The sequence below is a fragment of the Serratia sp. SM04 genome (assembly GCF_040280225.1).
Lineage (GTDB): Bacteria > Pseudomonadota > Gammaproteobacteria > Enterobacterales > Enterobacteriaceae > Serratia > Serratia sarumanii.
This window is the reverse complement of sequence record NZ_JBEOQT010000022.1, coordinates 733,553-845,696: the sequence shown is the minus strand read 5'-3', so window position 1 is coordinate 845,696 and position 112,144 is coordinate 733,553. Positions and strand designations below refer to the sequence as shown.

Annotated in this window: 109 protein-coding genes and 1 riboswitch (2 of these 110 cut by a window edge); of the genes, 50 read left to right on the top strand and 59 right to left on the bottom strand. The window is 60.3% G+C overall.

The genetic code is table 11. The features are described from left to right. The 3 genes in view from sapC to sapA are tightly spaced (each overlapping or abutting the next) and all read right to left on the bottom strand, a layout consistent with a single transcriptional unit that may run on beyond the window. Positions 1-120 carry the 5' end (the start) of a putrescine export ABC transporter permease SapC gene (gene sapC / locus ABTW55_RS24645; protein ID WP_004930580.1) on the bottom strand. 771 nt of this gene lie to the left of the window's left edge, so only the first 120 of its 891 coding nucleotides appear in the window; its start codon is at positions 118-120; its stop codon lies beyond the left edge, outside the window. Further along, the gene (gene sapB / locus ABTW55_RS24640) at positions 107-1,072 is read right to left on the bottom strand and encodes a putrescine export ABC transporter permease SapB (protein WP_004930575.1); all 966 of its coding nucleotides are present in this window, start codon (positions 1,070-1,072) and stop codon (positions 107-109) included. The genes sapC and sapB overlap by 14 nt, the downstream gene beginning before the upstream one ends. Continuing rightward, entirely contained in the window at positions 1,069-2,718 is a 1,650-nt protein-coding gene (gene sapA, locus ABTW55_RS24635; RefSeq protein ID WP_060421246.1) for an ABC transporter substrate-binding protein SapA, read from the bottom strand. Before sapA ends, sapB begins: the two co-directional genes overlap by 4 nt. Before the next feature lie 204 nt (positions 2,719-2,922). Between sapA and folE2 the strand changes: the two genes are divergently transcribed. Genes folE2 through zigA form a run of 3 tightly spaced genes read left to right on the top strand, consistent with a single transcriptional unit; the run spans position 2,923 to position 5,597 of the window. Further along, positions 2,923-3,849: a GTP cyclohydrolase FolE2 gene (folE2, locus tag ABTW55_RS24630; RefSeq protein ID WP_041035291.1), complete on the top strand. Its 927-nt coding sequence runs from the start codon at positions 2,923-2,925 to the stop codon at positions 3,847-3,849. Continuing rightward, on the top strand, positions 3,839-4,399 hold the full coding sequence (locus ABTW55_RS24625; protein ID WP_048321636.1) for a carbonate dehydratase: 561 nt from the start codon (positions 3,839-3,841) through the stop codon (positions 4,397-4,399). The genes folE2 and ABTW55_RS24625 overlap by 11 nt, the downstream gene beginning before the upstream one ends. Positions 4,400-4,409: 10 nt before the next feature. Next, positions 4,410-5,597 (top strand): zinc metallochaperone GTPase ZigA, encoded by a 1,188-nt coding sequence (gene zigA, locus ABTW55_RS24620; RefSeq protein ID WP_060421243.1) that lies wholly within the window; start codon positions 4,410-4,412, stop codon positions 5,595-5,597. A gap of 193 nt (positions 5,598-5,790) precedes the next feature. Here zigA and pspF read toward each other — a convergent pair whose 3' ends face one another. Further along, positions 5,791-6,798, bottom strand: coding sequence for a phage shock protein operon transcriptional activator (gene pspF / locus ABTW55_RS24615; RefSeq protein ID WP_049196666.1), 1,008 nt, complete (start codon positions 6,796-6,798; stop codon positions 5,791-5,793). Between the two features lie 184 nt (positions 6,799-6,982). On the opposite strand from pspF, the gene pspA reads away from it, so the two are divergent. The 7 genes from pspA to tyrR all read left to right on the top strand — a co-directional run bounded on the left by pspA (position 6,983) and on the right by tyrR (position 12,982). Next, positions 6,983-7,648 carry a phage shock protein PspA gene (pspA, locus tag ABTW55_RS24610; protein WP_033634686.1) on the top strand — a complete coding sequence of 222 codons (666 nt, stop codon included), beginning with the start codon at positions 6,983-6,985 and terminating at the stop codon, positions 7,646-7,648. A 63-nt stretch (positions 7,649-7,711) separates the two neighbouring features. Beyond that, positions 7,712-7,939: an envelope stress response membrane protein PspB gene (gene pspB / locus ABTW55_RS24605; protein ID WP_004930553.1), complete on the top strand. Its 228-nt coding sequence runs from the start codon at positions 7,712-7,714 to the stop codon at positions 7,937-7,939. Beyond that, positions 7,939-8,298: an envelope stress response membrane protein PspC gene (gene pspC / locus ABTW55_RS24600; RefSeq protein WP_033643233.1), complete on the top strand. Its 360-nt coding sequence runs from the start codon at positions 7,939-7,941 to the stop codon at positions 8,296-8,298. Before pspB ends, pspC begins: the two co-directional genes overlap by 1 nt. A gap of 97 nt (positions 8,299-8,395) precedes the next feature. Continuing rightward, a complete protein-coding gene (pspD, locus tag ABTW55_RS24595) occupies positions 8,396-8,662 on the top strand; it encodes a phage shock protein PspD (RefSeq protein WP_031299672.1) in 267 nt (88 codons plus the stop codon). Beyond that, entirely contained in the window at positions 8,643-10,040 is a 1,398-nt protein-coding gene (locus tag ABTW55_RS24590; protein WP_033653054.1) for a YcjX family protein, read from the top strand. The genes pspD and ABTW55_RS24590 overlap by 20 nt, the downstream gene beginning before the upstream one ends. Then, positions 10,037-11,098: a YcjF family protein gene (locus ABTW55_RS24585; RefSeq protein WP_060421240.1), complete on the top strand. Its 1,062-nt coding sequence runs from the start codon at positions 10,037-10,039 to the stop codon at positions 11,096-11,098. Before ABTW55_RS24590 ends, ABTW55_RS24585 begins: the two co-directional genes overlap by 4 nt. A 312-nt stretch (positions 11,099-11,410) precedes the next feature. Beyond that, positions 11,411-12,982, top strand: coding sequence for a transcriptional regulator TyrR (tyrR, locus tag ABTW55_RS24580; protein WP_033648446.1), 1,572 nt, complete (start codon positions 11,411-11,413; stop codon positions 12,980-12,982). 57 nt (positions 12,983-13,039) lie between these two features. On the opposite strand, the gene tpx is transcribed toward tyrR, so the two are convergent. After that, positions 13,040-13,543, bottom strand: a complete 504-nt coding sequence (tpx, locus tag ABTW55_RS24575) for a thiol peroxidase (protein WP_049234351.1) — start codon at positions 13,541-13,543, stop codon at positions 13,040-13,042. A 225-nt stretch (positions 13,544-13,768) separates the two neighbouring features. Between tpx and ycjG the strand changes: the two genes are divergently transcribed. Continuing rightward, on the top strand, positions 13,769-14,743 hold the full coding sequence (gene ycjG / locus ABTW55_RS24570; RefSeq protein ID WP_049234352.1) for an L-Ala-D/L-Glu epimerase: 975 nt from the start codon (positions 13,769-13,771) through the stop codon (positions 14,741-14,743). A 3-nt stretch (positions 14,744-14,746) separates the two neighbouring features. Here ycjG and mpaA read toward each other — a convergent pair whose 3' ends face one another. Then, positions 14,747-15,454, bottom strand: coding sequence for a murein tripeptide amidase MpaA (mpaA, locus tag ABTW55_RS24565; protein ID WP_033648445.1), 708 nt, complete (start codon positions 15,452-15,454; stop codon positions 14,747-14,749). A gap of 206 nt (positions 15,455-15,660) precedes the next feature. On the opposite strand from mpaA, the gene ABTW55_RS24560 reads away from it, so the two are divergent. Then, complete coding sequence (locus ABTW55_RS24560) at positions 15,661-16,011, top strand: hypothetical protein (RefSeq protein WP_015378006.1); 351 nt, start codon at positions 15,661-15,663, stop codon at positions 16,009-16,011. Positions 16,012-16,169: 158 nt separating this feature from the next. Continuing rightward, positions 16,170-17,804, top strand: coding sequence for an ABC transporter substrate-binding protein (locus ABTW55_RS24555; RefSeq protein ID WP_060421237.1), 1,635 nt, complete (start codon positions 16,170-16,172; stop codon positions 17,802-17,804). Positions 17,805-17,962: 158 nt separating this feature from the next. On the opposite strand, the gene ABTW55_RS24550 is transcribed toward ABTW55_RS24555, so the two are convergent. The 3 genes from ABTW55_RS24550 to ABTW55_RS24540 all read right to left on the bottom strand — a co-directional run bounded on the left by ABTW55_RS24550 (position 17,963) and on the right by ABTW55_RS24540 (position 20,258). Next, complete coding sequence (locus ABTW55_RS24550; RefSeq protein WP_033648443.1) at positions 17,963-18,211, bottom strand: hypothetical protein; 249 nt, start codon at positions 18,209-18,211, stop codon at positions 17,963-17,965. 194 nt (positions 18,212-18,405) lie between these two features. Further along, positions 18,406-19,443 carry a hypothetical protein gene (locus ABTW55_RS24545; protein ID WP_049234354.1) on the bottom strand — a complete coding sequence of 346 codons (1,038 nt, stop codon included), beginning with the start codon at positions 19,441-19,443 and terminating at the stop codon, positions 18,406-18,408. Between the two features lie 5 nt (positions 19,444-19,448). Beyond that, on the bottom strand, positions 19,449-20,258 hold the full coding sequence (locus tag ABTW55_RS24540; protein WP_230200056.1) for a hypothetical protein: 810 nt from the start codon (positions 20,256-20,258) through the stop codon (positions 19,449-19,451). Positions 20,259-20,308: 50 nt separating this feature from the next. Between ABTW55_RS24540 and zntB the strand changes: the two genes are divergently transcribed. Continuing rightward, positions 20,309-21,292 carry a zinc transporter ZntB gene (gene zntB / locus ABTW55_RS24535; protein ID WP_049234356.1) on the top strand — a complete coding sequence of 328 codons (984 nt, stop codon included), beginning with the start codon at positions 20,309-20,311 and terminating at the stop codon, positions 21,290-21,292. 219 nt (positions 21,293-21,511) lie between these two features. Here zntB and ABTW55_RS24530 read toward each other — a convergent pair whose 3' ends face one another. The 3 genes from ABTW55_RS24530 to nifJ form a co-directional block, all read right to left on the bottom strand. After that, positions 21,512-21,910, bottom strand: a complete 399-nt coding sequence (locus tag ABTW55_RS24530) for a VOC family protein (protein ID WP_033634674.1) — start codon at positions 21,908-21,910, stop codon at positions 21,512-21,514. Between the two features lie 146 nt (positions 21,911-22,056). After that, complete coding sequence (gene ttcA / locus ABTW55_RS24525) at positions 22,057-22,995, bottom strand: tRNA 2-thiocytidine(32) synthetase TtcA (protein WP_033634672.1); 939 nt, start codon at positions 22,993-22,995, stop codon at positions 22,057-22,059. A 226-nt stretch (positions 22,996-23,221) separates the two neighbouring features. Then, complete coding sequence (gene nifJ, locus ABTW55_RS24520) at positions 23,222-26,755, bottom strand: pyruvate:ferredoxin (flavodoxin) oxidoreductase (protein ID WP_060421234.1); 3,534 nt, start codon at positions 26,753-26,755, stop codon at positions 23,222-23,224. A gap of 238 nt (positions 26,756-26,993) precedes the next feature. Here nifJ and ssmE point away from each other — a divergent pair, with 238 nt between their 5' ends. Continuing rightward, complete coding sequence (gene ssmE, locus ABTW55_RS24515; protein WP_033634669.1) at positions 26,994-27,326, top strand: multidrug efflux SMR transporter SsmE; 333 nt, start codon at positions 26,994-26,996, stop codon at positions 27,324-27,326. Between the two features lie 499 nt (positions 27,327-27,825). Then, the gene (locus tag ABTW55_RS24510) at positions 27,826-28,080 is read left to right on the top strand and encodes a DUF333 domain-containing protein (protein WP_015377999.1); all 255 of its coding nucleotides are present in this window, start codon (positions 27,826-27,828) and stop codon (positions 28,078-28,080) included. Between the two features lie 29 nt (positions 28,081-28,109). Here the strand turns inward: ABTW55_RS24510 and hslJ are convergent, their stop codons facing one another. From hslJ to ABTW55_RS24495, 3 genes are all read right to left on the bottom strand, one after another. Beyond that, the gene (gene hslJ, locus ABTW55_RS24505; RefSeq protein WP_060421231.1) at positions 28,110-28,538 is read right to left on the bottom strand and encodes a heat shock protein HslJ; all 429 of its coding nucleotides are present in this window, start codon (positions 28,536-28,538) and stop codon (positions 28,110-28,112) included. A 50-nt stretch (positions 28,539-28,588) separates the two neighbouring features. Beyond that, on the bottom strand, positions 28,589-29,581 hold the full coding sequence (locus ABTW55_RS24500) for a 2-hydroxyacid dehydrogenase (protein ID WP_016927571.1): 993 nt from the start codon (positions 29,579-29,581) through the stop codon (positions 28,589-28,591). A gap of 142 nt (positions 29,582-29,723) precedes the next feature. Beyond that, a complete protein-coding gene (locus ABTW55_RS24495; RefSeq protein ID WP_033648435.1) occupies positions 29,724-30,014 on the bottom strand; it encodes a putative quinol monooxygenase in 291 nt (96 codons plus the stop codon). Positions 30,015-30,153: 139 nt separating this feature from the next. Here ABTW55_RS24495 and ABTW55_RS24490 point away from each other — a divergent pair, with 139 nt between their 5' ends. From ABTW55_RS24490 to ABTW55_RS24470, 5 genes are all read left to right on the top strand, one after another. After that, on the top strand, positions 30,154-30,984 hold the full coding sequence (locus ABTW55_RS24490; protein WP_060421228.1) for a LysR family transcriptional regulator: 831 nt from the start codon (positions 30,154-30,156) through the stop codon (positions 30,982-30,984). A gap of 317 nt (positions 30,985-31,301) precedes the next feature. Further along, on the top strand, positions 31,302-33,914 hold the full coding sequence (locus tag ABTW55_RS24485) for a YdbH family protein (RefSeq protein WP_033653063.1): 2,613 nt from the start codon (positions 31,302-31,304) through the stop codon (positions 33,912-33,914). Further along, the gene (locus ABTW55_RS24480) at positions 33,911-34,108 is read left to right on the top strand and encodes a YnbE family lipoprotein (RefSeq protein WP_025302979.1); all 198 of its coding nucleotides are present in this window, start codon (positions 33,911-33,913) and stop codon (positions 34,106-34,108) included. Before ABTW55_RS24485 ends, ABTW55_RS24480 begins: the two co-directional genes overlap by 4 nt. 8 nt (positions 34,109-34,116) lie before the next feature. Next, positions 34,117-34,440 carry a YdbL family protein gene (locus ABTW55_RS24475; RefSeq protein WP_033634662.1) on the top strand — a complete coding sequence of 108 codons (324 nt, stop codon included), beginning with the start codon at positions 34,117-34,119 and terminating at the stop codon, positions 34,438-34,440. Further along, positions 34,425-34,562 (top strand): hypothetical protein, encoded by a 138-nt coding sequence (locus tag ABTW55_RS24470; RefSeq protein ID WP_107685448.1) that lies wholly within the window; start codon positions 34,425-34,427, stop codon positions 34,560-34,562. Before ABTW55_RS24475 ends, ABTW55_RS24470 begins: the two co-directional genes overlap by 16 nt. On the opposite strand, the gene azoR is transcribed toward ABTW55_RS24470, so the two are convergent. Continuing rightward, on the bottom strand, positions 34,559-35,164 hold the full coding sequence (gene azoR / locus ABTW55_RS24465; RefSeq protein WP_033634661.1) for an FMN-dependent NADH-azoreductase: 606 nt from the start codon (positions 35,162-35,164) through the stop codon (positions 34,559-34,561). The genes ABTW55_RS24470 and azoR overlap by 4 nt on opposite strands. Before the next feature lie 269 nt (positions 35,165-35,433). Between azoR and hrpA the strand changes: the two genes are divergently transcribed. Next, a complete protein-coding gene (gene hrpA / locus ABTW55_RS24460; protein ID WP_072021559.1) occupies positions 35,434-39,321 on the top strand; it encodes an ATP-dependent RNA helicase HrpA in 3,888 nt (1,295 codons plus the stop codon). 362 nt (positions 39,322-39,683) lie between these two features. Here the strand turns inward: hrpA and ABTW55_RS24455 are convergent, their stop codons facing one another. Next, positions 39,684-40,307, bottom strand: coding sequence for a TetR/AcrR family transcriptional regulator (locus ABTW55_RS24455; RefSeq protein ID WP_033653064.1), 624 nt, complete (start codon positions 40,305-40,307; stop codon positions 39,684-39,686). A 241-nt stretch (positions 40,308-40,548) separates the two neighbouring features. Here ABTW55_RS24455 and ABTW55_RS24450 point away from each other — a divergent pair, with 241 nt between their 5' ends. Together ABTW55_RS24450 and ABTW55_RS24445 are read left to right on the top strand one after the other, a co-directional pair. Then, positions 40,549-41,214, top strand: coding sequence for a DUF3313 domain-containing protein (locus ABTW55_RS24450; RefSeq protein WP_047567285.1), 666 nt, complete (start codon positions 40,549-40,551; stop codon positions 41,212-41,214). A 604-nt stretch (positions 41,215-41,818) separates the two neighbouring features. Further along, positions 41,819-43,315, top strand: coding sequence for an aldehyde dehydrogenase family protein (locus tag ABTW55_RS24445; RefSeq protein WP_200761765.1), 1,497 nt, complete (start codon positions 41,819-41,821; stop codon positions 43,313-43,315). A 292-nt stretch (positions 43,316-43,607) separates the two neighbouring features. Here ABTW55_RS24445 and ABTW55_RS24440 read toward each other — a convergent pair whose 3' ends face one another. After that, positions 43,608-44,420, bottom strand: a complete 813-nt coding sequence (locus ABTW55_RS24440; protein WP_033634660.1) for a serine protease — start codon at positions 44,418-44,420, stop codon at positions 43,608-43,610. A gap of 293 nt (positions 44,421-44,713) precedes the next feature. Further along, positions 44,714-44,989 (bottom strand): acid resistance repetitive basic protein Asr, encoded by a 276-nt coding sequence (gene asr, locus ABTW55_RS24435; protein WP_033648431.1) that lies wholly within the window; start codon positions 44,987-44,989, stop codon positions 44,714-44,716. A gap of 185 nt (positions 44,990-45,174) precedes the next feature. Here asr and ABTW55_RS24430 point away from each other — a divergent pair, with 185 nt between their 5' ends. Continuing rightward, on the top strand, positions 45,175-46,080 hold the full coding sequence (locus ABTW55_RS24430; protein WP_033648430.1) for an alpha/beta fold hydrolase: 906 nt from the start codon (positions 45,175-45,177) through the stop codon (positions 46,078-46,080). 169 nt (positions 46,081-46,249) lie between these two features. On the opposite strand, the gene ABTW55_RS24425 is transcribed toward ABTW55_RS24430, so the two are convergent. The 4 genes from ABTW55_RS24425 to folM form a co-directional block, all read right to left on the bottom strand. Further along, positions 46,250-47,749: a carboxypeptidase M32 gene (locus ABTW55_RS24425; protein WP_033648429.1), complete on the bottom strand. Its 1,500-nt coding sequence runs from the start codon at positions 47,747-47,749 to the stop codon at positions 46,250-46,252. Between the two features lie 34 nt (positions 47,750-47,783). Then, positions 47,784-49,088, bottom strand: a complete 1,305-nt coding sequence (rstB, locus tag ABTW55_RS24420) for a two-component system sensor histidine kinase RstB (RefSeq protein ID WP_060421226.1) — start codon at positions 49,086-49,088, stop codon at positions 47,784-47,786. Beyond that, a complete protein-coding gene (gene rstA, locus ABTW55_RS24415) occupies positions 49,085-49,810 on the bottom strand; it encodes a two-component system response regulator RstA (RefSeq protein ID WP_049212297.1) in 726 nt (241 codons plus the stop codon). The genes rstB and rstA overlap by 4 nt, the downstream gene beginning before the upstream one ends. A gap of 75 nt (positions 49,811-49,885) precedes the next feature. Then, a complete protein-coding gene (gene folM / locus ABTW55_RS24410; RefSeq protein ID WP_033648427.1) occupies positions 49,886-50,608 on the bottom strand; it encodes a dihydromonapterin reductase in 723 nt (240 codons plus the stop codon). 184 nt (positions 50,609-50,792) lie between these two features. Here folM and ABTW55_RS24405 point away from each other — a divergent pair, with 184 nt between their 5' ends. Then, the gene (locus tag ABTW55_RS24405; protein WP_025302970.1) at positions 50,793-51,203 is read left to right on the top strand and encodes a hypothetical protein; all 411 of its coding nucleotides are present in this window, start codon (positions 50,793-50,795) and stop codon (positions 51,201-51,203) included. A gap of 99 nt (positions 51,204-51,302) precedes the next feature. Here the strand turns inward: ABTW55_RS24405 and ABTW55_RS24400 are convergent, their stop codons facing one another. The 4 genes from ABTW55_RS24400 to ydgH all read right to left on the bottom strand — a co-directional run bounded on the left by ABTW55_RS24400 (position 51,303) and on the right by ydgH (position 55,029). After that, complete coding sequence (locus tag ABTW55_RS24400) at positions 51,303-51,698, bottom strand: pyridoxamine 5'-phosphate oxidase family protein (protein ID WP_033648425.1); 396 nt, start codon at positions 51,696-51,698, stop codon at positions 51,303-51,305. Positions 51,699-51,731: 33 nt separating this feature from the next. Continuing rightward, positions 51,732-52,217, bottom strand: coding sequence for a hypothetical protein (locus tag ABTW55_RS24395; protein ID WP_060421223.1), 486 nt, complete (start codon positions 52,215-52,217; stop codon positions 51,732-51,734). A 225-nt stretch (positions 52,218-52,442) separates the two neighbouring features. After that, on the bottom strand, positions 52,443-53,834 hold the full coding sequence (locus ABTW55_RS24390; protein ID WP_041035248.1) for an amino acid permease: 1,392 nt from the start codon (positions 53,832-53,834) through the stop codon (positions 52,443-52,445). Positions 53,835-54,078: 244 nt separating this feature from the next. Continuing rightward, positions 54,079-55,029, bottom strand: a complete 951-nt coding sequence (ydgH, locus tag ABTW55_RS24385; RefSeq protein WP_004938291.1) for a DUF1471 family protein YdgH — start codon at positions 55,027-55,029, stop codon at positions 54,079-54,081. A 118-nt stretch (positions 55,030-55,147) separates the two neighbouring features. On the opposite strand from ydgH, the gene ABTW55_RS24380 reads away from it, so the two are divergent. From ABTW55_RS24380 to pntB, 3 genes are all read left to right on the top strand, one after another. Beyond that, positions 55,148-55,417: a hypothetical protein gene (locus ABTW55_RS24380; RefSeq protein ID WP_141240932.1), complete on the top strand. Its 270-nt coding sequence runs from the start codon at positions 55,148-55,150 to the stop codon at positions 55,415-55,417. Between the two features lie 149 nt (positions 55,418-55,566). Then, positions 55,567-57,096 (top strand): Re/Si-specific NAD(P)(+) transhydrogenase subunit alpha, encoded by a 1,530-nt coding sequence (gene pntA / locus ABTW55_RS24375; RefSeq protein ID WP_004938288.1) that lies wholly within the window; start codon positions 55,567-55,569, stop codon positions 57,094-57,096. Positions 57,097-57,106: 10 nt separating this feature from the next. After that, positions 57,107-58,501 (top strand): Re/Si-specific NAD(P)(+) transhydrogenase subunit beta, encoded by a 1,395-nt coding sequence (gene pntB / locus ABTW55_RS24370; protein ID WP_033634648.1) that lies wholly within the window; start codon positions 57,107-57,109, stop codon positions 58,499-58,501. A gap of 53 nt (positions 58,502-58,554) precedes the next feature. Here pntB and uspE read toward each other — a convergent pair whose 3' ends face one another. The 6 genes from uspE to ABTW55_RS24340 all read right to left on the bottom strand — a co-directional run bounded on the left by uspE (position 58,555) and on the right by ABTW55_RS24340 (position 64,083). Next, positions 58,555-59,517, bottom strand: a complete 963-nt coding sequence (uspE, locus tag ABTW55_RS24365) for a universal stress protein UspE (RefSeq protein ID WP_033648422.1) — start codon at positions 59,515-59,517, stop codon at positions 58,555-58,557. A gap of 127 nt (positions 59,518-59,644) precedes the next feature. Beyond that, entirely contained in the window at positions 59,645-60,409 is a 765-nt protein-coding gene (locus tag ABTW55_RS24360) for an FNR family transcription factor (protein WP_033634646.1), read from the bottom strand. 281 nt (positions 60,410-60,690) lie between these two features. Next, entirely contained in the window at positions 60,691-61,215 is a 525-nt protein-coding gene (gene ogt, locus ABTW55_RS24355) for a methylated-DNA--[protein]-cysteine S-methyltransferase (RefSeq protein ID WP_060421220.1), read from the bottom strand. A 219-nt stretch (positions 61,216-61,434) separates the two neighbouring features. Next, on the bottom strand, positions 61,435-61,746 hold the full coding sequence (locus ABTW55_RS24350) for a hypothetical protein (protein WP_060421218.1): 312 nt from the start codon (positions 61,744-61,746) through the stop codon (positions 61,435-61,437). A 306-nt stretch (positions 61,747-62,052) separates the two neighbouring features. Then, positions 62,053-62,907, bottom strand: a complete 855-nt coding sequence (locus ABTW55_RS24345; protein ID WP_033634643.1) for a tagatose bisphosphate family class II aldolase — start codon at positions 62,905-62,907, stop codon at positions 62,053-62,055. Between the two features lie 9 nt (positions 62,908-62,916). Beyond that, on the bottom strand, positions 62,917-64,083 hold the full coding sequence (locus tag ABTW55_RS24340; RefSeq protein ID WP_060421215.1) for an SIS domain-containing protein: 1,167 nt from the start codon (positions 64,081-64,083) through the stop codon (positions 62,917-62,919). Between the two features lie 261 nt (positions 64,084-64,344). Here ABTW55_RS24340 and ABTW55_RS24335 point away from each other — a divergent pair, with 261 nt between their 5' ends. The 4 genes from ABTW55_RS24335 to ABTW55_RS24320 all read left to right on the top strand — a co-directional run bounded on the left by ABTW55_RS24335 (position 64,345) and on the right by ABTW55_RS24320 (position 68,167). Then, the gene (locus tag ABTW55_RS24335) at positions 64,345-64,713 is read left to right on the top strand and encodes a hypothetical protein (protein WP_144335944.1); all 369 of its coding nucleotides are present in this window, start codon (positions 64,345-64,347) and stop codon (positions 64,711-64,713) included. Positions 64,714-64,771: 58 nt separating this feature from the next. Then, positions 64,772-66,493, top strand: a complete 1,722-nt coding sequence (gene olsF / locus ABTW55_RS24330; protein ID WP_033648417.1) for an ornithine lipid synthase OlsF — start codon at positions 64,772-64,774, stop codon at positions 66,491-66,493. Positions 66,494-66,594: 101 nt separating this feature from the next. Next, positions 66,595-67,377, top strand: coding sequence for an N-formylglutamate amidohydrolase (locus tag ABTW55_RS24325; protein WP_033634640.1), 783 nt, complete (start codon positions 66,595-66,597; stop codon positions 67,375-67,377). A 76-nt stretch (positions 67,378-67,453) separates the two neighbouring features. Then, a complete protein-coding gene (locus ABTW55_RS24320; RefSeq protein ID WP_033634639.1) occupies positions 67,454-68,167 on the top strand; it encodes a flagellar brake protein in 714 nt (237 codons plus the stop codon). Positions 68,168-68,210: 43 nt separating this feature from the next. Here the strand turns inward: ABTW55_RS24320 and pdxY are convergent, their stop codons facing one another. Genes pdxY through ABTW55_RS24305 form a run of 3 tightly spaced genes read right to left on the bottom strand, consistent with a single transcriptional unit; the run spans position 68,211 to position 70,024 of the window. Beyond that, positions 68,211-69,053, bottom strand: coding sequence for a pyridoxal kinase (gene pdxY, locus ABTW55_RS24315; protein WP_060421212.1), 843 nt, complete (start codon positions 69,051-69,053; stop codon positions 68,211-68,213). A 3-nt stretch (positions 69,054-69,056) separates the two neighbouring features. Further along, entirely contained in the window at positions 69,057-69,773 is a 717-nt protein-coding gene (locus ABTW55_RS24310; RefSeq protein WP_060421209.1) for a glutamine amidotransferase, read from the bottom strand. Beyond that, the gene (locus ABTW55_RS24305; protein WP_033634636.1) at positions 69,770-70,024 is read right to left on the bottom strand and encodes a hypothetical protein; all 255 of its coding nucleotides are present in this window, start codon (positions 70,022-70,024) and stop codon (positions 69,770-69,772) included. Before ABTW55_RS24305 ends, ABTW55_RS24310 begins: the two co-directional genes overlap by 4 nt. Positions 70,025-70,090: 66 nt before the next feature. Between ABTW55_RS24305 and ABTW55_RS24300 the strand changes: the two genes are divergently transcribed. After that, positions 70,091-71,395 (top strand): aminotransferase class I/II-fold pyridoxal phosphate-dependent enzyme, encoded by a 1,305-nt coding sequence (locus tag ABTW55_RS24300; protein WP_060421205.1) that lies wholly within the window; start codon positions 70,091-70,093, stop codon positions 71,393-71,395. Here the strand turns inward: ABTW55_RS24300 and ABTW55_RS24295 are convergent. The 5 genes from ABTW55_RS24295 to ABTW55_RS24275 form a co-directional block, all read right to left on the bottom strand. Continuing rightward, the gene (locus tag ABTW55_RS24295) at positions 71,392-72,378 is read right to left on the bottom strand and encodes an MsnO8 family LLM class oxidoreductase (RefSeq protein ID WP_060421202.1); all 987 of its coding nucleotides are present in this window, start codon (positions 72,376-72,378) and stop codon (positions 71,392-71,394) included. The genes ABTW55_RS24300 and ABTW55_RS24295 overlap by 4 nt on opposite strands. 138 nt (positions 72,379-72,516) lie before the next feature. Beyond that, positions 72,517-73,353, bottom strand: coding sequence for a D-alanyl-D-alanine endopeptidase (gene pbpG / locus ABTW55_RS24290; protein WP_060387790.1), 837 nt, complete (start codon positions 73,351-73,353; stop codon positions 72,517-72,519). A 93-nt stretch (positions 73,354-73,446) separates the two neighbouring features. Beyond that, on the bottom strand, positions 73,447-73,872 hold the full coding sequence (nudI, locus tag ABTW55_RS24285; RefSeq protein WP_033634632.1) for a nucleoside triphosphatase NudI: 426 nt from the start codon (positions 73,870-73,872) through the stop codon (positions 73,447-73,449). A gap of 120 nt (positions 73,873-73,992) precedes the next feature. Further along, positions 73,993-74,907 (bottom strand): polyphosphate kinase 2, encoded by a 915-nt coding sequence (gene ppk2 / locus ABTW55_RS24280; RefSeq protein ID WP_033648410.1) that lies wholly within the window; start codon positions 74,905-74,907, stop codon positions 73,993-73,995. Between the two features lie 26 nt (positions 74,908-74,933). Next, a complete protein-coding gene (locus ABTW55_RS24275) occupies positions 74,934-76,544 on the bottom strand; it encodes an inorganic phosphate transporter (RefSeq protein WP_060421200.1) in 1,611 nt (536 codons plus the stop codon). 186 nt (positions 76,545-76,730) lie between these two features. Here ABTW55_RS24275 and ABTW55_RS24270 point away from each other — a divergent pair, with 186 nt between their 5' ends. Continuing rightward, complete coding sequence (locus ABTW55_RS24270) at positions 76,731-77,759, top strand: transporter (RefSeq protein ID WP_033653089.1); 1,029 nt, start codon at positions 76,731-76,733, stop codon at positions 77,757-77,759. Here the strand turns inward: ABTW55_RS24270 and ABTW55_RS24265 are convergent, their stop codons facing one another. The 9 genes from ABTW55_RS24265 to ABTW55_RS24225 form a co-directional block, all read right to left on the bottom strand. Further along, positions 77,760-78,293 (bottom strand): SRPBCC family protein, encoded by a 534-nt coding sequence (locus tag ABTW55_RS24265; protein WP_033634628.1) that lies wholly within the window; start codon positions 78,291-78,293, stop codon positions 77,760-77,762. A gap of 3 nt (positions 78,294-78,296) precedes the next feature. Next, positions 78,297-78,644 (bottom strand): helix-turn-helix transcriptional regulator, encoded by a 348-nt coding sequence (locus ABTW55_RS24260; RefSeq protein WP_004938187.1) that lies wholly within the window; start codon positions 78,642-78,644, stop codon positions 78,297-78,299. Positions 78,645-78,725: 81 nt separating this feature from the next. Then, positions 78,726-79,952, bottom strand: coding sequence for a Zn-dependent hydrolase (locus ABTW55_RS24255; protein WP_041035231.1), 1,227 nt, complete (start codon positions 79,950-79,952; stop codon positions 78,726-78,728). Next, on the bottom strand, positions 79,949-80,440 hold the full coding sequence (locus ABTW55_RS24250) for an L-2-amino-thiazoline-4-carboxylic acid hydrolase (protein WP_033634625.1): 492 nt from the start codon (positions 80,438-80,440) through the stop codon (positions 79,949-79,951). Before ABTW55_RS24250 ends, ABTW55_RS24255 begins: the two co-directional genes overlap by 4 nt. A gap of 18 nt (positions 80,441-80,458) precedes the next feature. Beyond that, entirely contained in the window at positions 80,459-81,568 is a 1,110-nt protein-coding gene (locus tag ABTW55_RS24245; RefSeq protein WP_371514366.1) for a branched-chain amino acid ABC transporter substrate-binding protein, read from the bottom strand. Positions 81,569-81,644: 76 nt separating this feature from the next. After that, a complete protein-coding gene (locus ABTW55_RS24240) occupies positions 81,645-82,358 on the bottom strand; it encodes an ABC transporter ATP-binding protein (RefSeq protein ID WP_033648405.1) in 714 nt (237 codons plus the stop codon). After that, positions 82,351-83,121 carry an ABC transporter ATP-binding protein gene (locus tag ABTW55_RS24235; protein WP_033648404.1) on the bottom strand — a complete coding sequence of 257 codons (771 nt, stop codon included), beginning with the start codon at positions 83,119-83,121 and terminating at the stop codon, positions 82,351-82,353. The genes ABTW55_RS24240 and ABTW55_RS24235 overlap by 8 nt, the downstream gene beginning before the upstream one ends. Further along, positions 83,118-84,230 (bottom strand): ABC transporter ATP-binding protein, encoded by a 1,113-nt coding sequence (locus ABTW55_RS24230; RefSeq protein ID WP_060421197.1) that lies wholly within the window; start codon positions 84,228-84,230, stop codon positions 83,118-83,120. The genes ABTW55_RS24235 and ABTW55_RS24230 overlap by 4 nt, the downstream gene beginning before the upstream one ends. Before the next feature lie 10 nt (positions 84,231-84,240). Further along, positions 84,241-85,191 carry a branched-chain amino acid ABC transporter permease gene (locus ABTW55_RS24225; RefSeq protein WP_033634620.1) on the bottom strand — a complete coding sequence of 317 codons (951 nt, stop codon included), beginning with the start codon at positions 85,189-85,191 and terminating at the stop codon, positions 84,241-84,243. Between the two features lie 169 nt (positions 85,192-85,360). On the opposite strand from ABTW55_RS24225, the gene ABTW55_RS24220 reads away from it, so the two are divergent. After that, on the top strand, positions 85,361-86,293 hold the full coding sequence (locus tag ABTW55_RS24220; protein ID WP_039565997.1) for a LysR substrate-binding domain-containing protein: 933 nt from the start codon (positions 85,361-85,363) through the stop codon (positions 86,291-86,293). After that, positions 86,262-86,414, top strand: a complete 153-nt coding sequence (locus ABTW55_RS24215) for a hypothetical protein (protein WP_226873095.1) — start codon at positions 86,262-86,264, stop codon at positions 86,412-86,414. Before ABTW55_RS24220 ends, ABTW55_RS24215 begins: the two co-directional genes overlap by 32 nt. Here the strand turns inward: ABTW55_RS24215 and ABTW55_RS24210 are convergent. Next, a complete protein-coding gene (locus ABTW55_RS24210; protein ID WP_060421194.1) occupies positions 86,411-87,001 on the bottom strand; it encodes a TetR/AcrR family transcriptional regulator in 591 nt (196 codons plus the stop codon). The genes ABTW55_RS24215 and ABTW55_RS24210 overlap by 4 nt on opposite strands. A 140-nt stretch (positions 87,002-87,141) precedes the next feature. On the opposite strand from ABTW55_RS24210, the gene ABTW55_RS24205 reads away from it, so the two are divergent. From ABTW55_RS24205 to ABTW55_RS24195, 3 genes are read left to right on the top strand one after another with little or no spacing between them, the layout of a single operon-like run. Then, complete coding sequence (locus ABTW55_RS24205) at positions 87,142-88,197, top strand: sugar phosphate isomerase/epimerase (RefSeq protein WP_033648399.1); 1,056 nt, start codon at positions 87,142-87,144, stop codon at positions 88,195-88,197. A 25-nt stretch (positions 88,198-88,222) separates the two neighbouring features. Next, positions 88,223-89,119 (top strand): alpha/beta fold hydrolase, encoded by an 897-nt coding sequence (locus tag ABTW55_RS24200; protein ID WP_060421191.1) that lies wholly within the window; start codon positions 88,223-88,225, stop codon positions 89,117-89,119. Beyond that, positions 89,106-90,008, top strand: a complete 903-nt coding sequence (locus ABTW55_RS24195) for an alpha/beta hydrolase (RefSeq protein ID WP_060421188.1) — start codon at positions 89,106-89,108, stop codon at positions 90,006-90,008. Before ABTW55_RS24200 ends, ABTW55_RS24195 begins: the two co-directional genes overlap by 14 nt. Positions 90,009-90,055: 47 nt before the next feature. Here ABTW55_RS24195 and ABTW55_RS24190 read toward each other — a convergent pair whose 3' ends face one another. Further along, a complete protein-coding gene (locus tag ABTW55_RS24190; protein ID WP_033653099.1) occupies positions 90,056-91,489 on the bottom strand; it encodes an NAD-dependent succinate-semialdehyde dehydrogenase in 1,434 nt (477 codons plus the stop codon). A gap of 196 nt (positions 91,490-91,685) precedes the next feature. Here ABTW55_RS24190 and ABTW55_RS24185 point away from each other — a divergent pair, with 196 nt between their 5' ends. Next, a complete protein-coding gene (locus ABTW55_RS24185) occupies positions 91,686-92,513 on the top strand; it encodes an AraC family transcriptional regulator (protein ID WP_043147510.1) in 828 nt (275 codons plus the stop codon). A gap of 98 nt (positions 92,514-92,611) precedes the next feature. Next, positions 92,612-93,580: a DMT family transporter gene (locus ABTW55_RS24180; protein ID WP_039566009.1), complete on the top strand. Its 969-nt coding sequence runs from the start codon at positions 92,612-92,614 to the stop codon at positions 93,578-93,580. 27 nt (positions 93,581-93,607) lie between these two features. Here ABTW55_RS24180 and fusA read toward each other — a convergent pair whose 3' ends face one another. After that, positions 93,608-95,713 (bottom strand): elongation factor G, encoded by a 2,106-nt coding sequence (fusA, locus tag ABTW55_RS24175; protein WP_033648394.1) that lies wholly within the window; start codon positions 95,711-95,713, stop codon positions 93,608-93,610. Between the two features lie 237 nt (positions 95,714-95,950). Then, positions 95,951-96,199, bottom strand: coding sequence for a DUF883 family protein (locus ABTW55_RS24170; protein ID WP_004938127.1), 249 nt, complete (start codon positions 96,197-96,199; stop codon positions 95,951-95,953). 221 nt (positions 96,200-96,420) lie between these two features. On the opposite strand from ABTW55_RS24170, the gene ABTW55_RS24165 reads away from it, so the two are divergent. After that, the gene (locus ABTW55_RS24165) at positions 96,421-97,917 is read left to right on the top strand and encodes an alpha/beta hydrolase (RefSeq protein ID WP_060421185.1); all 1,497 of its coding nucleotides are present in this window, start codon (positions 96,421-96,423) and stop codon (positions 97,915-97,917) included. 32 nt (positions 97,918-97,949) lie between these two features. Here the strand turns inward: ABTW55_RS24165 and ABTW55_RS24160 are convergent, their stop codons facing one another. The 4 genes from ABTW55_RS24160 to ABTW55_RS24145 all read right to left on the bottom strand — a co-directional run bounded on the left by ABTW55_RS24160 (position 97,950) and on the right by ABTW55_RS24145 (position 102,468). Continuing rightward, the gene (locus tag ABTW55_RS24160) at positions 97,950-98,987 is read right to left on the bottom strand and encodes an ABC transporter ATP-binding protein (protein WP_033653102.1); all 1,038 of its coding nucleotides are present in this window, start codon (positions 98,985-98,987) and stop codon (positions 97,950-97,952) included. Further along, the gene (locus ABTW55_RS24155; protein ID WP_060421183.1) at positions 98,984-100,567 is read right to left on the bottom strand and encodes an iron ABC transporter permease; all 1,584 of its coding nucleotides are present in this window, start codon (positions 100,565-100,567) and stop codon (positions 98,984-98,986) included. Before ABTW55_RS24155 ends, ABTW55_RS24160 begins: the two co-directional genes overlap by 4 nt. A gap of 33 nt (positions 100,568-100,600) precedes the next feature. Beyond that, a complete protein-coding gene (locus tag ABTW55_RS24150; RefSeq protein ID WP_041035205.1) occupies positions 100,601-101,617 on the bottom strand; it encodes an iron ABC transporter substrate-binding protein in 1,017 nt (338 codons plus the stop codon). A 275-nt stretch (positions 101,618-101,892) separates the two neighbouring features. Next, entirely contained in the window at positions 101,893-102,468 is a 576-nt protein-coding gene (locus ABTW55_RS24145; RefSeq protein ID WP_033653105.1) for a hypothetical protein, read from the bottom strand. 709 nt (positions 102,469-103,177) lie between these two features. Here ABTW55_RS24145 and ABTW55_RS24140 point away from each other — a divergent pair. The 6 genes from ABTW55_RS24140 (at position 103,178) to ABTW55_RS24115 (ending at position 108,573) form a co-directional block, all read left to right on the top strand. Then, entirely contained in the window at positions 103,178-103,447 is a 270-nt protein-coding gene (locus ABTW55_RS24140; protein ID WP_033643162.1) for a hypothetical protein, read from the top strand. Between the two features lie 175 nt (positions 103,448-103,622). Next, positions 103,623-105,242, top strand: coding sequence for an ABC transporter substrate-binding protein (locus ABTW55_RS24135; RefSeq protein ID WP_060421176.1), 1,620 nt, complete (start codon positions 103,623-103,625; stop codon positions 105,240-105,242). Between the two features lie 142 nt (positions 105,243-105,384). Continuing rightward, positions 105,385-105,558, top strand: a riboswitch (M-box (ykoK) riboswitch). A gap of 77 nt (positions 105,559-105,635) precedes the next feature. Then, a complete protein-coding gene (locus ABTW55_RS24130; protein WP_033653108.1) occupies positions 105,636-106,658 on the top strand; it encodes a magnesium transporter in 1,023 nt (340 codons plus the stop codon). A gap of 130 nt (positions 106,659-106,788) precedes the next feature. Then, complete coding sequence (gene mgtS, locus ABTW55_RS24125; RefSeq protein ID WP_004938109.1) at positions 106,789-106,881, top strand: protein MgtS; 93 nt, start codon at positions 106,789-106,791, stop codon at positions 106,879-106,881. A 109-nt stretch (positions 106,882-106,990) separates the two neighbouring features. Further along, positions 106,991-107,170: a hypothetical protein gene (locus tag ABTW55_RS24120; protein ID WP_033634607.1), complete on the top strand. Its 180-nt coding sequence runs from the start codon at positions 106,991-106,993 to the stop codon at positions 107,168-107,170. 26 nt (positions 107,171-107,196) lie between these two features. Next, a complete protein-coding gene (locus tag ABTW55_RS24115; RefSeq protein ID WP_033653109.1) occupies positions 107,197-108,573 on the top strand; it encodes a cation diffusion facilitator family transporter in 1,377 nt (458 codons plus the stop codon). Here the strand turns inward: ABTW55_RS24115 and ABTW55_RS24110 are convergent. Further along, on the bottom strand, positions 108,516-109,361 hold the full coding sequence (locus tag ABTW55_RS24110; RefSeq protein ID WP_060421172.1) for an inositol monophosphatase family protein: 846 nt from the start codon (positions 109,359-109,361) through the stop codon (positions 108,516-108,518). The genes ABTW55_RS24115 and ABTW55_RS24110 overlap by 58 nt on opposite strands. Before the next feature lie 178 nt (positions 109,362-109,539). On the opposite strand from ABTW55_RS24110, the gene ABTW55_RS24105 reads away from it, so the two are divergent. Further along, positions 109,540-112,144: the 5' portion of an efflux RND transporter permease subunit gene (locus ABTW55_RS24105; RefSeq protein ID WP_060431863.1), read on the top strand. 500 nt of this gene lie beyond the right edge of the window; 2,605 of the gene's 3,105 nt are visible here — the first part of the coding sequence; the start codon lies at positions 109,540-109,542; its stop codon lies off the right edge, out of view.

Here is a 112,144-nt window from a genome sequence, read left to right as displayed (position 1 = left end):
CAGCAGGGCGATCACCCCGTAAAAACCGATCATCGCCAGCGCGTCGCCGTAGAAAATCCGCCAGGTGTAGCGCAGCGGGCTCGGCATTTTTTTCTCGCGGTATACGTTATCGAAGGGCATACCATTCCTTATGTTTCAGCGGGTTGGTTGCCGCACCCAGAATATCGGCCAGGACGTTAATGGTGATCACCAGCGTGCCGACCACCATGACACCGGCGGAGATCGCCGCATAGTCCTGCTGGCGAATGGCGTTGATCAGCCAGCGGCCGAGGCCCGGCCAGCTGAACACCACTTCGGTGATCATCGCCAGCGTGAGCATGGTGGAGAACTGCAGCCCCAGCTTGGGCACGATCGGCGGCAGCGCGTTGTGCAACACGTGGCGGCGAATGATGGTGAAGCGCGACAGACCGCGGGTGGCGGCGGCCTTGATGTAGTTTTGGCTCAGCACGTCGTCGGTGCTGATGCGCATCAGGCGCACCACTTCGGTGGTGGGCGCCACCGCCAGCGCGGCGATCGGCAGGATCATGTGGCGCAGGGCGCTGCCGATCATCTCGGCGCGGTACGGCGAGTCCGACAGCCAGGCGTCAATCAGCGCGAAACCGGTGATCGGCTTCACCTGATACAGCAGGTCGAAACGGCCGGAAACCGGCAGCCAGCCCAGGTGCAGCGAGAAGAACAGCATCAGCAGCAGCGCCAGCCAGAACACCGGCATCGAAAAGCCTAGCAGCGCGAAGGTGCTGATGGCGGTGTCCTGCCACTTGCCGCGCAGCACGCCGGCGATGATGCCCAGCGGAATGCCGATAAACAGTGCCAGGGCGAAGGCCAGCAGGCACAGTTCCATGGTGGCCGGGAACACTTCACGCAGCTGTTCGCTGATCGCCTGGCCGTTGATGCTGGAGACGCCGAAGTCCCAGTGCAGCAGGCTGACGAAGTAGAACTGATAGGCGTCCAGCAGGGCGGCGCCGTTCAGCGGCGCGCGCGGCGTGAAATAGCTCAGGCTGAAGCTGACCAGCGTCAGGAAGAACAGCGTGATCAGCAGCAGCAGAATGCGGCGCAGGGTAAAGATAATCACTTTTTCACCTCCGGCGCGGATTCACGGTACACCCCGGCGAACGAGGCGTTGCCGAACGGGCTCAGCACCAATCCCTTGATGTCGTAGCGGTAGGCCTGCAGCCGCAGGGAAGAGGCCAGCGGCAGCACCGGCAATTGCTGCTCGAGGATCTTCTGCGCCTTGCGGTAGTTGTCGATGCGCTGAGACAGCTGCTGCGACAGCAGCGCGTTCTGCAACACCTCGTCGAAGCCCGGGTCACACCAGTGAGCATAGTTGGTTTGCGAACGGATTGCCGCGCAGCTCAGCAGCGGCCGGAAGAAGCTGTCCGGGTCGTTGCTGTCGGTGGCCCAGCCGGTCAGGGTCAGATCGTGGTTCATCTCCATCAGGCGCGCCTCCTGGAAGCGGCCTTCCACCGGCACAATGGTGACGTTGATGCCCACCTGGCCGAGATCGGCCTGGATCAGTTCGGCGGTCTTCAGCGGGCTCGGGTTGTAAGACTGCGAGGCGGTCGGCACCCACAGCTTCAGGTTCAGCTGGCCGACGCCGGCCTGCCGCAGCATTTCGCGCGATTTGGCCGGATCGTACTCGGTGACGTGCGCGTCGTTGTCGTAGGCCCAGGAGGCGCGCGGCAGGATCGAGGCGGCGGTTTCCGCAGTGCCGTAATAGATCGATTGCATCAACCGCTGGTTGTTGATCGCCAGCGAGATCGCCTGGCGCACGTTGAGGTTGTCGAGCGGCGGCTTGCGGGTGTTGAACGCCAGATAGGCGATGTTCATCCCCGGGCGCAGCGTCAGGCGCAGGCGCGGATCGTCGCGCAGGATAGACAGCTGGCTCGCCGCCGGATAGGCCAGCACGTCGCACTCGCCGGTCAGCAGTTTGGAGAGGCGGCCGGTGCCGCCGGCGCCCAGATCGATCACCACCTGCGGCATGCGCGGCAGGCCTTTCCAGTAGGTGGCGTTGCGCGCCAGGCGAATATATTGCCCCGAGCGGTATTCGTTGAGCAGGAACGGGCCGCTGCCGACCGGTTCGCGGTCGATCAGCTCCTGATGGCCTTCGCGCGTCAGCGTGTCGGCGTACTCGGCGGACAGCACCGGCGCGTAGTGGGTCGCCAGGTGCCACAGGAACGAGGCGTCCGGCGACTGCAGGCGGATCTCCACCGTGTAGTCGTCGAGCTTTCTCACGCTCTGCACCGAATCGCCGAACTGCAGGCTGTCGAAATAGGGGTATTCGCCGCCGTTGACGTCGTGATACGGGTGTTTTTGGTCAAATACGCGCGCGAAGCTGAACACCACGTCGTCGGCGTTCATCTTGCGGGTGGGCGTGAACCAGGCGGTGGTCTGGAACGGCACGTCCTTGCGCAGATGGAAGCGGTAGGTGGCGCCGTTGTCCAGCACTTCCCAGCTTTGCGCCAACTCGGGGATCAGCCGGTAGGTGTAGGGATCGACATCCAGCAGGCGATCGTACAGCTGGGCGGCCAGGGTATCCACCGTCAGGCCGCTGCTGGCCATTTGCGGGTTGAAGGTATTCAGTATGCCGCTGACGCAATAGACAAAGCCGCTCTGGCGAATGTCCGGCAGCGGCGCCGCGGCGGGCGCGGGCGGTGTTGTTGTGGCCAGGGCGGAGCCGGTAAAGCACAACGACACTATCCAAAGGGGTAAACCACGCATAGAGGCTCATGGGTTAATCAGCAATAGCGTTAGTGTATCGCACTCTGACCGGCAGCCCAATCCATTGAGCAAAATCACTGAGTTTTCTGCGACTTGATTAATCAGGTCGTTCGCGATCGTGAAAAAAATCTTATTTGATATGTTATAACATAACAAAATCATGATACCGTTCCCCGGCAAAGTCACAATAACGCAAGGGGATGTATGAACGAAGTTGCACTTCCACCACGCCGTTCGCTGCCGGACGCTCAGGCATGGCGCGGCGAAATGAGTGATGTCGGGCTCGATTGGGTCGGGATGCAAGGGATCGCGCTGCCGCTGGAGCTGGCCGGCAAGCCACTGATGGCCAAGGTCGACGCCGGCATCAACCTGCGCGCCGAAGCGGCGGGCGAACGCGGCATTCACATGTCGCGGCTGTATCTGGCGCTGGACGAATTGACGCAGGGCGAGCTGACGCCGCAGCGCCTCTGCCGAACGCTGCAGGCCTTTCTGGATTCGCAGCCGGAACACAGCGATCGCGCCAGCCTGACGCTCAGCGGCGAGCTGCTGCTGTCGCGCCCGGCGTTGCTGTCGCCGCAGCGCGGCTGGAAGGCTTACCCGCTGCGCATCGAGGCCACCCTGACGAACAGGCTGACGCTGGCGCTGACCGTCGGCGTGCCTTACTCCTCCACCTGTCCGAGTTCGGCGGCGCTCAGCCGCCAGCTGGCGCAGCAACAGTTTCAGTTTGATTTTGAACAGGCGGCGGAGCGGATCAGCCAACGGCAGGTGAGCGAGTGGCTGTTGGAGCAGGGAATGCCGGCCACCCCTCACAGCCAGCGCAGCTGGGCCTGGGTCACCGTGACGCCCGAGAATGAACGGGCGTTCGAACCGGTGAAATTGATCGACCGCATCGAACACGCGCTGGGCACGCCGGTACAAACGCTGGTGAAACGCCGCGACGAGCAAGCCTTCGCGCTGGCCAACGGTCAGAACCTGATGTTTTGCGAAGATGCGGCGCGCCGTCTGTATCGCATGCTGCGCAGCCAGTGTGACTACCGCGCCTTCTCGCTGCGCGTCGAGCATCAGGAGAGCCTGCATGCCCACAATGCGGTGGCGGAGCTGAGCTGGCGGGGAGAAAATCATGCTGCGTAAAAATCCCAGCGGCCACCTGCCGCAGGTCTCGCCGCTGGCCTACATCGATCCCACCGCTATTATCTGCGGCCGGGTGATAGTCGAAGATTTCGTCTACGTCGGCCCGTATGCGGTGATCCGCGCCGACGAGTTGAACGCCGCTGGCGACATGGAACCGATCGTCATCGGCTCGCACTCCAATATTCAGGACGGCGTGGTGATCCACTCCAAGAGCGGGGCGGCGGTCATCATTGGCCGTTACAGCTCGATCGCCCACCGCGCCATTGTCCACGGCCCGTGTCGCATCGACGATCGGGTGTTTATCGGTTTCAACAGCGTGCTGTTCAACTGCCACATCCAGTCCGGCTGCGTGGTGCGTTACAACGCGGTGGTGGACGGCGTGACGCTGCCGGAAAACCGCTATATCCCCTCGACCGAGCGCGTAGGGCCGGACAGCGACCTGTCGTGCTATCGCCAGGTCGATCGCGGCGCGCTGCAGTTTTCGGAAGAAGTGGCCGCCACCAACGTCGAGCTGGTGCGCGGCTATCAGGCATTACGCAATGAATTTTAATGAGGCTCCCATGAAACAACTTCCCGTGACCGTGCTTTCCGGCTTTCTCGGCGCCGGCAAGACTACGGTGCTGAACCACATCCTGAACAACCGGCAGGGCATGCGCGTGGCGGTGATCGTCAACGACATGAGCGAAGTGAACATCGACGCCGCGCTGGTGGAAAATGCGGTGCATCTCGATCGCCAGGAAGAGAAGCTGGTAGAGATGAGCAACGGCTGCATTTGCTGCACGCTGCGCGAAGACCTGCTGGTATCGGTGCGCGAGCTGGCGCAGGACGGGCGCTTCGATTATCTGTTGATCGAATCGAGCGGCATCTCCGAGCCGCTGCCGGTGGCGGAAACCTTTACCTTCGAGGATGAACAAGGGGAAAGCCTGTCGCAGTTCGCCCGGCTGGATACTCTGGTGACGGTGGTCGACGGGGTGAATTTCATTCAGCAGTACCAACGGGCGCAAAGCCTGCAGGAGGCCGGCCAAAGCCTGGGCGAGGACGATCTGCGCAGCGTGGCGGATCTGTTGATTGAGCAAATTGAATTTTGCGACGTGATGCTGGTCAGCAAGACCGATCTGTTGACGCCAGCCCAGCAGGGCGAAGTGATGGCGCTGTTGGCCAGCCTGAACCCCGATGCCCGCATTGTGCCGATCGCGCCGGGTAAGCTGCCGCTGGAGGCGGTGCTTAATACCGGCAGCTTCAGCTTTGAAAAGGCGCAGCAGGCGCCCGGCTGGCTGAAAGAGCTGCGCGGCGAACACGTGCCGGAAACGGAAAACTACGGCATCAGCAGCTTCGTCTATCAGGCGCGGCGGCCGTTTGCGCCTGACAAGTTTTACCGCGTGATCAACGGCGACTGGGGCGGCGGCAAGCTGCTGCGCTCGAAAGGCTTTTTCTGGCTGGCGACGCGGCCGCGGCAGGCCGGGCAGTGGAGCCAGGCCGGCGGCATCGCCCACTACGGCCTCGCGGGCACCTTTTGGCGCGCCATCCCGCAAGATAATTGGCCGCAGGATCCCGAAGCGCGGGCGCACATTCAGGAAAAATGGGTGGAGCCGTTCGGCGACATGCGCCAGGAGCTGGTGTTTATCGGCCAGCATCTGCAGCAGGCGGCGATCGTGCGTTTGCTGGACGAATGCCTGCTGAGCGACGATGAAATGGCCGCCGGCGTGGACTACTGGCTGGACATGGCTGACCCGTTCCCTGAGTGGTAATTGCGCAATCTTCGTGTGGAAATGAGAAAAATTCTCAACAAAGTGCTTTACAGACGATACTGATAACTATTATCATCGCCTGGCAGTTCACGGAAGGCCACAGTTTGCGGCTCTGATGTGGAAGGCACGACATTGCTCACATTGCTTCCAGTGTTTTTTAAGCCAGCTCGGGTGCTGGCTTTTTTTTTGCCTGTTATTCCTCGTCCGCTTCGCCGTTTTGCAGCAGCGCATGTTTTTTCAGCATGCCGCGCAGCTGATGATAGGTGAGCCCCAGCAGCTGCGCAGCCTTGCGCTGATTGAAACGCCCCTGCTGCAGCGCAGCTTCGATCAATACCTTCTCCTGCTCCAACTGCCAGTTTTTCAAATCCAGCGGCAGCGCCGGTAACGCGCCGACGCCTTCAGGAGCGGGCGCGACCGGCGCCGCCTCACGCGGCGCAAACGGGTTGATGATGATTTCGTCAAGCGGGCTGTCGCTGTCGCCGTGACGATAGACTGAACGTTCGACCACGTTTTTCAGTTCACGCACGTTGCCCGGCCAGCCATATTCGAGCAACGTTTGCCTGGCGCGTTCGGTAAAGCCGGGAAACAGCGGCAGCGCCAGTTCGCGGCACATTTGAATGGCGAAATGCTCGGCCAGCAGCATGATATCGGGCCGCCGTTGGCGCAGCGGCGGCAGCTGCACCACGTCGAACGCCAGCCGATCCAGCAGATCGGCGCGGAATTTGCCCGCCGCCGCCAGCGCCGGCAGATCGTCGTTGGTGGCGCACACCAGGCGCACATCCACCCGCAGCGGCTGGCTGCCGCCCACGCGCTCCAGTTGGCCGTATTCGATCACCCGCAGCAGCTTCTCCTGCACCAGCATCGGCGCGGTCGCCAGCTCATCGAGAAACAGCGTGCCGCCGTCGGCGCGCTCGAAGCGCCCCAGATGGCGCTTTTGGGCGCCGGTAAAGGCGCCGGCCTCGTGGCCGAACAGTTCGGAATCCAGCAGGTTTTCATTCAGCGCCGCGCAGTTGAGCGAGATGAACGGCCCTTGCCAGCGGTTGGAAAGGTAGTGCAGGCGGTGGGCGATCAGCTCCTTGCCGGTACCGCGCTCGCCGATCACCAGCACCGGTTTGTTCAGCTTTGCCACCTGGGAGACTTGCTCCAATACGTCGACAAAGGCGTTTGCCTCGCCCAACAAATTCTCTGGCTGCTCGTTCATGATGAAATTCGCCAATGTTTGGTGAAAATAATCACTCTACAGCAAGCACGCAGAGAGTCAAAAAATAATATCCATTATTTATCAATGATATAAAAGTTGGCACGGGTTTTGATTATATCTTCAGGCAAGCTGTACGACTTAACGCGGCGCTTCAGACGCCATCAGAACCAAGAGGAAGTGAATTATGGGTATTTTTTCTCGTTTTGCCGACATCGTGAACGCCAACATCAACACCCTGCTGGACAAGGCGGAAGATCCGCAGAAGCTGGTGCGGTTGATGATCCAAGAGATGGAAGACACGCTGGTTGAAGTTCGCTCTACGTCGGCGCGTGCGCTGGCGGAGAAAAAGCAGCTGCTGCGTCGCATTGAGCAGGGCGAAAGCCAGGTAGGCGACTGGCAGGAAAAAGCCGAACTGGCGCTGCGCAAAGATAAAGAAGATTTGGCCCGTGCGGCGCTGATCGAAAAACAAAAGGTGGCCGATCTGATCGCCACGCTGACGCAAGAAGTGGCGACCGTAGAAGAAACGCTGGCGCGCATGAAGAGCGAAATCGGCGAGCTGGAAAACAAGCTGACCGAAACCCGCGCGCGGCAGCAGGCGCTGGCGCTGCGTCATCAGGCCGCGTCTTCCTCCCGTGAAGTGCGCCGCCAGCTCGACAGCGGCAAGCTGGATGAAGCGATGGCGCGTTTCGAACAGTTCGAGCGCCGCATCGACCATATGGAAGCCGAAGCGGAAAGCATCAGCATCGGTAAAAAGAAGTCGCTGGACCAAGAGTTTGCCGAGCTGAAAGCCGACGACGCCATCAGTGAGCAGCTGGCGGCGCTGAAAGCCAAGATGAACCGCTCAGAGTAAGGCGAACCGCGGCCACACGTCGGAGGTGGCCGCCTATCCAGGACCCGATAAGAAGGAATAACAATGAGTGCTTTATTACTTGCCATTCCGCTGACAATTTTCGTGCTGTTTGTCGCGCCGATTTGGCTTTGGCTGCATTACAGCAATCGGCAACAGACCGGCATCCAGCTGAGTCAGCAAGAAATGCAGCGCCTGGCGCAGCTGGCGGAAGACGCCAAACGCATGCGTGAACGCATTCAGGCGCTGGAAGAGATCCTTGATGCGGAACACCCGAACTGGAGACAGTCCTGATGAGCATGACGCTGGGCAGTAAAAAGCTTTATCGCGTTCCCGAAGAAGGCATGGTGAAAGGCGTCTGCGCCGGGTTGGCCCACTATTTCGACGTGCCGGTGCGCCTGATCCGCGTGATGGTGGTGCTCTCGCTGTTCTTCGGGCTGTTTTTCTTCACGCTGGTGGCCTATATCGCGCTGGTGTTCGTGTTGGACGAAGCGCCGGCCAGCCGTTTCGAAGGCGAGCATCAGAAGACGCCGCGCCAGCTGCTCGATCAGCTGGAATATGAGTTGGGCAGCGGCGAGCAGCAGCTGCGTCAGGTCGAGCGCTACGTAACGTCCGATACCTTCGGCGTACAGAGCCGTTTCCGCAAGCTGTAACCCTTCTTGCGATGCCCGGCCTGCGCAGGCCGGGCATCTTCGCCGCCGTTATCCCGTTGAATGTAAAATTAATCGTCTTGTGCCGGAGGGCATTGTCATGAATAAAATCGATGTTGCGAACACCGCCAGAACGGGTGGATTTAAACGAGGAGCGGCGGCAATGTTGAAGACATTGGCTAAAGTCATCATCATAGCGTTATTGAACTATGGCCCGGCGGGCGCCGCCGGCTGGCTGTTGAAGACCGTCGGCCGCAAACCGGTGCGCTTCGTGCTGGCGCTGGTGCTGGAACCGCTGTTCCGTAAAGGCCTGAACAAGGCATTCGGGCGTTACGTCAAGGAGAGCAATGAAACGACTGCAAAATGAGTTAACCTCGCTGGTCAACCGCGGAATGGATCGCCATCTGCGCCTGGCGGTGACCGGCCTGAGCCGCAGCGGCAAAACCGCCTTTATCACCGCCTTCGTCAACCAACTGCTGCATGTGCACAGCGGCGCGCGCATGCCGCTGTTTTCACCGGCGCGCGAAGAGCGCCTGCTGGGCGTCAAACGCATCCCGCAGCGCGATCTCGGCATCCAGCGTTTCACCTATGACGAAGGGCTGGCGCAGCTTTACGGCACGCCGCCGGCCTGGCCGACGCCGACGCGCGGCGTCAGCGAAATCCGTTTGGCGCTGCGCTACCGCTCCAACGACTCGCTGCTGCGCCACTTTAAAGACACCTCCACGCTGTACCTGGAGATCGTCGATTATCCCGGAGAATGGTTGCTGGATCTGCCGATGCTCGAGCAGGACTACCTGGCCTGGTCGCGCCAGATGGCCGGGCTGCTGCAGGGCGAACGCGCAGAATGGGCCAAGCCCTGGCTTGAGTTGTGCAAAGCCTGCGATCCGCTGGCCCCGGCCGACGAAAACCGCCTGGCGGCGATCGCCCAGGCCTACACCGATTATCTGCTGCGCTGCAAAAGCGAAGGGCTGCACTTCATTCAGCCGGGGCGTTTCGTGCTGCCGGGCGACATGGCCGGCGCGCCGGCGCTGCAGTTTTTCCCGTGGCCCGACGTGGCCGCGATCGGCGAATCTAAGCTGGCGCAGGCCGACAAACACACCAACATCGGCATGTTGCGCGCTCGCTTCAACTACTATTGCCAGTCGATCGTCAAAAACTTCTACAAAGAACATTTCGTCCGTTTCGATCGGCAAATCGTGCTGGTCGACTGTCTACAGCCGCTCAACAGCGGCCCGCAGGCGTTCAACGACATGCGTCTGGCGCTGACCCAACTGATGCAGAGCTTCCATTACGGCAAGCGCACGCTGTTTCGCCGCTTGTTCTCGCCGACCATCGACAAACTGATGTTTGCCGCCACCAAGGCGGATCATATCACCGCCGATCAGCACGCCAATCTGGTGTCGTTGCTGCAACAGCTGGTGCAGGAGGCGTGGCAGAATGCGGCGTTCGAGGGCATCAGCATGGATTGCGTCGGCCTGGCCTCGGTGCAGGCGACCGAGAGCGGCATCGTCGATCATCAGGGGCAACGCATTCCGGCGCTGAAGGGCAACCGCCTCGGTGACGGCGCGCCGCTGACGGTGTTCCCCGGCGAAGTGCCCGCGCGCCTGCCGGGGCCGGCGTTCTGGCAGAGCCAGGGGTTCCACTTCGATGAATTTCGTCCACGCGCCATGAGCGTGGACAGTCCGTTGCCGCACATCCGTCTGGATGCGGTGATGGAATTTTTATTGGGAGACAAATTGCGATGAGCGAGCCGATCAAACCGCGTATCGATTTCGACGAGCCGCTGCAGCCGCCGCAGGAGCCGGCGTTGCGCGCCGGCTTCGCGTTCGATGCCGAACAGGCGGAAAGCTTTTTCCCGGCTGCGCCGGAGCTGCAGCAGGAAGAGGAAGAAGGGCGCGCCGAAGGCATCATTAACGCCGCGCTGAAACCGAAACGCAGCCTGTGGCGCAAAATGGTCACCGCCGGCCTGGCGCTGTTCGGCGTCAGCGTGGTGGCACAGGGCGTGCAGTGGGTGCATACCGCCTGGGTGCAGCAGGACTGGATCGCCATGGGCGGCGGCGTGGCCGGCGGCCTGATCGTGTTCGCCGGCGTCGGTTCGGTGGTCACCGAGTGGCGGCGTTTGTATCGGCTGCGCCAGCGCGCGGAAGAGCGCGACGTGGCGCGCGAGCTGTTGCACAGTCACGGGCTGGGCCAGGGGCGCGAATTCTGCGAGAAGCTGGCGCGTCAGGCCGGGCTGGATCAGGGGCATCCGGCGCTGCAGCGCTGGCAGGCCTCGCTGCATGAAACGCAAAACGATCGTGAAGTGGTGGAGCTGTACGCCAAACTGGTGCAGCCGGTGCTCGACAATCAGGCGCGGCGCGAAATCAGCCGCTCCGCCGCCGAATCGACGCTGATGATCGCCGTCAGCCCGTTGGCGCTGGTGGATATGGCGTTTATCGCCTGGCGCAACATCCGTTTGATCAACCGTATCGCCGCGCTGTACGGCATCGAGCTGGGCTACTTCAGCCGCATTCGTCTGTTCCGGCTGGTGCTGTTGAACATCGCCTTCGCCGGCGCTTCCGAACTGGTGCGTGAAGTGGGCATGGACTGGATGTCGCAGGATCTGGCAGCGCGGCTGTCGGCGCGCGCGGCGCAGGGCATCGGCGCCGGCTTGCTGACCGCGCGGCTGGGCATCAAGGCGATGGAACTGTGCCGCCCGCTGCCGTGGCTGGAAGGGGAAAAGCCGAAGCTTGGCGATTTCCGCAGCCAGCTGATCGGCCAGTTGAAAGACACGCTGAAAAAGAGCGACGGCAAGGCCAAATAATCCCGCACGGCGCTCTCAGGAGCGCCGCTTTCTCAACGGCGCCGACGCCGGACGTAATCGAGACTTGACGACAGTCGATCCCCCTGCGAGTGCGTGATAAATCTCTGCAAAATTAATTCTGGTTGTGATAACTCTCTGTTTGTAGTCTAAAATGACGCCGATGCTGTTATTCGCTTGCGTTTAAAATCAGCAACCACGGCAATAAATCAGAGTTCTGTCAACTTTTGCTGACAGATCGCTTCTACCGCCCGGTGCGAGGGAGTATCATCATCGTCAACGATCCCCGCACCTGCAGAGATAAGGCCAACACTGATGCGTTTGGAAGTATTTTGCGAAGACCGCCTCGGTCTCACTCGAGAATTACTCGATCTTTTGGTATCGCGCAGCATTGACTTACGTGGCATCGAGATCGATCCCATCGGCCGCATTTACCTCAATTTCTCCCAGCTGGAGTTCGATACTTTCCGCGCGCTGATGGCGGAGATCCGCCGCATCGCCGGCGTGACCGACGTGCGCACCGTCAGCTTTATGCCTTCCGAACGCGAGCACCGCGCGCTGCGCGCGCTGCTGGAATCGATGCCGGAACCGGTGTTCTCGATCGACATGAAGGGCAAGGTCGAACTGGCCAACCCGGCGGCGCAGGCGCTGTTCAGCCTGAACGAAGACAAGATCCGCAACCAGACCGCCGGGGCGCTGATCGGCGGCTATAACTTCAGCCGCTGGCTGGAGAGCGAGCATACGGCGCCGCACTCCGAGCGGGTGGTGATCCGCAGCCAGGACTTCCTGATGGACATCACGCCCATCTATCTGGAAGACGAACAGCAGCAGCCGGCCGCGGTCGGCGCGGTGGTGATGCTGAAGTCCACCGCGCGCATGGGCCGCCAACTGCAAAATCTGTCGGTGAACGACGATACCGAATTCGACCACATCGTGGCGGTAAGCGCCAAGATGCGTCACGTGCTGGAGCAGGCGCGCAAGCTGGCGATGCTCGATGCGCCGCTGCTGATCGTCGGCGATACCGGTACCGGCAAAGATATTCTGGCCCGCGCCTGCCATTTGCGCAGCCCGCGCGGCAAACAGCCGTTCCTGGCGCTGAACTGCGCCGCACTGCCGGATGACGTGGTGGAGAGCGAGCTGTTCGGCCATGCGCCGGGCGCTTATCCCAACGCGCTGGAAGGCAAGAAGGGCTTCTTCGAGCAGGCCAACGGCGGCTCGGTGCTGCTGGATGAGATCGGCGAAATGTCGCCGCGTATGCAGACCAAACTGCTGCGTTTCCTCAACGACGGCACCTTCCGCCGGGTCGGCGAAGAACATGAGGTGCACGTCGACGTGCGCGTGATCTGCGCCACCCAGAAAAACCTCACCGAGCTGGTGCAGCGCGGCGAATTCCGCGAAGATCTCTATTATCGCCTCAACGTGCTGACCATCACCATCCCGCCGCTGCGCGAACGTCCGCAGGACATCATGCCGCTGACCGAGCTGTTCGTGGCGCGCTTCGCCGATGAGCAGGGCGTGGCGCGGCCCAAACTGGCGAGCGATTTGGGCGGCTTCCTCAGCAAGTACGGCTGGCCGGGCAACGTGCGCCAGTTGAAAAACGCCATCTACCGCGCGCTGACGCAAACCGAAGGCTACGAACTGCGGCCGCAGGATATCGTGTTGCCGGAGTTCGAGGTGGAGATGTCGCTGGGCGACGAGGTGCTGGACGGCTCGCTGGACGACATCAGCAAGCGTTTCGAGCGCTCGGTGCTGACGCGTCTGTATCGCACCTATCCCAGCACCCGCAAGCTGGCGAAGCGCCTGGGCGTTTCCCACACCGCCATCGCCAACAAGCTGCGCGAGTATGGCCTGAGCAGCCGCAAAGGCGGCGCCGAGGGCGAAGAATAAGAAAGGCGCCTTGCGGCGCCTTTAATGGGTATCCAAAGCCGGCGTTCGCCGGCTTTATTATTTCAGCGCAGCCAGCGCCGCGTCGTAGTCCGGCTCGGTGGTGATTTCGTTCACCAGCTCGCTGTACAGCACGTTGTCCTGGCCATCCAGCACCACGACTGCACGCGCGGTCAGGCCCGCCAACGGGCCTTCGGCGATTTCGACGCCGTACGCCTGCTTGAAATCGGCGCCGCGCAGGGTGGACAGGGTGACCACGTTGCTCAGGCCTTCCGCGCCGCAGAAGCGAGACTGCGCGAACGGCAGATCGGCGGAGATGCACAGCACCACGGTGTTATCCAGGCCGCTGGCCAGCTGGTTGAATTTACGCACCGACGTCGCGCAGACGCCGGTATCGATGCTTGGGAAGATGTTCAGGACTTTGCGTTTACCCGCGAAGCTGCTCAGCGCTACGTCTGACAGGTCTTTGGCAACCAGTGAGAAGGCCTTGGCCTGTTCGCCCTGCTGTGGCAGTTTGCCCGCTACGCTGACCGGATTGCCTTGAAAATGTACTGTCTGAGTCATTGCTAGATTCCTTTTACAGGTGTTTATACAAAGGGTATGAACCTGATGAAACGGCGCACCGGCAACGGTATTTAACATCAGGTTCACACCCTGGCGCCAGTTTATGACAACCGGGGCGGATTGGATATCAAAGTTTGCTAAATAGTTGTATATATTAGGCTGTTCTATAAAACATCACCGGCGCATCAGCCTGGCTGAATGCGCAGTTTTCGCTCAGGAGCCGTTATGAGAGACATGCGTTTTTACCCGGAAGCCTGGCCGCTGCATACCGCCTTCGTGATTGCGCGCGGCAGCCGCACCGAAGCCCGGGTGGTGGTGGTCGAAATCGAACAGCAGGGCGTGCGCGGCACCGGTGAATGCACGCCGTACCCGCGTTACGGCGAGAGCGAGGAATCGGTGATGGCGCAGCTGGCAGAGATGGCGCCGGCGATCGCACAAGGCATAACCCGCGAGCAGCTGCTGGCGCAGATGCCGGCGGGCGCCGCCCGCAACGCGCTGGATTCGGCACTGTGGGATCTGGAGTGCCGCCTGCACGGGCAGAGCCTGTGGCAGCGCAGCGGCGTGGCGGCTCCGGCGCATATCCGTATGGCGCAGACCGTCAGCATCGGCACGCCGGAAGCGATGGCCTTCGCCGCGCGCGAACTGGAGCGGCAGGGTGCCACGCTGCTGAAGATCAAACTCGACGATCACTATATCAGCGAACGACTGGTGGCGATCCGCGCTGCGGTGCCGCAGGCGACGCTGATCGTCGACGCCAATGAGTCCTGGCAGGCGGAAGGGCTGGCGGCGCGCTGCCAGCTGCTGGCCGATCTCGGCGTGGCGATGCTGGAACAGCCGCTGCCGGCCGGTGACGACGCCGCGCTGGAGCACTTTATTCATCCGCTGCCGATCTGCGCCGATGAAAGCTGCCACACCCGCGCCGATCTGCCGCGGCTGGCGCAGCGCTATCAGATGATCAATATCAAACTGGACAAAACCGGCGGCTTGACCGAGGCGTTGGCGCTGGCGCAGGCCGCGCGCGAACAAGGGTTCGACATCATGCTCGGCTGCATGTTGTGCACGTCGCGGGCGATATCCGCCGCCTTGCCGCTGGCGCCGGCGGCGCGCTTCGTCGATCTGGACGGCCCGACCTGGCTGGCGCGTGACGTCGAGCCAGGCCTGGCGTTCGAATGCGGGGCGATCGTCGATATCGCCCCGTAAGGATTAATTCGGGTAGGTCAGCAGCTCGGTCATCGCGTCGATGTAGCGCTCGCTGGCGGCATCGGCGGAGATCGGCGGGAATTCGGCGGTGATGCACGGCAGCGACAGATCCGCGCACCAGCTGCCGAACGAACCGGGTGTTTCATAACCGACGCTGGTCACCAGCGGCAGTTCGAACTTGTGCGCCAGCCAAACGCCGAGCCGCGAGCTAGCGGGATCTTCGATGCATGCCAGCGGCTCATGGAACGATACCACCCAGTGGGGCTTCAGGCGATGGATCAGGTGACACAGCGCCTGGGTTTCCGGTTCGGAACCGGGGCGCCCGCCGGTGGAGAGCTTGACGTCGCGCACCGGCGCCGCGCTGTTCCAGCGGTAGACGGTGTCGCCGGAACGCCAGTTGGCGGCCGGGAAGTTGCGGTTCAGATCGACGCCGTTGGCATTGGCGCGCAGCCCAAGTTGGCAGCCGTCGGGGTTGACCGCCAGCACCACGTGGTGCCGCAGCCGCTCGGGGGCGATGCTGCGCAGCGCGCAGGACAGGGTCACGATGGCGGCGCTCTCATCGCCGTGGGTGCCGGCGATGATCAGCCCGGTCTGCGGGCCGCTGCTCGCCGCCGGGAAATAGAGCAGCGGCGCGCCCAGCAGCGAGCTGCCGTAGTTCTCTCCTGCGATGGCCAACTGGCCACGTTCACTGCGTGGTCGATGTTCGGTCATGGTGTTGTCCCTGGATTAAAGGTCGAGAGTCATTGTCATTTTATTCAGTGTATTACGCTTTGAGACATCTTTCCCATCGCAATTGTGCGGCGTTTGCGCGATCTGTGACGCGGCGGCGGCGAAAACGCCAATTAAACCGCACCTGGCCTGACGCTGTTGTTATACTAACGGCAGTGCTAAGCCAATCACCCGCAAGAGGATTTAACATGCCAGTAGCCAGAATCATCGCCAGCTATAGCGAAAATGAAAATGACACCATCACGCTGCTGTGCGGCGTGGACGCTGAAAACCAGATCCGCCAGGGGGAGTGGTTCGGCGTGGTGAAAAACGACGACGGGCGCGGGGATGAATCGAACTATCCGTTCACCCTGCATATCGATTACCAGAAAGATGCCTTCTACCTCGATTACGGCTACGACGACGCCGACGCGCGCCAGCTGCAAAAAACCGATATTTCGGCCCGTCCGCTGGCCGAGAAAGGCTTTTTCACCGTGTTCGATGAAGAAGAAGGCGAAGAGTTCAGCTACCGCATCAACAGCATCCACCTGTACGACTGACGGTCGCCGCTGCAAACACCGCCCGTGCCGCCCCGCGCCGCACGGGTTTTTTATCGCCTGAATCGCACTTTTTGCAACTTCTCGGCCGTGAGCGCTAGGCCGGACGGATCTTGTGCTATATGATAAAAAATTCAGATGGTTAACGGGGGAACATCATAATGACGGGAAGAAAAATGCAACGAGGTTTTCGTTTGGCGCTTTGCGCGGCGGCGATCGGCGCCTGTATGAGCAGCGCCATGGCGGCGCAGGTTCCCCCGGGCACCGCGCTGGCGGCCAAACAGGAAATCGTGCGCCACATTAAAGACGAACCGGCCTCGCTCGATCCGATCAAAGCGGTTGGCCTGCCGGAGGCCCAGCTGGCGCGCGATCTGTTTGAAGGGCTGGTCAATCAGGACGCCAACGGGAAAGTGATCCCCGGCGTGGCCACGCGCTGGCAGACCAGCGACAACCAGACTTACATTTTCCATCTGCGTAAAGACGCGCGGTGGTCAAACGGCGACCCTGTCACGGCGAAGGATTTCGTCTACAGCTGGCAGCGGCTGGTAGAGCCGAAAAACCTGTCGCCGTTCGCCTGGTTCGCGCAGCTGGCGGGGATCCAGAACGCCGAACAGATCATCAGCGGCAAATTGCCGGCCGATCGCTTGGGCGTGTCGGCGCCGGACGACTACACGCTAAAAGTGCAGCTGGACAAACCGGTGCCTTATTTCGTCAGCCTGACGGCCAACTTCAGCCTGTTCCCGGTGAATCAGGCAGTGGTGGAAAAATACGGCAACGACTGGACCAAGGTCGGCAATCTGGTGGGCAACGGCGCGTTCAAACTGCAGGAGCGGGTGGTGAACGAGAAGCTGGTGCTGACGCCTAACGACCATTACTGGGATCATGCGCGTACCGTGCTGACCAAAGTGACCTTCGTGCCGATCAACCAGGAATCCAACGCCACCAAGCGTTACCTGGCGGGTGATATCGACATCACCGAATCCTTCCCGAAAAACATGTATCAGAAGCTGCTGAAAGACATTCCGGGGCAGGTGTATACGCCGGATCAGCTCGGCACCTATTACTACGCGTTCAACACCCAGCGCGCGCCGACCAACGACGTGCGGGTGCGCCAGGCCTTGTCCTATGCCATCGATCGCAAGATTATTGCCGAAAAAGTGCTGGGCACCGGCGAAAAACCGGCCTATCACTTCACGCCGGACGTGACAGCCGGGTTTAAACCGGAAGTGAGCTTGCTGCAACAGCAATCGCAGGCGGAGTTGGACGCGCAGGCCAAGGCGTTGCTGCAGGCGGCCGGTTACGGCCCGAACAACCCGCTGAAGCTGACGCTGCTGTATAACACCTCGGAAAGCCACCAGAAGATCGCCATCGCCGTGGCCTCGATGTGGAAGAAGAAGCTGGGGATTGACGTCAAGCTGCAGAACCAGGAATGGAAAACCTACATCGACAGCCGCAACACCGGCAATTTCGACGTGATCCGCGCCTCCTGGGTAGGTGACTATAACGAAGCGTCGACCTTCCTGTCGCTGCTGACCTCGACCCACAGCGGCAACATCGCCAAGTTCAAGAACGCGGACTATGACAAGCTGCTGGCGCAGGCGGGGCGGGAAACCAATCCGGCGGCGGTGACCGCCGATTACAACAAGATGGAGCAGATCATTGCCGATCAGGCGCCGATCGCGCCGATTTACCAGTACACCAACGGCCGCCTGATCAAGCCGTGGGTAAAAGGCTACCCGATCACCAATCCGGAAGACGTGGCCTACAGCCAGACGATGTATATCATCAAACACTGAGTCGCTTTAATTATCGCCCTCGCTTGATGCGGGGGCTTTATTTTTTTCGACGATGAAACTAAGAAGATAATTAATTATTTCACGCGATAAACCCCGTTTAATAATAAACAGGGTTGCCATCATCACAGTATTTTCGCTATTTCAGAGAATGGTTACGCTTATAGACAGTCCCGCATGGCATCCACCACCACCCGGCCGTTCATGTCGGTTTGAGTGATGCGGTAACTGGTGGGGTACGAGCGTCGGGTGCTGAAACGATCGTGGACGGAGACCTTGCCAATCTGCAGGCCGGCGGCGTTTTTCACCACAAACTCACTGATCTCTTCCTGGCCCTGGTTTTGCAAATGGATATTGCTGATTTTTTCCAGCGTATCGCTGGCGTTTATTTTTAAATGGTCGCGTAACATAACTACCTCCTCGTAGTGAGAAAAGTATATGCCCCTAAAATTTGCGCTGAAACAGCTTTGTGTTGATTTATTATTATCATTTTGAATTAAAAATGATAGCAATATGTTAAGTCATAATAATAACGGCATTGCCAGCGCTTTATCAGCGATATTGCCTGATTTGTCGGCAAAGGTTTATTTCATTGCCGTTATTATTAGTCTGCATTAATGGGGAAAAGCGCCTGCCTGGCCGCCGGGGCGGAAAATACGCAGGCGACGTTGTGCCCGCAGCCGGGAACGATCGTTAACCGATGCGGCTTCTCCGGCGCCAGGTAATGCCGATCGTAGTCGGCGTAGGCCAGGGCGCGCTGCAATCGATAGGGGCCCTGCAACTGGGCGGCGCAGGATTTGTCGAGTATCCGATAGTAAGCGCCCGGCGCGGCGCCGGTATCCTCGGCGGCGGCCAGATAGGTGATATCGGCGGCGGCGTAACGCCGGCGGGCCGCGTCGGCGGTGCGCTGCAGGTGAGCGGGAAACGCTTCCAGACCGTATTTCCATCGGTTGGCCTGCGGACAATGGCCGGCGTCCAGCGTTTGCCAGCGAAAACGGCAGGTTTCTTCACTGCTGCAGTTTCCCCAACTGGTGGGCAGAGGGCGCAGGCGATCAAAATAGAGCCAGCTGCCGGGATCGGCCACCACATAGCGCAGACGCACTCCGCGTGGCGGCTGGGCAAAGCCGACATAATGCTGCACGAACTGGGCGCCGGCGGAAAAACCGGCCACGGTTATCGACTGCAGCGACGGCCAGCGCCGTTTCAGATCGGTCAGCAGGTTATCCATGGCGTTGAATGAGCCGGTCTTCCCGCCATTATCCAAATCGCCCTCGATCCAGGAGCCGCAGCGCCACAGGGCGTCGCCGTCTTGCGGCTGGGGCAGACCGGCGGAATGGCAGTGGGCGGCGAGTTTTACCGGTACCTGAAACAGCGGGGCGACCAGCAAGCTGCTGTCTCCCGCTCCCTGCGCGGCGTCGATCGCCGCTTGCAACGTCCTGGCGGCGTCGCGTGGATGGCCGTGCATCACCACCAGTGCGCTACGCGGCTGGGGGGATCGGGCGTGAGCGACAAAATAAGGCAGGGAACCGGCCGCCGTCGGCGCGCGATAGGGCGTGGCGAGGCGCTCCAACACCGGCTCTGCACGAACCGATTGGCCGAACAGCAGCAGGGCGGCCATTGCGATGCACCGCAGGCAGCGCATTCTCGTCAGGCTCGGCGCAGCGCAGTGCGCATTTGTCTCAGGACTTCCCGGCATCGTTGTTCCTCACGCGCTCGTTGGTAGTAGCGATAAAAGGCGCGTTCCGAGCTGAGGTTACCCGCGCGTGCCAGCTGTCTGAAGGTCAGGTATGCCAGGCTGAACATAATGATAATAAATAATAAGCCGGGGAACAGCAGCTGCCAGCCGTCGGTGATGCGCGCATTAGGCAGATAGCTGAGTGACTGGGGCGTAATCAATACCCCTGACTGCTGCAGTCCCCATTGAGTCAACGCGGGGAACAGTACCAGCAGCGTGACGAACAGCAAATACAGCAAAAAATAGCGGCACGAAAGCAGGAAACGCTTGAAAGCGTTATTGGCGCTTGGCCGCAAAACGAAGCCCGCGGACGTGGCGCGCAAGATTTGCTGGCGGCCACCGGTGAAGCGATAACGTTCCAGCGCCGCTACGCTGTCCGGCAATGCCAGCAGCAGTTGCAGCGCAGTAAGACCGGCGCTGCTATTGCCGAGATAGTCGCGAAATCGCAACAGGCGTATGGGGGCGCTCTGGCGCTTCTCGATGGATTCGAGCAGGTTCAGTAGCTTATCGCGGTTTTCCCGCCGAATGCGAAAAGGGGTTTTGACGACGGCGATAAACAGCGTAATGACGGTCGGTAAGACGATTTTCAAAATATCTGCGGCGCTGATTTGTAACATGCGAGTCTCCTCTCGGGCTGTCTTGCGTTCCTTGCGGCAGAAGTATAGACCACGCTTATAGGACAACGTGAAAACTGGCGTTACAGCTTGGCCTTTGATCTCCAAGGCGTTAACGCTAGACTCAGCAACATAAGCAAGACTGAGGGGATAAATGAATGGATGTGATTGAGGGGAGCGAGCTGCAGATCGCCGATGCGGTTTACGCCTACCAGCTGGACGGCAAGGGCGGCGTCACGCCGATCGGGCAGGATGACAAGATCACCTGCGACGCGCCGTGCTGGCTGCATCTTGATTACGCGCACCCGGCCAGCGCCGAATGGCTGAGCACCACGCCGCTGCTGCCGGACTCGGTGCGCGAAGCGCTCTCCGGCGAAAGCTCACGGCCGCGCGTCAGCCGCCAGGGCGAAGGCACCATGATCACCCTGCGCAGCATCAACTTCAACGCCAATTCCCGGCCGGACCAGCTGGTCACCATTCGCGTGTACATCACCGATAAACTGATTGTCTCTACCCGACACCGCAAGGTGTATTCCATCGATCAGGTGGTGAACGATCTGCAAAGCGGCGCCGGGCCGACCAACAGCGGCAGCTGGCTGGTGGAAATTTCCGATGCGTTGACCGATCACACCAGCGAATTTATCGAAGATCTGCACGACAAGATCATCGATCTGGAGGACGCTTTGCTGGAGCAGCAGGTGCCGGAGCGCGGCCAGCTGGCGCTGATCCGTAAACAGCTGATCGTGCTGCGCCGTTACATGGCGCCGCAGCGCGACGTCTTCGCGCGGCTGGCCAGCGACCGTCTGCCGTGGATGAGCGACGACGATCGCCGCCGCATGCAGGACATCGCCGATCGCCTGGGGCGGGGATTGGACGATCTGGACGGCAGCATCGCGCGCACCGCCATCTTGTCCGACGAAATCACCACGGTGATGGCCGATGCGATGAACCGCCGCACTTACACCATGTCATTGTTGGCGATGGTATTTCTGCCTACCACCTTCCTGACCGGGCTGTTCGGGGTCAACCTTGGCGGCATTCCGGGCGGCGGCAATCCTCTCGGTTTTGCGGCGTTTTGCCTGATGCTGGGCGGGTTGGTGCTTGGCGTCGCCTGGTGGCTGAAGCGCAGCCGCTGGCTGTAGGCAAAAACGACGAAAACCCGGTTAACATTGAGCAATATCAACATTTAGCCGGGGGAAATGGGGCATGATCTCTCTCGCAGGTGAATGCAACGTCAAGCGATGGGCGTTGCGCTCCATAATTGTCTTACTTTCTTATTTTTGAATTACTGCATAGCACATTTGATTCGTACAATGCCGGTTTAATCACCGGCATTTTTTTATTCGGCTTTCCTCTTTTCTTCAGGCCGCGCTTTCATCCCAGAAGCTGGCTTCAATCTTGTGCCCATCCAAATCACGGACAAAGCAGCCGTAGTAAGCCTCGCCGTAGTGCGGCCGCGAACCGGGTGCGCCTTCATCGGCGGCGCCGGCCAGCAGCGCCTGGCGATGGAATTCATCCACCTGTTGCTTGCTGGTGGCGAAAAAACCGACGTGCGTGCCGTTGCCGGGCGAGGCCGGCCGGCCGTCGATCGGCACCTGCAGCCAAAACTCCGGATAGTCGCGGCCGTAACCGATGGCGCCGGGATGCTCCAGCACGCGTCGGCAACCCAAGGCGGCCAGCGTGCGATCGTAAAAGGCGGCGGCGGCCTCGAAATCGTTGGAGCCCAGCGAGACGTGGGACAGGCAGGGGGTGATATTCATTGCGCGATCTCCATATGACTGTATAAATAAACAGTATAGGGTAAAAACGGCACCGCCCAGTAAATTTTGCGCAAACTGTGAACAGGATCGAGATCGTCGAGAGAGGGGAATGTCGCCGCTTGCAGAGGGCAAGCGGCGAGAGGGGCTTATTTGATTTCCAGCACGTTCAAACGCTCTGGCGCAGGCACCGCGTCGTCCGAATCTTCCGGCTGCCAACCGACGGGCTGCATCGGGATGTCTTCGCGATCGAAGGCCAAATCGCCGCCGTCCACCACGGCGCTACCGTGGTGAATGCCTTTGAAATCGAACAGATTGATGTCGCTCAGGTGCGAAGGCACCACGTTTTGCATGGCGCTGAACATGGTTTCCAACCGGCCAGGGTAACGCTTGTCCCAGTCGCGCAGCATATCGCCGATCACCTGGCGCTGCAGGTTAGGCTGCGAGCCGCACAGGTTGCATGGGATGATTGGGAATTCCTTGGCGATCGAGAAGCGTTCGATGTCTTTCTCGCGGCAGTAGGCCAGCGGGCGGATCACCACGTGCTTGCCGTCGTCGCTCATCAGCTTGGGCGGCATGCCTTTCATCTTGCCGCCGTAGAACATGTTGAGGAACAGCGTCTGCAGAATGTCGTCGCGGTGGTGGCCCAGCGCGATCTTGGTGGCACCCAGTTCGGTGGCGGTGCGGTACAAAATGCCGCGGCGCAGGCGCGAGCACAGTGAACAGGTGGTTTTGCCTTCCGGGATCTTGTCTTTAACGATGCTGTAGGTGTTCTCTTCGACGATCTTGTACTCCACCCCCAGGCTTTCCAGGTAGGCGGGCAGAATATGCTCCGGGAAGCCGGGCTGCTTCTGATCGAGGTTCACCGCCACCAGGGAGAAGTTGACCGGCGCGCTCTGCTGCAGATTGCGCAGGATCTCCAGCATGGTGTAGCTGTCTTTACCGCCGGACAGACAGACCATGATGCGGTCGCCTTCTTCAATCATATTGAAATCGGCGATCGCTTCGCCCACGTTGCGGCGCAGGCGCTTTTGCAATTTGTTGAGGTTGTACTGCTCTTTTTGGCTAACGGATTGCTTTTCTGACATTTAAATCGTGCTCATTCTCAATGGGGGGCACTAGGGGCATGGCGTTGTAGCCGCGAGTTTACCATTCAACCGGCCGCTTTTGATCATTATTCATCATCCTGCTGCCACGCGCCCGACGCGAGGCCTGTATGGTACGGATTGCGCGCAGGAATGCCAGCGGGTTTTTGCTGCGGCTGACGCCGGCGGTAAAAGAACAGGGCGCGAATCGCTCGCGCCCTGAGGGAGGTTACTCTGCGGCGGATTTTTCCGCCTTGCCGGCCAGCAGGCTGAGGAAATCGTATTTCTCCTGCAGCTCTTTCTCGGCGGCCTGATACAGCGCGCTGGCCACTTCCGGCTGCTGCGCGTTCAGGCGGCGGAAACGCTGTTCTTTCAGCAGCGTTTCCGACAGGCTGCTGTTCGGCGGCCGCGAATCCAGCGCCAATGCGGCCTTGCCCTCGGCGCTGCGGCGCGGATCGAAGCGGTACAGTGGCCAGAAGCCGGTGGCGGTCAGCTGTTTCATCTGATCGTGGCTGAGCGCCAGATCGTAGCCGTGCTCTTCGCACGGGCTGTAGGCGATGATCAGCGACGGCCCCGGATAGGCCTCGGCCTCCTGAATTGCTTTCACCGTTTGGTTGAGCTGCGCCCCCAGCGAGATCTGCGCCACGTAGACATGGCCGTACATCATCATGCTGACGCCCAAATCCTTGCGCGCCTTGCGCTTGCCGTGTTCGCCGAACTTGGTCACCGCGCCGAGCGGCGTGGCCTTCGACTGCTGGCCGCCGGTGTTGGAGTAGCACTGGGTGTCGAGCACCAGCACGTTGACGTTCTCCGTCAGGCTGAGGACGTGATCCAAACCGCCGAAGCCGATGTCGTAGGCCCAACCGTCACCGCCGATCAGCCAGATGGATTTATCCACCAGGTAGTCGGCGCCGGCCGCCAGCTGGCGCGCGTCTTCGCCTTCGAGATTGGCCAACAGCGTGCGCAGTTCGGCGATCTGCTTACGGCGCGGCTCCGGCGCCACGTCGCCCATCTGCAGGGCATTGACCAACCGCTCCGGCAGCTGCGGCGCCAGAGCATTCAGCAGGCGCAGCACTCGCGCGCGATGTTGATCGACCGTTAAACGGAAGCCCAGGCCGAATTCGGCGTTGTCTTCGAACAGCGAGTTGGCCCACGCCGGGCCGCGCCCTTCGGCGTTGGTGGTGTACGGCGTGGTCGGCAGGTTACCGCCGTAGATCGACGAGCAGCCGGTAGCGTTGGCGATCAGCAAACGGTCGCCATAGAGCTGGGTCAACAGCTTGATGTACGGCGTTTCGCCGCAGCCGGAGCAGGCGCCGGAGTACTCGAACAGCGGCGTGATCAGCTGCGAGGTGCGAATGTCGATGCGCTCCAGCTGCGCCGGATCGATTTCCGGCAGCTGCAGGAAGAAGTCGTAGTTGTCTTTTTCCGCCGTCAGATTATCGAGGCGCGAAGCCATGTTGATGGCCTTGATCTCCGGGTTCTGGCGATCTTTCGCCGGGCAGACCTCGACGCACAGGTTACAGCCGGTGCAATCCTCCGGCGCTACCTGCAGCACGTATTTCTGGCCGCGCATATCGCGCGCTTTGACATCCAGCGACTGCAGGGAGGCGGGGGCGTGCTCCATCTCCGCCGGCTGAACCACCTTGGCGCGAATGGCGGAGTGCGGGCAGGCGGCGACGCAGTGGTTGCACTGGGTACACAGGTCGGGCTGCCAGATCGGGATCGCTTCGGCGATGTTGCGCTTTTCCCATTGGGTGGTGCCCACCGGCCAGGTGCCGTCCGGTGGGAAGGCGGAAACCGGCAGCGCATCGCCCAGCCCAGCCAGCATCGCGGCGGTGACGGTTTTGACGAAGTCCGGCGCGGCGTCCGAGACCACCGGCGGGCGCATCGGGCTGCTGGCGTCGACCGGCTGCAGCGGGATCTCGGTCAGCGCGGCCCGGGTGGCGCCCAGCGCCTGCCAGTTGCGCTCGACGATCTCCTGGCCCTTGCTGCTGTAGCTGCGGGCGATGGCGTCCTGCAGCTGTTGCAGCGCCACGTCGCTCGGCAGGATCTGCGTCAGGTGGAAGAACGCCATCTGCATCACGGTGTTGATGCGCGCGCCGAGCCGGCATTCGCGCGCCAGCTTGGCGGCGTTGATGATATAGAAACGCGCCTGGCGTTGGTGCAACAGCGCCTGAACCTCCTGCGGCAGGCGCGACCAGACCTCGTCGGCGCCGTAAGGGGTATTGAGCAGGAAGGTGCCGCCGGGCTTCAGGCGTTCGACCATTTGGTACTTATCGATAAACTGCAGTTGGTGGCAGCCGATGAAGTCCGCGTGGCTGACCAGGTAAGCCGAGTTGATCGGCTGCTCGCTGACGCGCAGGTGCGACACCGTCAGGCCGCCGGCCTTTTTGGAGTCGTAGACGAAATAGCCCTGGGCATACAGCGGCGTGGCGTTGCCGATGATCTTGATGTTGTTCTTGGTGGCCGAGACCGAGCCGTCGCTGCCCAAACCGTAGAACAGGGCTTCCAGCGAGGCGCGCTGCGGCAGGATTTCGTCGCTCAGCGGCAGCGAAAGCCCGGTGACATCATCGAAGATGCCGACGGTAAAGCGCGGGCGCGGCTGCGGCTGGGCCAGCTCGCGGAACACCGCCAGCGCGCAGTCGGGGCCGAATTCTTTCGACGACAGGCCGTAACGGCCGCCGATCACCCGCGGCAGCGTGGCGCGCTCACCCCGGCTGTAGGCTTCCGCCAGCGCGGTCATCACGTCCAGATACAGCGGCTCGGCCAGCGCGCCCGGTTCTTTGGTGCGATCGAGCACCGCGACGCTGCGCACGCTGTCCGGCAGCGCGTCGAGCAGGTATTTGGCGGAGAACGGCCGGAACAGCCGGACTTTCAGCACGCCGACTTTCTCGCCGCGGGCCAGCAGGGTGTCGATCACCTCTTCGCAGGTGCCGGCGGCGGAGCCCATCACCACCACCACGCGTTCGGCCTGCGGGTGGCCGTAATAGTCGAACGGCCGATAGTGGCGGCCGGTGAGGGCGGCGAAGGCTGCCATGGCGTCGATCACGTGCTGGCCGGTGGCGTCATACCACGGGTTGGTGGCTTCGCGCGACTGGAAATAGGTGTCCGGGTTGGCGGAAGTGCCGCGCACCACCGGATGATCCGGCGACAGCGCCCGGCTGCGGTGAGCGTCGATCGCCGCCTGCGGCAGCATTTGCCGCAGCGTATCGTCGCTGAGCGGTACGATCTTGTTGATTTCGTGCGAGGTGCGGAAGCCGTCGAAGAAATGGATAAACGGCACGCGCGCGTTGAGGGTGGCGGTCTGCGAGATCAGCGCGAAGTCCTGCGCCTCCTGCACGCTGCCGGCGCACAGCATGGCGCAGCCGGTCTGGCGCACCGCCATCACGTCCGAGTGGTCACCGAAGATGGACAGCGCGTGCGTGGCTACGGTGCGTGCGGCGACGTGCAGCACAAACGGCGTCAGCTCGCCGGCCAGTTTGTACAGCGTCGGGATCATCAACAGCAGACCCTGCGATGAGGTGAACGAGGTCGACAGCGCGCCGGTTTGCAACGCGCCGTGCACGGTGGCGATCGCGCCGCCTTCCGACTGCATTTCCACCACCCGCGGGATATCGCCCCAGATGTTTTGCCGGCCATCCCCGGACCAGGCATCCGCCTGCTCCGCCATGGTGGAACTCGGCGTGATAGGGTAGATGGCAATCACTTCGTTGGTGCGATAGGCCACGGAAGCGACTGCATTATTACCATCTGTAGTTATCATCGGCGTTACCTTTTCATTGCTCTCAAAGCCGCGAAAGCGCACTTTCGCAGTAATGGAAAAAAGTCTAACAGAGGGTTTGAACGCGGCTTTATCGTGTTTGTGTGGCGGGTGACAAATCGTCAAAGGCCTATTTCCTCGTCGATTGGGGGCCGGCGGCAATAAATTGTTTTCACCGTTTAAAGACAATTTATTTCCGGCGCGTCATAATTGCGCATCGGCAAACTGACAGAAGAAAATCATGAGCGCATTTATGTATTTGACGATGGCGATAGTCGCGGAAGTGATCGCCACCACCATGTTGAAAGCCTCCGAGGGCTTTACCCGCCTGTGGCCGTCGCTGCTGGTGGTGCTGGGCTACGGCGTGGCATTTTGGGGGCTGTCGATGGTGGTCAAGAGTATGCCGCTGGGCATCGTGTATGCGATTTGGTCAGGCATGGGGATCGTGCTGGTGTCGGTCGCCGCGGTATTTGTTTATCAGCAAAAATTGGATTGGCCGGCGATCGTCGGCATGGGATTAATTATTGCCGGCGTGCTGGTGATTAATTTACTGTCGAAAGCCACGGTGCACTGAGTGTTATTTTAATGTGAAAAAAAGCCGGCGCGACAGCAAGTCGCGCCGGTTGAAGAATTCAGCCATCATTCACTGAAAATAGTGGAATGCTAATTACTTAGCGCCGCCAGCATAGACGCAAATATCGTCCTCTCCGGTGGCAAAAAATGCGCCGTTTCACTGAAAGCACGCGAAGATAATGAATAGCGATATCGCCGGAAAAACTTCCTGGTCGGCAGCGGTGACGTTATCACTTTCTGCGTGCGGCCGAAGCCTGGCAGCGGGTGGCGCCGTCACGTTTGGCACCGCGCGCCGGTGCGGAAATATTCTGCAAACAAAATAAATGTCCGGCCGACGCAAAAAAACGACAAATAATGGCTGGAATATATTTTCATTATTTATATATCGAGCTAGATTAAACAAGTTTGCATCAAAGATAGCGAAACGTGTCCGCCAAGTGACGCGCGTTATCAGCAATGGCGATTTTACACAGCGCAGTTCCGGGTTCAGGAGTGGGATAATGACGACATCAAAATGGCTGCTTGCCAGCGCCGTGCTGCTTTTAGCCGCCTGCAGCAGCAATAACGAAGAACCAGTACAGCAGGGCAACAGTGCCAGAATCAATACGTTGCAGACCAGCGCCGGTTGCGCGGCGGTCGGCGGCGTCACCACCATCGCGCACAACCTGAACGGTGAAGCGCTGCGCATGTGCCAGATGCCGAACGGCAAGCAGTGCGAAGAACGCACGCTGGGCCTGGGCAGCTGCGCCGGGTAAGCCCGCGGCGCCAGGCCTGGCGCGCAGGATCAATACACCCAATCGCGCAGGGTATAGATAAGCGTGTGGCCGCTGCCGTTGAGCGTCAGCTGCTGGGCGTTTAGCGTCACTTCGGCGCCGTTTTCCAGCACGGCGGCGATCGCCCGATCCCAGCGGTTGCGCTGTTCATCAGGGCACAGCCTGCGCGTCGTCGCCAGCGGTTTCACCGTCAGCACGCCGTCGCGTAATTGCCCCTGGCCGAAGAAGCGGTTGCACATCGCGCCGGAGACATGCAGGTTCTCGCTGAACTCCAGATTGAGCAGGCCGCCGCCCGCCGGTGGCTTCGCCGTTTCGCCATCCACGCTCTGCAACACGAAGTTGTGATGCAGCAGATCGCCTGGCGTGACGGCCGTATGTGGTTTCATGCTGCACCCCGCTAAAGCCAGCGCCGCAAGGGCGGCTACCGTGGTTTTTCTCATCGCGTTCTCTCAAATAAACAGGGCGCCGCAAGGGCGCCCCGAGGTGACGCTCAGGCGTTCAACTGGTTCGGGCAGGCTTCGCCGCGATCCAACTGGCTGATGTTCTGCAGCGTGGTTTGCGAAATGCTGGTCAGCGCCTCTTCGGTCAGGAAAGCCTGATGGCCGGTAAACAGCACGTTGTGGCAGGCCGAGAGGCGGCGGAACACGTCGTCCTGAATCACGTCGTTAGACTTGTCTTCAAAGAACAGATCGCGTTCGTTCTCGTAAACGTCCATTCCCAGCGCGCCGATTTTCTGCTGCTTCAGCGCGTCGATGGCGGCGGTGGAGTCGATCAGCGCGCCGCGGCTGGTGTTGATCACCATCACGCCGTTTTTCATCATCGCGAAGGCGTCGGCATTCAGCAGATGGTGGTTTTCCGGCGTCAGCGGGCAGTGCAGGGTGATCACGTCGGACTGCGCGTACAGCGTTTTCAGGTCGACATACTCCGCGCCCAGTTCCAGCGCCTGTTCGCTCGGGAACGGATCGTAAGCCAGCAGCTTCATACCGAAGCCTTTCAGAATGCGCATCGTCGCTACGCCGATTTTACCGGTGCCGATCACGCCGGCAGTGCGGTTGTGCATGTTAAAGCCGATCAGCCCTTCCAGCGAGAAATTGGCGTCGCGGGTGCGTTGATAGGCGCGATGAATACGGCGGTTCAGGCACATCATCATGCCTACCGCGTGCTCCGCCACGGCTTCCGGTGAGTAGGCCGGCACGCGCACCACCTTGATGCCCAGCTCTTTGGCGGCGTCCAGATCGACATTATTGAAACCGGCGCAGCGCAGGGCGAGAATTTCGACGCCCAGCGCCGCCAGTTCTTCGAGCACTTCACGGCTGCCGTCGTCGTTGACGAAGATACACACCGCCTTGCAACCGGCGGCCGTTTTGGCGGTTTTTTTGCTGAGTAAAAAGTCGAAGAATTCCAGCTCATAGCCAAACTGCTGATTCACCAGTTCGAGATATTTACGGTCATACTGTTTGGTACTGTATATCGCCAATTTCATCGTGGTTTCTCCACCGTGATTTTGTGATCAATTTAACAGATTTTAGTAAATTCGACAATTGGTTAGCAGTTTGTCCCGCGCGGGGCTTGTTCTATCAGACAGGGGAGTGAAACCGGCCCGCATTAGGCCGGTTCACGCGGTTTTAACGAGCGATTTCCGTGTAATGATGCTCATCGTAATCATGGGTCAAATAACTGTTAACGACATCGTTAAAGGCGATCCAATGAGGCGTTTTCTGGTGTGCTGAAAGCGCCGCCTTATCGTCCCAGTTTTCGATCAGCGCGTAGCTGTTCTCATCGCTCTGGCATTGCCAAAGCTGGTAAAAAGAGCAGCCGGTTTCTTTATTGGATTCCTGCACCATGGTGTTGAGCAGGCTCAGAAACGCTTGCCGCTTGGCCGGATTGACCTGAAAAAAGACGTTGAGCGTAATCATGATTGATTTCCTCGGTTGGTAATGAAACTGGATATCTCCAGGGGCAGCATTGTGCTGACAGCGAGGATTTTACGGACTTGATGGCTGACTAAAAGTGAAATAAAGTTCGTGAATCGTTCACTTTTGGTGAAAGCTCAAGATGTTTAAACGTGCCCAGTTAGCCGCCTTTTGCATGGTGGTGGAGTCGGAGAGTCTCACGGCCGCGGCGGAGCGGCTGTTTTGCGTGCCCTCTAACGTGACCAAGAAATTAAAAGAGCTGGAAATGGCGTGCGGCGTCACGCTGTTCGAGCGTGAGCGCAATCGGCTGTCGCTCACGCCGGAAGGCCGAGCGCTTTACCATAAGGCCAAGCGCTTTTTGGCTATCGAAGAGCGGGCGCGAGCGCAGTTTGAACAGGATCCGGTGCAGGGCGAACTGAGGCTTGGCGCGCTGGATATCGCGTTGAGTCATCATTTGCCGCAAAAGTTGGCCCATTACCGTGCGCAAAATCGCCGCGTTCAGCTGAGTGTGGTGCAGGGATATTCGCTGGATCTGGAGTTTCAGCTGCAAAAAGGGGCGCTGGACGTGGTGTTTTCAGATGGGCCGATCGAACATCCGCAGATGCAGAGCCGGCGTGCTTTCCAGGAGCGTTTGGTCTTCATTGGCGGGGCATGTCGGCCGGCGTTGTTGGCAAAAAGCGACCTCTATGTTTATTCGCGGCAATGCCACTATCGCCATCTGGTGGACGCCTGGCTGCAGAAGCAGCAAGTCATCCCCGCCGCGCTGCTGGAGGTGGAATGCTACGACGTGATATTTGCCTGCGTAATAGCGGGATTAGGCTATGCGTTTGTGCCCGAAAGCCTGGCGCGGCAGCGAAAGGTTGCATACATAGAATGCGGGAATGAAATGCGCAGCGATATTTATGCTATCTGGCGTAAAGCGAGCGACAGCCGCATATTGCACGATTTTATTGACGCCGTGATTCGGCATTAAGGCAAAAAAATCCCCACGGGGGTGTGGGGAATGGCTTCTCTAGTACACAGTTAGCTAGCAGCTGAACTTTTATTAGAATGGTTGCAAGACTATTAATCATCAATGGCAACGACAATAACAAAAGTCTGAAAACTGTCCTGTTTATGTGATGCATATGTAACGAAAATCTACAACTCCGCACACGTTTGCGCCAAAAAGGTGCAAATCGCCGCTGCGACCCCGCTCAGCTTCACCCTATGTCAAATTCATGCCATCATTATTGTCAATTCAGGCATAGACTTAACCAATGCCTAACTCAGGAACGAAGCAATCATTTAATGACCAGGCGATTAAAAGTATTCATAGGGACGGTGGCGGGCTGCGCAATTCTGGTGCTGGCGTTGTGGCAAACTTTGCCGCGCTGGCTGCCGGGCGTGTTATCGCATTGGTTGCCGGCGGGAAGCCGCCTGGAGTTGCAGGGCAAATTGCACTGGCGCCAGGGCGGCCTGGCGCTGGCGGGGGCGCGTTTCACCGCGCAAGATTGCCTGCTGGCCAACGTCGGGCCGACGCGGTTGGCTTATCGCCAGGGCCGCTGGCAGCTGTCGAGCGATAAGGTCAGCGTCGATAGCGCCTGTTTGTCAAAACTGCCGGGCGGCGATGCCAACAGCGCGCCGCTGGCGCTCGATCAGCTGCAGCAACAGCTGCCGCCGCTGGACCTCACCATTAATGACCTGACGCTGGTTCCCTGGCAGCGTTATGCCGGCAAGCTGCAGCTTTCCTCCGGCCCTGACGGGCAACGCCTGCATTATCAGGGGCCGAATCTCAGCGCCGAGGCGCAGCTGGATGAGAAACAGCAGCTGACGTTGCAGAGCCTGACCGTCGTCCCGCCCAACAGCGCGCAACCGCTGCGTCTCGCCGGCAAGATAACCATTCCGCTGGATCTGGCCAGCCTGCCGACGCAGGGCGCGCTGCAGGGGGAAATGCAGACCGCCTATCTGGAAAAACCGGTATTGCTGGACATGCGCTGGCAACAGCGGCAGGGCGTGTTGACGGTAAGCGAAAAAGGCGACGATCGGCCGCTGGCGGTGCTGCCGTGGGAAGTCGCGCCGCAGCGGGTCAGCATCAGGCAGGGCGAGTGGCGTTGGCCGTACAGCGGGCAGCCGTTGAACGGCGGCCTGAGCGTTGCGCTGCACGACTGGAGCAAAGGGTGGGATGAAACGGAGATCAGCGCGCGGCTGAACGTGATCACCGCCGGCCACAACGGCAAGGGCAATGCGGTGCTCACCCTCGGTCCGGGCAAGGTAGGGTTGACCGACAGCGATCTGCGCTTCCAATTGACCGGTCAGGCCAATCTGGCCGACTTCTCCGCCACCGCGTCGATTCCGGGCGTGATCGGCGGCAGCATTCTCAACCCGACGCTGGTGCTGCAGCCGGGGTCGCTGTTGCGCCTGTGGGGCAAGGTGACGCCGGAAATGACGCTGGAAGAGGCGCGTTTGCCGCTGGCGGGCGTGAAGGTGACTGCCGCCGGTATCACCGGCCGCCTGCAGGCGATTCTGAACGCCAGCGACAGCTATTGGGGGCGCTTCAAGCTGCACCTGGACGGCCAGGCGCAGGATTTCTGGCCGGACAAGGGCGACTGGCAGTGGCGTTACTGGGGCAACGGCCGGTTGCCGCCGCTGCAGGCCGCCTGGGACGTCGCCGGCAGCGGGCGCTGGCAGGACAGCGAGCTGGTGCTCGACAAGCTCTCCACCGGTTTCGATAAATTGAAGTATGGTTTGGTGACGGTCGCCGCGCCGCGCCTGAGCCTCAACCGGCCGCTGCGCTGGCGGCGTGATGAACAAAGCCCGCAGTTCAACGGCGAGCTGCAACTGGCGGCGGATAAGGTCAGCTTCAGCGACGGCGGCCATCTGCCGGCGCCGGTGCTGGCGCTGCAGGTGAACGGCCTTTCGCCGGACAGTTTCCAGCTGCAGGGCAAACTGCAGGCACAGCAGATCGGGCCGATCGCGCTGCGCGGCCGTTGGGACGGCGAACGCCTGCGCGGTGAAGCCTGGTGGCCGAAACAGTCGCTGAAGGTCTTCCAGCCGCTGCTCGCGCCGGAGCTCAATCTCACGCTGCGCGACGGCGAGTTTTATGCGCAGTCGGCGTTTTCCGCCGCTCGCGAGCAGGGCTTCGAAGCCGGCGGCCACTGGGTGGTGAAAAACGGCGGCATGTGGCTGAAAGACGGCGAAATGAGCGGCCTGGACTTTATCCTGTCGTACCGGTTCAAGCAGCATCAGTGGCTGCTGGGGGCCAAACAGCCGGTGTCGCTGCGCATCAAGTCTTTCAGCAACCTGTTCGAGATGCAGAACATTTCCGCCGATCTGCAGGGCACCTATCCTTATAGCGAAGGGCAGCCGCTGACGTTGAGCAACGTCGGCGTGGACATGCTCAACGGGCATATCAGCCTGTCGGCGCTGCGGTTGCCGCAGCATGACGCCGCGGTGCTGAAGTTGGACAAGGTCGATCTCAGCGCGCTGTTTACCGCCCTGAAGCCGAAGCAGTTCGCCATGTCCGGCCGGGTCGACGGTGAGCTGCCGCTGTTCCTGAACCACCCGAAATGGCTGGTGCAAAACGGCTGGATCGCCAACGCCGGCACCCTGACGCTGCGGCTGGACAAAGACATGGCCGACGCCATCGGCAGCAACAACCTGGCGACCGGCGCGGCGATCGACTGGCTGCGCTACATGGAAATCAACCGTTCGCACGCCCGGGTCGATCTCGACAACCTGGGCGAACTGACGCTGAGCGCGCGTATCGACGGCATCAACCCGCAGAAGAACGCCAAGCGCGAGGTGATCCTGAACTATCGGCATCAGGAAAACGTGTTTCAGCTGTGGCGCAGTTTGCGCTTCGGCGACAATTTACAGGAGTGGCTGGAGCAGGCCCTCTCACAACCTGGGGAGCAACAATGAAAATCATGAGTGTGTCGACGCTGGCAGCGGTGCTGTGCGTTTCGCTGCTGAGCGGCTGCGTGCCGCGCATCGAGGTGGCGACGCCGAAGGATCCGATCACCATCAATATGAACGTCAAGATCGAGCATGAAATTCATATCAAGGTGGATAAGGACGTCGAAAACCTGCTGAAAACCCAAAGCGGTCTGTTCTAGGAGCCGACATGAAAAAACGTTATTTGTGGCTGGCCGGCGCCGCCTGGTTGTTCAGCGGCGTGGCGATGGCGTTGACGCTGGATGAGGCGAAGCAGCAAGGGCGGGTGGGCGAAACCCTGAGCGGCTATATCGCCCCGGTGAAGCAGGACGCGGAAACGCTGGCGCTGGTGAAGCGCATCAACGCCGGCCGCGCCGAGAAGTATCAGGAAGTGGCGGACGGCAACCATATCGCCGTCGACGAAGTGGCGCGCATGGCCGGGCAGAAGCTGGTGACGCGGGCGCAGAGCGGCGAGTATGTGCGCGGCATCAACGGCCAGTGGCTGAAGAAATAAAAAAAGCGCGCCGTCTGGCGCGCCAAGAGATACGGATAGATGATTATTATGAGGGTAGTGCAGGTTTGACAGGACTTGCTTCTTGTCCGGCAGGGGCGCGGCGCCCCTGCGCAGGATCTTAGGCAGACACCACCTGAGACAGGGCCGCCTTGGCGTCTTCCTGTGCTTTGGTCGCCACTTCCGGGCCGTAGGCGATGCCTTCCGCGAAGACGAACTCCACGTCGGTGATGCCGATGAAGCCCAGGAACAGACGCAGGTAAGGTTCCACCAGGTCGGTCGGGGTGCCTTTATGAATGCCGCCGCGGCTGGTCAGGATCACCGCGCGTTTGTTTTTCACCAGGCCTTCCGGACCGTTTTCGGTGTAACGGAAGGTCACGCCGGCGCGGGCAACCAGGTCGAAATAGTTTTTCAGCTGGGTCGGGATGTTGAAGTTGTACATCGGCGCGGCAATCACGATGACGTCATTGGCCTGCAGCTCGGCGATCAGCTCGTCCGACAGGGCCAGCGCTTCTTGTTGACGCGGGGTCAACGGAGCATCGGAAGGACGCAGCGCGCCGACCAGTTCACCGTCCAGCACCGGGATGGGCTGTGCGGCCAGATCGCGCACGGTGATGGTGTCGCCGCTGTGGGCGTTGCTCCATTGCTCTACGAAGAAATCGGCCAGTTGGTTAGACTGAGAGTAGGTCGCCAGGATGCTTGATTTCAGAACCAATACGTTGCTCATCGATAATTCCTTACGTTGTGACAGTGACATCAGGACTCAGCGTCCCTTGCATGGAGTACATGCTATTCACATTCCTCCAACAGTGATAGCGCAATATTTCGAGATCTTCGTTCGATTTTATTGAATGACATGGCGAGGCTTTACTCGCGGAAGTAGGGGGAGAAAGCCGTTTGTGATAGGCTGTGCGGCTAAAGCAAAAAAATCGCTAAAAAAACATCAAACCGTTGCCAAGCCTGGCCTTGGCGGCGAAGAAACAAGGAACACCGAACGTGAAATCTCCGCTCGAGGCACTGCCGGCCCAACTGGGTGAGCTGATGCTCCGCGATCAACAACGTCTGCGTCGTCGCCTGCAGGGCGCACGAAAAATCAAAAATCCCGATGCCCAGCTGGCGGTGGCCGCCGAAGTAGAAAGCGACATCGCGGCGGCGCGGCAAAAAGTGCAGGCGCGCGCCGCGTCTTGCCCGCGCATTACCTATCCGGAAAGCCTGCCGGTCAGCCAAAAAAAACAGGACATATTAAACGCCGTCCGCGATCACCAGGTGGTGATTGTCGCCGGGGAGACCGGCTCGGGGAAAACCACCCAGCTGCCGAAGATCTGCCTGGAACTGGGGCGCGGGGTGAAAGGGCTGATCGGCCATACCCAGCCGCGCCGCCTGGCGGCCCGCACCGTCGCCAACCGCATCGCCGACGAGCTGGAAACCCCGCTCGGCGGCAGCGTCGGCTACAAGGTGCGCTTCAACGATCAGGTGGGAGAAAATACCCTGGTCAAGCTGATGACCGACGGTATCTTGCTGGCGGAAATTCAGCAGGACCGCCTGCTGATGCAGTACGACACGCTGATCATCGATGAAGCGCACGAGCGCAGCCTCAACATCGACTTTATTCTCGGCTACCTGCGCGAACTGCTGCCGAAGCGCCCGGATCTCAAGGTGATCATCACCTCGGCGACCATCGATCCGCAGCGCTTCTCGCGCCATTTCAACAATGCGCCAATCATCGAGGTTTCCGGCCGCACCTACCCGGTGGAGGTGCGCTACCGCCCGGTGGTCGACGACGGCGACGATACCGATCGCGACCAGCTGCAGGCGATTTTCGATGCGGTGGACGAACTTGGCCGCGAAGGGCCGGGCGACATTCTGATCTTCATGAGTGGCGAGCGCGAGATCCGCGATACCGCCGACGCCCTGAACCGCCTCAATCTGCCGCACACCGAGGTGCTGCCGCTGTATGCACGCCTGTCGAACAGCGAGCAGAACCGGGTGTTCCAGTCGCACCACGGCCGCCGCATCGTGCTGGCCACCAACGTGGCGGAAACCTCGCTGACGGTGCCGGGCATCAAGTACGTCATCGATCCGGGCACCGCGCGCATCAGCCGCTACAGTTTCCGCACCAAGGTGCAGCGCCTGCCGATCGAACCGGTGTCGCAGGCCTCTGCCAACCAGCGTAAAGGGCGCTGCGGCCGCGTGTCGGAAGGGGTGTGCATCCGTCTGTACTCCGAGCAGGATTTCCTGTCGCGGCCGGCGTTTACCGATCCGGAAATTCTGCGCACCAACCTGGCGTCGGTCATTCTGCAGATGACCTCGCTGGGGCTGGGCGACATCGCCGCGTTTCCGTTCGTCGAGGCGCCGGACAAGCGCAACATTCAGGATGGCGTGCGCCTGCTGGAAGAGCTGGGGGCGATCGCCACCGCCGACAACGGCCACTATCAGCTGACGCCGCAGGGCCGCCAGCTGGCGCAGTTGCCGATCGACCCGCGTCTGGCGCGCATGGTGCTGGAAGCGCAGAAGAGCGGCAGCGTGCGCGAGGTGATGATCATCACCGCCGCGCTGTCGATTCAGGATCCGCGTGAGCGCCCGATGGACAAGCAGCAGGCCTCGGATGAAAAACACCGCCGCTTCGCCGACAAGGACTCGGACTTCCTGGCGTTCGTCAACCTGTGGGATTATCTGCAGGAGCAGCAAAAGGCGAACTCCTCCAGCCAGTTCCGCCGGCTATGCCGCAACGATTTCCTCAACTACCTGCGGGTGCGCGAGTGGCAGGATATCTACACCCAGCTGCGCCAGGTGGTGAAAGAGCTGGGGCTGCCGATCAACAGCACGCCTTCCGACTACCGCAGCGTGCACACCGCGCTGCTGACCGGCCTGCTGTCGCACATTGGCCAGAAGGATGCGGACAAGCAGGAATACACCGGCGCGCGCAACGCCCGCTTCTCCATCTTCCCCGGCTCCGGCCTGTTCAAGAAGCCGCCGAAGTGGACCATGGTGGCCGAGCTGGTGGAAACCAGCCGCCTGTGGGGGCGCATCGCCGCGCGCATCGAACCGGAATGGATCGAGCCGCTGGCTCAGCACCTGGTGAAACACAGCTACAGCGAACCGCACTGGTCGAAGTCGCAGGGGGCGGTGATGGCCAGCGAAAAGGTCACGCTGTTCGGCCTGCCGATCGTCGCGGCGCGCCAGGTCAATTACGGCTCCATTGATCCGCTGCTGTGCCGTGAGCTGTTTATTCGCCATGCGCTGGTGGAGGGCGACTGGCAGACGCGCCACGCCTTCTTCCGCGAAAACCAAAAGCTGCGCGCCGAAGTGGAGGAGCTGGAGCATAAATCACGCCGCCGCGACATTCTGGTGGATGACGAAACGCTGTTCGGCTTCTACGATCGCCGTCTCCCCAACGACGTGGTTTCCGGCCGTCATTTCGACAGCTGGTGGAAGAGCGCGGCCAAACAGCAGCCGGATCTGCTGAACTTCGAAAAAGAGATGCTGATTAAGGACGGCGCCAACAAGATCAGCGCGCTTGATTACCCGAACTTTTGGCATCAGGGCAACCTCAAGCTGCGGCTGAGCTACCAGTTTGAACCGGGCACCGACGCCGACGGCGTGACGGTGCACATTCCGCTGCCGATCCTCAACCAGGTGGAGGAGCAGGGCTTCGAATGGCAGATCCCCGGCATTCGCCGCGAGCTGGTGATTGCGCTGATCAAATCGTTGCCGAAACCGGTGCGCCGCAACTTCGTGCCGGCGCCGAACTACGCCGAGGCGTTCCTTGGCCGCGTCACTGCGCTGGAATTGCCGCTGCTGGACGCGCTGGAGCGCGAGCTGCGGCGCATGACTGGCGTGACCGTGTCACGTGATGATTGGCAGTGGGATCAGGTACCCGATCACCTGAAGATGACCTTCCGCGTGGTGGGCGAGAAAAATCAGACGCTGCGCGAAGGCAAAGACCTGGCCGCGTTGCGCCTGCAGCTGAAAGAGAAGGTGCAGGAGACGCTGTCGGCGGTGGCCGACGATGGGCTGGAGCAGAGCAATCTGCATGTCTGGAGCTTTGGCCAACTGCCGGCGTTTTACGAGCAGAAGCGCGGCGGCTATTCGATGAAGGCTTACCCGGCGTTGGTGGATGAAAAGGACAGCGTGGCGATCCGCCTGTTCGACAGCGAAAGCGAGCAGCAACAGGCGATGTGGCAGGGCACGCGCCGCCTGCTGTTGTTGAATATTCCTTCGCCGATCAAATACCTGCATGAAAAGCTGCCGAACAAGGCCAAGCTGGGGCTCTACTTCAACCCGTACGGCAAGGTGCTGGAGCTGATCGACGACTGCATTTCGTGCGGTATCGACAAGCTGATCGCCGAACACGGCGGCCCGGTCTGGCAAGAGGAAGGCTTTGCCCGCCTGCAGGAGCAGATCCGCGCCGAGCTGAACGACACGGTCGTCGAGGTGGCCAGGCAGGTTGAGCAGATCCTGACGGCGGTCTTCAACATCAACAAACGGCTGAAAGGCCGGGTGGATATGTCGTTGGCGCTGGCGTTGTCGGACATCAAAACCCAGCTTGGCGGCCTGGTCTACCGCGGTTTCGTCACCGGCAACGGCTGGAAACGCCTGCCGGACACGCTGCGCTACCTGCAGGCGATCGAACGCCGATTGGAAAAACTGGCCATCGATCCGCATCGCGATCGCGCGCAGATGCTGCGGGTGGAGCAGGTGCAGCAGGCCTGGCAGCAGTGGCTGAACAAGCTGCCGCCCAAGCGGCAGCAGGAGGAAGAGGTGAAAGCGGTGCGCTGGATGATCGAAGAGCTGCGCGTCAGCCTGTTCGCGCAGCAGCTGGGCACGCCGTACCCGATCTCCGACAAGCGCATTCTGCAAACTATCGAACAGCTTTCGGGCTAAGTTCGGGTGCGCCGGCCGGCGTCGAACGACAGACAGCACAACTGGCCGGGCAGAAGGTTTTGGGCCGCCGGGCGAGAGGGGGCACCGTGGAGGCATTCCCCTGGCATATTTCTGCCAGGGGGCGTTTGCCTGTCCAGGCTCGGCTCCGATGGCATGAAAGGCGAGCCGAACCCTCTTCGAGTGCGCTGGAGGCTGCATTACTGAGAGAACGGGGATGTTTCAGGTGCATGTTTGTCCCAAAGTTTGTTTCGAAAACCTTGAATACCAGATGCGTGACTACACTGAATTTAATGATTCAGCGTGATTTCAAACGAATTGTTAAAAGAAAAAATGAGGGATGCCTGAGGTACAGAGGCCTTTTTTCAGCCATTATCTCTGAATGCCGCTCCATTTAAAAACATGTGAACTGCATGGCAAACCATTTCCTGAATTTGCGGTGTACTTAGCGGGGTTAATTGGCGCTGGTACACACGCATATCAACCTCTGCGGTTAATAGCGACAAAAATTGTAAAGCTCTAAGGTGCGGATCTGCCAAATGCAGTTCCTTACGCTCCATCGCTATCGCCATGAGTTCCGAGAGTTTTGTTACACTTTCTCGTATTCCTGCATCATAAAATAGAGTGCCGATATCAGAATTACCAGACTCGGCAACCACCATCCGATAAACGGCGATTGCGCTATTATCGTTGGCAACAACCTGCAGCTTTCGCTCGGCAAAACGCATCAAAGTCTGTTCCAGCGTGAAAGTTTGCGCATCAATCATCAGTCCCTCAGCGGCTTCTGTGAGGTGCTGAGTTGCATGTTCACGAACAACGGCGACAAATAGCGCCTCTTTAGAAGGGAAATAACGGTAAAGAGTCGCTTTCGATCCGCCAATCCGCTTGACCAGTTCATTCATTGACGCTCGTTCATAGCCCATTTCTTGAAAAAGCAATGCCGCTTCTTCGACGATAGCGTCGCGGCGTGCTTTAGTACGTACTTTCATTAGTATTCCTTACCGTTAAAGCAATGGTTACATGACAAGAGGCTTTTTCTTGACACGCGATGAAACTATGATAAAAGTGTACCAGGTGGTACTGTTTTGGTGTTTTTATGATCGCTCTTGGTTGTGTACACCACCATCCACCTAAAGAAAAGTCTTGTTAAGCACCATATTTCGGTTGTTTTTCTGGGGAAAAACAATCAGTTAAAATCAGTATCGATGATATCCTGGTCGGGAGTCTTAAATGTCTAATTACATCAACGCTTTTCTCTTGGTTGTTGCGGTACCTACCGTTATTTTGGCCGGATGTTCGGCAAAACCACCGGTACGGTATGCTAGCATTGATTCATCATCATTGCTCACTCCTAACACTGATGATAAATCCAACCGTATTCCTTACCGCTATGCCCCGCCAGTGGACTGGAGTAAATACACCAATATCATTATCGAACCGGTCGTTATTTATCAAGGGGGGGATCACCAGTTTGGCGATCTCTTACCGGAAGAGCGCAAGTTATTGGCGGATTATATGTATAACAAATTCAGCGAAAGTTTGCGTCCACACTTCCGGGAGGTCAGCACACCAATTTCCGGTACTATCCGATTAAAACTGACGCTAACAGGTGCTGATACGACGACGTCTTTTATCGGCACTATCACTAAGTTAGACCCTCTGGTGGGAGGGCCTTACAATATTGTGCAATCTATCCGTGGTGAGGAAGGATTATTCAACGGCTCAGTGAATTACGTTGTGGAGCTTTATGATGCTTCCAACCATAGCCTTCTCAACGCCTACGTGGCCAGACAGTATCCGAATGCCATGAATATCGGTGCAAGTATCGGCTCGCTCAACGCGGCCGAGGTGGGAATTGACAAAGGTGCGGAAGAGCTGGCTGAGATGTTGAATTAATTATGCTCAAAGTGCTGATGGTGAAGCTGAATTACCGCCCTTAATGGCGAAAAGATATTTTACCAGAGCCGCCGACAGATAAACATGAGTGAGTCAAGTGGGTATATTAATCTACCACGGATACAGTGCAATAACATACATCGGCTATCAGAGAACATATGTTTGAGCGCAGTGCAAGGAGGGATGATGACGGTGGGGCGGTTTATAGTGATATTTACAATCATAGACATTTCATTTCTTGTGTTTGTTGTCTTACTGATTTTGTAAACGACACTGATATTTATAATTGGCAATGGATAGCTCAGCGGGTTTTTCTGGATGCATTATGGGAATACGGCATTTTTGCCTTATGCTCCACACAGCGGCGCTTATTCTGAAGAAGTCGCGCATCAGTATTTGAAAGCGGAATGAGATGTTATCTGGCTTTTTTTATAAAAACGGTCAGTCGCCAACTTTTTGATGAGCGCGTTGGCGGAAAACAAAGCAAGGCAAACCACGGTTACTGATAGATTTAACCCTCTCATCGGAGAAGATAGGGCATCATAATCCCAGTGATATTTGATGAATTATTTAAATGATAAATTTGTATAGGAGTAGCTTAATTATGGCAGATGAATATAGTATGCAATCGCAAGCGTCCTCTTGGCAGAGCGTATTACCCATTTCCCGTAATCTGTATTATGGCGGAAATTGGCATGCTCCCGTCGGAGGTGAAGTCAGAGCAGTGAATAGCCCAGGAACCGGAACGGAGTTGTGCAAAGTTGCAGAAGCTGACGAACGCGACGTATCTTCCGTTATTGACGCCGCCAGAAATGGATTTCAGCTGTGGCGTCAAGTCAAGCCACTCGAAAGAGCAAAAACACTTCGAAAAATGGCTGCTGTAATCCGCAGCAATTTACGCGAGCTGGCGTTGCTTGATGCCATTGACTGCGGAAACCCTGTGCAGATGTTATATGGGGATGTGGCTGCGGCGGCAGAACTGCTGGACTTCTTTGCGGGACTTGTCACCGAGATGAAAGGAAGCTCAATCCCAATGGGAGTCGGGACCGTTAATTTTTCGACACGGGAGCCCTATGGTGTTGTTGCGCGAATAATTCCTTTCAACCACCCACTCCTGACGTGTGCGGGGAAAATAGCTGCGCCGTTGGCGGCGGGAAATGCCGTTATAATTAAACCCTCAGAGCAAAGTCCGCTCTCGGCGCTGAGACTGGCTGAGCTCTTTCACGAACTGTTGCCGCCAGGAGTCTTCAATGTGGTGACAGGAGGGAAGGCCGTTGGCGCTGCACTCTCGCAGCATCCAGGCGTTTCAATGATCACTGTAGTCGGAAGCATACCTACGGGGCGGGCGGTAATGCGTGCAGCCGCGGAAACGATAAAACCGGTGCTGCTTGAGTTAGGTGGAAAAAATGCCCTCATTGCCTTCTCTGATACTAATCCAGATCAAGTTGCCGATGCTGTGATACGTGGTATGAATTTTGAGTGGTGCGGGCAATCATGTGGTTCAACAAGCCGGGCATACATTCATAGCGATATATATGAGGATGTTATCGAAAAGGTTGCATCGCGCGTGACTCGATTTAAACCAGGCATACCGTCAGACCCTGAAACCACCATGGGGGCATTGATTTCTCAGGCTCAATTAAGCCGCGTGGAATCTTATGTTGAGCAGGCAAAGCTTGCTGGGGCACGGCTTATTGCCGGAGGCTCGAGGCCCGCACATGAATCACTAAAGAACGGCTGTTTTTTTGAAGCAACTGTATTTGCTGATGTAACCATGGATATGGATATTGCACGGGAAGAAATTTTTGGTCCCGTGTTGTCCATTATAAAATGGGATGACAAGAAAAGTCTTATTCAACAAGTGAATCAGTTGGATCTTGGGCTAACTTGTTCTATATGGACTGACAGCCTGCAAGACGCGAATCAATTGGCTCAGGATGTTGAGGCAGGGTTTGTGTGGATAAATGATGTGGCTAAACATTTTCTTGGTGCTCCATTTGGTGGTGTAAAACAGTCTGGGATTGGCCGAGAAGAGTGTTTGGGTGAGCTTTTGGCCTTTACCAGGGAAAAGAATATACATATCAATTTCACACCCAAATAAGTTGATTTGATACGGCATCGATTTTATGTAAAGGAAAATATAAGGAGTTTTCACGATGAGATTTCTGAGCATTTTATTAGAACCAAAAAGATAGAGTTATTTATATGTCATTATTGCCTCAGATTATTCTCCAGAGCATGGCAATATTTTCGATCATTGGCATGACACAAAGAACTGTCGGGTTTTAATCAAGGCGATAATGGCATGTTTCTTAACATTAAAACCCTCTTTCTCTCGGATTAAACGCTGGTTAAGGGAGATCGCCTGAAACCAGCGCTTGTGGAGATAAAGGCTATTTGCCTGCCGCCAGGGCGTCCAGTGCTTCCCGGATGCCGGGCACCGCCAGGGCGCGGTTATCGGCGCGGTAGCGATCTTTCGCCGCCGGCGCCGAGCTTTGGATGGCGATCAACTGCCAGCCGTCGGCGGTTTTCAACAGCAGCGGTGAGCCGCTGTCGCCGGGCAGGGTATCACACTGGTGCGACAGTACGCCTTGCTGGGCCCAGCCGGTGACCTTGCAGTTTTGGTGGCTGTAGAGGTCATCCAGATGATCCTCCGGGTAACCCGCCTGAGTAATCAACCGCTTGGCCTGTTTCAGGGCCTGGGTCAGCGCCTTGCTGTCGCCTTGCCACAGCGGCAACGGTGCGATCGGCAGCGGCTTTTTGTCTTTCAGACGGATCAGCGCAAAGTCATAAGCGGCGGCGGCGGGCGGCACGATCCAGCCATCGCCGTCCGGCTTCAGCTTTTTGCCCAGCTTGCTGTCGACCAGAGTTTCGATATTGTCGGTTTGATACCGCCAGGATTTATCGCCCGCCACGAAGCGCAGGGCGATGGCTTTATCCAGTTGCCCCGGCGGCGCCAGCACGCAGTGGCCGGCGGTCAACGCCAGGTGTGGGGAGATCAGCGTGGCGGTACACAGATTGCCGCTGGCGGTTTCGACCTGGCCGATGGCCTGCCAGGGCTGGGCGGTGGTATCCGTGACCTTGATGCGTTCATCTTTGCCGAAAAACAGACGCGTTTGCTCGGCCTTGGACGGGCCGTCGGCGCGTGCCGCCTGAGCAGCGATGAGCGGGAGTGAGCACAGCAACAGTAAAACGGATTTGCGCATAGATCTCTTGCCTGACAAATACGGATCATCCATAAACACACTGAATGCTAACTATAGACTGATTTAGCATCCGTGTGGATGGGCAATAATTGATTTTTCAATAATTTCCCGCCGGCGATGCGGCAGGCTACAGGTAAAAAAAGACGGCGATCAGTCCGCAAAGGATCAGGGCGGTCAGAACGATCTCGAACAGGTAGCGGCGCAGCATCAATGCGAACCCCCGATGAAAAAACACCCGGCGAACCGGGTGTTGTACACGTCAAGCCTGAAACGGTGAGGGGAGCCTCACGTTGTTACGCCTTTTTGTGGCTAGCTTTCTTGTGGTGTTTTTTAGCCGCCTGGGCTTTTTGGGCCGGGGCTTTCGCACCGGCTTTTTTGTGATGCTTTTTGGCCGCCTGAGCTTTCTGAACCGGGGCTTTCTTGCCGTGGTGTTTCACCTGGGCTTTAGCCGGCGCAGCGGTGGCGGTGGTTGCGCTAGCCGCAGGTGCGGTGGTGGCAGCCTCGGCAGCGAAAGCTACGGAAGACAGACCCATTGCAGCGGCAACAACCAGAGCTAATACTTTTTTCATCGCAGAATCCTCAATATGGCTTTTGGGTATCAACCCCACTGCGGGGCCGTTGAAATGATAGTAGGCAAACGGCGCCCGCCTTTCCGTGAGTGATTGGTTTCGGCATGTAACCTAATGTACAGGGCGGCGGTGGGGAGTGGGATTGCTGTTATAATGACCGCCAGGCACGGTAAAAAGGATTTAACATGAACGAGATATCAATTCGTTGTGGCGTGACCGAACAGGGCGAGGTGCCGCTGGCCTATGAGGACTGGGGCGATGAGGCGCACCCGCCGCTGCTGCTCATCATGGGGATCGGCGCACAGCTTTTGCTGTGGCCTGACGACTTCTGCCGCGCCCTGGTGGCCAAGGGATTTCGGGTGATCCGCTATGACAACCGAGACGTCGGCCTTTCCGGCAAAACGCAGGCACAACGTACGCAGCCGTTGTGGCTGCTGATGTTGCGCGCCCAGCTCGGTTGGCAAACGCCGGTGCCTTATACCCTGGCGGACATGGCGGCGGACGCGGCGCATCTGCTCGATCATTTACGCATTCCGCAGGCTCACGTACTGGGCGCTTCGATGGGGGGGATGATCGCCCAGGTGCTGGCCGCCGAATACCCGCAGCGCGTCGCCTCGTTATGCATCTTGTTCTCCAGCACCAATCAACCGCTGTTACCGCCGCCGGCCCCTTCGCTGCTATGGCTGTTGGTGCGCCGGCCTGCGGCCGATTTGACGCTGCAGCAGCGCCACGAGGGGATGAAAACCTTCCTGCGCGCGCTCGGCACCCGATTTTATCCGCCGGAGGAGGCGGAGCTGGATACGCTGGTGACGCGGTTGCTGAAGCGGGGCGTGGATCCGGAAGGCATGCAGCGGCAACTTTCCGCGTTGCTCGGCAGCGGCGATCTGCGTCGTTATAGCCGGCGCATAGCCGCGCCGACGCTGGTTATTCACGGCGATCGCGATCGGCTGGTGCGCAAGGCGGGTGGGGTTGCGATCGCCCGTGCGGTCGCCAACGCCAAATTGCATATCATGCCGGGCATGGGGCATGACCTGCCCGCGCCATTGAGGCCGCAGCTGGCGGCGATGATCGCCCGTCATGCGCTGGGATGAGAGGCTGGAAAGCCCGGCGTTTTTTGCCATTTTAGTTACAACATACTTATGGTAGGTAGCCAGCCGCCACTCTGTGGCCAAGGCGTTGTCGGCAAGGAATGCGCGCTATGAAACATTATCCGGTCATGCAGGCGGGAAAAGGGCGCGGCCGGGGCCGCGCCAGGAGAGATTACAGGTAGCGGGTTTCCAAATGCTGACGGAAGTAGCGTGGGTTGAGCGCTTCGCCGGTCGCGTTGGCGATCAGCGTTTCGGTCGGGAAACGGCTGCCGTGGCGCCAAATATTGTGCTGCAACCAGTGGAACAGCGGCTGCAGGTTGCCGGCGGCGATATCTTCGCTCAGCGAAGGCAGGGCCTGACGCACGCTGTGGAACAGCTGCGCGGCGTACATCGCGCCGAGGGTGTATGTCGGGAAGTAGCCGAAGGCGCCGTCGGTCCAGTGAATATCCTGCATGCAGCCGTTGCGGTAGTTGCCGATGGTGTCGAGGCCGAGATAAGCCTGCATCTTCTCATTCCACAGCGCCGGAATGTCTTCCACCTCGATATCGCCTTCGATCAGCGCTTTTTCAATTTCGTAGCGCAGGATGACGTGGGCAGGATAGCTCACCTCGTCGGCGTCGACGCGGATCAGGCCCGGTTTAACGCGCTGGTTGAGGCGAATAAAGTTGGCCTCTTCCAGCGCCGGCTGTTCGCCAAACTGCGCGGTGACCAACGGACGCAAGATCTTCAGGAATTCATTGCCGCGCGCCAGCTGCATTTCGAACAGCAGGCTTTGCGATTCGTGGATAGCGGTGGAACGAGCCAGGGCGACCGGCTGGCCGAGCAGATCGCGCGGCAGGTTCTGCTCGTAGCGGGCGTGGCCGGTTTCGTGCACGATGCCGAGCAGCGCGGTCAAAAACTCTTTCTCGTTGTAACGCGTGGTGATGCGCACATCTTCCGGCACGCCGCCGCAGAACGGGTGGGCGCTGACGTCGACGCGGCCGTTGTCGAAGTTGAAACCGAGCAGCTTCATCACGCTGAGGCTCAGCTGGCGCTGGGTGTCCACATTGAACGGACCCTGCGGCGCCTGACAGGGCTCGTTAGCCTGTTTGGCCACCACGCGCTGCAGCAGATCCGGTAGCCAGGTTTTCAAATCGCCGAAGATGCGGTCGAGATCGCTGCTGCGCATGCCCGGTTCATACAAGTTTAGCAGGGCGTCGTAACGGCTGGTGCCGGCCGCCTGCGCGCGGATCTGCGCTTCTTCCCGGCTGAGCTTGACCACTTCGCGCAGGTTGTCGGCGAAGCCGTCCCAGTCGTTGGCCGGGCGCTGGGCGCGCCAGGCGTGTTCGCAGCGCGCGCCGGCCAGTGATTTGGCTTCGACCAGCGCGGCCGGCAGCAGCACGGCGTCTTCATATTGGCGGCGCATTTCGCGCAGGTTGGCGCGGTCGAGTTCGTCCAGCGTCTCTTGCTGCGCGCGATCCAACAGCGCGCCGGTGCTTTGTGCCGTTAAAATCTGGTGCTGCAGCACGCTCAGCTCGGCCAGCGCTTCGGAGCGCGCCTTGCTGCCGCCCGGCGGCATCATGGTTTGCATGTCCCAGCCGGCGATGGCAGACAGGTGGCCGAAACGCGACAGCCGGCTGAACAGGGCGCGCAGGTGATCGTAAGCAGACGTGTTGGAATGTGCAGATGTCATTATTATTCGGCTCCAATGAGAAGGTCTGGCGGCATTACGCCAGATTGGCTTTTAAACTGAATGTCGGCTTCACCGGCCAGCAGAAACGGAAGCTGGCGCCGCCAAGCGAACTGCCTTCGACGAACACCTGTCCCTGGTGGGCGACGGCGATGGAATGGACGATGGCCAGCCCCAGCCCGCAGCCGCCGGTAGCGCGATCGCGGCTGGGATCGAGACGGACGAAAGGTTCAAACACCCGTTCGCGCTCTTCCGGCGGGATACCCGGCCCGTCATCCTCGACCTGCAAGCAGGCGAGGTCGCCGTCAAACCACAGGCCAACGCGCAGCCGCTGTTCGGAATAGCGCAGCGCGTTGTTGACCAGGTTGTCGAGCACGCGCTCCATCAGGCGCAGATCGACGCCGCCGAAGTCGCCGACGTGCGGGATATCGAGCTGGATGTCGCGATCCTGATGGATCAGGCGGATATCATCGACCTTGTCCTCGAGCCACTTTGGCAGATCGATGGGTTCAATGTTTAACGCAACCTGCGGACGATCCAGACGGGCATAGGTCAGCAGCTCGTCGATCAGCGACTCCAACTGGCCGATATCGCGGTTCAGCGCCTGCTGCTCGCTGTCGGACAGGTTATCGCTCATTTCAAGCCGGTAGCGCAGGCGCACCAGCGGCGTGCGCAGCTCGTGCGCGATGCCGTCGATCAGCTGTTTCTTGCTGGCGATCAGGGTATTGACGTTGTCGGCCATCTGGTTGAACGCCACGCCGAGCCGGCTCAGGCTGGAGGTGGGATCGAAGTGGGTGCGTTCATCCAGATGCCCGGCGCCGAGCCGCTGGGCGGCGTTTTCCAGCTTGAGCAGGTCTTGCCAATGCGGCCGCATCCACAGAAACACCGGCAGCGCCAGCGACATGCCGATAAACACCAGCAACACCAGATCCAGCAGGCGCATCTGATGCAGGTAGAACAGATAAGGAATGGGGCCGACCACCAACACATAGTGGCTGCGCGGAATGCGCTGCATAAAGGTGTACTGATCGTCGAGGGCGATGATTTCCCCCAGCCGCAGCCGCTTTTTCAGATCCTCGCTCAGTTCCTGTTTGCCGAGCGGTTCGATATGCAGCTTGAACGACAGGTTGAGATCCAGCGTGGCGATGGTCTTGTTCCAGTCCTTCAGCGGGATTTCGCGCAGCTCGCTGCGCATCAGGTACAGCGAACTTTTCATCAGATCGTCCATCGACTGGCGGCCGGCGCGCTCGGCGGTCACCTTGTACACCAGGCCGACCAGCATCGCCATCACCAGAAAACAGACGAACAGCAACAGGAAGAACTGGACGAAAAGTTTCCTCATTGTTGCACCGATGCCCAGGCGTTAGGGGCGAACAGATAACCTTTATTGCGCACGGTCTTGATGCGGAACGGTTCCAGCGCGTTGTCGTACAGCTTGCGGCGCAGGCGGGAGATCGCCACGTCGATGCTGCGGTCCATGCCGTCGTAGCTCACGCCGCGCAGGTTTTGCAGCAGCGCCTCGCGATCCATGATCTGCCCGGCGTGGGTCGCCAGCTCCCACAGCAAATCGAAATCCGAGGTGGACAGGGTGATCGTTTCCTCGCCCAGCGTGACCTGCCGGTTGACCGGATCGATGCACAATAGCCCGAAATGCAGCGCGTTGTGCTGGGTGAGCGGCTGAACCGACTCTTCTTTCGGCTGCTGGCTGTGTTGGCGCAGGTGCAAACGCAGGCGCGCCAGCAGCACCGCCGGCGGCGTGGTTTTCAGGATATAGTCGTTGGCGCCCATCTCCAGCGACAGGATATGGTTCATGTCGCTGTCGAGCGAGGTGAGCAGCACGATCGGGCCGGGGAAGGTGGGGCGCAGATCGCGGCACAGCGTCATGCCGTCTTTGCCGGGCAGCATGATGTCCAGCAGCACCAAATCGGGTTGCTCGCGCGCGATGCGCGCCTGCGCGCTGTCGCCGCGCGGTTCGATCAACACCTCGATGTCGTGTTTGCCCAGATAGGCGGCGATCAGTTTGCCGACTTCGGGATCGTCTTCCACAAAAACAATTTTATGCATATGCCCGTGTTTTAATAAGAAAAGCGGATTTCAGCATAGCGCGGCCCGCGGCGATGCGCCATGCGGATCTTGGCCTCAGCGCAGCGGCCGGCCGCCGTCGACGCCGTGGGTGCGGCCGGTGACGTAGCGGCTCTCCATCAGGTAGTTCACCAGGTTGACCACTTCGCTCTCGCCCGGCGCGACCTTCATCAGCGATTTCGCCAGCGCCTGCTGGCGATAAGCCTCGTCGTCGCCAGGATTGAAGATGATCAGCGCCGGCGCAATGGCGTTGACCTTGACCTCCGGCGCCAGCTTGCGGGCGAACGAACGGGTCATATTATCCAGCGCGGCCTTGCTGGCGGCGTAGGCGATGTGTTTGTCGCTGCCTTTTTCCACCACGTAGTCGGTGAGATGGATAATGTCCGCGCCGGCCTGGCCCTGGCCGGTCAGGCAGGTTTCAAGCAGTTGGTTGAGCAAATAGGGCGTATAGACGTGAATTTGCAGCATCGCCGCCATCACCTGTTCCGGCGGCACCTGCGGCGACTCTGCCTGCCAGGCGCTGGCGTTGTGGATCACCGCGCGCAATTTGGGCGCCACCTGCCGCACCTGGTCGGCGAAACGGTAGATGCCTTCGTGCGTGGAAAAGTCGCCCTGAATGCAGCAGGCACCCAAGGCTTTCAACTCGGCCATCGCCGGATATTCGCTGCGATAGGCGATGATGACGGGAACGCCGCGCTGGAGAAACGCTCTGGCGAGCGCCAGCCCGATGCGCCGCGCGCCCCCGGTAATCAGCACCGGGGCAGAGTTGGGGTGTTCCATTGATTAAAGCTCCTGGACAGACTGGCAAACAATAGGGGAATTATGCCATCATACGGCGGAAAGTCGTTAAAGCTTCGCATGATTATCCATTTCTGGATGTAAGATCCCCAATGCATTTCAGGTTGTCGCCCGGCGGCGGCTTGAAAGACCACGGGTTAACACTGGCCATGAGAGGAATGAGGGGATGAACAGCAATCACCTTGCATCCATCGCGCGCAGTGAGAAAATCTGTTTCGACTATATGGATTTTCTGTCCGCATCGTGCAGGAAGCACTGGCGCTTTGTTGATGCTATTTATGGTGTGATGCCGATCTTCGGCATGGTGTTGAAATCGCGCGTGACCACGTCACAAACGCGCAAAGAGCAGTTGAAAGAGCTGGCGCTGCAGGTGGTGTCAACCCAGGTCAGCGATGAAACCAATATCGTGCGCCTGATTGACCTGGCGCAGCAGCAGGGCCTGACGGTATTTGATATTCAGCTGCCCTATGCGCTGGAGGCGCAGCAGCTGGCGGCCATTCAGAAAGAGTGCGCGGAAGGCATCGCGATCGCTCTGGTGGGTGAGCGCATGACCGTCACCATTCCCCCTAAAAGCTGACCGGGAATCAACCCGGCCACTCGTTGATGGTTAGGCAATTGACTTGCCGCGATAGCCTAACCATGAACGTGATATTCCGCGCCGCGTAGCGGCCTGCCTTTAAAGCCGGGTCCCGGCATTGGGGCCGGAGCGCAGGGTATAAATGCCGTCTATATGAATCAGCACTGCGTATTTCGGCGGCTTTATTCCATTTTTTTCTGCAAACGCCAGCGCATCGTCAAACGGCTTGCCCGCCAGGAACAGTTCCGGGGTGCCGACGAAGCGGTAACCGTCCAGCGCCTCGCGATCGATAACCACGACGGCCATTTTCGATCCTTCCCTGATATTTTGCAGCGTCTGGCCGCCGGTATTTTCGTTGTAAATCAGCGTACGGTCGTCATACAGGCGCAGAGAGCGCTTGGGGCCGATATCGGGCACGCCGCTTGGGCTGCTGGTCGCCTGCACAGGCAGCTGTTTGGCCAGCATCTTTTTCATCTCATCATTCAATTCATTCATTGGCAGATTACCCCTCAGGTCGTGGTGGCGTTGTTAATGCACGGTGGCGGAATGGTTCGCCGCAGACGCGCAGACGCTGGTTTCCGGCAGCCGGTGCTCGCGCAGCGCCTGCAGCGTTTCAATTCGGAACCGCAGCAGGTGCCGTTCGGCGATCTGCTGCATCTGTTCGCACAGCGAGGTGTCGTCCATCAGTTGCTCGATGGCGAGCCGGGCCTGATGCACGTGGGGTTCTACGCCGCGAAGCGGCTTTTGCCGCAGGCGCAGATGGGTGATGTTGTTGAACGTGACGATCAGCGCGGCCAGGGCGGATTCGAAAAGATGCAGTGCGTCAAACCGTTCGGTATATTCCGCGTTTTGCCAGGGCCGCTTGGCGACGAGCGCCTGAGCGGCCTCCAGCGCCTGCTGGTAGTGCGCCATCGCTAGGCGATCGCGCCGCTGATTGAATGCCGTGTTGCCCTCGGCGATCAGCGCTTCCCAGGCGGTAAACAAGGGTAATGCGTGCAGCAGTTTTTCAGCCATGAAATGCCTTCCATTTTCAGCCGGTCTAAACCCGCCTCCTGACGCCTCTCGGCAGGGGGCACTCGCGTCTTGCCGTTAATGCTCAAATGATAATGATAATTAATTGCATTTAAGATCGCAAGAGGAGCAACTGACGGATCAACAACGGGTAGCGGGGTAACGGGGAAAGAAGAAAGAAGGGGGAAACGAAATGCGGCTGACGGGCAGCCGCATTGACAGGCGATTTTAGTGCAGCATAAGCCAACCGGCAGGCAGCGTGGCCGCCAGCAGCAAGAAGATGCTGCTCTTTTCCAGCCGGTTGAGCAGATTGATGTCCCGATGGCCGCGGCGGGCATACATGAACACCAACAGCCCAGGCGCATACAGCAGCACCGACATCAGCAGGTGCATCAGCCCGGAAGCGTACAGCAGCCACAGGCCATAGACGCAGGCGCCGGTGGCGGCGAAGATCAGGCGTTTGTCGCGGCGGCGGTAAGCCACCTTGAACAGAAACGCGCCAACCAGGAAGTAAGGCACCAGGATCATTTCCGAAGCGATGGTCAGCAGCGAGTTATAGTTGCTGCCGGTCAGCCAGATCAGCACCAGCGCCAGCTGCACCGCGATGTTGGTCAGCCACAGCGAAGAGGACGGGGCGTGATGGCGGTTCTGCTTGCCGAATACGCGTGGAAATGCGCCGTGCTGCGCGGCCAGCAGCGGCACTTCCGCCGCCATGATGGTCCAGCTCAGGTAGGCGCCGCACACGGAAATGATCAGGCCGGCGGCGATGATCACGTCTCCCCACGGGCCAATCAGTTCCACCATCAGCACCGCCATCGACGGATTGCGCATTTCGGCCAGTTCGCTGCGCGGCACCACGCCCAGCGACAGCAGCGTCACCATCAGATACACCGCCAGCGCCGACAGCACCGCCAGCATAGTGGCGCGGCCCACGTCTTTCTTATTGCGGGCGCGGGCGGAAACCACCACCGCGCCTTCCACGCCGATAAACACCCACAGGGTGATCAACATGGTGTCCTTGACCTGTTCCCACACCGGCTTGCCGAGGGCGATGCCTTTGAAATCCAGCGTGAACACGTCCATTTTAAAGGCGATTGCCGCCAGAACGGCGAACATTCCCAGCGGCAACAGCTTGGCGAGGGTGGCCGCCAGATTGATGCTGGCGGCGGTTTGCACGCCGCGCAGCACCAGCGCGTGCACGATCCACAGCAGGGCGGATTCGGCGATCAGCGCCTGCCAGGTATTGCCGTCACCGAGAATCACGCTGCCGCCGCGATCGGTGAAGATACTCAGCGCCGCGAACACGATCACCAGATACGAGACGTTGGCGATCACGGCGCACAGCCAGTAACCCCAGGCGGAGCAGAAGCCCACCAGCTCGCCGAACCCTTCCTTGGCGTAGGTGAAAATGCCGCCGTCCAGATCCGGACGCAAACGCGTAAGCAACAGCATGGCGAAGGCCAAAAACAGAATGCCGACGCCGGTGATCCCCCAACCCAGCAGCAGCGCGGCGGGGCTGGCGACCTGCGCCATGTTTTGCGGCAGACTGAACACGCCGGCGCCCAGCATTGAGCTGAGCACCAAAGCGGTTAGCGCGGTAAGACCGAGTTTTTTTTCCAATGACGGATCCTGAACGCAGAATAAACAACTGGAAGGGAACTGCTTGGTGGCAACAATGTATTAACTACCACTGCGCGAATAGACAATAGCCCTAAAAATTGGCGCAAATTTTACGGAGGGATGATTAGAGATGCAATGATTGAATATGCGGAATTTACAAAAAACTATTCAACGCGCGATGAAAAAAGCGGCAATAAAAACGGGCAGCTCAAGGGCTGCCCGATGGTAAACCGAAAAGCGGTTTTTATTTGAACAGATCGGCGCTGACGGTCAGGTTGCCGCCGCTCTTGTTCTGCCACTGGCGGGTGACGTGGTAGTACTTGGCGCCTTTCTCGGCCGCGCGTTTCGCCACTTCGGTGGAGACATCGGTCATGCTGTTGAAGTGGCCGGTGAAGGTGACGGAATCGAACGGCACCATCTGCGCGGCGGTCACGTTGTTCACTTCCTGGATCTTGGTGCCGTTAGGCAGCGTGACGGTATAGCGTTGGCCGGTAGAAGACTGGGTTTCAAAGAAACGACCCACTTCGCGGCTTGGCGAACCGGAAGACGCGACGCCAGGAATTTCGACTTTCGCGGCAGCGGCGCCGCCGGCGGCCAGTGCGGCGCGGCCGGCGTCAGAATCGGCCGGAATGGCGTCCGGGCTCTGCACGCGGCGTTTTGGCGCATCGGCCTTATAGATGTAGGCGGTAACGAACTGGTTGCCGCCGGAGTTGGCGTCAACCTGGCGCACGATGAAGAACGAGGCGGCGCCTTTTTTCTTCGCTTCTTTGGAGATAGCGTCGTTGATGTCCGGCTGGCTGCGGTAGAAACCGCTGACGCTCACGGTATCGTAAGGCTCCAGCAGGTAGGCTTCCTCTTTAGGCAGTTCGTTCACGCCGTTAAATACGCGGTATTTTGGTGTTTTGCTCACTTCTGGCGCATCTTTATGATAAAGGTCTGCGGTGACGCGCCAGTTGCCGCCGTTGTTGCTGTTGTTGCTGTCCTGGATATAGAAGGAATCGGCACCCAGTTTGTCTGCACGGCGGGATACGGCGTCGACGGCTTCATTGATGGCATTGAAGCGGCCGGTAATCGTGATGCGATCAAACGGCTTCAGCGCCGCTGCTTTCTCAGGAGTTAACTCTTGCGCCGCATGAGCAGACAGCGCGGTGAGTGATAACAAGGCTGACGCGATGATCGTGGTCTTCAGCTTCATAAAAAATCCTTTCGCCTAGCGCATTAACGTTTATAACGTACTGAACTGTTTAAGTGTAATTCAGCCGTCGATTATTACATGTAATTCTGAAAACTGTCTCAGCATTTTATGTTATCCCGTGCGACAAATCGCCGACGGTGACGCCGGGCGCACGGATGGCGCCATCGCCATAAGTTTCCATAATAACGGCTTTGGTGTCATTAATGTTAATTATTCACAAAATGATAACTTTTATGCTTTTACACCGCGCATGGCCATAAATCGTTACGCCGGGCGTAAATCTCTTGTCACGCAGAATGCGCTGTTATGTATGGATTTTTTCACAGTAAATTGCGATTTGTCATATCACGCGCGGCGTTTTTATGTAAAAACAGAGCTGAATGCGTAAGCAATTATGGATCATCGACCTTATTTTCAGTAGGTTATAGTTGGCGTCTGAAATCAGTGCGGGCAAATTAATGCCACGCCCGCCGGTGACGCCGTGCTATGGGCAGGAAAATAATAAACATCATCCAAGACAGGTGAGAAGGGAACATTATGCGTATTGGTGTACCAAGAGAGCGGTTGGCCAATGAAGCCCGGGTCGCAGCCACGCCGAAAACGGTGGAACAACTGCTGAAGCTGGGTTTTACCGTCGCGATTGAACGCGGGGCGGGTAAACTGGCCAGTTTTGAGGACGTCGCCTACGAAGCCGCCGGCGCGGCGCTGGTCGACGAAAGCGAAGTGTGGCAGTCGGATCTGATCCTGAAAGTCAACGCGCCGCAAGACGACGAGATCGCCTTGATGCGCGAAGGCAGCACGCTGGTCAGCTTTATCTGGCCGGCGCAAAACCCCGAATTGATGGCCAAGCTGGCGGCGCGCAACGTCACCGCGCTGGCGATGGACTCGGTGCCGCGCATCTCGCGCGCCCAGTCGATGGACGCGCTGAGCTCGATGGCCAACATCGCTGGCTACCGCGCGATCGTCGAAGCGGCGCATGAGTTCGGCCGTTTCTTCACCGGCCAGATCACCGCCGCGGGCAAAGTGCCACCGGCCAAGGTGATGATCATCGGCGCCGGCGTGGCCGGCCTGGCGGCGATCGGCGCCGCGGGCAGCCTCGGCGCCATCGTGCGCGCCTTCGATACCCGCCCGGAAGTGAAAGAGCAGGTGCAGAGCATGGGCGCGGAATTCCTCGAGCTGGATTTTGAAGAGGAAGCGGGCAGCGGCGACGGTTACGCCAAAGTAATGTCCGAAGCCTTTATCAAGGCCGAGATGGCGCTGTTCGCCGCGCAGGCGGCGGAGGTGGATATCATCGTCACCACCGCGCTGATCCCGGGTAAACCGGCGCCGAAACTGATCACCAAAGAGATGGTGGCGTCGATGAAGCCGGGCAGCGTGATCGTCGATCTGGCGGCGCAAACCGGCGGCAACTGCGAGCTGACCGTGGCCGACACCATTACCGTGACCGACAACGGCGTGAAAATCATCGGCTATACCGATCTGCCGAGCCGCTTGCCGACCCAATCTTCGCAGCTGTACGGCACCAACCTGGTCAACCTGCTGAAGCTGCTGTCGAAAGAGAAAAACGGCGAGATCGACATCGATTTCGACGATACGGTGATCCGCGGCGTTACCGTGGTGCGCAGCGGTGAAATCACCTGGCCGGCGCCGCCGATCCAGGTCTCCGCCCAGCCGAAAGCGGCCCCCGCCGCCGCACCGGCCGCCAAACCCGAAGCCAAACCAACCTCGCCGTGGCTGAAGTACGGCCTGATGGCTCTGGCGATCCTGCTGTTCGGCTGGCTGGCGGACGCGGCGCCGAAAGAGTTCCTGTCGCACTTTACCGTGTTCGCGCTGGCCTGCGTGGTCGGTTACTACGTGGTCTGGAACGTCAGCCATGCGCTGCATACCCCGTTGATGTCGGTCACCAACGCGATCTCAGGGATTATCGTGGTCGGCGCGCTGTTGCAGATCGGCCATGGCGGCTGGGTGAGTTTCCTCTCCTTTATCGCCGTGCTGATCGCCAGCATCAATATTTTCGGTGGGTTCACCGTCACTCAGCGCATGCTGAAGATGTTCCGCAAGAACTAAGGGGTAGCAAATGTCTGGAGGATTGGTTACAGCTGCATACATTGTTGCCGCTATTTTGTTTATTTTCAGCCTGGCGGGCCTGTCGCGCCATGAAACGTCGAAGCAGGGCAACCTGTTCGGCGTCGCCGGTATGGCGATCGCGCTGATCGCCACCATTCTGGGGCCGGATTCCGGCAACGTCGGCTGGATCATCATCGCCATGATCATCGGCGGCTCGATCGGCGTCTATCTGGCCAGGAAGGTCGAGATGACCGAAATGCCGGAATTGGTGGCGGTGCTGCACAGCTTCGTTGGCCTGGCGGCGGTGCTGGTCGGCTTCAACAGCTACCTGGATCACGGCGCGCCGATGGAGCCGGTGATGGCGAACATCCATCTGACCGAAGTGTTCCTCGGCATCTTTATCGGCGCGGTCACCTTCACCGGTTCGATCGTCGCCTTCGGCAAGCTGCGCGGCATCATCTCTTCCAAGCCGCTGATGCTGCCGAACCGCCACAAGCTGAATCTGGCGGCGCTGGTGATCTCATTCCTGCTGCTGGTGGCGTTCGTGCGTACCGACAGCGTGGGCTGGCAGGTGGTGACGCTGCTGCTGATGACGGCGATCGCGCTGGCGTTCGGCTGGCATCTGGTGGCCTCGATCGGCGGCGCCGACATGCCGGTGGTGGTATCGATGCTTAACTCCTACTCGGGCTGGGCGGCCGCCGCGGCGGGCTTCATGCTGAGCAACGATCTGCTGATCGTCACCGGCGCGCTGGTGGGTTCTTCGGGTGCGATCCTGTCTTACATCATGTGCAAGGCGATGAACCGCTCGTTTATCAGCGTGATCGCCGGCGGCTTCGGCAGTGACGGTTCGTCCACCGGCGACGCCGAAGAGATGGGCGAATACCGTGAAACCACGGCGGAAGAGGTGGCCGAGCAGCTGAAGAACTCCACTTCGGTGATCATCACCCCGGGTTACGGCATGGCGGTGGCGCAGGCGCAATATCCGGTGGCGGAAATCACCGAGAAACTGCGGGCGCGCGGCGTGAAGGTGCGTTTCGGCATTCACCCGGTCGCGGGGCGTTTGCCGGGCCACATGAACGTGCTGCTGGCGGAGGCGAAGGTGCCGTACGACGTGGTGCTGGAGATGGATGAAATCAACGAAGATTTCCCGGATACCGACACCGTGCTGGTGATCGGCGCCAACGACACGGTGAACCCGGCGGCGCTGGAGGATCCGCGCAGCCCGATCGCCGGCATGCCGGTATTGGAAGTGTGGAAAGCGCAGAACGTGATCGCGTTCAAACGCTCGATGAACACCGGCTACGCCGGCGTGCAGAACCCGCTGTTCTTCAAGGAGAACACCCAGATGCTGTTCGGCGACGCCAAAGACAGCGTGGAAGCGATTCTGCGGGCATTGCAGAAGTAAGTGAGCAACCAAAAAAACGGGCCGCTTAGCGGCCCGTTTTTTATGCGCGAGGGTTAATCTTCGTCGTCGTGCTCATCGTCTTCATCCGTCTCAATCGGGCAGTTGAAGTTCTCCGGCTTAATCACCAGCAGATCGCATTTCAGATGGTCGATCACATGTTCCGCGGTGTTGCCGATAAAGGCCGCCGAAATGCCGGTGCGGCCCAGCGTGCCCAGAACCACCACGCCGGCCTGCAGGTGTTCGGCCAGATCGGGGATCACCTCTTCCGGCAGGCCTTTTTCCACGTGGGTGAACTCTTCCTTAATGCAGAATTTCTGCCGCAGCGCCTTCATGGCGATCAGATGCTGGCCGCGGATGGCGTCGTTGTAGACGCTCGGATCGAAATCGGGCAGCTCGATGGCGATGTTGATCGGAGTAACGGGATAGGCGCCGACCAGGTGAACCTCGGTCTGGTTGACGTTCTGCGCCAGTTCGACGGTTTCTTGCACCAGTTTGATATTGAGCGGATCGTGATAGGGTTCTTCGCTGGCCAGGTTGACCGCCACCAGCGCTTTACCGCCTTCCGGCCAGGGCTGGTCTTTCACCATCCACACCGGGCAAGGGCATTTTCGCAGCAGGTGCCAGTCGGTGGGGGTGAAGATCACCGATTCCAGCCGGTCGTGCTGGTGCGCCATTTTCAACAGCAGGTCATGTTGGCCGGAAAGCACTTCCTGAATGATGGCTTCGAAGGGACGGTTGTGCCAGACCACTTTGATTTCGATCGGCACGCCGTCGTTGAGGTAAAAGCGGCACTGCTCGTTGATCCAGGCGGCGCGTTGGCTGATCACACCTTGCCGCATCGCCGTTCTTTCGTCCGGGGAGAGCAGGGTCGTCATTTCGTAAGAGAAGTCATAAATGGGCAGGAAGGCTTTGATGCGCCCGCCGTTCCGTTTCACCAGGTACACGGCGCGGCGCAATGCCGGCTGGTCGTCCTGATTGGGGTCAATAGCCACCAGAAGATTCTGATACTTCGCCATAGGGCCTCCTTACAGCTGAAATCAACAGTCTGTTAATTTACAGAGTAACCCAACATTGAAAAACAGAACAACAACAGAAGCGGCGCCGGATCAACAATTTCAGTGAAATGTTGATCCGGCAGGAGAATCAGGCGTTAACGGACACGTTGATGCGCGGCGTACCGGCCAGCACCGACAGGGCGTCGGCGTTTTCGATGGTGATGTATTTGCCTTTCACGCTGAGGATTTCGCTTTTCTGGAAGCGGCCCAGCAGGCGGCTGATGGTTTCCACAGTCAGGCCGAGGTAGTTGCCGATGTCGCCGCGGGTCATGGTCAAACGGAACTCGCGCGGTGAGAAGCCGCGCTCCGCGAAGCGGCGCGACAGGTTGTAAACGAACGCCGCCAGGCGCTCTTCGGCGTTTTTCTTCGACAGTAGCAGGATCATGTCCTGGTCGCCTTTGATCTCGCCGCTCATCAGCCGCATGATCTGCTGACGCAGGTTAGGCATTTTGCCGGACAGATCGTCGAGGGTTTCGAACGGGATCTCACACACCATCGAGGTTTCCAGCGCCTGGGCAAAACTCGGGTGCTTCAGGCCGCCGATGGCGTCGAAGCCCACGAGATCGCCCGCGAGGTGGAAGCCGGTGATCTGCTCGTCGCCTTGCTCGGTGATGGTGTAGCTTTTGATGGTCCCGGAACGGATCGCGTACAGCGACTTCAGCTCGTCGCCGGCCTTGAACAGGGTCTGGCCTTTCTGGATGGGCTTTTTCCTCTCGATAATGTTGTCGAGCTGGTCCAGCTCGTGGGCATTAAGGGTGAAAGGAATGCACAGCTGGCTGATGCTGCAGTCCTGGCAATGGATCGCACAACCACCAGACTGGATACGACGAATCACGCGTTTTTCCGGGATCATAGATTACGCTCATTCAATAATTGATATGAGTCAATTTTAACATCTTTTGCAGCAGCTGATAAGGGTGGCATTAGCATGAATAGGGGTATTGTGTGCGAATTTTGCGCACACATGCCGCCGATTATTCTGTATGGGACTGAAGTTATGAGTATTATTTGTGACTTATGCGTTTTATTCACACAAGTTATTGATAGTGCCAAAGCGGGCATGAGCGCGGCGTTGAGCAACGTGCTTTATTAAGCAGCGCCAAACAATGGCGCTGGATGAGCTCATCGCTGCGGCTACAGCAAACTTTTCGGCAGGTAGCCTTCATGCTGCAACAGCCACTGCTTGCGCTGTACGCCGCCGGCATAGCCGGTCAGCGCGCCCTGCGAACCGATCACCCGGTGGCAGGGCACCACGATGCTGATCGGATTCGAACCGTTGGCCATGCCGACCGCGCGCGAGGCGGTCGGACGGCCGATGCGTTGCGCCAGCTGGCCGTAGGTCAGGATCTCGCCGCACGGGATTTGGCGCAGCTGTTGCCACACGGTGCGTTGGAACTCGGTGCCGGCGGTCATCACCGGCAGCCGATCGATAATGCTCAGCTCACCGGCGAAATAGCGTTGCATCGCATCGGTCAGGCCGCCGGGATCGCGCTGCTCGCGCAGGATGAAGCGATCGGCGCGGTAGTGGGTATTCAGCAGCTTCATCAGGCGCGCTTCGTGATCGGTCCAGTCAATCGCCCGCAGGCGCCCCTGTTCATCGGCAATCAGCACCAGTTCTCCCACCGGCGTGGTGGTACGATCAATCAAAAAAGTCTGCATCTGGATCACTCCTCGGTTTGGTATGGCGATTATCGCATGAAAGCGGGGGAAGCGATGGCGGATTTCGGACATGCTGATGGGCAACCGCAGGGTTGCCCAAATAGCCGGCTCAGGGTAAGCCGTGGAGTCATTGTTCGATGAATTTATAAAATAAATTTATAAGTAATCAAGGCAAGTTGTGTTCTGTTTATTATTTCATCAGGCATTAACGCGTTGGCGTTACTTATAGCTGATGGTCACGCGCTTTAAATGGGGATCGTTATTCACTATTTCGCTGGTGACGGCAGAGACTAATTCTTTTGGCATCTCTTTTAACGAGGAGGAAATATATCCGTTCTGATATTCGGTCACTTTGCCGAAGCAGTTGGAGACAAGCTGTTCATCCTGATGTGTGATGGTGCAGGCCGGGGTGGTAATGGCGCCGGTAAAGCGCACGACGCCGGAGGAGACCTGGCTGCCGGAAAGCGGTTTTGCTTGCAGAGCGAAGGGCAGAATGACCAATGCGCTTAATACGGCTAAGTAATGGTTCATACGCTGTTCCTCTCAGAGTAAAAAACACTGCCAATTAAAAACAAGCGCCCTTGTTTTCATAAAATAAGCTATTTCGCCTGACGAAATAAAAACGAATGGGCAAAAATCCTACTGCCTGCATTCAATGAATTTGATAATAAGGAGGTAGGGTAGGTAAAACCATGATTTGGATCATAGTGAAGACCGGTTAATGGTTTCCGGCGCGGGCAGGGTAAAAGGCTGTGATCGTTCTCTCAGGAAAGCGGGAAAGGGCGGGATGTTTTCGCCCCCGTGGCGCAACCACAGGAACCGGGGGCGAGCGGGGGGTTACAGCATACCGCTGCTGCCGCAGATGCGGATCTTTTCCGCCACCACTTCTTTCATCGCCAGCTTGCCGGGGACGATGTATTTGCGCGGGTCATTGGCATCCGGGTGCTGTGAAAAGTAGCTTTTCACCGCATCGGCGAAGGCGATTTTCAATTCGGTGGCGACGTTGACCTTGCAGACGCCGAGCGAGATCGCGCGCTTGACCATCGCCTCCGGAATGCCGGAGGCACCGTGCAGTACCAGGGGCACGTCCACCTGTTCGCGGATCAGCGCCAGGCGCTCGAAGTCCAGCTTCGGCTCGCCGTGATACAGGCCGTGGGCGGAACCGATCGCCACCGCCAGCGAATCGATGCCGGTGGCGGCGACGAACTCGCGTGCCGCCGCCGGGTCGGTATAGAAGCTGTCCGCCGTATCGACGATCAGATCGTCTTCCTGCCCGCCCAGGCGCCCCAGCTCCGCTTCCACGCTGGCGCCGTAGCGATGGCACAGGGCCACTGCGGCGGCCACCTTGGCGATGTTCTGCTCGAACGGCAAATGGGAACCGTCGATCATCACCGAGCGGATGCCGCTTTTCACCTTGTGCTCGATGTCGTCCAGCGCTTCGTGATGATCCAGATGCAGCGCCAACGGCAGATCGTAGCGGTGCGCGGCAGATTGGCAAATGCCGATCAGGTAGTCGGTGCCGGCATAGCTGAAGGTGCCGGGCGTGCCGGCCATGATCACCGGGGAGCGCAGTTCGGCGGCGGTTTCCGCCACCACCTGCACGGTTTCCAGATTGTGGACGTTAAACGCCGGGACGGCGTAACCCTGACGCTGCGCCTTGAGCAGCATTTCTCGGTTGGCTATCAGATACATGGGATCTCCTTACAGCACCGGGGAAGGAAAACGGTAAATCGTCACGCCTTTAACCACCCGGTTGACCTCGCCGGTCGGGCAAGGATTGTCCGGGGGCAGCCCCAGCGCCAGCGAACTCTCGAAGGCCAGCATCTGGGTGAACAGCAGGTACGGGAACAGCAGCCAGATATCGTCGGCCGCGTCGTGCATAGGCAGCAGGGCATCGGAAAGGGGTTGGCGCTCGCCGGTCAATCCGACCAACTGCATCGCCAGCCCGTCGCGCTGCAGTTCGTTCCACAGATCGCGGTCATACTGGCGGGCGTAGTCGCCGTGGGAGAACATCAGCACCACCAGGGTCTGGCCGTCGACCATGAATTTCGGGCCGTGGCGCAGGCCGAGCGGCGAGTCGTAGCGCGTAACGATGCGGCCGGCGGTCAGCTCCAGCATCTTGAGCGAGGCCTCTTCGGCGAGGCCGGTAAAGCAGCTGCCGCCGAGGGTGATATAACGGCGGAAACCGCTGGCGGCCAACGCCTTCACCTGCGGCTGCAGCGTTTCGCGCAGTGTACGGCAGCGCTGCACCATGGCGTTGAGCGGCGCCTGGGCGGCCTCGAGCGAAGCCGGGCCGAGCAACAGCGCGGCGCTCAGCATCATGCAGCTGAAGCTGGAGGTCATGGCGAAGCTTTGATCGTTGGAGCCTTGCGGCATCACCAGCGAACAGACGTTGCCACGCTGATGCGCATACTGCGCCAGCCGGCTGTCCGGGTTGCACACCAGCATCAGGTGATAGCTTTCCGGCAGCAGCTGGTCGGCCAGCTCCACCGTCGCCACACTCTCCGGGCTGTTGCCCGAGCGGGCGAAGGAGACCAGCAGCGTCGGCCGCTCAGGGTCGAGATACTGCCGCGGATTGGCGACGATATCGGTGGTGCCGTAGGCCGCCACGTCGCGGCCGGTTCGTTCGCGCAGCCAGGGCGCCAGGGCGCGGCCGGCGAACGCCGAGCTGCCGGCGCCGCACAGTACGATTTGCAGGCGCGGATTGGCCAGCAGCGGCGCCAGGAACGGCTGCCACTGCGCCTGTTGATCCTGCAATTGCCGGTGCAGCGCGGCCCACAGATCCGGCTGCTGCCAAATCTCTGCGGCGGTGTGCCAGGCGTTGCGCTGCTTCAGCCAATCCGCCTCGTAAGAGAAATACGCGTTCATGATGACAACTCCTTAAAAGCCTTGGTTAACGGTCGGCGATAATCACGTCGCTCCCTCTAATGGTGCAGCGCCTGTAGGCAAGCACCGATCCTGCACTGCTGCGGGTCGATAATTAATTCCCGGCGTGTTGCGGTATTGGGCATTAACGCAAACTCCTGATTTACCGGTAGCCGTGCCCGACCACGGCTTAATAAGCCGCGGCGATACCGACCGGAACGCTTTCAGTTAGTTATGGCGAATTACAGCAAACGAAACGCTGAAATGCAATCGGTTATTTTAAAAATACTTATATCTATCAGTTGGTTATATTTATTTTTGCTTTCGATTGAGCGGCAAGCGAAAGCGGTGTCAACGCAAAGTGAAAACGGCAAATTCGTTATTTATCAGTCGACAATTCTCGGCGTCTATTTATTCAGTCTGCCGATGACGAAAGCCGCAGCGGTAATTCGACAATCGCCGGGCTTTCACTGTTTTTTTATGCCGGCGCGCGTAACCGTGCTGTTCCGCGTACGCCGCTACCGGCGCCGATGTGAGGGCAAGTGGGGACGAAAATGCGTCTTTCGCTCCCAAATCGCCATTACTTTGCTATACCTGATAGTCGATGGATTCATTTTATTGTCATGTAACTGACACGTCAGAGTCACGGCTCTGGCTTAAGTTTGCAGCGACTACGTCAGGAGATAACGCGATGTTCAGCCTGGATTCTCTGTTGCAAGATGCATTTCCACACCGCAATACCCCTGCCTGGCAGCGCAGCCTGCTAAGAACCCTTCTCTTCGAAAAAGAATTCAAACAGTTCGCCGCCGACTATCCCCACCTGAAAGGTCTCGATCTGATCGAGCAGGTGGTGGACTACTTCAACCTCAGCTGCGAGCTGGTGGACGGCGATCTGGAAAACATCCCGAGCCAGGGGCCGGTGGTGCTGGTGGCCAATCACCCGATCGGCTCGCTCGACGGCCTGGTGCTGCTGCGCGCCGTCGCGGCGGTGCGCCCGGATGTGAAAGTGGTGGCCAGCCAGCTGCTGACCTACATCGAACCGCTGCGCAACCTGTTCGTGCCGGTGGATAACGTCGCTTATAAAACCAGCCGCAAACAGATTGAAGGCATGCAGCGGCAGCTGGACAATCAGGGCGCACTGATCCTGTTCCCGGCCGGCGAAGTGTCGCGCATGAGCCCGAAAGGCATCCGCGACGGCCACTGGCATACCGGTTTTCTGCGCCTGGCCGCCAAGGCGCGGGCGCCGATCGTGCCGATCCACATCAGCGCGCGCAACAGCAACCTGTTCTACTTTACCTCGCTGGTCTACCGGCCGCTGTCGACGCTGCTGCTGGTGCGCGAAATGTTCCAGCAGCGGGGCGGGCGCATCAAGATCCGCGTCGGCGGCCGCGTGCCGTTCGCCAGCTGGCACGACGGCCACACCAGCGCCAAGGATCTGGCGGAGCGTTTTCGCCGCCACGTGTATCGCCTGGGCCAGGGCAAGCCGGGGCTGTTCGCCAGCGAGTCGCCGATCGCGCTGCCGGAAGAGCGTCTGGAGCTGAAAAAGGCGTTGGCGAACTGCGAGCGGTTGGGGGTAACGCCGGACGGTAAAACCATCTACCTCTATCGCCGCCACGACGAAGCGCGCACGCCGATCCTGCGCGAACTGGGGCGTCTGCGCGAAATCGCCTTCCGCGCGGTAGGAGAAGGCTCCGGCCGCCGCCGCGATCTGGACAGCTATGACGACGATTACTACCACCTGGTGCTGTGGGATGAGGAGGAGCTGGAGATCGTCGGCGCCTATCGCTTTATCCCCACCGCCGAACAAATCGCGCGCAAAGGGCTGGAAAGCATCTACAGCAACAGCCTGTTCCACTACGATCGCGATATGGAGCCGATCCTGGCGCAGGGCATCGAGCTGGGGCGCAGCTTCATTCAGCCGGCCTATTGGGGCAAGCGCGGGCTGGACTATTTGTGGCTGGGCATCGGCGCCTACCTGGCGAAATACCCGCAGTATCGCTATCTGTTCGGCCCGGTGTCGATCTCCGGCGGCATGCCGCTGGCGGCGCGCGATTTGCTGATCGCCTTCTATCGGCTCTATTTCTCGCCGGACCACGCTTTCGCGCAATCGCGCCGGCCTTATCCGGCGTCGCTGCCGCAGGTGCTGGCGCAGTTTGCCGGGGATAACTACCAGGAAGATCTGGTGCGGCTCAAGAGCCTGCTCAGCAATATCGGCTGCTCGATCCCGACGCTGTACAAGCAGTACACCGAACTGTGCGAGCCGGGCGGGGTACAGTTTATCGACTTCGGCACCGATCCGGCTTTCAACAACTGCATCGACGGGCTGGTGCTGGTGGATACCACGCGGCTCAAGCCGTCGCGCTATCAGCGTTATATCGCGGTGCACCAGCCGCAGCCAGCCGAGACGGCATGACTACAGTCTGACTCATGCCTTTTTGATCTAAGCACGACCTTGGGGCCGGCGACGGGATAGCGCTACGATAAACGTTTTGCTTTCCACCGCCGGAGCCCGTCATGCCTCACTCGTTTATCCCGCCGTTATTGTCCGCCGACGAACCCTCTGCCGCCGCCGTTGAAATCCCGCGCGGCAAAGCGCCCTTTTTGCTGCTGTGCGATCACGCCGGCAAGGCGATCCCGCAATCCCTCGGCGATCTCGGTTTGCCGCCGGGGGAGATCGAACGCCACATCGGCTGGGACATCGGCGCGCTGAGCGTGTCGCGCCATCTGAGCCGCCAATTGGACGCCACGCTGATCCACCAGCGTTACTCACGGCTGGTGATCGACTGCAACCGGGCGCCCGGCATCGCCAGCTCGATCCCGCATTTGTCCGAGTTGACGCCGATCCCCGGCAATATCGGTATCGACGCCGAGCACGCGCTGGCGCGCGAGCGCGAGGTGTTTTTGCCGTATCACCACGCCATCGACGATCATCTGGGGCAACGCCAACTGCGCGAACTGCCGACGGCGGTGATCGCCATGCACAGTTTCACGCCGGTGTTCAAAGGGGCATCGCGCCCCTGGCAGGTGGGGCTGCTGTTTAACCGCTACCCGGAATTTGCCCATCTGCTGGCCGAGCTGCTGCGCGAAGAGGGAGATTTGCAGGTGGGGATCAACGAACCCTATGCAATGACCGACGCCACCGACTACACGTTGCCGGTCCATGCGGAACGCCGCGGTTTGCCTTATGTCGGCATCGAAATCCGCCAGGATCTGATCGCCGACGAACGTGGGCAACAGGCGTGGGCGAAACGTTTCGCACGCCTGCTGCCGCAGGCCTGGCAGCGCTGGCAAATTTGACTTTAGGAATATTCCCAGAGATGATAACCGTAAGGAATACGTAATACGTCATTAGAAAAAAAGTCAGGAGAGACGTGTGGAGCACAGCGATAACGGACTGTTTATCAAACGGGAGCGTTTTGAAGTTCTGGCGATTCTGCGTGAAATTTGCAAACAACGCACGCCGCTGCGCGTAGAAAATCAGCAGCACCGGTTTCAAAGTCTGTTATTGAGCGTCGGGCCGGACAATATCGTGTTTAGCGGTGAGGAAGCGGAAAACGCCATCGACGGCGCCTGCACCATCGTGATTGAAAGCAACGACGCCAAAATCGAGTTTTCCGTCGGCCAGGCGGAGCTGACCGAACATCAGGGCGTCCAGGCCTGCTCGACCCGGCTGCCGCAGGAGTTGGTCTACATCCAGCGCCGTCGCCAGTTCCGCATCACCACGCCGCACTGGCGCCAATTCTTCTGTACCGGCGAATACCCGAACGGCACGCCTTATGAGCTGCGGATCCACGATCTGTCCGCCGGCGGCGTCGGTTTGCGTTTCGACGGCCCGCTGCCGGATTTCTTCCAGCCGGGCCTGCAGTTCAAGAAAGCGGAGTTGGATTTGGGCAGCTACGGCAGCTTCAAGGTCAACATGGAGCTGGTGGTAGTCAACGACGATCAGGAAACCGACGATAACGATCAGGTGGTGCACTTCTCGCGCCTGTCGTGCCGTTTCCTCAAGCTGGGGCTGGCGATGGAGCGCAAAATTCAAAGCGCGGTGTTCGCCTTCGAGCTGGATTTCAACAAAAAGAAAAAACGCTGATATTTATCAGGGGCGGCACGCTGCCCCTGACTCTCCACTGGCCTTACGGCTGTAACGCCCGCAGGCTGCCGATCTCTTCCCAACCGAAATGCGCCGCTTCGGCCAGCACGTCGCACACTTCGCCGCCGGCGGCGACCACGGCCGCGTCAAGCGCGGCGCCGTGCAGCAGATGGCTCACCAGCAGTGCGGCGAACAGATCGCCGGTGCCTTTGACCGCCGATTTGACCTTCGGATGGGTAAAGCACTGCGTTTCCTGCCGGGTGACCAGCATCAATCCCACTTCGTCTTCGTGCTGCGCCACGCCCGGCGCGCTGGTGACCAGCACCCATTCGGTGGTGTCGTTCAACAGCGCCTGCGCGGCGTGCTGCGTCTGCTCTTGGCTGCTCAGTTGCCGGCCGCACAGCTGCTCCAGTTCGAAACCGTTCGGCGTCAGGCCGTTGGCCAGCCGCAGGAACGGTGAGCGATAGCAGTTGACGATGCGCTCATCCACGTAGATCCCTTCACCGTAATCGCCCATCACCGGATCGATATAGATCTTTATCTGCGGATTGAGGGCGCGCACCCGCTGCAGCCAGTTGGCCAGAATATGGCACTGCATCACGTCGCCTAGATAGCCGACGATCACCGCCCGGGCGCGCTTCATCACGCCGCGGGCGATCAGATCGTCGAGAAAGCCGCCGAACCACTCGCCGGAGATGATGCCGCCGTGCGGCTTGCCGTAATAGGGCGGGCAGCCGAACAGCACGCTGGGCACCTGCAGCGCTTCCAGCCCTTTTTTCAGCAGGGCGCGGTAGGCGATGCCGTTGCCGACGCTGCCGTAGACCACCTGAGATTGAATGCTGATCACGTCGATGGACGGTGATCGCAAGGGTGAAGTCTGTTGCATGAGTTACATCCTTGGTTCGTTATTATCCAGCCAGCGGGCGAACACCTGCCGCGCGCGCTGTTCCAGCTGTGCGCCGTGGCGCGCCGCCTGTTCGCGCAGGCTCTGGGGCGCGATGCCGGCCAGTTCCAGTTCGCAGGCATGGCCAATCAGCCAGCGTTCGATATCGCGATGATCCGCCTCCAGATGGAACTGCAGCCCGAGCGCGAACCCCTGATAGTCGAAGGCCTGATGCGGGCAAACCGCCGTGCCGGCCAGGCAGCGGGCGCCCTCCGGGATCATGAACATATCACCGTGCCAATGCAGCACCGGCGTATCGGCCAGCGGCGCCAGCACCGAGTCGTCTTGCGCCGTGAGCGTGGTCAGCGGGGCGAAACCGATCTCTTTGACGCCGAGCGAGATCACGTCGGCGCCCAGCGCCTGGGCGATCACCTGCGCGCCGAGACACACCCCAAGGGTCGGCCGCCGCTGCGCCAGCCGCTGTTTGACCAGCGCCAATTCATGGTCGAGAAAATCATAGCGCTGCGCGCCGGAAAAGTGTTGGGCGGCGCTGATCGGCCCGCCGAGCACCACCAACAGATCGGTCTCTTCATTATTGATAGCACGAATATCATCGCGGCCGGCATCGTAATAGTCGATCTGATAGCCGCGCAGCGAGAGCAGGGAACCGAGGATGCCCAGGTTTTCAAAATTGACGTGTCGAATGGCGACGGCTTTTTTCATTGTTTAACCTCGTGAGCGTGGGTGAACGGCGTCAGCGCCAGCGACTCGCCCAGCACCGCGATGCCTTGCGCGCCGCTCTGGTAGACGATGCGGCGTTCGCTGACCTGGCTGAGCTGCACCTGATAACCCTGCGCGGCCGGGAACAGCGCGCAAGCCTGCTCCAGCTGATCGGCCGCCCAGGGCGTGAACATCTGCAGGCGGGCAAAGGCTTTTCCTGCATACTGAATGTCGAGCACGTAATGTTTATCCATGGAACCCCTTACTTTTGGCCGCGGAAGCTGTTAATCTGTTTTGAACTAGTACAAAAGGATTTATGTATGACTTCATTGTATGCAAAAGGCGGCGGCGCTGTCCAGATTGCCGAGCAGATCGCCGCACGCATCAAAGACGGAGCGCTGCGGCCGGGCGAGCTGTTGCCGCCGGTACGCCAGCTGGCGGCGGAGCTGGAGGTCAATCCGAATACCGTCGCCAGCGCATACGCCCGATTGCGCGATGCCGGTCTGGTGGCGACGCGCGGGCGGGCGGGAACGGTGGTGCTGGAGCCGCCGCTGGCGGCGGTGAGTGCGGCCTATGCGCCGCGCCAGGTGCCGGCGGGGATGTGCGATCTGGCCAGCGGCAATCTCGATGCCGCATTGTTGCCGGCGTTGGCGCTGGGCGCGGCGGAGGCGTTCCCGCAGCAAAACGGTTATGACATCAGCGGCGATCTGCCGGTATTGACCGGCCTGGGGCGCGAGTGGCTCGGCCGCCAGGGCGTCACGCTGGGGGAACCGGCGGTGTTCTCCGGCGCGCTGGACGCGATGGAAAAGGCGCTGCGCTGCCATATGCAGCCGGGCGCGGCGGTGTGGGTGGAAGATCCCTGCTGGCCGCCGCTATTGACGCTGCTGCGCCACCTGCGTCTGCGGCCGCTGCCGCTGGCGATGGATGAACAGGGGTGTCGGTTGCCGGAAAGCGGAGCGGCGGGCGCGGTGATCCTGACGCCGCGCGCCCACAATCCGACCGGCGCCTCGCTTTCTGCGCAACGCGCGCAGCAGTGGCGGCGTTTTCTCAGCGCGAATCCGCAGTGTCTGGCGATCGTCGACGACTTCTGGGGGCCGCTGTCGCAGCAGCCGCTGCATCTGCCGTTCGATGGCGATCGCGGGCTGTACGTGCTGTCGCTGAGCAAGTTTCTCAGCCCGGATTTGCGCATCGCGCTGGCCTGCGGCAACCCGACGTTGCTGCAGGCAATGCGCGCCGATCAGTACATCAGCGAGCGCTGGGTCAGCCATATCTTGCAGCAGATCGCCGCCAGACTGTGGGGGCAGGCTTTGCAGGAAGGGCAGCTGCAGCGGGCGCAGCAGGCGTATCAGGCCAGAAGGGATGAACTGGTGCAACGGCTCAACGCGCTGAATCACACGGCGCTGGCGGTAGGTGAAGGGCTGCACCTGTGGTTGCCGGTGCGGTCGGAAACCGCCGCTGCGCAGCTGATGGCGCAGCGGGGGTGGCTGGTGCAGGGCGGCGAGCCTTTTCGTCTGAAGAGCGATCCTGCGATCCGCGTCAGCCTGGCCAACGTGGCGCCGGCGCAACTGGCGCCTCTGGCGCAGGATCTGGCCGACGCCATGCGGGCCAGCGCGGCGATCAACTAGGCCGGCGTCAGGCTCTCCTCCGCCAGCAGCTGCAGTGAGGTGAGCCGGGCGCTCGGTTCGCCGATCGGCGTGTCGATGATGAACTCGTCCACGCCGTACCGCTGCTGCAGCTGCGCCAGTTGCTGATGCACCTGCGGCGCAGTGCCGAGCAGGATATGGCTTTCCCGCGGTTCGATGCGGTAGTCGGTGGCGCCGGCCTGCTGCACGAAACTCTCGGCCTGCGCCAGGCTGCCGACGGTCACGCTCTGCTCACCGGCGACGTGGACGCGGTATTGCTGTATATCCGCCGCCAGCGCCGCGGCCTGTTCCGCGCTTGGCGCCGCGATCGCCGCTACCGCCAGCAGCGCCTTGCGGCCGCCGCTGTGTGCGGCGTAGTGCGCCAGCGCTGCGCTGATATCTTGCGGATTGCCGTTCAGATGCGCGGCGAACACGAAAATCCAGCCGGATTCGGCCGCCAGTGCCGCACTCTCTTTGCTGGCGCCGAGCAGGAAGCGCTGAGCGCCGTGCGGCGGCAGCGGCGTGGCGCTCAGGCCGGGCTCGGCGTCGTCGTTCAGATAGGCGGTCAGCTGCGACAGCTGCTGCGGGAAAGCCGGTTTGTGTTGCCGGTCATGGGCGGCCTGCAGCGCCTGGGTGGCGAGCGGCAGCCCGCCGGGCGCTTTGCCCACCCCGAGATCGACGCGCCCCGGCGCCAACGCCGCCAGCAGGTTAAAGTTTTCGGCCACCTTGTAGGCGCTGTAGTGTTGCAGCATCACGCCGCCGGAGCCGATGCGAATGCGCGACGTCTGGCCGAGCAGGTAGCCGATCAGCACTTCCGGCGACGGGCAGGCGAGCTGCGGCGTGTTGTGGTGCTCCGCCAGCCAGAAACGCCGATAGCCCCAGCGTTCCGCCTGTTGCGCCAGATGCAGCGTGCGCGCCAGCGCCTGGGCGGCGCTTTCCCCGTCGGCGATCGGACTCTTTTCCAATATGCTCAAGGCATAAGCCATTTTCCCGCTCCTTTCCTCATCAGATATGCCTGACAAATACCATGCGGGCGGCGCGCGCCTTAATACTGATTGGCGATAGGATATTCCATTGATCCAAAACGAATTTGGATATGCGCAGATCGGTAAAGCGCCGCGATATTATCCTTCGAGCCAGGCCTTCAGACGAATGGCGTCACGGTAGTGGCCGTAGCGCGACTGCGCGCCGAGCAGGATCATCACCACCGGCTGCCCTTTGATGGTGGTGCGCATCACCAGGCAGTGGCCGGCCTCGTCGGTAAAGCCGGTTTTCTGCAGCTGGATCTTCCAGGCTGGGTTGTTGATCAGACCGTTGGAACTGCGGTAGACCAACTGGCCTCGGCCAGGACGCACGATCTGCTGCTTGTCGGTGCTGAAGCGGCGAATCGATTGATAGCGATAGGCGTGATTGACCATCTTCAGCAGATCGTTGGCGGTCGCCACATTGCGCGGCGTCAGCCCGGTCGGATCGTAGAAGCGTGCGCGTTTCATACCGATGGCGCGCGCTTTCTGATTCATTTTCGCCACGAAGGCCTTGCGTCCGCCGGGATAGCTGCGGCTCAGCGCCGCAGCGGCGCGGTTCTCCGAAGACATCAGGGCGATGTGCAGCATGTCGCGGCGGCTGAGCACCGAGCCGATGGTCAGGCGCGAGTGGGTTTTCTTCAGCAGATCGCGATCGGCGGCGGTGACTTTCAGCCTGCTGCCCATCGGGCGTTTGCTGTCCAGGGCGACCATGGCGGTCATCAGCTTGGTGAGCGAGGCGATCGGCAGCACGCGGTTCGGCTGCTTCTGATAGAGCGTCTTTCCGGTGCGTTGATTGACGACCAGCACCGATTTGGCGTTCAGCACCAGCGGCGGCGCAGCGGCATGCACGGGCGCCAAAACGAACAGCAGGCTGAACAGGAGGGCGGCGCCGAAGCGCCGGGCGGGCAGACGGAGAAAAGCGAGAGATAAAAGCATAACGGCGGCAATAGTGACCCTAAGTGATTAAAAAATATCAAAAGAGTCTGCCCGGCAAATGTGAAGAAAATAGGGCGATAATCGCTCAAACTGTTACAACAATCCCTTTTGTTGCAGCGTGAAGCGGGTGGCCTCGTTCAAATCGTAGTCCGCGAGACGCTCGCGCGGCACCCAGGCGTAGTCGTCGAACTCGTCGTTGATCGTCACGTCGCGGTTGGCGGCATGGCAGTCGAAAATCAGGTAAATCATGTAGATTTGCTCCCGGCTGCCGTCGGCGTAGGTTTTGATGCGCACATCGTCGCGGAAGGTCCAGGGCGTGATGCTGTCGAGGATCAGCGCGGCGCCCAGCTCTTCGCGCACTTCGCGCCGCAGTGCCTGTTCTATCTGTTCACCCGGCTCGACGCCGCCGCCGGACAGCGCCCACTGGCCGGGGAACACGCCCTTGTGCGCCGCCATTTTGCACAGCAGGAAGGCGTTATCGTTTTCAATCAGCGGGCAGACAATGATGCGCTGGCGCATGGAAGACTCCTGTCAAAATGGAAAGCAACCACTTTAACATGGGGTTTAGCCCCTTAGCGTGAGAGAAATCAAAGCGTTGTATTAGCGCAGAGAAGCGGTAGCCGCCTCTCTGCGCTAAGGTCAGTAGATTTCCGGCACCACCATGTTGTCCGGCACCGGGCTACGGTGGTATTCCGGGCTGCGTTTGCGCTGCGGCAGCGTGATGACGTTGCCTTCGGCTTCCTCATAAGGCACCTGCTGCAACAGGTGGGTGATGCAGTTCAGGCGGGCCTTTTTCTTGTCGACGCCCTGAACCACCCACCAGGGTGCTTCGGCAATGTTAGTGCGCGCTAACATGATTTCTTTGGCCTCGGTGTAGTCTTCCCAGCGGCGGCGGCTTTCCAGATCCATTGGGCTGAGCTTCCACTGCTTGAGCGGATCGTGAATGCGGCTGAGGAAACGCAGCTCCTGCTCCTCATCGGTGATTGAAAACCAGTATTTGACGATTTGGATACCGCTGCGCGTCAGCATTTTTTCGAATTCCGGCACGCTGCGGAAAAACTCCTCATACTCTTCGTCGTTGCAAAAGCCCATCACGCGCTCCACGCCGGCGCGGTTATACCAGCTGCGGTCGAACAGCACCATTTCGCCGGCGGCCGGCAGATGTGCGATATAACGCTGAAAATACCACTGGGTGCGTTCGCGATCGTTCGGCGCCGGCAGCGCCGCCACGCGGCAGGTGCGCGGGTTGAGGCGCTGGGTGATGCGCTTGATCACGCCGCCCTTGCCGGCGGCGTCGCGGCCTTCGAAGATGATCACCAGCCGGTGGCCGGTGCGCATCACCCAATCCTGCAGCTTCACCAGCTCGCCCTGCAGGCGCAGCAACTCGCGGAAGTATTGCTTGCGCCAGGCTTTCTTCGCGTCGCTGTCGACTTCTGCCGCGTCGAAGCGCAGGTCGTCCAGCTCCATTTCCAGCTCTTCGTCGTAGCTGTCGTAAAACTCTTGCAGCAGGCGCTGGTTGAAACCGTCATCGCGGTTGACTTCATGCATGGTCATCAGATTTTCTCCGTATCGGCCCGGTGTTAGAAATGGTTGAAGATCCAGTACAGCACCGCCGACAGCAGCACCGAGGCCGGCAGGGTTAGCACCCAGGCCATCAGCAGATTGCGCAGGGTGGCCATCTGCAGCCCGGAGCGGTTGGCGGCCATGGTGCCGGCGATGCCGGACGACAGGACGTGCGTGGTCGAAACCGGCAAGCCGAAGGCGTCGGCCGCGCCGATGGTGGTCATCGCCACCAGTTCGGCGCTGGCGCCCTGGGCGTAGGTCAGGTGCGATTTACCGATCTTTTCGCCCACCGTCACCACGATGCGGCGCCAGCCGACCATGGTGCCGAGCCCCAGCGCAATCGCCACCACCACCTTCACCCAGAAGGGAATGAAGCGGGTGGCGTTGTCGAGTTCGCCCTTCAGCGCGTCGAGGTTGCGCTGCGCGTCAGGATTGATCTGCAGCTGATGCTCTGCCTTCAGGTGCTTGATGGTCTCGGACGCCAGATACATGTCGTTGCGGGTGTTCGACACCGCCTGCGCCGGGATCTTGTCGACCGAGCCGTACTGACGGATTTGATCGCCGATCGCGCCGGCCAGCTGCGCCAACGCCGGCACCACCTCCGGCGTCAGCTTGCTGGTGCGCACATAGCCGGTCAGCACCTCGCGCGGCGGCGTTTGGCCGCCGGCCGGGAACTGGCGCAGCAGCTGGTTTTGGGTCACCTCCGCCAGCGCCGCCACCCGGGGAATCTGCTCCGGCGGCATCGAACGGTTCAGGGCGTAGGCGATCGGCATGGTGCCCACCAGGATCAGCATGATAAGGCCCATGCCTTTCTGGCCGTCGTTGGAACCATGGGCGAAGGAAACGCCGGTGCAGGTGAGGATCAGCAGCCCGCGGATCCACAGCGGCGGCGGGGTATTGCCCTTAGGGGCGCTGTACAGCTGGCGGTTCTTGACGAACAGCTTCAGCGCCAGCAGCAGCAGGCCGGCGAACACGAAGCCGATCACCGGCGACAGCAGCAGCGCGTAGCCCACCTTGATCGCCTGGCCCCAGTCCACGCCGCTGGTGCCGGTACGGCCGTGGATCAGGGCGTTGGCTACGCCGACGCCGATAATCGAGCCGATCAGCGTATGCGACGACGAGGCGGGCAGCCCGAGCCACCAGGTGCCGAGGTTCCAGATGATGGCGGAGAACAGCAGGGCGTACACCATGGCGAAACCGTTGCCGGTGCCGGCCTGCAGGATCAGCTCGACCGGCAGCAGCGAAATGATGCCGAAGGCCACCACGCCGCTGGAGAGCAACACGCCGAGAAAGTTGAAGAAACCGGACCACACCACGGCGATCATCGGCGAAAGCGAGTGGGTGTAAATCACCGTCGCGACCGCATTGGCGGTATCGTGGAAGCCGTTGACGAATTCAAAGCCCAGCGCAATCAATAGCGCCAGCCCCAATAATAAAAACGGAACGTAACTGGTATAGACGGCGCCGGCGTCGCTGACGTCGTTAAATAAGTTCACCCCGGCGAACGCGATCCCCAGAATTAATAAGAACACAAAAAAAAGAACAGTGAGTCGACTGTTCTTTTGATGCAGTTTGGGCAGGCTGGAGGCGGCCGGCATGTCCGGTTGAACGGCGCTGTTATCGCTCATAATGACCTTCCTGAGAGGATTGGATGCGGTAGCTGTCGCCTGAAAAGTATTCTGAATGAATGTGGCTTTTTTATGACGAAAATATTAATCATCGGGAACGGCGAAAATCATTAACGCCGATAAATAAAGATTGTTATAACAGCGGGGACGGTCTTGGGTTAACGGCAACAGGCAGGATAGGGCGTTATGGTGCAACGGTTAGCGGAAAAGATGCACAAGCTGGATTTTGATGATGAAGTGACCGGGCTGATCTACGGCCATGTGTTTCGTTCCGGTGAGCCGCCGAGGCGCCTGAACTCGCAGCAGGTCTGCCAGGCCTATCAGACGTTGCCGCCCGGCGACGGTTTTATCTGGCTGCACCTCAATCTCAACCACGCGGCGGCGGAGAAGTGGTTGAAAAATCATTTCGCCATTTCCGATTTTTTCTTCCACGAGATTCGCCACGGTTCGCACACCACGCGCATTGAGCGCCAGGGCGACGATCTGTTCGCAGTGCTCAACGATGTGATCTTCCACCCCGAGGACAGCAACCCGGAAACGGCGACGCTGTGGCTCTATTGCTGCCGCGGGCTGGTGGTGACCGTGCGCCATAAACCGGTGCGGCTGATTGAACGGCTGCTCGGCCGCCTGACGGCGCTGCAGCTGGCCTCGTCTACCGAACTGCTGGCGCACCTGCTGGAAGAGCAGGAGGACGTGCTGGAGCAGGTGGTGCGGCAGGCCAACCAGTATGTCGATACCATCGAGGATCGCCTGCTGACGCGCCGCGTCAAACGCAATCGCACCGAGCTGGGGCGCATGCGCCGCATGCTGCTGCGCTTTCAGCGCCTGTTGGCGCCCGAACCGGCCGCGCTGTTTCGCCTGTTGAACCGGCCGCCGACCTGGCTGAGCCGTGAGGTGGTGCAGGATCTGCGGCAGTTTACCGAAGAGTTCACCGTGGTGTTGAACGATCTCGCCAGCCTGACCGAACGCATCCGGCTGCTGCAGGAGGAGCTGGGCGCCAAGCTGATGGAGCAGAATAACCGCACGCTCTACACGCTGACGGTAATCACCGTGCTGGCGCTGCCGATCAATATCGTCGCCGGTTTCTTCGGCATGAACGTGGGGGGGATCCCGCTGGCCAGCAATCACCACGGTTTTATCCTGCTGGTGTTGCTGGTCGGCAGTTTTACGCTGATCGCCGGTTATCTGGCGTTCAGGCGCAGGGACGAGTCGTAGTTACAGGCGGGCGCGGTACTCTTCTTCCAGCCGGGCATGGGTGCTCCAGAACGGCTGCGGCGCCCGATCGTGCAGGCGATCCTGCAGGATATCCAGATGGGTGTGCCAGCCGCCGGCGACGCTGAGCATCTCGTCGCGGTTGGCCAAGCGCCGGTGGGTGACCGTCAGCAGCACGGCGCTTCCCTGTTCCGTCAGTTCGAAGGTCACCTCGGAAGGGCGGCCCTGATCCTGTTCGGCCCAGGTAAAGCTCAGCAGGCGCGGCGGGAACAGGCAGGTGATGTGGCCGCGGTTGCTGACGCAGCCGCCGTGCTGTTTGTACTTGGCCGGCGGGGGTTCGTGCTCGCCCGCCAGATCGGAGTTGCGAAATTCCAGCTCCAGCGGCGCGCCGTTCTCCAACGTCATGGCGCCGGCCGCCAGCCAGGTGGCGCGCTTGTCGGATTCGGTCAGGTAAGCCCACACCCGCTCGATGGGGCCGGGCAGCAGCCGCTGGATGCGCAGCGTACCGGGTTCGATAATCATGCCGTAATCATTCATGGTTCACTCCTTGGGAGGAAGCTGTTCGGGCTGCAGCAGCGCCTGTTCGAGCGCATCCAGCCGTTCAGTCCAGAAATGTTCATAGGTTTGCAGCCAGTGCATGGCCTGCGCCATAGGCTCGGGTTCGAGCCGGCAGATATGGTTTCTTCCTTGCACGGTGCGTTGCACCAGGCCCGCATGTTCCAGTGCTTTCACGTGCTTGGAGGCGCCGGCGAACGACATCTGCAGCGGCGCGGCCAGTTCGCCGATGCTGCGCTCACCGCCGGCCAGCGCGCGCAACATCGAGCGGCGGGTCGGGTCGGCCAGCGCATGAAAAATGGCGTCCAGCTGTGAGGAAGATAATTCAACCATATGGTTGAATATAGAACAGGCGGGCTAATATTCAACCGTTTTGTTGAATATTTTTTGCCCCGGCGAAAACCGGGGCGGGGATCAGGCGCCGGCGTGCGCCAGCAGGGCGTTCAGCAACACGTCGGCGCCGGCGGTTGCCCAGGCGGGGGTGATGTCTTCCCGCTCGTTGTGGCTGATGCCGTCCACGCAGGGAATGAAAATCATGGCGGTTGGGGCGACGCGGTTAAGGTAACAGGCATCGTGGCCGGCGCCGGAAATCATGTCACGATGGCGGTAGCCCAACGCTTGCGCGGCATGACGTACGCTGTCGATGCAGCCCCGATCAAAAGCGATCGGGGGATACTGGAAAATGCGCTCGGCGCGAGCGGTCAGGCCGCCGCCGTTGACGTGGTTTACCGCCGCCAGCAGGCGCTGCTCCATCTGTTCCAGAATTGACTCCTGCGGATGGCGGAATTCGACGCTGAAAAAGACCCGGCCCGGCACCACGTTGCGTGAATTGGGGGTAATTTGCGCCATGCCCACCGTGGCGCGCGCGTCGGGCGCGAAATCCCAGCCGATGCGGTTGACCGCCGTCACCAGCTCGGTGAAGCCCAGCAGGGCGTCGCGGCGGCGATCCATCGGCGTGGTGCCGGCGTGGGCGCTGAAGCCGACGACCTCCAGCTCGTACCAGCGCTGCCCCTGTGCGGCGGTTACCACGCCGATGTCGAGGTGCTCCGCTTCCAGAATCGGCCCCTGTTCGATGTGCAGCTCGAAGGCGGCATGGATCGGCGTGCCGCCCACTGGGTGTTCGCCGGCGTAGCCGATGCGTTCCAGCGCGTCGCCGAGGCTGACGCCGTGCTCGTCGCGGCGCGTCAGACCGTATTCCAGCTCGAAGACCCCGGCGAACACGCCGGAGGCGATCATCGCCGGCGCGAAGCGAGCGCCTTCTTCGTTGGTCCAGTTGATCACTTCAATCGCGCGTTCGGTGACGATCTGCCGATCGTTAAGGCTGCGAATCACCTCCAATCCGGCCAGCACGCCGTAGATACCGTCGAAACGGCCACCGCGGGGCTGCGAGTCGCCGTGAGAACCGGTGACCACCGGCGCCAGCTCGGGCCGCGCGCCTTCACGGCGCAGGAACATGTTGCCCATTCGATCGACGCGCACGCTGCAACCGGCCTCCAGTGCCCACAGGCGCAGCTGGTCGCGCGCCTGGCGATCCTCTTCGCTGAGCGCCAGGCGGGTGACGCCGTTGTCGGCGATGGCGCCGAACTGCGCCATCGCGTGCAGGCTTTGCCACAGGCGCTCGCCGTTGACCCGATACGTCATTGCTCTTCTCCCGGCGTTTTGGCGGTGTAGCGGAAATCGCAGCAGGGGGCGCCGGACATGATGGTTTGGCTGCGCTGCAGCTCGACCTCCGGCGCATAGCCGACGATAAACTGGCTGTCGCGCGCGCAGGAGAGCAGGTGGCCGATTTCCCCCAGCCCCATCTCGTGGTACATCTCGGCGTAGCGGCAGCGGGTGACGTTATAGTCGAAGTGCTGTTCGTCCTGGTTGATCACCTCAACGCGCAGCGCGTCGTCTTTTTCCCACAGGTACTGCAAGGCGGCGAAGCTGCGCAGATCCGCGCCGTTCGGTTCCTGTGCGGCGAACCGTTTGCCCGCCTCGATGGCGGCATTCTCGATGGCTTCGCCGATCACCGCCTGAGCGCGCGCCTTGCCGATTTCACGCACCAGGATCTGGTAGATCGGTTTGATGATCTCCGCTTCGATCTTTCTGCGGGCCAAAATGCCCAACTCGTTGTTTGCACAGCTCATCGCCTTGCTCCTCTTGATTTATTGTGGTTTGGCGCCGCCCAACACGGTTTGCGGCTGCCATTTGCCGTCCACTACCCGGTACAGGGTGAAGCTCGGCTGTTGCAGGTTGCCCTGCGCATCGAAGGCGATGGCGCCGGTCACGCCCTGATAATGGATGGCGCGCAGTTTCGGCAGGTAATCGGCCGGATTGGCCGAGCCGGCCTGTTCGATGGCGGCGATCAGCACCCGGGTGGCGTCGTAGGCGAAGGGCGCATGCAGTTCGATGTGGGTGTGGTAACGGTCGCGGTAGGCTTGTTCAAACGCCTTGCCGCCCGGCATCTGTTCCAGCGGCAGCCCCGGCTCCAGCGCGACGACGCCTTCGCCTTCACGCTGCGCCAGCGTCAGGAAGGTCTGGCTGACAAAGCCGCCTGCGCCCATCAGCTGCGCGTTCATGCCCAGCTGTTTCAGTTTGCGCGCCAGCGGTGCCGCCTGGGAGTCCACGCCGCCGAAGAAGATCAGATCGGCGTTTTTGCTGCGCACGGTGGTCAGCACGGCGCTGAAATCGACGGTCTTGTCGTCGACGTATTCGCGGGTGACCGGCTGCACGCCCTGGGCCTGCAGCGATTTGATGAACTCGTCCGCCAGGCCCTGGCCGAAGGCGGTGCGATCGTCGATCACCGCGATGCGCTGGGCTTTCAGCGTTTTCACCGCATACTGCCCGGCATAGTTGCCGCCGTCGTCGTCATGGCCCATCACGCGGAAGCTGGTGTCAAAGCCTTGTTGCGTGTAGCCGTGGCCGGTGGCGACCGGCGCCACCTGGGCGATGCCGGCGTCGTGATAGATGCGCGCCGCCGGGATGCTGGTGCCGGTGTTCCAGTGGCCGACCACGCCGGCGACGCCTTCGTCGACCAAACGCTGCGCGACGGCTACGGCGGTGCGCGGATCGGACTGATCGTCCTCGGACAGCAATTTGAAGGTGACCGGTTTGCCGTTCAACGTCGGCTTTTGCGCGTTGGCGTCGGCGATCGCCAGCCGCGCGCCGTTTTCGAGATCTTTGCCGATGCGCGCGGAAGGGCCGGTCAGCGGCCCGGCCAGGCCGATCAGCACGGTGTCGTCCGCCAGCGCCGGGAGGCTCAGGATCATCGTCATGGCGGCCAGCGCCAACGGCTTGATGCGAAAGTTCTGCTGCATGTCATACTCCTGGTGCGGTTAAAGGTAACAACGGTTATTCACCCAAATAGATCTGTTTGATTTTTTCATCGTCCAGCATGTCGGCGGAGCGGCCGCTGTGGCTCAGGCTGCCGCTGTCCAGCACATAGGCGCGATCGGTGGATTCCAGCGCCAGGCGGGCGTTTTGCTCGACCAGCAATAGCGTGACGCCGTCACGTGCCAGCTGTTTGATGACCGAAAAAATGGCTTCCACCACAATCGGCGCCAGCCCCATCGACGGCTCGTCCAGTATCAACAGGCGCGGGCGGCTGAGCAGCGCACGGCCCATCGCCACCATCTGCTGCTCGCCGCCCGAAAGCAGCCCGGCTGGTTGGTTCAGGCGCTCGTTCAGGCGCGGGAAGGTGGCGCATACTCGTTCGAAATCGTGCCGTACCGCCGGTTTGTCACGCCGCGCATAGGCGCCCAGCTGCAGGTTTTCTCGCACCGTCAGGCGGGTGAAAATGCCGCGACCTTCCGGCACCATCACCAGCCCCTGTTGCAGCAAGCGGTGCGGCGCCATGCCGCGAATCGAACGGCCGTCGAACAGGATGTCGCCCTCGAACGGTTGCAGCCCGGTCAGCGCCCGCAGGCTGGAGGTCTTGCCCGCGCCGTTGGCGCCGATCAGCGTGACCTGTTCGCCGGCGTTGACCGTAAAATCGATGCCTTTGACCGCATGAATGCCGCCGTAGGACACTTTGAGTCGTTTAACGCTCAGCAGGGCTTCAGACATGCGCGCCACCTCCCAGATAGGCCTGAATGACCGCCGGTTCACGCCGAACCTGCGCCGGTTCGCCTTCGGCGATCGCTTTGCCGTAGTCCAGCACCGTCAGGCGATCGCACAGACCCATCACCAGCTTGACGTCGTGTTCGATCAACAGCAGCGTTTTGCCGCTGTCGCGAATGCGCAGCAGCAGCTCGCGCAGCGCCACTTTTTCTCCGGCGTTCATGCCGGCCGCCGGTTCGTCCAGCGCCAGCAGCCGGGGTTCGGTCGCCAGCGCGCGGGCGATCTCCAGGCGGCGCTGATGACCATAGGCGAGATCGCCGGCGCGGTAATGGGCGAATTGGCCGATGCCGACGTACTCCAGCAGCGCATGGGACTTATCGCGCACCGCCTGTTCCTCCTCCCTGGCGCGGCGGTGGCGGGCGATCGCCGCCCACAGGCCGTTGCGGGTGCGCACGTGGCAGCCGACCATCACGTTTTCCAGCACGCTCATTTCGTTGAACAGCCGCAGGTTCTGGAAGGTGCGGGCGATGCCGGCCTGCGCCACTTTATCGATCGCCTGGGGCCTATAGCGCTGGCCCGACAGGCGGAATTCGCCCGCGTCGGCGCGATACAGACCGGTGATCAGATTGAAGCAGGTGGTCTTACCGGCGCCGTTCGGCCCGATCAGGCCATAGATTTCCCCCTGGCGGATGCTCATGCTGACGTCATCCACCGCCGTCAGGCCGCCGAAGCGTTTGCTGACGTGATTTAAAGCGAGCAAAGGCGTCATGCGGCGTTCCCCCTTATATGGCGTGCCGGCCACAGGCCCGCCGGGCGATACAGCATCACCAGGATCAGCGCCATGCCGTAAAACAGTTGGCGAATGATTTCCGGGTCGATCAGCACCTGGCCGAACAGCGCCTGCTGCAGTGGCCCCATGCTGCTGCGCAGCAGCTCCGGCAGGGCGGCCAGCAGCAGCGCGCCCAGGATCACCCCGGGGATGTGCCCCATGCCGCCGAGCACCACCATCGCCAGGACGGCGATCGATTCCTGCAGGGTGAACGATTCCGGCGACACGAAGCACTGAAACGCGGCGAACAGCGCGCCGGCCACGCCGCCGAAGGTGGCGCCGATGGCAAAGGCCAGCAGCTTGAAGTTGCGGGTGTTGATGCCCATCGCCCGCGCGGCGTCCTCGTCATCGCGGATCGCCGTCCACGCGCGGCCGATGCGCGAATTTTGCAGCCGCAGGCTGATAAACAGGATCGCCAGCAGCAGGGCGGCGAACAGGTAGTAATAGAGGTACAGGCCGGAGAAACGCACGCCGAACCATTCATGCATGCCGGAAAACTTCAGGCCGAACAGGCTGACCGGGTCGATGCCGGAAATGCCTTTGGGGCCGTTGGTGAGGTTGACCGGGCGATCGAGATTGCGCATCAAAATACGTACGATCTCGCCGAAACCGAGCGTGACGATCGCCAGATAGTCGCCGCGCAGCCGCAGCGTCGGCGCGCCAAGCAGAATGCCGCACACGGCCGCCAGCAGCGCCGCCAGCGGGATCAGCCACAGCATCGACAGATGAAGCCCGTCGGGGAACCACTGCAGCAGCAGCGGGAACTGCTGCGTCAGATGCGGTGACGACAGCAGCGCGGCCAGATAGGCGCCAACGGCGTAAAAAGCGATAAAGCCCATGTCCAGCAAGCCGGTCATGCCCACCACGATGTTCAGCCCGAGCGCCAGCATCAGGTACAGCAGCGCGAAGTCGACGACGCGCACCCAGTAGTTGCCGCCGGCGGCGCCCGCAACCCAGGGCGCCAGCAGCAGAGCGAGAATGAACAGCGTCAGCCCCAGCCTGGCGCGCCGAGGCGTGGCCAGGGGAAGCGTGGAAGTTAAAACGGTCATCGTGATGTCCTTATGCGCGCGTGGCGATGCGTTCGCCCAACAGCCCGGAGGGGCGGAAGACCAGTACGGCGATCAGCACCAGAAACGCGAATACGTCCTGGTAGTTGCTGCCGAATACGCCGCCGGTCAGCTCGCCGAGATAGCCGGTGCCCAGCGATTCGAACAGCCCCAGCAGCAAACCGCCGAGCATCGCGCCGCGCAGGTTGCCGATGCCGCCGAGCACGGCGGCGGTAAAGGCTTTGATGCCGGGCAGAAAGCCCATCGAGAAACCGGCGTTGCCGTAGTTGCTGGCCATCATGATGCCGGCTACCGCCGCCAGCGCGCCGCCGAGCGCAAAGGTCAGAACGATGATGCGGTCAGGACTGATGCCCATCAGGCCGGCGACCTGCGGGTTTTCCGCCGTGGCGCGCATGGCGCGGCCGAAACGGCTGTGTTCGACCAGCAGCCAGAGGCCGGCCATGACCGCCACGGCCACCGCCAGCGTGACGATCGCGGTGCCGGTGATTACCGCCGGCGCATGTTCGGCGCTGCCTGCGGTCAGGGCGATGGGCGCCATCGGCAACAGCTGCGGAAACATCAGGGGATTGCGTGACCAGATCAGCATCGCCAGGGTTTGCAGCAGCAGCGAGACGCCGATGCCGCTGATCAGCGGGGCCAGGCGCGGCGCATTGCGCAACCGGCGATAGGCCAGACGTTCGATCGCCATCGAGGTGATGGCGCAGACGGCCATGGCGAACAGGGCCGCCAGCAGCAGCGTGGCGTAGGGCGAAAGCGCGGGAAAATGATGCTGCAACACGCCGATCGCCGACAGCGCGCTGAGCGCCCCGACCATCAGCACGTCGCCGTGCGCGAAGTTGATGATGCGCAGGATGCCGTACACCATGGTGTAGCCGAGCGCGATCAGCGCATAGATGCTGCCGAGCATCAAACCGTTGACGGTCTGCTGTACCAGCGTATCCATAAGGAGAGTCCGGAGATAATGAGTCAGGAGGCTCACAGTAGAGAATTTAAAAAAATTGTAAAATACGGAAAAATACTTTCTTATACAAAAAACGAGTGATTTTAATTTGTTGATTTTTATGTATATTAAATAAATCCTCTCTCCGTGACTTCCATAAAACAATAGATATATGAAAAAAACAGAACAGTATGATGAGCCGTTGCCGATGCTGCCGAACGATCCGCCGCTGCGCGCCGTGCGGGCGTTCGAAGCCATCGCGCGCCTGGGCAGCATCAGCGCGGCGGCGAAGGAGCTGATGATTTCGCCTTCGGCGGTCAGCCATCAGCTGAAAACGCTGGAGGCGTTTTTGCAGATGCCGCTGACAGAACGGCAGGGGCGTCATCTGGTGCTGCGCAGCGAGGGGCGGGAGTATTACCGTTCGATCCGCTCGGCGTTTAACGTGCTGCGCCAGGCGACCGAACACGTGCGCGAGCAGTCCGCATCGCGGCAGGTCACCATCAGCCTGATCCCGCTGTTCGGCATGGGATGGTTCATTCCGCGGCTGCGCGGCTTTCTGCGCGAAAATCCGGATATCGACATCAATGTGGTTTACGCCAACCACCGCAATTACCTGAGCGACGCCGCCGATCTGTCGATCCGCTTCGGCGTTGGGCAGTGGACCGGCTATCGCAGCGAAAAGCTGATGTCCGGCCAAATGGTGCCGGTGTGCAGCCGGGCGTTCAGTAAACTGCATGGTTTGCTCGATACGCCGGATCAGCTGGCGACGCTGCCGCTGCTGCACGACGAGGAGCGCAATACCTGGATGCAATGGTTTCAGCAGGCCGGTGTTAAACGCCCGCTGCGCAGTATCGGCCCGATGTTCGAAGACGGATTGTTGACGCTGGCGGCGGTGCAGGCGGGATTGGGATGCGCGCTGATGCGTGAGCCGTTAATCGCCCACTACCTTGAGAGCGGTGAGTTAATCAAAATGTTCGATCTGCCTATCGACGACGGCCGCGATTATTACCTGTGCGCTCGCCTGGATAGCGAACTGTCGCAGGAGGGCGAAAATCTGCGGCAGTGGCTGCGCCGTGAGGCGGCGGCTCAGAACGCCGGGGCATAATCTGCAACCCGTCGATGCGGCCAACATCAAAGCGCTGCGCATGGACGCGCGCCGCATTGAGGATGAAGAGCATGATTACGGCGAAGGCGCGCTGGCGATTGCCGATCGGCCGGGAGATTAAGCGTTGCCCAGGGCCGTCAGCGCCACCTTTACCGCCGCCAACAGTCGTGTTTCAGTGACGCCGTCACGCGCCTGAATCGACAGGCCGTGCAGGAAGACCGCGAAAAAGTCCCCCAGGCTGTCGGCGTCGGTGCCGGCCGGCAGTTCGCCGGCTTGCACCGCCTGCCGCAGCCGTTCGACGATCTGCTGGGTGCGCTGCAACCGATGCTCAGCCAGCCAGACTTTGAGCCCGTCGTTTTCCGCACTGACGCTGGCGGCGGAGGAGACCACCATGCAGCCCTGCGGCAGATCCGGCCGGCTGTAGAGCCGCACGGCGTCTTCCAGCAGGTGTTTGATCGCCGGGCGAATGCCGCTTTCCTGCGCGAAGGCGCGATCGGCGAAGCCGCCTTCCTCGGTTTCATAACTGGCGATCGCCTCGCGGAACAGCTGCTCTTTGGAGCCGAACGCCTTGTAGATGCGCGCGGAAGCAATGCCCAATTCCGCCACCAGATCCGACATCGAAGTGCCTTCGTAACCCTGTCGCCAGAATAAGTTTCGCGCCTTCAAAAGCGCCTGTTCGCGGTCGAACTCGCGCGGTCTGCCTGCCATTTGCTGCTCCAATTTACCTGCCATTCAGCGACATAGGATCGCTTAAATCGTCGGGAATACCAATGTCTTTATAAATTTCACTTGCGGTCATCGCGCTTTGCTCCTATTGTTTGTCAATCGACAACAAATAGGAGTTTACGATGAAAACCCTCAAAGGTCCAAGCCTGCATCTCGCGCAGTTCAGCGATGAGACAGCGCCGTTCAACAGCTTGCCCGCCATTGCCGAGTGGGCGGCGCAGACCGGCTTTAGCGCGCTGCAGATCCCGGCCTGGGATCGGCGTTTATTCGACGTGGCCACCGCTGCGGAAAGCCAAACCTACTGCGATGATTTGACCGGCATGTTGGCGGAACAGGGGTTGGTGGTCAGCGAATTGACCAGCCATATCTTCGGCCAGCTGATGGCGGTACACCCGGCTTACGATGCGCTGTTTGACAGCTTCGCGCCGCCGGCGCTGCAGGGCAATCCGCAGGCGCGCGGCGAGTGGGCGCGGCAGCAAATGCTGTTGGCAGTAAAGGCGTCGGCGCGGCTCGGGCTCAGCGAGCTGGGCACCTTTTCCGGTTCGCTGGCCTGGCCCTATCTGTTCCCGTTCCCACAGCGCCCGGAAGGGCTGATCGACACCGCGTTCGACGAGCTCGCCAGGCGCTGGCTGCCGGTGCTTAACGCCTGCGACGAGCAGGGGATCAACCTGTGTTACGAAATTCATCCGAGCGAGGATCTGCACGACGGCGTGACGTTCGAGAGGTTTCTTGAGCGCGTCGGCCATCATCCGCGCTGCCGGGTGCTGTTCGATCCGAGCCATATGGTGCTGCAGCAGCTCAACTATCTGGAGTTTATCGATATCTATAAAGAGGTTATCGGCATGTTCCACGTCAAGGATGCCGAGTTCAATCCGACCGGTCGCCAGGGTATTTACGGCGGCTATCAATCCTGGATCGATCGCGCCGGCCGCTTCCGCTCGTTGGGCGACGGCCAGGTCGATTTCAACGGCATCTTTTCGCGCCTGACGCAGTACGGTTATTCGGGCTGGGCGGCGCTGGAGTGGGAATGTTGCCTGAAAAATCCGCAGGATGGCGCACGCGAAGGCGCAGCTTTCATTCGCGATCGCATTATCCGCGTCACCGATAAAGTGTTCGACGACTTCGCCGGCGCGCCGGTCAACCCACAGCAGATCAATGCCTTGCTCGGCATTCGCTGAGCCTAATCCTTCAGGGAGTCACCCCATGCAATACCTACAGAACGAGATCCCGTTGGCGGATCTCGCGGCGGAACATGTCTATCTCCAGGTCAACGGCCGGCGCCTTCACTGCGTGATGGCCGGTGAAGGGCGGCCGGTGCTGCTGATCCCCGGCTGGCCGCAAACCTGGTACACCTGGCGCCATGTGATGCAAGCGCTGGCGGCGGCCGGTTTTCAGGCGATCGCCGTCGATCCGCCGGGCATCGGCGATTCTGACAAGCCCGCTGGTGGCTATGACACCGGCAGCATCGGTGCGACATTGCACGCGATGATGGCGCAATTGGGCCATGAACGTTACCAACTGGTTGGCCACGACATCGGCATGTGGATCGGATACGCCATGGCGAGCGATTTCCCGCAGGCGGTGGAGCGTCTGGTGCTGACGGAGGCGGTGATCCCCGGTCTGGCGCCGCCGCCGCCGATTTTCGTCGCGCCGGAGGAGAACATTTTCCTGTGGCATTTCATGTTCAATCAGCTGGCGGATTTGCCGGAGACCCTGACCCAGGGGCGTGAGCGGGAGTATCTTGGCTATATCTTCAACCGCTGGTCCTATCGGCGCGATCGGGTGGCGGCGGAGGTGTATATCGCGGCTTACTCAGCGCCTGGCGGCCTGCGCGCCGGGTTCGACTATTACCGGGCGATCCCGGAGACCGTGCGGCAGAACCGCCTGCGCGCCGCCACGCCCCTGACGATGCCGGTGTTGACGGTGGGGGCCGAGCACGCCACCGGCGACGCGCCGCTGACGACGCTGCGGGGCAATGCGCACGATCTGCGGGGCGAAACGGTCGCCGGCTGCGGGCATTTCATTACCGAGGAGTGTCACGAGGCGTTTATCACACTGATTACGCCGTTCCTGGCAGGAGAGCCGCATGCCGCTCGATGAACGCATTGCCGCTTTTTTGACGGCATCGGCCGATGCGCCGCCTCCCGCGTCGCTGGCGGAAATGCGCGCGGCCACGGAAACCGGTTTACGCCAGCTGCAGGGCGAGGCGGAACCGAGCGGCGGCGTCAGAGACGTTACGGTGGTCGCCGCCGATGGGTATCGGAACGCGCTGCGCGCCTATCTCCCAGCGGGGGAAAACCGCGCCGCCGCGCAGCCGGCGATGCTGTTCGCCCACGGCGGCGGTTGGTGCCTCGGTTCGCTGGCGCTGTACGATCGGCCCTGTCAGGCGCTGGCCAACGCCACCGGCCGTGTGATCCTGTCGGTCGACTACCGTCTGGCGCCGGAATACCCGTTTCCGCAGCCGCTGGAAGATGTCTATCAGGCGCTCTGCTGGGTGGCGCAACAGGCGCCGCAGTTGGGGATCGACGCGCAGCGCCTGGCGGTGGGCGGCGACAGCGCCGGGGGCAATCTGGCGGCGGCGGTCGCGCTGCTGGCGCGGGATCGCGGCGGCCCGCACATCGAGCGCCAGCTGCTACTGTACCCGGCGCTCAGCCGCGAGATGGCGACGACCAGTTATCGCGAGTTTGCCGAGGGGCACTTTCTGACGCGCGACGCGATGGTATTTTGTTGGCAGCAGTATCTGGCCCAGCGGCGCGATCCCGGCGCCGAACCGCTGCACGCCGCCACGTTGCGCGGGTTACCGCCGGCCACCATCCTGAGCTGCGAATATGATCCGCTGCGCGATGAGGCCGAGCAGTATGCGCAACGGCTGCGCGAGGCGGGCGTGCCGGTACGCTGCGAACGGTTGCCGGGCATGGTGCATGCCTGTATTCACATGCTGGGGCTGACTCCGGCGGCGCGGCGGCTGTTCGAGCTGGCTCGCGAGTAAAAAAAACCCCGCACTGCGGGGCTTTTGGCTATTTATTCGGCGTTCGATTAACGGCCGGCGACGGTGACGAAGCGGGTTTCCAGGTAGGATTCGATCGCTTCGCTGCCGCCTTCGGTGCCGTGACCGGAGTCCTTCACGCCGCCAAACGGCGTTTCCGGCAGGCCGAAACCGATGTGGTTGATGCTCAGCATGCCGCTCTCCACGTCTCGCCCCAGCGCATTGACGGTGGCGATGTTGCGGCTGTAAGCGTAGGCGGCCAGGCCGTACGGCAGGCGGTTGGCTTCGGCGATCGCCTCGTCATAGGTGGCGAACGGGCGCAGCAGGGCAACCGGGCCAAACGGCTCTTCCGACATGGCGCGCGCGCTCAGCGGCACGTCGCGCAGTACCGTCGGCTCGAAGAAGTTGCCTTTGCCCGCCACGCGCTTGCCGCCGGTGCAGGCTTTTGCCCCGTGGGCGACGGCATCCTGCACCAGCGCCTCGATATTGTCGACGCTGCGGCCCAGCACCATCGGCCCCATGGTGACGCCGTCTTCCAGCCCGTTGCCGAGCTTGAGTTCACGCACGGCGGCGGTGAATCTCTCCACGAAGGCTTCATAAACGCCTTGCTGAATCAGGAAGCGGGTCGGGGCGATACAGACCTGGCCGGCGTTGCGGAACTTGGACTGCGCCAGCTCTTTGGCCGCCGCGTCGAGATCGGCGTCGTCGAAGATCAGCACCGGCGCATGGCCGCCCAACTCCATGGTGGCCTTTTTCATATGCTGGCCGGCCAGCGCCGCCAGATGCTTGCCCACGCGGGTGGAGCCGGTGAAGGAGATCTTGCGAATGGTCGGATGCGGGATCAGGTATTCCGAGATTTCCGCCGGGGTGCCGTACACCAGCGCGATCACCCCGGCCGGGATGCCGGCGTCGGCGAAGGCTTTGATCAGCTCAGCCGGCGAGGCCGGCGTTTCTTCCGGGCCTTTGACGATGATGGAGCAGCCCGCGGCCAGCGCGGCGGACAGCTTGCGCACGATCTGGTTGATCGGGAAGTTCCACGGCGTGAAGGCGGCCACCGGGCCGACCGGCAGCTTGAGGGTTTGCTGCTGCACGTCGCGGGCGCGGGACGGAATGATCTGCCCGTAGGTGCGGGTGGCTTCGCCGGCGAACCAGTCGATAACGTCGGCGGCGTTGAGAATTTCGACTTTGGCCTGCGCCACCGGTTTGCCCTGTTCCTGCGTCATGACGGCGGCGATGGCATTGGCGCGTTCGCGCAGCAGCGCCGCCGCTTTGCGCATCAGGTTGGCGCGCTGGTGCGCAGCGGTGTCGCGCCAGACGTTAAATCCGCGCTCGGTGGCGGCCAGCGCCAGATCGAGATCCTCTGTGGCGGCGTGCGCCACCTGACCGATTACTTCGTCGGTGGCGGGGTTGGTGACCGGCAGAGTTTTCCCGGCCAGCGCGTTGCGCCATTGTCCATCGATATACAGTTGAGTATCCGGATACATTGTTGCCTCTTGTTTGCGGAGTGTCAGGGGCCGATGAGCTTCGCGATGCGGCGCGCCTGAAAGGGACAGGGACCTTAACCCTACGCCGAATGGCGGCGATCGTCCAGGCGAGGGGCACGAAAGCGCCAGGGCGGCTACTCAACCGGCGATGTTTTGGCTATGCTGAGCAGATTGTCAGCACGGACGAGGAGGTCGAGTGCAAGGGGTACCGCAACAGTTTCCGTTCGAGAAGGATTGCGCGCAGTTCCGCCATTTGTCGCATCTGCCGGGCGTCGAACTCTATCAGGCGCACATTGAGCGCTATGCCTTCGAGCCGCATACCCACGACGCCTTCGCTATCGGCACCGTAGACGCCGGGGCGGAGCGTTTCCGCTATCGCGGCGCGCAGCATCTGGCGGCGCCGGGCGCGCTGGTACTGATGAACCCCGACGAGCTGCATACCGGCGAAGCCGAAACGCCGGGCGGCTGGTGTTACCGCATGCTCTATCTGGCGCCCGAGGCGCTGGAGCAGCTGTCCGGCGATCGGAGCCAGTGGTTCACCGATGCGGTGCGCCACGATCCGCGGGCGGCGCAGCGCCTGTCCGCCATTCTCGCCACGCTGTGGCAAACCGACGATCCGCTTACGCTGGACGGCCTGCTGTTGGAGGCTGTCGAGCTGTTGCACCCGCATATCCGCACCGGGCAGCGGGAAAAAGCCGAGGCGGCGCACCGTTTCGAGGTGGTGAAAAGCTACCTGCACGATAACTTCGCCGAGGCGGTGACCCTCAATCAGCTGGCCGAGCTGGTGTCGCTCAGCCCGTACCATTTTCTGCGCAAGTTCAAGGGCGAATACCACGTTTCGCCACAGCAAATGCTGATGGCGATCCGGCTGTCGCAGGCCAAACGCATGCTGGAGCGTGGCATGCCCGCCGCACAGGTGGCGGCGGCGGCGGGGCTGACCGATCAGGCGCACCTGACGCGCGCCTTCGCCAATCGTTACGGCGTCACGCCGGTGCGTTTCCAGAAACAGGTGAAATTGGGTTAAAACAGCAACCTGCTACAATAATTCCTCCCCGCGTTTTCGCTACTCTGCCGCTGTCTTGTCGGGCGGGTTGGCCGCGCCGGCCGTTTGTCGGAGTCGTTATGTTCATTGGCGTTGTGTTTGCCCTGGCCGCCGGGCTGATGTGGGGATTGATCTTCGTCGGCCCGCTGCTGGTGCCGGATTATCCCGCCGCGCTGCAGTCCACCGGGCGCTATCTGGCCTTCGGGCTGATCACCTTGCCGCTGGCCTGGCTCGATCGTCGCCGCCTGCGCAAGCTGCGGCGCCAGGATTGGCTGGAGGCGCTCAAGCTGACGGCCATCGGCAACCTGCTGTACTACCTGTGCCTGGCCAGCGCCATTCAGCGTACCGGCGCACCGGTGTCGACCATGATCATCGGCACCCTGCCGGTGGTGATCGCCCTCTGCGCCAATCTGTTTTACGGCCGGCACGACGGGCGACTGGCCTGGGGCAAGCTGGCGCCGGCGCTGCTGCTGATCGTCTGCGGGTTGGCGTGCGTGAACGTCGCCGAGCTGCGCGGCAATGCGCTGCCGGTCGACGGCTGGCGCTATCTCAGCGGCCTGGGGCTGGCCGTGTTGGCGGTGGCGTGCTGGACCTGGTTCCCGCTGCGCAACTCGCGCTGGCTGCGGGAAAACCCGACGCAGCGGCCGGCCACCTGGGCCACGGCGCAAGGGCTGGTGACGCTGCCGCTGGCGCTGCTGGGCTATCTGGCGGTCTGCGGCCAATTGGCGCTGAGCGAACCGGCGTTCGCCTTGCCGTTCGGCCCGCGCCCCGAGGTGTTTATCCCGCTGATGCTGGTCATCGGCGTGTTCTGCTCCTGGCTGGGGGCGCTGTGCTGGAACGAAGCCAGCCAGCGGCTGCCGACGGTGTTGGTGGGGCCGCTCATCGTGTTCGAAATTCTGGCGGGGTTGGCCTATACCTTTCTGCTGCGCCAGGCCTGGCCGCCGCTGCTGACGCTGGCCGGCATCGTCTGCCTGATCGCCGGCGTGGTGTACGCCATGCGCATCAAGCCGCAGCCGGTGGTGGTGGCGCTGGAAGACAAGCAGGGGTGACGCCCGCCGCGAAGGCGGGCGCGAGGGTTAACGCTTGCTGTGGTGAATGATCTCTTCGGCCACGTTGCGCGGCGCTTCGGCGTAGTGGCTGAATTCCATGGTGTAGGTGGCGCGGCCCTGCGACATCGAACGCAGGGTGGTCGAGTAACCGAACATCTCGGACAGCGGCACCTTGGCGCGGATTTCCTTGCCGCCGCCGCCCGGGATCTCTTCCATGCCCTGCACCAGACCGCGGCGTGAGGAGAGGTCGCCCATCACGTTGCCGGCGTAATCTTCCGGCGTTTCCACCTCCACCGACATGATCGGCTCAAGGATCACCGGATCCGCCAGGCGGCAGGCGTCTTTGAAGCCGAAGATCGCCGCCATGCGGAACGCCTGTTCCGACGAGTCGACGTCATGGTAAGAACCGAAGGTCAGGTGCACCTTGACGTCTACCACCTGATAACCGGCCAGCACGCCGTTGTTCAGCGCCTCAAGCACGCCTTTTTTCACCGCCGGGATAAACTCGCCCGGAATGACGCCGCCCTTGATCTCATCGAAGAACTCGAAGCCTTTGCCGGGTTCGTTCGGTTCGACGGTCAGCACCACGTGGCCGTATTGCCCTTTACCGCCGGACTGGCGCACAAACTTGCCTTCCACGTCGGCCACCCGTTTGCGGATGGTTTCGCGGTACGACACCTGCGGCTTGCCGGTGGTGGTCTCCACCCCGAATTCGCGGCGCATGCGATCGACGATAATCTCCAGGTGCAGCTCGCCCATGCCGTAGATAAGGGTCTGGCCGGATTCTTCATCGGTGCGCACGCGGAACGACGGATCTTCCGAAGAGAGGCGCTGCAGCGCGATGCCCATTTTCTCCTGGTCGCCCTTGGTCTTCGGCTCGATCGCCTGGGCGATCACCGGCTCGGGGAAGGTCATGCGTTCCAGCGTGATGATGGCGCCGGGGTCGCACAGCGTATCGCCGGTGGTGACGTCCTTCAGGCCGACGCAGGCGGCGATGTCGCCGGCGTGCAGCTCGTCGATGTCCTTACGATCGTTGGCGTGCATCTGCACGATGCGGCCGATGCGCTCCTTTTTGCCCTTGATCGGGTTGTAAACGCTGCTGCCTTTGGCCAGCACCCCGGAGTAGACGCGCACGAAGGTCAGCTGGCCGACGAACGGGTCGGTCATCAGCTTGAACGCCAGCGCCGAGAATTTTTCATTATCGTCGGCTTTGCGGGTGATGATTTCATCATGTTCGCCGTGGCCTTCCATCGGCGGCACGTCGAGCGGCGAGGGCATCAGCTCGATCACCGCATCCAGCATGCGCTGCACCCCTTTGTTGCGGAACGCCGAGCCGCACAGCATCGGCTGGATTTCGCCGGCGACGGTGCGCACCCGCAGCCCGTGGACGATCTCCTCTTCGCTCAGTGGCACCTGGTTGAGGTATTTTTCCATCAGCTCTTCCGAGGCTTCGGCGGCGGCCTCAATCATGTTTTCGCGCCACTCCTGCGCCGAATCGCGCAGCTCGGCCGGGATCTCTTCGAAGCTGAAGTTCATGCCCTGCGAGGCTTCGTCCCACAGAATGGCCTTCATCCGCACCAGATCCACCACGCCGCTGAAGTGGTCTTCGGCGCCGATCGGAATAACGATCGGCACCGGGTTGGCCTTCAGGCGTTCGATCATCATTTTGCGCACGCGGAAAAAGTCCGCGCCGATGCGGTCCATCTTGTTGACGAATGCCAGCCGCGGCACCTTGTATTTATTGGCCTGGCGCCAGACGGTTTCCGACTGCGGCTGCACGCCGCCCACCGAGTCATAGACCATCACGGCGCCGTCCAGCACGCGCATCGAACGCTCCACTTCAATGGTGAAATCGACGTGGCCGGGGGTGTCGATGATATTGATGCGGTGCTGCGGATAATTATGCTGCATGCCGTTCCAGAAGCAGGTGGTGGCCGCCGAAGTGATGGTGATGCCGCGTTCCTGTTCCTGCGCCATCCAGTCCATGGTCGCCGCGCCGTCATGCACTTCACCCAGCTTGTGGCTGACCCCGGTGTAAAACAGAATCCGCTCGGTGGTGGTGGTCTTGCCGGCATCGATATGCGCGGAGATGCCGATATTGCGGTAACGTTCGATAGGGGTGGTGCGAGCCATAATCAACCTTTCTTAGCCGCGTGAAGGAGAGCGGCTTAAACAGCATGGATAATGGTGATAATCCTCATAGGGTTATCTGCCGGATCGCAGAGCCTCGCTCTGGTCACAAACTAATCGTAGTTGAAGGCGTTGGTTTTTTTAAGCGATGGCTGTGATAGATGAAAGTTAGCAAGCAGGTGGAGGAGAGGGCGAAAAAAAGGCCCGTAACGGGCCTGTTGTCGAGCGGCGAATTCGCCGTTATTTGCGTCCCAGCAAGAAGCCGAAAACGATGCCGACCGCCGCCGCAACGGCCACGCCGGCCAGCGGGTTGGCTTCCACCTGGGTTCTTACGCTGTCCGCTGCGTCTCGGGCGGCATAGCTGGCCTGGGAGGCGTATTTGCGCGCCGCGCCGCGCACCTGATGCTCCGGCGAATCGACGGCTTTGCCGAACGCTTCTTCTACCGCGCCTGCGGCTTCATTGGCTTTGTCTTCCGCTTTTCCAAACATGCTGCTCTCCTGTTCCTTGTGGGTTAACGAACCTTAAGCCTAGCAGGTGAACGGCACTTTTTGCAGCATTCTGTGCGTTATAAGAGCAATCTGAGCAAAGAAAAGTCTTGCCGGGCGCGCGGTGACGGCTTCACCCGCGCGGTTTTTTGTGTTCTATTGGCTAGCGGTTTAACCGAGTACCGTTAACCTTTGACCGATTCGTTGCGTTGAAAGGACTCCCCATGTCAGTACTGCGTATTCTGGCGCTGCTCGCCGCGACCGCCGCCGCATTGCCCGCCCAGGCCAGGCCTGCGGCTCACGGCGCGGCGGCCGAGAACGGCATTCGTTGGCAATCTTGTCTCAACAGCGGCTTTCAACGCTGGTTCGATGAGCCGCCGCCGCCGGGGCTGCGCTGCGGCTACCTTGAAGCGCCGCTGGCGTACGCTACGCCTCCTGCTCATGCGGCGCGGGCGGGCGAACAGACCGTGCGGCTGGCGCTGACCCTGCTGCCCGCTACCGGGCCGAAAAAGGGCAGCGTGGTGATGATCAGCGGCGGGCCGGGTCTGCCGGGCATTAACCCTTATTTGGGCAACGACGCCCACGTCGCCAGACTGCGAAAATCCTACGACATCATCGGTTACGATCCGCGCGGCGTCGGCCAATCGACGCCGAAAATCTCCTGCCAGCTGGCCGAAGGCGACGAAACCCCGTCACCGGACGACAACGACGTGGCCGGTGCGGAAAGCCAGACGCGCACCCTGATTGCCGCCTGTATCAAACAGACCGGCGCGGACGTGCTGCAACATATCGGCACCGACGAAGCGGTCAACGATCTGAATGCGATCCGCCACGCGCTGGGCGAACCGGGGCTGACGGCGGTGGCGTACTCTTACGGCACCAAGGTGGCGGCGCTGTATGCCGAGCGTTTTCCGAAGAAAACGCGCGCGCTGGTGCTCGATGGGGTGGTGGATCTGGCGGAAGACGATTTCACCCAGCGCATGAATCAGGAGCGGGGCTTCCAGCAAAGCTTCCTGCGCTTCGCCGCCTACTGTGGAAAAACCGACAGCTGCCAGCTGGGTGGCGGCGCCAATCAGGCGCTGCAGCGCTATCACGCCTTGCTGCGCAAGCTGCATGAGCAGCCGTTCGTCACCGCGGCGGGGTATGAAATCTCCGCCGACGACGTGCTGACGGTCACGCGTTCGCTGCTGCTGTGGCCGGAGCGCTGGCACGAGCTGGCGACCGTGCTGCGCCAGCTCGATGCCGGCATCGCCGGGCAGCAGGTTTCCGATCTGATCGACGAAAGCTATTCGCCGGATGCCGATGACGCCCTGAACGTCATCACCTGCGCCGACGTCGCCAACCCGACGGCCGATCCGCAGCAGTTGCGCCGGCAGCGACAGGAGATCAATACCGCCGCTTTGTATGCCCACTATCTGCCGCTGCACGAATACCCGCTGGAGATGTGCGATCTGTGGCCGTATCGCGGCAAAGATCGGCCGCACACGCCGGTGGCGTCCGCCGCGCTGCCGCCGCTGCTGTTCGTCGCCCAGCGCTACGATCCGACCACGCCGTACCGCAATGCGCAGGTGATGGCCGCCGCCTTTAAAAGCCCGCTGATCACCCGCGAACGCGACGGGCATACGCTGGCGCTGAACGGCATCGACAGCTGCGTTGACGAAAGCGTAGTGGATTATCTGCTGGCGCCGAAAAAGCCGCGTCGCGACAAAATTTGCCGTTGAGGAGACCGGGCGTTGGCCCGGTCTTAAGTGAGTCAACCGGCGAAAATATGCGCCTGGCCCATCACGTTGAGATTGACCTGAGAACCGGGCTGCAGGCCTTCGCGGCTGACGGTTTTGATCTCGATTTGCGCGCCGCCGGCGGCCATTTGCAGGTTGAGTGTAGAGACGAAGCCGGCGAAATCGATGCCGGTGATCACCGCCTGGCCGCGCTGCGCCGGATCTGACAAACCGATTTGAATCTGCTCCGGGCGCAGCATGATGCGCGCCGGGCCGCTGCGTTGCCGATCGTCGACGGCGATGCGCCCCAATGCGCAGTCGGCCCAGCCGTGCGCCAGTTCGGCGGTCAACACCAGCGTTTCGCCAAGGAAGCTGGCGGTCGGCTCATCGACCGGCCGCAGATAGAGATCTTGCGGCGCGCCCACCTGCGCCAGCCGGCCGTTGCGCATCACCGCTACCTGATCGGCGAACGACAGCGCTTCGCTCTGATCGTGGGTAACAAGAATCGACGCCACCTTGGCCTCCGTCAGCAGTTCGGCGACCGCTTTGCGGGTGGCGGCGCGCAGGCCGGTATCCAGCGCCGAGAACGGTTCGTCCAGCAGCATCAAACGGGGCTGCTGCGACAGGGCACGCGCCAGCGCGACCCGCTGTTGCTGCCCGCCGGACAGCTCGTGCGGCCACAGAGCGGCCAGACGGCGGTCCAGCGCCACCATCTCCATCAGCGCCTCGATGCGCCGCTGTTTCTCACGCTTGCTGCCTGTAAGGCCAAAACCGATGTTGCCGGCGACGGTAAAGTGCGGGAACAGCGCGCCATCCTGCGGAACGAAGCCGATGCCGCGCAGATGCGCCGGCACCCAGCCGCCGCCGTTGCCCATGGCTTGCCCCTGCAGCAGGATCTGGCCGCCGTCGGGAATTTCAAAGCCGGCGATGATGCGCAGCAGGGTGGTTTTGCCGGAGCCGGAAGGGCCGACGATCGCCGTGCGGCTGCCGGCGGCAACCTGCAGGTCGATGCGTTCCAGCACCCTGATGGCGTTATAAGATTTTTCGATACCGTGCAGTTCGAGCGTGCTCATAGTCCCGCCGTGCGTTTAGATTGAGAATAAAGAAGCCAGGTGAGCGGCAATGACAGCGCCACCATAATCAGCGCATAAGGCGCGGCGGCGACATAGTCTATCTCGCTGGTCAGCGCCCAAAATCCGGTGGCCAACGTGCGGGTGCCGTTCGGCGCCAGCAGCAGCGTGGCGGTCAACTCATTGGCGATTGCCAGGAACACCAGCGCCGCGCCTGCCGCGGCACCCGGCGCCGCCAGTCGCAAGGTGGTGCTCCACAGCGCCTGCGCCGGCGATTTGCCGAGGCTGCGCGCCACGTTTTCCAATTCCACCGGCGCCTGTGCGATGCCGGCACGCAGATTGATCAGCGCCCGCGGCATAAACATCAGCAAATAGGCCAGCAGCAGGGTGATTTCGGTTTGGTAAATCGGCCGGAAGCTGTGAATGGTGATGGTCACCAGCGCCAACGCCACCACGATGCCGGGCAGCGAGCTGGTTACGTAGTTACAGCCTTCCAGCACGCGGTACAGCCGGGCTGGATAGCGCACCGACAGCCAGGCCATCGGAATGGCGCACAGCGTGATCAGCAACGCGCCGACGGCGGACAGCGACAGCGTTTGCCACAGCGCAGGCCACAGGTCGGCGTTGCGCCACGCCTCCCATCCGCCCAGCCACAGCCAGCGGGCCAGGGTGATGAAAGGTACGCCCAGCGCCAGCGCGGTCAGCGAAATCGGCAGCAGCAGCGCCAGCGCGGCGAGCGGCAGCGAAAGGCGACGCGGCGTTTGGCTGCGGGCGCTGCCGGAACCAACGCGGGCATAGCGCGCGCGGCCGCGGCTGAGAGCCTCAAGCAACAGCAGCCCGAGGCAGCACAGCACCAATACGCCGGCCAGCATGTTGGCCGCCGGGCCGTTGAAGGTCGACTGGAACTGATCGAAGATCGCGGTGGTGAAGGTATCGAAGCGGATCATGGCATACAGGCCATACTCCGCCAGCAGGTGCAATGCGATCAGCAACGAACCGCCCCAGACCGCCAGCTTCAGCTGCGGCAGCACCACGCGAAAAAACACCGCCGGCGGCCGGGAACCGAGCGAGGTGGCGACGTCTTCGATGCCGGGATCCAGACGGCGCAGCACGGCGGCGGCCGGTAGGTAAATGAACGGGAAATAGGCGAGCACCGAGATGAAGACCCCGGCGCCCAGGCCGTGCATCGACGGCACCAGGCTGATCCAGGCATAGCTTTGCACAAAGGCCGGCACCGCCAGCGGCGCGGTGGCCAGTACCGCCCAGAGGCGGCGGCCCGGCAGCGTAGTGCGCTCGGTCAACCAGGCCAGGGCTACGCCCAGCACGGCGCAGATCGGCAGCGTCAACACCACCAACAGCAGGGTGTTCAACAGCAGTTCCGCCACGCGCGGGCGGAAAACCAGAGCTTTGACCGTTTGCCAGCCGGTTTCAAACGCCACGCCGATAACGAATCCCAGCGGCAGCAGCGCCAGCAGCGACAGCAACACGGCGGTGGCCACCACGATCGCCCCCGGCCGCGGGTGACGGGGGGCAATAGAATAACGCCGCGCGGTCTGCGCGGCGTGGGTACTCAGGTTTGACATAACGATCAAAAACTCTCGGTTTGCCGGCCTGCCTTACAGCAGACCCGCCTCGGTCATCAGTTCGACCACTTTTTTACCGTTCAGCTGCGCAGCGTCTACTTTCGGCGCGTCCAGATCTTTCAGCGGCACCAGTTTCGGGTTGGAGGCCGCGCCGACGCCGACGGCGTATTCGAAAGCGTTGTTGGTGCGCAGGATCTCCTGGCCCTGTTTGCCGGTGATCCACTTGATGAACGCCTGCGCCTGCTGTTGATGCTTGCTGGAAGCCAGCACGCCGCCGCCGGAGATGCTGACGAACGCGCCCGGATCCTGATGTTTGAAGTAATACAGCTTGATGTTATTGCTGTTTTCGCCGGTTTTTGCGCCGTCTACGAACGGGTAGTAGTGATAGATCACGCCGCTGTCGACCTGGCCGGCATTGACCGCTTTCATCACCGTGCTGTTGCCCTTATAGGCGGTGAAGTTGGTTTTCATCGCTTTCAGCCACTCCAGCGTTGCTTTTTCACCTTTCAGCGCCAGCAGCGCGCTGACGATCGCCTGGAAATCGGCGCCCGACGGCGAGGCGGCCCAGCGGCCTTTCCATTCCGGCTTGGCCAGATCCAGCAGCGACTTCGGCAACTGCGCGTCGGTCAGTTTAGCCGGGTTGTAGACGAACACGGTCGAGCGGGCGGCGATGCCGGTCCAGCGGCCGTGGCTTGGGCGATACTGCGGTTCCACCTGGGCCAGCGTCGCGGCGTCCAGCGGGGCGAATAGCTTGGCGTTATCCACCAACACCATCGCCGGGGAGTTTTCCGTCAGGAACACGTCGGCAGGCGAAGCGCTGCCTTCCTGCACCAACTGATTGCCCAGCTCGCTGTCGCCGCCGTTGCGCAGCGTGACCTTGATGCCGGTGTCTTTGGTAAACCCATCGACCCAGGATTTCACCAGGTTTTCATGTTGGGCGTTGTAAATGACGATGCCCTGGTCGGCGGAGGCCGCCTGAGCGCCGAAGGCCAGCATCATCGAGGAGGCGAGCAGGGCGACGGGGCCGAGAGATGAAATACGCAGCTTCATGCAGTTATCCTTTTTAGCGTTCGAATGAGGAAAACGAATATCGCCTGGCAAGCGCAAGCAGGCCGATTTTAGCCAAGAACATCAATAATGATAGTGAAAACGATTCGTATTAAATTATTTTTGACGATCGCTCACAAAATGAATTGCCTTAAGGATAAGTTAAGTTTCGGCTGGAATAATCTGTATTGATTGCCTGAATAGAATTGGGACATGTTATCTCACAGTGAGCGGCCAACCTGCCATCGCAGGCGGCCGCCCGTCAGGCTTGCTTCTTGTCACGCCGGCACAAACTCACCGTTGCCGACGCCAAAGAATTGCCCGTTGATGCTGCCTGCGTACTGCGGCGGATGAACCAAAGAGGTCAGCACCCGACCATTCTCCAGCAGCGTCAGGACGATCGAACCGGGGTTGATGGCCAATTGCAGGGTTAACGGAACGCCGATCAGATTTTCGGCATCGGGCACGGTGCCTTGCAAATAGATTGTCGGGATGTTGATGTTACCGTCTGAGCCGGTGCCGGTGGCCTGGCCGATAAAACGCACCGATGTACCGCTTGATGGGGCATTGGGACCAATATTGGCGAGCTGTGCGGAAATTTGCACGGTCTCCGCATGTGGCGCGCAACCACACCCGCATCCACAACCCTGGAAGCTGAAGTAGCCGCAGATATTTTGTTGGCACCCGCATCCACACAAGGATTGCGGATGCACTTGCTGGTTGAACGCCGGTTTCAATTGCGGATGTTGGTTGAGCAGCGCCTGTCGGCTCTGCACTTCCGCGTTATAGGCGTCACGTGATTGTTTATTCAATGTGTTAGCCTGTTCAGGCGTAATATCTTGCAATGAAGGCATAGGTAAACTCCTGTGATTTTTGCTGAGTCAGTCTGAAGTGCATATCACGCTGAATCCGGTTAACCACCAGACAGGTAATTGCATCTGAATGGAAATAGTCATTGCCCTCGAAGGAAAACGGTATGGCAAGCAGACCGTTGCATCCTATCCTCACGGCAAGTTTTTATATTTCCTGTTTGCTCTTTCGGTAATTATTTTTGATTCAATCATTCGCCAGTTATTGGTTTTATAACCGGCGGTGGCTTCATGTATATCTCGAAGCCATTTAAAGGTAGTTAGGTGTTATGGAGATATCAAGAGGGGTTTTTAATGTTATTTTTAAATTGAAATGCTACTGATTTCTTCTGTCTATTATTTTGGTGTTAACCTTTTCTTGCAACCAATTAATTAATATGGATTAAGTGGTTATTATATTTCATCTCGTTGATTTATATTGAATTGTTTTGTCATTATCTTTTTTTGTAAATATTCTCAGTGTATTCATGGAGGTGACGGGTAAGTGTGGATTTACATTTGACTTACATCAGTTCCTTGTCAACGCTGTAATGGCAATTAAGCTGTTGCAATGTTGACGTCTTGTTATCGATTGGCGTTCTTTTTCTTCAGTCTTTTCATATCGTTCTTCAGCGTTTCGTTCAGGTATTAATAACACGGGCTGTCAACGCGAATGACGAATCATATTCAATAAGAAATCGTGAGAGAGGTACCTATGTCTAATGGACCGTTTTATACCAATCCTATCGTGGTCATCGATGTAGCTAATGATTGCGTGCATGTGGAGATGGCGATCGATGGAGGATTATACGAAAACGTGTTTCCGCTGTCGGTAGCGGCTAATGAACCCTATCCGAAATTGCTGGTGAATCTGGCGATCCAGGCACAGGCGAGCGGTAAATCCTTAATGGTGTGGGGGGAACCCGGCCCAGAGCCGGTTAAAGGCCTGCCGCTGTTTGGTATCACGACCGTGAACATCAAGTAGAGGACGGCAACGCACATTGTGTTTGAAAGCGAAAAGCGCGGTGAGGGATATTTCTTTGATAATGAAAGAAATTCAACACCGCTTTTGGTTATGACTCATAGCGATTAATGATTTAATTTATTCCACTGCCTCATTGCATATTGAACGCGATAAAACACTAATCAGGGATATCGACGTGAAATATTCATTTAATGGCAGTAAATTGGCTGGTTTAATCCTCCTGGCTTTTAACGTGGCGATCGCTCAGGCGGCCGAGGTGCCAGCGGGCGCTAAACTGGCGCCGGTACAGGAATTGGTGCGTGCCAACGGGTATGAACCGGCGACGCTGGATCCGAACCTGGCCGAGAGCAATGTGGAGTTCTACATCTTTAACGATCTGTTCGAAGGGCTGCTGCGCGTCGGTAAAGACGGCGAAGCGGTCCCGGCGCTGGCGCAGAAATGGGAGCATCAGGGCAACGTCTGGATCTTCCATCTGCGGCCGCAGGCCAAATGGTCGAACGGCGATCCGGTGACCGCCGACGATTTTGTCTACAGCTGGCGGCGCCTCACCGATCCGAAAACCGCGTCGCCGTACGGCAGCTATCTGGCTTCGGCCTACGTGCTGAATGCCGCGGCGATCAACGCCGGCAGCAAACCGCCGAGCGAGCTGGGCGTCAAGGCGCTGGACGCGCACACCCTGCAAGTGACGCTGTCGGAGCCCAACTCCTACTTGCTCAAGCAGCTGGTGCATTTTCCGGTCTTGCCGGTTAACCGCAAGGTGGTGGAGCGGTACGGCAAGAACTGGACTCAACCGGCGCATTTTGTCGGCAACGGCGCATTTCGCCTCAGCCAGTGGGTGGTGAACGAAAAGGTGGTGGTGGAGCGCAATCCGCAGTATTGGGACAACGCCAACACCGTGCTCAACAAGGTGACGTTCTTACCGATACAGGGGTTCCCGGAAGTGGCGCGTTTTCGCGCCGGTGAGGTTGAGTTGGGGTATACCACGCCGCCGGAGCTGTATCAGCAGCTGAAAAAAACGCTCGGCGAGCAACAGCTGGTGACCTATCCGCTGCTCTCCACCAGTTACTTCGCCTTCAACAATCGCCAGGCGCCATTTAACGACCTGCGGGTGCGCCAGGCGCTGAATCTGGCGCTCGACAAAGAGATTATCGCCGGCAAGGTGCTGGGATACGGCCAACAGCCGGCCTGGACCTTTACCCCAACGGGGGCGGGTGGCTATAGCCTGCCGCCCGGCGCTGCGGCCGGCTGGACGCCGGAACAGCGGCACGCCCAGGCGAAGCAGTTGCTGGCGCAGGCCGGTTTCAACGCCGAGAATCCGCTGCGCTTTACCGTGCTGTACAGCAACGACGCCACCATCAAGAAGATCGTCATCGCCGCCGCCGCCATGTGGAAAAAGAACCTTGGGGTAGAAGCCCGCTTGCAAAGCCAGGAGCGTAAAGTGACGCTGGATAATATCAACCGCGGGCAGTACGGCGTGGCCTTTACCCGCTGGCTGGCGGACTATAACGATCCGTCTACTTTTCTGAACGTGTTCCGTTCCGACAGCAGCGAGAACAGCGCCAAATACCATAACCCGGACTATGACCGCATTCTGCACCAGGCGACGGCGGCGCAGACGCCGCAGCAGGTGCAGCAATACTTCCAGCAGGCCGAGGCGGTGCTGGCCGCCGATACGCCGGTGGCGCCGGTGTACTACGAGGCCAACGCCACGCTCATTAAACCTTACGTGAAGGGGATCGACTTTACCCGCCAGGGCGCCTTGTACGATAAAAACGTCTACCTTCTCGAGCACTGAGAAATATAAAAGCGGCTGATTTATATCAGCCGTTTTTATAGATTCGTGTTTAATAACATTATCCTAAATACTCCATAAACGACGGGCAATCTTTTCTTCCCGCCGGATAAAACACCGCCTATACTGCGCCGGTAGTTTATATGCAGTATCTCGTTTGGCGAGGCTCCTATACAAACACAGGTTACTGATCTGACGACATCGAGAGATGCCCAAGGTTAAGACAGGCTTTATCGGATTAAGGTTCAGCCCAAAGTAACTTCCGAGCAACAATTCGGATACGTTGTATAGTGCTAAAACCTGGACGCGGAGATAGGCAGTCTGCACTCCCCCTCTGTGGTTACGCCCCTATGCGATTCGCTGTTGAAGTTCAAAACAGAAATAGGGACTGACAAAATGATAAAGTCACATCAACACTATTCTTCTCCGGCGCTGAGCGCGACTGAAACTCTCGACGAGACATCGGTCGCCGGCTATATGAACGCCGATTTTATTACCGTTCCCGCGACGATGACGGTCAATCATGCCCGGGAATATTTACTTTCACAGCTTAAAACGGATGAAATTCCCACCCGGGTATTTATTACCGCGGACGATTATCATCTGCGCGGCACACTGTCGGTGAAAAAACTGCTGCAGTGCGACGAGCAGGATAAAGCGGTCGGCGTGATGATGGATCACAGCTATTTTCAGGTTTCACCCGACGACGATCGCAACGACGTGGCGCATCTGCTCGGCAAGGGCGGCCTGGACGTGGTGCCGGTCGTGGCGAACAACACGCTGGTCGGCGTGCTGGGGGAGCGAGAGATCGCCCGGCTGGTCGAGGCTGAAAACACCGAAGACGCGCAGCGCCAGGGCGCGAGCCTGCCGCTGGACAAGCCTTATCTGGAGACCAGCCCGTGGGCGCTGTGGCGCAAACGCTCGGTGTGGCTGCTGATGCTGTTCGTCGCCGAGGCTTACACCGGCAACGTGCTCAAGGCGTTTGAAGAGCAACTCGAAGCGGCGATCGCGCTGGCGTTCTTTATCCCGCTGCTGATCGGCACCGGCGGCAACAGCGGCACCCAGATCACCTCGACGCTGGTGCGCGCCATGGCGCTGGGCGAGGTCAGCCTGCGCAATCTTGGCGCGGTGATCCGCAAAGAGGTCACGACCTCGCTGCTGATCGCCGTCACCATTGGCCTGGCGGCCTGGGTGCGCGCCTGGATCATGGGCGTCGGCATGGAGGTGACGCTGGTGGTCAGCCTGTCGCTGGTGGCGATCACCGTGTGGAGCGCGATTGTCTCGTCGATCATTCCGATGCTGTTGAAACGGCTCGGCATCGATCCGGCGGTGGTGTCGGCGCCGTTTATCGCCACCTTTATCGACGGCACCGGCCTGATTATTTATTTCAAAATTGCCCAGTACGTTTTGGGGATTTAAATGGTTCCCGCTCTAAAAGGGCGGGAGTGTGACAAAAAAGAGGAGGACGTTAAAAAATATGGATACCGACCAACCCCGATATTTAACGCGAGGGGATTTTATCGATAACATTTAACCTGAGGAAAAAACAATGGGAAACATGACTATTTTTATGGGATTCCTGGCAATGATCAGCTCACTGGGCCTGTTGGCGGCCTATATGAGCACCAAATGGGATGATTGATGAACGCAAAAGATCCGCCTAGATGCATCCTCCCCGTAACCGTTATTTATTATGGGGAGGATTTTTAGCGGCGCGCCGAACGCGCGGCCTGATACGGGAGTTGATAATAATGACGATTCTTATTCTGGGATTGCTCTACGCCATTTTAATGATCTCGGTTGGCGTTAATGAGATTTATTTTTATTCCACCGGAAAATCCAATTTTCTTACTAGCCTCATGCTGACATTCTCTGGCAGTATGCTGCTGATCGCCGTTGTCTGGCAATTATCCTCTAAAATAAAAAAATAAATCACCGTCCGAATGTGAGCAGCATAATGCAGAATGAAAAACAGGCCGTGGCCAGAAACTCGATGATCGCCAGCGGGTTACTGGCCACGGGCAAATTTGTCGCCGGCATTTTTACCGGCAGTATTGGCCTGATATCCGAAGGGATCCACTCTTTCACCGATTTTATCGCCACCAGCATCACCTGGCTGGCGGTGCGCATCAGCGATAAGCCCGCCGATGACGATCACCACTTCGGCCACGGCAAGGTGGAAAACCTGGCGGCGCTGTTCGAGGTGCTGCTGTTGCTGGGCGCCGCCGGTTGGATTGTCTATGAGGCGGGCAGCAGCCTGCTCGGGCAGCCGCATGAGATCGTCGCCGCGCCGGTGGTGATCGCGGTGCTGCTGATTTCCATCTGCGTCGATTTCTTCCGCGTGCGGGCGCTCAACCGCGTCGCCAAAGCGACCGACAGCGCGGCGCTGGAAGCGGATGCGCTGCATTTCTTCTCCGACATGCTTTCGTCCGGCGTGGTGCTGCTGGGCATGGTGTTTGTGCTGCTGGGCTTTGGCCGCGCGGACGCCATCGCCGCGCTGATCGTCGCCGGCTTTATCTTTGTCGCCGCGATCAAACTGGGTAAACGCTCCTTCGATTCACTGATGGATGCCGCGCCGGCCGGGGCTACTGAGGCTATCCGCGCCACGCTGGCAAGTTTTCCGGCGGTGCTGGCCTGCGACAGCGTGCGCATTCGCAATGCCGGCGCGGTGCTGTTCGTCGAGATCACGGTGGCGGTGTGCCGCACCTTGCCGCTGGAGCGCATCGACGCGCTGAAGCGAGAGATCGTCGAGCGACTGCGGGAGCACTACGCCAGGGCGGAATTCACCGTCATCGCGGTGCCGCAGACCCGCAGCGATGAAGACATGGCGACGCGCATTCGGGCGATCGCCGCCAACCACGGCGCGCAGGTACAGAATGTGACCTTGCAGCAGCTGCCGACGCGCATGGCGATCGGCATGGATTTGGCGGTGCCGGCCAACGCCAGCGTGGCGCAGGCGCATGACATCGCCACGGAGATAGAGGGGATCCTGCGCCAGGCGATCGGTGAAGACACCGAGATAGAGACGCACCTGGAGCCGCAGACGCCGCACTGGCTGACCAGCGAGGATGTCGAGGCGACGGAGCTGGCCGATATTCGGCGGATCCTGCAGTCGGCGCTGGAGCGAGGGGAGAACGTGCAGGACGTACACAACGTCCGCGCGCGCAAGAGCGACGGCGGCATCATCGTCAACTTCCACTGCCGGGTGTCGCCGGCGGTGACCATCGCCGCCGCGCACGATGCGGTCGATCGGGTCGAGCGCCGGCTGCGCGCGCTTTATCCGGCCATCACGCGCGCGATAGGGCACGTCGAGCCGATCAAGCCCGGCATATGAATCAGCTCGGCCAACTGCGGGTAGAGCGCCGCGTTGGCCAGCAGCAGCGGGTTGCCGCGCCGCAGCCCGTCGTTGTGCATAAAGTCATTCGCCACGCCGCCGGCTTCGCGCGTCAGCACCCACCCAGGCAGGCTGTCCCAGGCGTTCATATGCGGTTCGTAATAGCCCAGCAGCCGCCCGGCGGCCACCTGGGCGGTCATCAACGCGCCGGAGCCGCTGCGCACGAACATCCCGCCCGCCTGCAGCAGGCGACAGAGAAAGCCGCTGAATTCCGCCGCCGAGGCGCGCGGGGAAATCCCGACGCCCATCACGCCATCCGCGACGCTGCGCCCGGCATGCACAGCGATCGGCTCCCCATTGAGAAAGGCGCCGCCGCCGCGACAGGCGCGGAACATCTCGCGGTGGTTGGGATCGTAGACCACGCCTATCGTCGGCTCGCCGTCGATCACCACGCCTATCGCGATACACCAGGTATGCAATCCGTTCAGGAAGCAGGCGGTGCCGTCAATCGGATCGACGACCCAAATGCAGGCGGCATTCTCGCCGGCGCTGCCGCTTTCCTCGCCGAGAAACCCATCCTGGGGAAAACGGCGGCTGATCATGCGGCGGATTAGCGCTTCGACGCGGCGATCGGCCTCGCTGACCACGTCCTGCAGCCCCTGTTTGAAGTCGATGGCCAGGGTTTGCCGCCGTTGATAAAAGCTGAAGGCGAGATCGGCGGCGGCGCGGGCGATCTCACGCGCGAAGCGGTAGCGCGCCTCGATGTCCCGTGGGGAAAGTGAAGTCATGGCGGCAATGTTCCGAACAAAGTTTAGCGTGCAGGGTGCCATAGTCAGATGACAATACGGTGTTGATTCCTGCTTGATTTCAGGTTTGATTTAATTTATTTACTTTACTGTAAAGTAATTGGCGTCATTAAATGCATCATCAAAGCATCCGTAAGCGAGATAATCAGAGGAGTCAGGCATGCTAGCGCATTTTTTTGTCTTTCGACCGGTATTTGCGGCCGTGCTGGCCATCTGCATTATGGCGGCGGGCGCACTGGCGCTCTGGACATTGCCGGTTGAGCAATATCCCGACATCGCCCCACCTGGCGTCACGGTGACCGCCAATTACCCTGGCGCTTCGGCCAAAACGGTAGAGGACAGCGTAACTCAGATTATCGAACAGCAAATTAAAGGGATCGATGGCCTGTTGTATTTCTCATCAACCAGCAGTTCGGCGGGTCAGGCTCGCATCAGCCTTAGCTTCGAACAACAAACCGACCCGGACATTGCTCAGGTTCAAGTGCAAAATGCGGTCAATCAGGCAACGTCGCGATTGCCGCAAGAAGTGCAGCAGCAAGGGATCACGGTGACAAAATCGCAGGGCGATAGCCTAATGGTAGTCGCCCTGTACGACACGCAAGGCCGCATGGACAGCGTTGATATCAATGATTTTCTGGTCAGTTCGCTGCAAGATCCGCTGAGCCGGGTGGATGGCGTCGGGGAGACGACGGTATTTGGCGCTCAATATGCGATGCGCGTTTGGCTCAATCCGATCAAGTTGAGCGGTTATGGCCTGATGCCATCTGACGTGCAAGCCGCGATAGAAGCGCAAAATGCCCAGGTCACCAGCGGTGAGATCGGCGCATTGCCTACGATGGATGGCCAGGCGTTGAACGCGACCGTGACCACGCAATCGCGGCTGGAAACGCCGGAGCAGTTTGAGAATATTATTCTGCGCACCAATACCGACGGTTCGGCGGTGTATTTGCGCGATGTTGCGCGCGTGGAGATCGGTGCGGAAAACTATCAAAACCAAACGCGCCTCAACGGGTACCCAGCGGCCGGCATATCGATTCAACTGGCCTCCGGCGCCAATGCGCTGGAGGTTGCCGAACGGGTGCGGGCTGAAGTGGAGCGCATGGCGCCGCAGTTTCCGCCGGGGCTGCAGGTGGCTTATCCGCGTGACAGCACGCCGTTCGTACTGGTGTCCATTGAAGGCGTCGTGCAAACCTTGTTGGAAGCGATCGCGCTAGTGATTGTGGTGATGTATCTGTTTTTGCAAAATTGGCGCGCCACATTGATCCCCGCCATTACGGTACCCGTAGTGCTGCTCGGCACTTTCGGCATTTTGGCGCTGTTGGGTTACAGCGTAAACACCTTGACACTGTTCGCCATGGTGCTCGCGATCGGCCTGTTGGTGGATGACGCGATAGTGGTGGTTGAGAACGTTGAGCGCGTGATGGAGGAAGCGCAATTGCCGCCGCGCGAGGCGACGTTGCATTCGATGCGGGAGATCAATGGTGCGCTGATCGGCATCGCGCTGGTACTTTCGGCGGTATTTGTTCCGATGGCATTTTTCGGCGGTTCAACCGGCATAATCTACCGACAGTTTTCCATCACGCTCGTCGCTGCGATGGTGCTGTCGGTGTTGGTGGCGTTGACCTTGACGCCGGCATTGTGCGCCGGTTTGCTAAAACCGTCGGTGCAGCGGCCGCGCAGCCATTTTTTTCGCGGCTTTAACCGCCTGGTGGAATACGGACAGCGGCGTTATGGGTTGGGATTGAACCATGTGATGGCGCGCAAAGGGCGTTTTTGCATGTTGGCGCTGCTGCTGGTCGGTTTCATGATCTGGCAATATCTGCGGATGCCTACCGGTTTTCTCCCAGTCGAGGATCAGGGCTCGGTAATGGTCCAGTTTTCTCTGCCGCCAGGCGCTCCGATGGCCAGAACGCAACAGACTGCTGACGCTATCGCCGACTATTTCATGACCGCCGAACGGGACAACCTGAATGTGATCTTCATGGTTGTCGGGCGCAATAACGCCGGCAGTGGTCAGAATGTCGGCATGGCGTTTGCCGAACTTAAACATTGGTCGCTGCGCAGCGGTAATGAGAATAACGCGCTGGCGATTATTAGCCGCGCCAATCGCCATTTCAAAAGCTATCGCGACGCGCAGATCAATGTGTTGTCGCCGCCGGCGGTGCGCGGATTGGGGCAGTCCAGTGGATTTGAACTGTGGTTACAGGATCAAAACGGCGTTGGGCATGACGCACTGCAAGCTGCGCAGAGGCAAGTGATCGCCGCCGCTGCCGAAGATCCGTTGTTAACGGCGGTGCGCATCAATGGCCTCGAAGATAAAGCACAATTGCAGGTCGATATCGATCAGCAAAAGGCCAGCGCACAAGGGCTGCAGCAGGCTGACATCACCAACACGCTTTCTGCCGCCTGGGGGGGCGCTTATATTAACGATTTTATCGATCGCGGCCGCGTAAAGCGGGTCTACATGCAGGGGGACGCGGCCTGGCGATCGGCGCCGGATGATATCGATAATTGGTTCGTACGTGGTGAAAGCGGCAGCATGGCGTCCTTTGCCAGCTTCGCGACTACGCGTTGGCTCTCAGGGCCACAAATGCTGCAGCGCTTTAACGGGCTGTCGGCCACGCAGTTACAGGGGACGGCAGCCGAGGGCGAAAGCTCCGGCACCGCGATGGCGCGTATGCAGAGCATTATCGGCGGTGTAGACGGTTACCGCCTTGAGTGGAGCGGGCTCTCATATCAGGAGCAATTGGCCGCCGGGCAAACAT

Excerpts from the sequence above, each read along its gene's own strand:
- zigA (WP_060421243.1), top strand. The coding sequence starts at position 4,410 with ATGAAACAACTTCCCGTGACCGTGCTTTCCGGCTTTCTCGGCGCCGGC.
- ABTW55_RS24180 (WP_039566009.1), top strand. The coding sequence starts at position 92,612 with ATGTTCATTGGCGTTGTGTTTGCCCTGGCCGCCGGGCTGATGTGGGGA.
- ABTW55_RS24240 (WP_033648405.1), bottom strand. The coding sequence starts at position 82,358 with ATGTCTGAAGCCCTGCTGAGCGTTAAACGACTCAAAGTGTCCTACGGC.
- ABTW55_RS24220 (WP_039565997.1), top strand. The coding sequence starts at position 85,361 with ATGAAAAAAACAGAACAGTATGATGAGCCGTTGCCGATGCTGCCGAAC.
- ABTW55_RS24115 (WP_033653109.1), top strand. The coding sequence starts at position 107,197 with ATGCAGAATGAAAAACAGGCCGTGGCCAGAAACTCGATGATCGCCAGC.
- ABTW55_RS24165 (WP_060421185.1), top strand. The coding sequence starts at position 96,421 with ATGTCAGTACTGCGTATTCTGGCGCTGCTCGCCGCGACCGCCGCCGCA.
- ABTW55_RS24170 (WP_004938127.1), bottom strand. The coding sequence starts at position 96,199 with ATGTTTGGAAAAGCGGAAGACAAAGCCAATGAAGCCGCAGGCGCGGTA.
- ABTW55_RS24295 (WP_060421202.1), bottom strand. The coding sequence starts at position 72,378 with ATGGCTTATGCCTTGAGCATATTGGAAAAGAGTCCGATCGCCGACGGG.
- ABTW55_RS24345 (WP_033634643.1), bottom strand. The coding sequence starts at position 62,907 with ATGTATCTGATAGCCAACCGAGAAATGCTGCTCAAGGCGCAGCGTCAG.
- ABTW55_RS24450 (WP_047567285.1), top strand. The coding sequence starts at position 40,549 with ATGTCTAATTACATCAACGCTTTTCTCTTGGTTGTTGCGGTACCTACC.
- ABTW55_RS24350 (WP_060421218.1), bottom strand. The coding sequence starts at position 61,746 with ATGAACCATTACTTAGCCGTATTAAGCGCATTGGTCATTCTGCCCTTC.
- ABTW55_RS24340 (WP_060421215.1), bottom strand. The coding sequence starts at position 64,083 with ATGAACGCGTATTTCTCTTACGAGGCGGATTGGCTGAAGCAGCGCAAC.
- pspD (WP_031299672.1), top strand. The coding sequence starts at position 8,396 with ATGAATAAAATCGATGTTGCGAACACCGCCAGAACGGGTGGATTTAAA.
- ABTW55_RS24120 (WP_033634607.1), top strand. The coding sequence starts at position 106,991 with ATGACGATTCTTATTCTGGGATTGCTCTACGCCATTTTAATGATCTCG.
- ppk2 (WP_033648410.1), bottom strand. The coding sequence starts at position 74,907 with ATGACCATGCATGAAGTCAACCGCGATGACGGTTTCAACCAGCGCCTG.
- fusA (WP_033648394.1), bottom strand. The coding sequence starts at position 95,713 with ATGGCTCGCACCACCCCTATCGAACGTTACCGCAATATCGGCATCTCC.
- mpaA (WP_033648445.1), bottom strand. The coding sequence starts at position 15,454 with ATGACCGAACATCGACCACGCAGTGAACGTGGCCAGTTGGCCATCGCA.
- ABTW55_RS24270 (WP_033653089.1), top strand. The coding sequence starts at position 76,731 with ATGGTGCAACGGTTAGCGGAAAAGATGCACAAGCTGGATTTTGATGAT.
- ABTW55_RS24405 (WP_025302970.1), top strand. The coding sequence starts at position 50,793 with ATGAACAGCAATCACCTTGCATCCATCGCGCGCAGTGAGAAAATCTGT.
- pspA (WP_033634686.1), top strand. The coding sequence starts at position 6,983 with ATGGGTATTTTTTCTCGTTTTGCCGACATCGTGAACGCCAACATCAAC.
- ABTW55_RS24200 (WP_060421191.1), top strand. The coding sequence starts at position 88,223 with ATGCAATACCTACAGAACGAGATCCCGTTGGCGGATCTCGCGGCGGAA.
- ogt (WP_060421220.1), bottom strand. The coding sequence starts at position 61,215 with ATGCAGACTTTTTTGATTGATCGTACCACCACGCCGGTGGGAGAACTG.
- sapA (WP_060421246.1), bottom strand. The coding sequence starts at position 2,718 with ATGCGTGGTTTACCCCTTTGGATAGTGTCGTTGTGCTTTACCGGCTCC.
- ABTW55_RS24300 (WP_060421205.1), top strand. The coding sequence starts at position 70,091 with ATGACTTCATTGTATGCAAAAGGCGGCGGCGCTGTCCAGATTGCCGAG.
- ABTW55_RS24400 (WP_033648425.1), bottom strand. The coding sequence starts at position 51,698 with ATGAATGAATTGAATGATGAGATGAAAAAGATGCTGGCCAAACAGCTG.
- ABTW55_RS24245 (WP_371514366.1), bottom strand. The coding sequence starts at position 81,568 with ATGACGATGATCCTGAGCCTCCCGGCGCTGGCGGACGACACCGTGCTG.
- ABTW55_RS24480 (WP_025302979.1), top strand. The coding sequence starts at position 33,911 with ATGAAAATCATGAGTGTGTCGACGCTGGCAGCGGTGCTGTGCGTTTCG.
- ycjG (WP_049234352.1), top strand. The coding sequence starts at position 13,769 with ATGAGAGACATGCGTTTTTACCCGGAAGCCTGGCCGCTGCATACCGCC.
- ABTW55_RS24305 (WP_033634636.1), bottom strand. The coding sequence starts at position 70,024 with ATGGATAAACATTACGTGCTCGACATTCAGTATGCAGGAAAAGCCTTT.
- pspB (WP_004930553.1), top strand. The coding sequence starts at position 7,712 with ATGAGTGCTTTATTACTTGCCATTCCGCTGACAATTTTCGTGCTGTTT.
- ABTW55_RS24325 (WP_033634640.1), top strand. The coding sequence starts at position 66,595 with ATGCCTCACTCGTTTATCCCGCCGTTATTGTCCGCCGACGAACCCTCT.
- ABTW55_RS24485 (WP_033653063.1), top strand. The coding sequence starts at position 31,302 with ATGACCAGGCGATTAAAAGTATTCATAGGGACGGTGGCGGGCTGCGCA.
- ABTW55_RS24225 (WP_033634620.1), bottom strand. The coding sequence starts at position 85,191 with ATGGATACGCTGGTACAGCAGACCGTCAACGGTTTGATGCTCGGCAGC.
- ABTW55_RS24130 (WP_033653108.1), top strand. The coding sequence starts at position 105,636 with ATGATAAAGTCACATCAACACTATTCTTCTCCGGCGCTGAGCGCGACT.
- rstB (WP_060421226.1), bottom strand. The coding sequence starts at position 49,088 with ATGAGGAAACTTTTCGTCCAGTTCTTCCTGTTGCTGTTCGTCTGTTTT.
- ABTW55_RS24430 (WP_033648430.1), top strand. The coding sequence starts at position 45,175 with ATGAACGAGATATCAATTCGTTGTGGCGTGACCGAACAGGGCGAGGTG.
- ABTW55_RS24445 (WP_200761765.1), top strand. The coding sequence starts at position 41,819 with ATGGCAGATGAATATAGTATGCAATCGCAAGCGTCCTCTTGGCAGAGC.
- ABTW55_RS24555 (WP_060421237.1), top strand. The coding sequence starts at position 16,170 with ATGACGGGAAGAAAAATGCAACGAGGTTTTCGTTTGGCGCTTTGCGCG.
- pdxY (WP_060421212.1), bottom strand. The coding sequence starts at position 69,053 with ATGCAACAGACTTCACCCTTGCGATCACCGTCCATCGACGTGATCAGC.
- tyrR (WP_033648446.1), top strand. The coding sequence starts at position 11,411 with ATGCGTTTGGAAGTATTTTGCGAAGACCGCCTCGGTCTCACTCGAGAA.
- ABTW55_RS24455 (WP_033653064.1), bottom strand. The coding sequence starts at position 40,307 with ATGAAAGTACGTACTAAAGCACGCCGCGACGCTATCGTCGAAGAAGCG.
- ABTW55_RS24275 (WP_060421200.1), bottom strand. The coding sequence starts at position 76,544 with ATGAGCGATAACAGCGCCGTTCAACCGGACATGCCGGCCGCCTCCAGC.
- ydgH (WP_004938291.1), bottom strand. The coding sequence starts at position 55,029 with ATGAAGCTGAAGACCACGATCATCGCGTCAGCCTTGTTATCACTCACC.
- ABTW55_RS24530 (WP_033634674.1), bottom strand. The coding sequence starts at position 21,910 with ATGAATATCACCCCCTGCCTGTCCCACGTCTCGCTGGGCTCCAACGAT.
- ABTW55_RS24160 (WP_033653102.1), bottom strand. The coding sequence starts at position 98,987 with ATGAGCACGCTCGAACTGCACGGTATCGAAAAATCTTATAACGCCATC.
- ABTW55_RS24145 (WP_033653105.1), bottom strand. The coding sequence starts at position 102,468 with ATGCCTTCATTGCAAGATATTACGCCTGAACAGGCTAACACATTGAAT.
- azoR (WP_033634661.1), bottom strand. The coding sequence starts at position 35,164 with ATGAGCAACGTATTGGTTCTGAAATCAAGCATCCTGGCGACCTACTCT.
- ttcA (WP_033634672.1), bottom strand. The coding sequence starts at position 22,995 with ATGTCAGAAAAGCAATCCGTTAGCCAAAAAGAGCAGTACAACCTCAAC.
- hslJ (WP_060421231.1), bottom strand. The coding sequence starts at position 28,538 with ATGAGAAAAACCACGGTAGCCGCCCTTGCGGCGCTGGCTTTAGCGGGG.
- uspE (WP_033648422.1), bottom strand. The coding sequence starts at position 59,517 with ATGGCGAAGTATCAGAATCTTCTGGTGGCTATTGACCCCAATCAGGAC.
- ABTW55_RS24585 (WP_060421240.1), top strand. The coding sequence starts at position 10,037 with ATGAGCGAGCCGATCAAACCGCGTATCGATTTCGACGAGCCGCTGCAG.
- rstA (WP_049212297.1), bottom strand. The coding sequence starts at position 49,810 with ATGCATAAAATTGTTTTTGTGGAAGACGATCCCGAAGTCGGCAAACTG.
- pntA (WP_004938288.1), top strand. The coding sequence starts at position 55,567 with ATGCGTATTGGTGTACCAAGAGAGCGGTTGGCCAATGAAGCCCGGGTC.
- ABTW55_RS24150 (WP_041035205.1), bottom strand. The coding sequence starts at position 101,617 with ATGAAGCTGCGTATTTCATCTCTCGGCCCCGTCGCCCTGCTCGCCTCC.
- ABTW55_RS24590 (WP_033653054.1), top strand. The coding sequence starts at position 8,643 with ATGAAACGACTGCAAAATGAGTTAACCTCGCTGGTCAACCGCGGAATG.
- folM (WP_033648427.1), bottom strand. The coding sequence starts at position 50,608 with ATGGAACACCCCAACTCTGCCCCGGTGCTGATTACCGGGGGCGCGCGG.
- ABTW55_RS24195 (WP_060421188.1), top strand. The coding sequence starts at position 89,106 with ATGCCGCTCGATGAACGCATTGCCGCTTTTTTGACGGCATCGGCCGAT.
- ABTW55_RS24190 (WP_033653099.1), bottom strand. The coding sequence starts at position 91,489 with ATGTATCCGGATACTCAACTGTATATCGATGGACAATGGCGCAACGCG.
- ABTW55_RS24205 (WP_033648399.1), top strand. The coding sequence starts at position 87,142 with ATGAAAACCCTCAAAGGTCCAAGCCTGCATCTCGCGCAGTTCAGCGAT.
- ABTW55_RS24550 (WP_033648443.1), bottom strand. The coding sequence starts at position 18,211 with ATGTTACGCGACCATTTAAAAATAAACGCCAGCGATACGCTGGAAAAA.
- ABTW55_RS24500 (WP_016927571.1), bottom strand. The coding sequence starts at position 29,581 with ATGAAATTGGCGATATACAGTACCAAACAGTATGACCGTAAATATCTC.
- ABTW55_RS24475 (WP_033634662.1), top strand. The coding sequence starts at position 34,117 with ATGAAAAAACGTTATTTGTGGCTGGCCGGCGCCGCCTGGTTGTTCAGC.
- ABTW55_RS24560 (WP_015378006.1), top strand. The coding sequence starts at position 15,661 with ATGCCAGTAGCCAGAATCATCGCCAGCTATAGCGAAAATGAAAATGAC.
- ABTW55_RS24495 (WP_033648435.1), bottom strand. The coding sequence starts at position 30,014 with ATGATTACGCTCAACGTCTTTTTTCAGGTCAATCCGGCCAAGCGGCAA.
- nifJ (WP_060421234.1), bottom strand. The coding sequence starts at position 26,755 with ATGATAACTACAGATGGTAATAATGCAGTCGCTTCCGTGGCCTATCGC.
- ABTW55_RS24360 (WP_033634646.1), bottom strand. The coding sequence starts at position 60,409 with ATGATCCCGGAAAAACGCGTGATTCGTCGTATCCAGTCTGGTGGTTGT.
- zntB (WP_049234356.1), top strand. The coding sequence starts at position 20,309 with ATGGATGTGATTGAGGGGAGCGAGCTGCAGATCGCCGATGCGGTTTAC.
- folE2 (WP_041035291.1), top strand. The coding sequence starts at position 2,923 with ATGAACGAAGTTGCACTTCCACCACGCCGTTCGCTGCCGGACGCTCAG.
- ABTW55_RS24210 (WP_060421194.1), bottom strand. The coding sequence starts at position 87,001 with ATGGCAGGCAGACCGCGCGAGTTCGACCGCGAACAGGCGCTTTTGAAG.
- ABTW55_RS24140 (WP_033643162.1), top strand. The coding sequence starts at position 103,178 with ATGTCTAATGGACCGTTTTATACCAATCCTATCGTGGTCATCGATGTA.
- ABTW55_RS24395 (WP_060421223.1), bottom strand. The coding sequence starts at position 52,217 with ATGGCTGAAAAACTGCTGCACGCATTACCCTTGTTTACCGCCTGGGAA.
- asr (WP_033648431.1), bottom strand. The coding sequence starts at position 44,989 with ATGAAAAAAGTATTAGCTCTGGTTGTTGCCGCTGCAATGGGTCTGTCT.
- ABTW55_RS24625 (WP_048321636.1), top strand. The coding sequence starts at position 3,839 with ATGCTGCGTAAAAATCCCAGCGGCCACCTGCCGCAGGTCTCGCCGCTG.
- pbpG (WP_060387790.1), bottom strand. The coding sequence starts at position 73,353 with ATGCTTTTATCTCTCGCTTTTCTCCGTCTGCCCGCCCGGCGCTTCGGC.
- ssmE (WP_033634669.1), top strand. The coding sequence starts at position 26,994 with ATGAGCGCATTTATGTATTTGACGATGGCGATAGTCGCGGAAGTGATC.
- ABTW55_RS24310 (WP_060421209.1), bottom strand. The coding sequence starts at position 69,773 with ATGAAAAAAGCCGTCGCCATTCGACACGTCAATTTTGAAAACCTGGGC.
- pntB (WP_033634648.1), top strand. The coding sequence starts at position 57,107 with ATGTCTGGAGGATTGGTTACAGCTGCATACATTGTTGCCGCTATTTTG.
- ABTW55_RS24110 (WP_060421172.1), bottom strand. The coding sequence starts at position 109,361 with ATGACTTCACTTTCCCCACGGGACATCGAGGCGCGCTACCGCTTCGCG.
- ABTW55_RS24260 (WP_004938187.1), bottom strand. The coding sequence starts at position 78,644 with ATGGTTGAATTATCTTCCTCACAGCTGGACGCCATTTTTCATGCGCTG.
- ABTW55_RS24545 (WP_049234354.1), bottom strand. The coding sequence starts at position 19,443 with ATGCGCTGCCTGCGGTGCATCGCAATGGCCGCCCTGCTGCTGTTCGGC.
- ABTW55_RS24255 (WP_041035231.1), bottom strand. The coding sequence starts at position 79,952 with ATGACGTATCGGGTCAACGGCGAGCGCCTGTGGCAAAGCCTGCACGCG.
- pspC (WP_033643233.1), top strand. The coding sequence starts at position 7,939 with ATGAGCATGACGCTGGGCAGTAAAAAGCTTTATCGCGTTCCCGAAGAA.
- ABTW55_RS24265 (WP_033634628.1), bottom strand. The coding sequence starts at position 78,293 with ATGAATGATTACGGCATGATTATCGAACCCGGTACGCTGCGCATCCAG.
- nudI (WP_033634632.1), bottom strand. The coding sequence starts at position 73,872 with ATGCGCCAGCGCATCATTGTCTGCCCGCTGATTGAAAACGATAACGCC.
- pspF (WP_049196666.1), bottom strand. The coding sequence starts at position 6,798 with ATGAACGAGCAGCCAGAGAATTTGTTGGGCGAGGCAAACGCCTTTGTC.
- tpx (WP_049234351.1), bottom strand. The coding sequence starts at position 13,543 with ATGACTCAGACAGTACATTTTCAAGGCAATCCGGTCAGCGTAGCGGGC.
- olsF (WP_033648417.1), top strand. The coding sequence starts at position 64,772 with ATGTTCAGCCTGGATTCTCTGTTGCAAGATGCATTTCCACACCGCAAT.
- ABTW55_RS24235 (WP_033648404.1), bottom strand. The coding sequence starts at position 83,121 with ATGACGCCTTTGCTCGCTTTAAATCACGTCAGCAAACGCTTCGGCGGC.
- ABTW55_RS24335 (WP_144335944.1), top strand. The coding sequence starts at position 64,345 with ATGCAATCGGTTATTTTAAAAATACTTATATCTATCAGTTGGTTATAT.
- ABTW55_RS24490 (WP_060421228.1), top strand. The coding sequence starts at position 30,154 with ATGTTTAAACGTGCCCAGTTAGCCGCCTTTTGCATGGTGGTGGAGTCG.
- ABTW55_RS24230 (WP_060421197.1), bottom strand. The coding sequence starts at position 84,230 with ATGACCGTTTTAACTTCCACGCTTCCCCTGGCCACGCCTCGGCGCGCC.
- ABTW55_RS24440 (WP_033634660.1), bottom strand. The coding sequence starts at position 44,420 with ATGCGCAAATCCGTTTTACTGTTGCTGTGCTCACTCCCGCTCATCGCT.
- mgtS (WP_004938109.1), top strand. The coding sequence starts at position 106,789 with ATGGGAAACATGACTATTTTTATGGGATTCCTGGCAATGATCAGCTCA.
- ABTW55_RS24425 (WP_033648429.1), bottom strand. The coding sequence starts at position 47,749 with ATGACATCTGCACATTCCAACACGTCTGCTTACGATCACCTGCGCGCC.
- ABTW55_RS24155 (WP_060421183.1), bottom strand. The coding sequence starts at position 100,567 with ATGTCAAACCTGAGTACCCACGCCGCGCAGACCGCGCGGCGTTATTCT.
- ABTW55_RS24510 (WP_015377999.1), top strand. The coding sequence starts at position 27,826 with ATGACGACATCAAAATGGCTGCTTGCCAGCGCCGTGCTGCTTTTAGCC.
- ABTW55_RS24250 (WP_033634625.1), bottom strand. The coding sequence starts at position 80,440 with ATGAGCTGTGCAAACAACGAGTTGGGCATTTTGGCCCGCAGAAAGATC.